Here is a 115,343-nt window from a genome sequence, read left to right as displayed (position 1 = left end):
CCGAGGGCTACCGCCTCCTGGTGAACCCGACCGGCCGCTTCGAGATCGGCGGCCCGATGGGCGACGCCGGCCTCACCGGCCGCAAGATCATTGTGGACACGTACGGCGGATACGCCCGTCACGGCGGCGGTGCCTTCTCCGGCAAGGACCCGTCGAAGGTGGACCGCTCCGCGGCGTACGCCACCCGCTGGGTCGCCAAGAACGTCGTGGCCGCCGGCCTGGCCGAGCGCTGCGAGGTGCAGGTCGCCTACGCGATCGGCAAGGCCCACCCGGTGTCGCTGTTCGTCGAGACGTTCGGCACCGAGAACGTGCCCGTCGAGCGGATCGAGAAGGCCATCAAGGACGTCTTCGACCTGCGCCCGGCCGCCATCATCCGCGACCTGGACCTGCTGCGCCCGATCTACCAGCAGACCGCGGCGTACGGCCACTTCGGCCGTGAGCTGCCGGACCTCAAGTGGGAGAGCACCGACCGTGCTCAGGACCTGAAGAACGCCGCGTCCTGAGGTTGTCGCCGTTGAGGCGCCCGATCCCTTCGGGGGTGGGCGCCTCTTCGTTTTCGCTCTTCCCGCCCCTTTGTCTCGTGGCCCCGCCGTGTTTGTCTCGCCACTTTGCCGCTTCTGCCGTGCGGCGCCCGCTGCTTTGTCGCGCCGTTCCCGCAGTTTTGCAGCCGTTCCCGCTCTTTGTCTCGCCGCCTTGTCTCGGCCGCGCTCGCTCCTGCGTTTGATCGATCGGCTGTGGCTTGTGCCCTCTTCCCGGCGCGGGAAGCAGCCATTGCCCACAGCCGGGCCCGGAAAAGCGGTCAGAATGATCGTCCAGCACGGGGTCGTTGCGGTTTCACCGGTTCGTCCACAGCTGCCTCGGCCCTTTCTCGGCGACGAGATCGCGGACTCGATTGAACTCGGCGAGGCGGGTTTGCGTGTTTGTTCGCATGAGTCTCATGGGTGGTTCCGGCGGCTACGCTCCGGAGATGACGGCTGTCCAGGGTGAACGGGTGATCGTCGTCCGCCACGCCATGCCGGCGGTCGATCCGCAGGTGCCGGCCGAGGAATGGCAACTCGCGCAGGAGAGCCGGGTAGCGGCCCGCCTCATGCGGCTGCACGTCTGCCATCCGGCCTACTACGTGACCAGCACCGAGCCGAAGGCCGCGCAGACCATGCAGGAGATCGCCGGCGCCCAGCGGGTCGTCCGCGATGCGGGCCTCGCCGAGGTGCATCGCCCGCACGTATGGTTCACCGACGAGGGCTACCAGGCTGCCGCGGAATCGTACGCGCGAGGTGGCTGCCCCGAGGGCTGGGAACCGCGCGACCAGGTGATCGGCCGGTTCGACGCCGCGGTCGTACGCCATGCGGCCGCCGCCGCCGAACAGAACCGCACCCTGGTCATCGGCACCCACGGCCTGGCGCCGACCGTGTGGATGGCCAGCCGTTACCGTCTCGCCACGGACCCGGCCCGCTTCTGGGCCGATCTTCGCTTTCCGGACATCGTCGAGATCGACCTCCGCGAGCGGACGGTGACCTGCCTGACGCACTGACCACCCGGTCGTCCGGTCGCTCGGACGCCCGGTCGTCCAGTCCTGGGAAAGAACGTTCTGTCTCTCGCGTCACCGGGCGGCCGGGCGGAAATGTCATAGGGGCCGGGCAGAATGTTCGGCGATGGGGACCAAGGGTGGACGTGCGGAGCGGGAGCCGGCTGAGCGGCTGCCGGTCGCCCGTGTGTGCGTCGACGTGCCGCTCGCGCATCTTGACCGGCCGTTCGACTATCTGGTCTCCGCGGCTGACGACGAGGCGGCGCAGCCGGGCGTCCGGGTCAAGGTGCGATTCGCCGGGCAGCAGGTCAGCGGATTTCTGTTGTCCCGGGTCGAGTCCAGTGACCACGGCGGCAAGCTGGCCTACCTGGAGAAGGTCGTTTCGCCGGAACGGGTGCTCGACCCGGAGATCGCGGCGCTGGCCCGAGCGGTTGCTGATCGCTATGCGGGCAACCTGGCCGACGTGCTGCGGCTCGCGGTGCCGCCTCGTCATGCTCGGGTCGAGTCCCAGACTGCGCCGGCGAATCCAGGCGAGGGCGCCCCTGCGAACCCGGCAGTCTCGAGTTCCGGCGATGCGCCCGGCCCTGCTGTGGCCGCCGCGGATACCGCCGGGTCCGGTGCGGTCGATCCTGACACGCCGGCCGACTCGGGTGCGCCTGCTGGATCGGATTCCCCGGGAGCCGGCTCGGACGAGCCGGGCGGCTCGGGTTCTGAGCGATCGCCGGTCCCGGCCGTGCCGGGTTCGGGGGGTGGGGCGGGTGGTGACCTCGCCGGCATCCGGGAACCGGCGGCCGGCGGGTGGGATTCGTATCTTGCCGGGGCGGCCTATCTGCGAGCTCTGCGGGACGGGCGGCCCGCCCGGGCGGTCTGGTCGGCACTGCCGGGGGAGGACTGGCCGGCCCGGATCGCCGAGGCGGCCGCGGCCACCGTTCGGGGCGGGCGCGGCGTGGTGATCGTCGTCGCCGACGCACGGGATCTCGAGCGGGTCGACCATGCGCTCCGGGAGACGCTCGGCGAGGGGCGGCACGTCGCGCTCAATGCGGCGCTCGGGCCGTCGGAACGCTACCGGCGGTTTCTGGCGGCCAGCCGGCATCAGGTTCCGGTGGTGGCCGGGACCCGGGCGGCGATGTGGGCGCCGGTGCCCCGGCTGGGGCTCGTCGTGGTCTGGGACGACGGAGACGATGTGCACGCCGAGCCGCGTGCGCCCTACCCGCACGCCCGGGATGTGCTGCTGACGCGCGCCCGGCTGGCCGACTGTGCCGCGCTGGTGGGCGGCTTCGCACGGACCGGTGAGGGGCAGCTGCTCCTGGAGACCGGCTGGGCCCGTGAGATCGTCGCGGACCGGGCCGTGCTCCGGCGCCGGTCGCCGGCGATCGCGCCGACCGGGGACGACTTCCAGCTGGCCCGCGATCCGGGCGCGGTGGTCGCCCGGCTGCCCAGCCTGGCCTGGCAGTCCGCGAAACAGGCGCTGCAGGCGGGCGCGCCGGTGCTGGTGCAGGTGCCACGGCGCGGCTACCTGCCGTCGGTGGCGTGTGCCGAGTGCCGCACCCCGGCCCGCTGCCCGAGCTGTTCCGGGCCGCTCGGGCTGCACGGCGCGCGGGACGTGCCGGTCTGTCACTGGTGCGGGCGGGCGTCGGCCGACTACGCCTGCCCCAACTGTCATGATCGGCGCCTGCGGGCCTCGGTGATCGGCGCACGGCGTACGGCTGAGGAGCTGGGAAGGGCTTTTCCAGGATTCACGGTACGCACGTCGGGACGCGAGCAGGTGCTGAGCGAGGTGCCGGCCGAGCCCTCCGTCGTGGTGTCGACGCCGGGGGCCGAGCCGGTGGCCGCGGGCGGGTTCGGGGCGGTGCTCCTGCTCGACACGTGGGCGCTGCTGAGCCGGGCCGATCTGCGGGCGGCCGAGGAGACGATGCGGCGGTGGCTGAACGCGGCTGCCCTGGCTCGCCCGGCGCACGAGGGCGGGCGTGTGGTGGTGGTCGCGGACGGGTCGCTGGCGCCGGTGCAGGCGCTGGTCCGCTGGGATCCGGGCTGGTTCGCCGCTCGTGAGCTGGCGGAGCGGCGTGATCTCGGGTTCCCGCCGGCGGCGCGGATGGCGAGTGTGACCGGTCAGGCGGCCGCGGTGGCCGAGCTGTTGTCGCTGGCCCGCCTGCCGGACGGCGCCGAGGTGCTGGGCCCGGTCCCGGCCGCCGACGAGCAGGAGCGGATGCTGCTGCGGGTCACCCGGTCGCGGGCGGCGGATCTTGCGCACGCCCTGCACGAGGCGGCCGGAGTACGCAGTGCTCGCAAGGCCGCCCTGCCGGTGCGGATCCAGGTCGATCCCGCGGATCTGTTCTGATGTGCCGGGAGGCGCCGTGCCGACAGCCCGGGCCGCTGCTGTCACCCACAGCGTTGCGTGGGTCACTCCGTAGACTGGTCAGGTGCCGCCCACCAGAGTCAGGAGTCTCACCGCGTGACCGTTCAGCCCATCCGTCTTTTCGGTGATCCGGTGCTGCGCACGCCGGCCGACCCCGTCGTCGACTTCGACAAGGAACTGCGCAATCTCGTCAAGGACCTGATCGAGACGATGCAGGACGAGGGCGGCGCCGGCCTGGCCGCGCCGCAGCTCGGTGTCGGCCTGCGCGTCTTCAGCTTCGACATCGACGACGTGGTCGGGCACATCGTCAACCCGGTGCTCTCCTTCCCCGACGAGGAGGAGCAGGACGGGCCCGAGGGCTGCCTGTCGATTCCGGGCATCTACATCGACACCAAGCGCCGGCAGAACGTGGTCGCCAACGGTTTCAACGAGTTCGGCGACCCGGTCCAGGTGGTCGGCACCGGCCTGATGGCGCGTTGTGTGCAGCACGAGACCGACCACCTCGACGGCGTGCTCTTCCTGGACCGGCTGGACGCCGCGGCCCGCAAGGACGCGATGAAGCAGATCCGTTCCGCGGACTGGTATGACGCGGCCAAGCCGCCGACCATCAAGGACAGCCCGCACGGCCGCGGGGTCTTCGGTTCCGGCCTCTTCAGTCCGGGCCGGTGATCGGATGCGCCTGATCTTCGCCGGCACCCCCGAGGTCGCCGTGCCCAGCCTGGACGCGATCGCGGCGTCCGGGCACGAGCTGGTCGCCGTGGTGACCCGCCCGGACGCTCCGGCCGGCCGTGGCCGCCGCCTGGTGCGGTCGCCCGTCGGCGCGTGGGCCGACGAGCGCGGCATCGAGGTGCTGACCCCGGAGAAACCCCGCGATCCGGAGTTCCAGGAGCGGCTGCGGCAGATCGCGCCCGACTGCGTGCCCGTCGTGGCGTACGGCGCTCTCGTACCGCCGTCGGCTCTGGAGATCCCGAAGCACGGCTGGGTGAACCTGCACTTCTCGCTGCTGCCGGCCTGGCGCGGCGCGGCTCCCGTGCAGCACGCGGTGCTGCACGGCGACGAGGTGACCGGTGCCAGCGTCTTCGAGCTGGAGGCGGGGCTGGACACCGGTCCGGTCTACGGCACCCTGACCGATCAGATCCGGTTCAACGACACCTCCGGCAACCTGCTGGAGCGGCTCGCCGTCGAGGGTGCGGGCCTGCTGATCGCGGTGCTCGACGCGATCGAGGCGGGCACCGCCCGGGCGCATCCGCAGCCGCACGACGGGGTGTCGTTCGCGCCGAAGCTGACGGCCGACGACGCCCGGGTGCGCTGGGACGATCCGGCGTTCGCGGTGGACCGGCGGATTCGTGCGTGCACCCCGGCGCCCGGCGCCTGGACGACACTGCGCGACGAGCGGCTGAAACTGGGTCCGGTGCGGCCGGTGGCGAACGCGCCGTCGCTGCGGCCGGGTGAGTTGCTGGTGGAACGCAAGCAGGTACTGGCCGGGACGGCGACGACGCCGGTGCAGCTCGGTGAGGTACGTGCGGCGGGCAAGAAGCCGATGGCCGCGACCGATTGGGCGCGGGGCATGCGGATCGAAGCAGGGGAGAAACTGGCGTGACCTCGCAGTATGCGACTTCAGGAAGCGGGATCCGGGCGTGACGGAACATAGGGCGCCGCGCCCGCACGGCGGACGGCCGAGTCGCCCGAGCGGGCCGGGCCACCCGCGGGACGGCCGCAGCGGCCGGGCCCCGCGCGCCGGCCGGCCGCCGGCGGACCCGGCACGGCAGGCGGCGTACGAGGCCGTCGCGGCTGTGCACCGCGACGACGCGTACGCCAACCTGGTCCTCGCCGACATCCTGAGCGGCATGGGCCTGCACGGACGGGATGCGGCGTTCGCGACCGAGCTGACGTACGGCACGCTCCGCGCTCTCGGCACCCTGGACCTCATCATCGCGGCGGCCGCCGAGCGTGACGTCGCCCGGATCGACCCGCCGGCCCGTGACGCGCTGCGTCTCGGCGTCTACCAGTTGCTCTACACGCGCGTGCCCTCGCACGCCGCGGTCAACCAGACCGTCGACCTGGTGCGTTCGGTGGCGCCGGGCGCGTCCGGATTCGCCAACGCGGTCATGCGTACGGTCTCCGAGACCCCGCTGGAGACCTGGCTGGAGCGGCTCGCCCCGTCGTACTCCGACGACCCGGTCGGCAATCTCGCCGTGATGCACCACCACCCGCAGTGGGTGATCCGGTCGTTCGCGGAGGCGCTCGGCGGTGATCTCGAGGACACCGCCCGCCTGCTGATCGAGGACAACCAGCCGCCCGTGGTGCACCTGTGCGCGCGGCCCGGCCGGGCCGACGCCGTGGAGCTGGCCGACGAGGTCGGCGGGGTGCCGGGCGCGTTCTCGCCGTACGCCGTCTATCTCAACGGTGGCGCTCCGCGTGACCTGGCCGCCATCCGCGAGGGCCGCGCCCACGTGCAGGACGAGGGTTCGCAGCTGGTCGCGGCGGCACTACTGGCCGCGCCGATCGAGGGTCAGGACACGCGCTGGCTGGACCTGTGCGCGGGTCCGGGTGGCAAGACCGGCCTGATCGGGGCGATCGCCGCGGGCCGCGGCGCCGAGGTGACCGCGGTCGAGGTGGCCGAGCACCGCGCCCGGCTGGTGGACATCGCCACCGAGGGCATGCCGGTGACGGTGCTGCCGATGGACGGCCGTTCGGTGGGCCGTGACCCGGACCTGCCGGAGGAGGCGTTCGACCGGGTGCTGGTGGACGCGCCCTGCACCGGCCTGGGGTCGCTGCGGCGCCGTCCGGAGTCGCGCTGGCGCCGTCAGCCGGCCGACCTGCCGCCGCTCACCCGTCTGCAGCGCGAGCTGCTGGTGGCGGCGTTGCGAGCCGTACGCCCGGGTGGTGTCGTGGCCTATGTGACGTGCTCCCCGCACATGGTCGAGACGCAGGTGACGGTGAGCGAGGGGGCCCGGCGCAGTGGCGTCGAGGTCGACTTCGTGGACGCGCGGCCGCTGCTGCCACCGGGCATGCCGGGGCTGGGCCCGGGTCCGACGGTGCAGCTGTGGCCGCACAAGCACGGAACGGACGCCATGTTCCTGGCCGTCCTGCGTCGTACTGCCTGAGGGTCGCCGGGGAGGCCGGTCCGCCGTGAAAGGCCGAACTGCCTGACATGTGTCCCCGGGGAGGCCGGTCCGGCCTCCCCGGGGACGCCATAGAATCGACCCGTGGAACGATCGCCGATCATCGCGCCGAGCATCCTCGCCTCCGACTTCTCCCGCCTCGCGGAGGAGGTGCACGCCATCGAGGGGGCAGCCGACTGGGCGCACGTGGACGTCATGGACAACCACTTCGTGCCGAACCTGACGATCGGCCTTCCGGTGGTGCAGAGCCTGCGCAAGGCGACCAGCATCCCGTTCGACGTGCACCTGATGATCACCGACCCGCAGCGCTGGGCTCCGGCGTACGCGGAGGCGGGCGCCTACAACGTGACGTTCCACGCCGAGGCCTGCGACGACCCGGTGGCGCTGGCGAAGACACTGCGCGCGGCCGGTGCCAAGGCCGGGCTCGCGATCGACCGGGACACGCCGGTGGAGCCCTATCTCGAGCTTCTGCCTTACCTCGACACTGTTCTGATCATGACGATCAAGGCGGGTTTCGGCGGGCAGGCGTTCATGCCGGAGCTGCTCGACAAGGTGCGTGACGTGCGCCGCCGTGCCGAGGTCAACCAGCTGGAGATCCGCATCGAGGTGGACGGCGGCATCGCGGCCGACACCATCGAGCAGGCCGCCGAGGCGGGCGCCGACGCGTTCGTGGCGGGCACCGCGGTGTACGGCGCGGCCGATCCGGCCGAGGCGATCCGGAAGCTGCGCGCGCTCGCCGCGGCTCGCATGGGACTGGCGTGAGGGCCGGGTCAGGGACCATCATCGAGCCTTACGTTCCGGTGCTGCCAGGAAGGCGAGATGGGCACGGCTGAGTCGCAACCCGAGATCGATCCCGAACTGGACCCCGAAGAGGGGCCGAGCCTGATCCTGGTGGTCGACGACGACCAGGACATCGCCGGGTTCGTCGAGTTCAACCTGAAGCTGCGCGGCTTCGAGGTGATCCGGGCGAAGGACGGCCAGGGTGCGCTCGATCTCATGGAGACGCACCGGCCCGACCTCGCGATCGTGGACTGGATGATGCCGGGGATGGACGGCGTCGAGCTGATCCGTCAGCTGCGGGCCGAGCCGCTCACCTCCGCCCTTCCGGTGATCATGCTGACCGCGATGGGCCTGACCGGTGACAAGGTGCACGGGCTGCAGGCGGGCGCCGACGACTATCTCGTCAAGCCGTTCGACCTGGAGGAGCTGATCGCCAGGGTCTCGAACACGCTGCGCCGGCACAAGGACGCCCGCGAGGTGTCCCCGCTGACCGGCCTGCCCGGCAACGCCCGGGTGCGGCGCGAGATCAGCGAACGGATGCGCGGCGGCGGTGACTACTCGGTCGGCTACATCGACGTCGACAGATTCAAGAGTGTCAACGACGTGTACGGGTTCGACCGCGGCGACGAGTTCATCATCGCCCTGGCCCGGAGCCTGCAGCGGGCGGCCTCGCAGACCGGCAAGCCGTCGATCTTCCTGGGGCACATCGGCGGCGACGACTTCGTGTTCATCTGCCATCCCGACCAGGTGCTGCCGCTGACACAGCGCACGGTCAACGACTTCGAGTCGGTGGCAGACCGTCTCTACGAGCCGGGGGACGCCCGGCGCGGCTACATCGAGGTGCCCGACCGGCGCGGCAACAAGCAGAAGGCGGCGCTGGTCACGCTCTCGATCGGGGTGGCGCAGGCGACCGCGGACGGGCGGCGGTTCACCGATCCGCGGGTGGTGATCGCGGTGGCCTCGGAGATGAAGAAGGTCGCCAAGTCGCAGCCCGGCTCGTACGTCGCCATCGACCGCCGCCGCAGCGAGGCGGAGTGACCGATCCGGCGCTGACCGGAGTCGGCGGTCGGTCCGCCGCATCCGGCCGAGGCCGGTCGCCGGTTGCCGCACGAGGAGGGCCTGCCGTCGGAGGCGTGCGAGGCAGCGGTGTGGCGTAGCCGCGATGAGACGCCGAGACGGCGGTGTGGCATAGCTGACGTCTTCAGGACTGCTCAGCGGGTGGGGAGCCGATGGCGGAGGTGCTGGTCGAGGGCTTGATCGGTGAACCGGTGTGAGGTAGCTCGCGCACCGGGTGGCAAATCCGCGATCGCGTGCAAGACTCGGGGGTGACCCACCACGCGCTGGCGGGACTCGGTGAAATTCCGAACCGGCGGTGATCCGACGCTTCTCGTGTCGGTAAGCCCGCGACCCGATCGTCCGACAGGACGAGCGGTGGACCTGGTGAGACTCCAGGGCCGACGGTTGAGCGGCAGTGATGCCGTTCAGACAGTCCGGATGGGAGACAGCGCGCGGAATCGGACGGGTGCGCCCTCAGTGGTGCATTCTCGCCGGGGTGCGCGAAGCGTACCCTGATTGTCCGATTCTTGGCGTTTTCTCCCCTCACTCTCAGCGCGTGACCGTGCCGCGCGAGAGGAACGTCATGACCGAGGACGAGGCGATGCGCCGCGCTGTCGCGCTGGCCGCCCGGGGCCTCGGCACCACCAGCCCCAACCCGGTCGTCGGCTGCATCCTGCTCGGACCGGCCGGCGACGTCGTCGGTGAGGGCTTCCACGCGTACGCCGGCGGCCCGCACGCTGAGATCGTGGCCCTCGCCCAGGCGGGGGAGCGGGCCCGTGGCGGCACCTGCGTGGTGACGCTGGAGCCGTGCAACCACACCGGCCGCACCGGCCCGTGCTCGGACGCCCTGATCAACGCCGGCATCCGGCGCGTGGTGATCGCTGTGGACGACCCCACGCCGGTCGCCGCCGGAGGCGCCGCGACGCTGCGGGCGGCCGGCATCGAGGTGGTCACCGGGGTCCGGCGGGACGAGGCCGAGGCCGGCAACATCGCCTGGTTGACGGCGGTTCGCCGGGGCCGTCCCTACGTCACGTGGAAGTTCGCGGCGACGCTGGACGGGCGGTCGGCGGCGGCGGACGGCACCAGCCAGTGGATCTCCTCGGCCGAGTCGCGGGCCGACGTGCACGTGTTGCGCAGCACCGTCGACGCGATCGTGGCCGGTGTCGGCACGGTGGTCGCCGACGACCCTCAGCTCACGGTTCGTGACCTGCGCGACGGCACGCTGGCGATCAAGCAGCCTCTGCGGGTGGTGGTCGACTCGGCTGGGCGTACTCCCGAGAATGCCCGCGTCCGTGACGCGGCGGCACCCACCTGGATCGTCACGGCGGCCGCCGCCGGGACCGGACCGGACGGCCGCGTGGATCTGAACGCCCTGCTCACCCAGTTGTTCGCCCGCGGCATCCGGAACGTGCTGCTGGAAGGCGGACCGACCCTGGCCGGCGGGTTCCTGGCCGCGGGCCTGATCGACCGGGTGGTCGGTTACGTCGCACCCAAGCTGCTCGGCTCCGGCCGCACGGCACTGGTCGACGCCGGTATCGGCACCATCGCCGATGCCGTCGAGCTGGATCTCACCGAGGTCTCACAGATCGGTGGAGATCTCCGTTTCACCGCAACCCTGCGGCCGAAAGAGAACAGAAACCCCACGCCCCTAGGAGGGCTGAACTGATGTTCACCGGAATCGTCGAGGAACTTGGCGAGATCGTGCGCCTCACCGAGGGTGCCGAGGACTCCGCCGTGATCGCGGTCCGTGGCCCGCTGGTCACCTCGGACGCCCGGCACGGCGACTCGATCGCGGTGAACGGGGTCTGTCTCACCGTGATCGACAACGAGGACGGCGTGTTCACCGCCGACGTGATGGGCGAGACGCTCCGGCGTTCCTCGCTCGGCGCCCTGCGGACCGGCAGCAACGTCAACCTGGAGCGGGCCGCGGCCCTGGGCAGCCGTCTCGGCGGGCATCTGGTGCAGGGCCACGTGGACGGGGTGGCGCGGATCATCGCCCGCGAGCCGGCCGACCAGTGGGAGGTGGTGCGTTTCTCGCTGCCGCCCGAGCTGGCGAGATACGTGGTGGAGAAGGGCTCGATCACCGTCGACGGGGTGTCGCTGACCGTCATGGAGGTCACCGCGGACAGCTTCGCGATCGGGATGATCCCGGCCACCTCGAAGCTGACCGTGCTGGGCAGCAAGGCCATCGGAGATCCGGTCAACCTCGAGGTCGACGTGATCGCCAAGTACGTCGAGAAGATGCTGGGGAGCCGCAATGTTTGAGGACATCGAGCGCGCGATCGCGGACATCGCGGCCGGACGGCCGGTGATCGTGGTCGACGACGAGGGCAGGGAGAACGAGGGCGACCTCATCTTCGCGGCCGAGCACGCCACACCGGAGCTGGTCGCCTTCATGGTCCGGTACACATCCGGCTACATCTGCGTGCCGCTGCCCGAGAGCGAGGCGGACCGGCTGGATCTGCCACCCATGTTCCACACCAACCAGGACGCGCGAGGGACCGCCTACACGGTGACGGTCGACGCGAGGCACGGCGTCAGCACCGGTATCTCGGCCGCGGACCGGGCGCACACCATCCGTCTGCTGGCCGCCGCGGACAGCGAACCCACCGACTTCAACCGGCCGGGGCATGTGGTGCCACTGCGTGCCAAGCCGGGCGGGGTTCTGCGCCGCCCCGGTCACACCGAGGCCGCGATCGACCTGGCGGTGCTGGCGGGATGCCGCCCGGCCGGCGTGCTCTGCGAGATGGTCAACGACGACGGCACCATGCAGCGCCGCCCCGACCTGGAGAAGTTCGCCGCCGAGCACGACCTCGCGCTGATCACCATCGAGGAGCTGATCACCTACCTGCGCCACCGTGAGGGCAGCCAGGTGGACCGGGTGGTCGAGACGGTTCTGCCGACCGAGCACGGCGTGTTCACCGCGGTCGGTTACCGCACGGCGGCGGACGACGGCGAGCACGTGGCGCTGGTCTACGGCGACCTGGGCGACGGCGAGGACGTGCTGGTCCGGGTGCACTCCGAGTGCCTCACCGGCGACGTGTTCGGCTCCCGGCGCTGCGACTGCGGGCCGCAGCTGGACGCCGCTCTGGAGCGGGTCGCGGCGGCCGGGCGCGGGGTGGTGCTCTACATGCGCGGTCACGAGGGACGCGGCATCGGCCTGCTGCACAAGCTCCAGGCGTACCAGCTGCAGGATCGCGGCTTCGACACGGTGGACGCCAACCTCGAGCTGGGTCTGCCGGCCGATGCCCGCGACTACGGCACCGGTGCACAGATCCTCGCCGACCTGGGCATCCGTTCCATGCGTCTGCTCACCAACAACCCGGCGAAGAGGGCGGGGCTGGAGGGGTACGGCCTGCGCGTGACCGGCCGGGAGGAACTGCCCGTCCGGCTGCACCCGGAGAACGTCCGCTACCTGCGCACCAAGCGGGACCGGATGGGCCACCTGTTCGCCGAGCTGGCCTGAAGCCGAGCTGGCCTGAAGCCGAGCTGGCCTGAAGCCGAGCTGGCCTGAAGCCGAGCTGGCCTGAAGCCGGTTGGACCGGAGCCGGTTGGACCGGAGCGGGCCGGCCTGAAGCCGGATGGCCTGGAGCGGGCTGGCCTGAAACGCCTGAAACGTCCCCGGCAGGGGTGAAGAATGAACACAGAGGGGGACAACACATGGCCGGCTTCGGTGATCCGCACATGCAGACCGTCGACGCTGCCGGGCTGCGGCTCGGCATCGTCGGCTCGCGGTGGCACAACGACCTGGTCGAGCACATGATCGACCGGGCGAAGGCCGCCGCCGAGGCGTGCGGTGTCACGGAGGTGATCACGGCCCGGGTGGCGGGGTCGGTGGAGCTGCCCGTGGTGGCGCAGGCGCTGGCCCGCCGGGTCGACGCGGTGGTCGCGCTCGGTGTGGTGATCAAGGGCGAGACCCAGCACTTCGAGTACGTGTGCGACGCCGTGACCACGGGCCTGACCCGGGTGGCGCTCGACGAGGGCACCCCGGTGGCGCACGGCGTGCTCACGGTGCACAGCCTCGGCCAGGCCCGCGACCGGGCCGGGCTGGAGGACTCGATCGAGGACAAGGGCTGGCAGAGCACGGTGGCCGTGCTCGACGCCGCCCTCGCGATCCGTGAGGTCTCCAAGCAGTAGGGGTTCTTCACCCTCCGTACACGTCCAGTTCGCGGAATAGGCGGCCTGCTCCGGGATGCTCGCCCGGGTCCGTCGTCTATTCCGGAACTGGTGTCGAAAGCAGTGATCCCACGGCTCAGCATTGTTGTGCCGTTCTACAACGTAGAGCGTTACCTCGCCCCGTGCCTCGCATCGCTGGCCCGGCAGACCTTCCGGGACTTCGAGGTGGTGCTCGTCGACGACGGGTCTCGCGACGGCAGCGCCCGGATCGCCGAGGCCTTCTGCGCCCGTGACCCGCGGTTCCGGATGGTCGTCCAGGAGAACCAGGGGCTCGGCCCGGCCCGCAATACCGGCACGGCCGAGGCGCGTGGCGAGTACCTGACGTTCGTCGACAGTGACGACCTGGTGCCGCCGCACGCCTACGAGCTGCTGGTCGGCTCGCTGGACCGGACGTCGTCGTCGCTGGCCGGGGGCAATGCCCGGAGATTCAACAACACTTCGGGAGTACGCCAGTCGTACGTCCACAGGATCGCCTTCGCCGTTGATCGTCCCGCCACCCACGTGCTGGACTTCCCGGAGCTGGCGATCGACCGGATGGTTTGGAACAAGGTGTACCGGCGCCGGTTCTGGGACCAGTTCGGCTACGAGTTCCCGGCTATCCGCTACGAGGACTACCCGGTCACGCTGAAGGCGCACATCGAGGCCGTGACCGTCGACTGCGTGGCCGCGCCCACCTACTACTGGCGTGAGCGCGAGTCCGGCGAGTCGATCACCCAGCTGAAGTTCCAGTTCGGCAATCTGGAGGACCGGGTCGTCTCGGCCGAGGCGGTCATGGATGTCGTCGACCGGCAGGCTCCCGCCCTGCGGGCCAAAGTCCACCGGCACCTCGCCACGATCGACCTGACCACCGTGGTGCAGGCGTTCGGTTCGGCGCCCGAGCATGAGCTCGCGGCGGTGCTGGAGCTCGGTCACCGGCTGACCCGCCGTCTCGACCCGGCGGTGTTCGAGCACGTGTCGGCCTTCCAGCGCCTGGAGTACCACGGTCTGCAGGCCGGTGATGTGGACCTGCTGCAACGACTGGCCAGGCTGCGGGCCGAGGGCGGACTGGCGGCCGGAACGCTGGCCGAGCGGCACCCGGTGCTGCCGTGGCGCTACCGCGGTCACTATCCGGGCCTGCCGGACCGGGCCGGGGTGCCCGACGAGATCTACCGGATGTCCCGGCGCGAACTCGAGCTCCGGGCCGGCGCCACCGAGCTCACCTGGGAGGACGACGCCCTGGTGGTCCGCGGCACCGCCGAGATCCACCATGTGCCCACGACCGCCGACTCGTCGCTGCGGGTGGCGGTGGTCGCCGGGCTGCGCGAGACGCCGCTTGCGGTGGAGCGGTTCGACCTGCCGGACGCGAGCGGGGAGCAGCGGCCGACCGGTTTCGTGGCACGGGTGCCGCGGGACATGCTCGCCGCGATGCCGCCGAACCGGGAGGCGGTCCGCCTGATGGCGACCATGCGGGTCGGCCGGATCCGGCGCAAGCGCCTGGTCACCATGCAGATGATGTACCCGGTCGGCGACCGGATCGGCGCGCACTGGTTCCAGCCGCTGAAGGCCGGTGACGGCCGGGTGCTGCTGCGCCGGATGACCGGCGAGATCGAGCTGACCGGCGCGGGCGCCGACGGCGACACCCTGGTGCTGACCCTGCGGCTGCCGGACGGTGTGACCGACCGGGTGCTGCGGCTGTCCCGCTCGGCCCGGGAGATCCGGGTGCCGCTGGAGGGCGGCGCGGGCGGCGTCTTCACGGCCCGGATCCCGGTCGGCGAGGTGGTCGACGCGACCAATCCGGACGATCCGTTCCTGGGACGTACGGTGCTGATCCCGAAGATCGGCGACGCGCTGGTGCTGATCACCGGCCTGGACCGCGCGGTGAGCGTGCCGCACGGCGACCGGGTGCTGAGCCTGGCCCGCTCGCCGGGGCAGTACCTGAACCTGGTCGAGGCGCCGGCGCGCGTGAGTGCCGCCCGGCTCGACGTGAGCGGCGACGTGGTCACGGTCGGCGGACCCCGCTGGCCGGGGGCCGACTACGAGCGGATCGTCTGGCGACGGTTCCTGCCCAACTCCGACGACGCCGTGGACACCGTCTGCCGTACGACCGTGGACGACACGTCCTGGACGGCGGCGGTCGACGTCACGGATCTGGGACCGGCGCAGGAGGCGGACTGGACGCTGTTCGCCGAGGGGCACGGCGACGAGCCGTACGCCATCCAGGCCGAGTCGTTCGCGCTCGTCTCGCTGCCCCGCCGCCTCGACCGGCACCGCCTCTACGCGAGGGCCGGCACCCTGCACCTGGAAACGAGCTGATCGGCATGCATCACCACAACCATTACTACGGGCAGACCCACATCCTGTCCCGGTACTGCGGCCTCGACGACGAGCATCCGCCGCGGATCCGCGGTTACCTGCAGCACGGCTGGAACGTGGGATGCGGCTGGAACCCGGTGCACGAATTCTTCGACGGGGCCTGGCGCTACACCTGGAGCGACGCGCCGCGGCGGCGTGGCCACTCGCTCGGGCGGCGCAACTACCACGTGGTCGGCGCGCCGTTCCTCTACCTGATGGAGCTGGAGCCGGACCTCGGCGCGGTGCCCGAGGCCGAGCGCAGCGGCACCCTGTGGTTCCTCTTCCACGGCTGGGAGGGCGGCGGCAAGGGCGGCAAGATCCAGGGTGACCACGCCCGGCTCATCTCCGAGATCCGGGAGACCGAGACCGAGCCGGTCACGATCAGCCTCTACTACACCGAGTTCGAGCGGCCCGAGGTCCGTCGCGCCTACGAGAAGGCCGGCTTCGAGGTGATCTGCTTCGGCAAGCGCGGCTGGAACTACGAGGGCACCGACCGCCGGTTCCTCTACAAGCAGCTGGAGACCTTCCGCCGGTTCAAGCGGGTCGCCGCGAACCGGCTCAGCACCGCCGTTTTCTTCGGCGTCGCGGCCGGCTGCACGCCCGCCGTCTACGGCGACCCGATGGCACTCGAAGGCGACAACCCGCTCTTCGGCGGCCAGGCCCGGATCGCGCGGCTCTGGCCCGAGATGCTCGGCAAGGAGATCGACCTGGAGGCCGCCCGCGCCACCACCGACGTCGAACTGGGCCGGCCGTACCTGATGCCGCCCGCCGAGATGCGCATGCTCCTAGATTGGAACGCCCGTGACTGAGACCAAGCTTCCGCCGATCGTCCGCGGTGAGATCCAGCCCTGGACCGACCGGGACGCGACCGGCGGACCGGTGCTGGCGGCCTTCCTGGCCGACCTGCTGCCCGCCTCGGCGGGCCGGGTGCTGGTGGCCGGGCCGCACGACGCCGGCGTGCTCGATGTGGTAGCGGGTCGCAGTGACGACGTCACCGTGCTGCTGCGTTCGGTCAGTGACGCCGAGGCCCTGCGTGGTGGCGCGTTCTCGGTGGTCACTGGCGCGCTGGACGGTCTGGCCGACGAGAAGCCGGTCCCGTTCGACGTGGTGATCGCCGCCGACGGGCTGGACCGGCTGCTCGGGCCGGACTCGCCGGCCCTCGACTGGCCGGAGCGCGCCGACCTGCTGCGCGGGCTCGCCGCACCGGACGGGCTGGTCGTCATCGGGCTGGCGAACGACTTCGCGATCACCGCGCTGCTGGACCGGCGGCCGGAGAAGGAGCGGCACGGCGACGACGAGTGGCGGCCGCTGCACGACGATCCGCGACGGCCGTCGTCACCGGCCCAGGTCGAGGCCCTGCTCGGAGGGGTGGCTCGGCGGTACTCGCTGTTCGCCACGGCGGGGCGCGTGCACACCCTGCTGGATTCGGGTGCTCTGTCCCGTACCCGCGCGGGTCTGCCCGGATCGGGGATCGCACTCGCCGGACTCGCCGCAGTGGCCGGAGGGACGCCCCTGCTCGCGCCCGTGACCGACGCCGCCGAAGCCGCGGCAAGGGCCGGGATGCTCGACGCCGTCGCGCCGGGCTGGTTGATCGTTCTCGGACAGGGCGGGACGACCCGCACCGCCTACACGCCTGCCGGGACCGCCGACCTGGAGGGCGGCGGATGGCGCTTCGGCGACCGTCTCGTGCCGGACGTGGAGAGCGCCGAGACCGTGCTGTTCCGCCTGGCCGCAGCCGAGGACGTGCCCGGTTTCCGGGCCTATGCCGCGCGGCTGACCGGCGGCGCCTACTTCGACGCGGTCCACGACTTCGAGAAGACTCCGGGTGACGAGGTTCCGCTCGCCGCGGCCTGGCACCGTTTCCGGGACCGCCTGATCGGCGGCCACCGCCGGCACCCGTGGCCGCCGTGGATGGCCGAGGGTGACGACCTGGTCAAGACCTGGTTGGCGATGTCCGGGATCGAGCCCACCGCGGAGATACTGGCGCACGGCCGGGAGATCGCCGGCCCGGCGCCGGAGCCGGACGACCTGCGGACCGTCCTGGCCGACGCCGAGACCGCCCGGCGCACCGCCGAGGAGCGGGCCGGGCACATCTTCGGCCTGGAGCGCACCATCGGGTTCCGGGACCGGCAGTTGCGCACCCGCGAGCAGCAGCTGCGCGACATGCGCGCCGAGCTGCGGCTGCTCAAGAGTGGTCGCGCGGTGCGGATGGTTTCGCTGGTCGGGCGGGTGGCCCGGCTGCGCGACCCGAAGCGGCTGGCCGGAGCGGTGAAGCGGCGCGCCCGCCGTTTCCTGCCCGGCCGGTCCTAGTGATCAGAGCCGGCCGGCCTCGATGATGCGGGCCAGGAACTGACGGGTCCGCGCTTCGACGGGGTCGCCGAGCACCTGCTCCGGCGGCCCCTGCTCGAGGACCCGCCCGCCGTCCAGGAACGCGACCCGGTCGGCGACCTGCTTGGCGAAGCCCATCTCGTGGGTGGCCAGCACCATCGTCATGCCCTCGCCCTTGAGGTCACGGATCATCGACAGCACCTCGCCCACCAGCTCCGGGTCGAGCGCCGAGGTGACCTCGTCGAGCAGTAGCAGGCGCGGGCTGTTGACCAGGGCGCGGACGATGGCGACCCGCTGCTGCTGGCCCCCGGAGAGCCGATCCGGGTAGGCGTCCGACCTGTCCGCCAGGCCGACGCGGTCCAGCCACTGCAGTGCCTGCTCACGGGCATCTTTCAAAGGCTTCTTGTGTACGCGTACCGGCGCCAGCGTGATGTTGTCCAGCACGGTCATGTGCGGGAACAGGTTGTAGGACTGGAAGACCAGGCCGATGCGCTGGCGTACCGCGTCCGGATCGGCTCTCGGGTCGGTGATCTCGTCGCCGTCCAGCGTGATCGTGCCGTCGTCGATCTCGGTGAGCAGGTTCACGCAGCGCAGCAGGGTCGACTTGCCCGAGCCGGAGGCCCCGATCAGGGCCACCACCTCGTGCTCGGCCACGTCGAGGGTGAGTCCGTCGAGGATGACGTGGTCCCCGAAGACCTTGCGGACGTCGCGGCATTCGAGCAGCACTAGGTCCCCGCGTTCTGGCGGCGGGCCGCCCGCAACGTCACCCAGTCGGTGACGGAGATCAGCGGCAGGGCGAGAAGAACGAACAAGACCCCGGCGACGATGTACGGGGTGAAGTCGGCGTCCTGGGCCACGCCGATCTGGGCGGCCCGGATCGCGTCGATCGGACCGGCCAGCGAGATCAGGCCGACGTCCTTCTGCAGCGCCACCGTGTCGTTGAGCAGCGGCGGAGCGACCCGGCGGACCGCCTGCGGCAGCACCACGTGCCGCATCGCCTGCCGGTAGCTCAGTCCCAGCGAGCGGGCCGCCGCGATCTGGCTCGGATGCACCGACTCGATGCCGGCCCGGAACACCTCGGCCAGGTAGGCGCCGTAGGTGACGATGATCGCCGCGGCGCCCAGCACCAGCACGTCCGGCGTGCCCTGCAGCCGCAGGCCGGGGATGCCGAACGCGAACAGGTAGATCACGATGATCAACGGCAGGCCGCGGAACGAGTAGGTGTAGCCGGTGGCGAGGGCCCGTACCGGGAAGAAGACCGGTCCCCGCAGCGTCCGCAGCACCGCCACGAGCAGGCCCAGTGTCAGCGCGCACGTGGCGCAGACCACCAGCAGCTTCAGGTTGAGCAGGAGCCCCTCGAGGATCTGCGGGAGGTATTCGACGGCCGTCTCGGGGTCGAAGAAGGACTCCTTGACCCGTTCCCAGCCGGGCGCACCGGTGATGCCGAACGCGAGACCGAGACCGACGACGGCCGTCGATGCGGCGGCCAGCAGAACGGAACGGACCGCCCGTCCGCGACGGTAGGCGATCCGTTCCTGTTGCCGTGTGCTGGGTCGGTACGTCACTGGAGCTCGGGTGCTCCAGCGGTGCCGGCGAGCCAGGTCTTCTCCAGCTCGGTGAGGGTGCCGTCCCCGCGGAGCTGGTCGACCGCCCGGCTGACGCAGCCGGTCAGCGGCGAACCCTTGTCGAGCACGATGCCGAACTGCTCGGGCACACCGACCTGCGGGAGCTGGCCGACGATGACGCCGTCGTCCAGCTCGGCGCCGGTGATGTAGAACGCGGTCGGCAGGTCCACCACGATGCCGTCGACGGTCCCGTTCTCCAGGGCCTTCTTGGCGTCGTCGTTGTTGTTGAACACGGCCGGCCCGGCGGTCGGCTTGATCAGGTCGGTGATCGCCTGGTAGCTGGTCGTCCCGACCTGGGCGCCGAGTTTCGCGCCCTTGAGGTCGGCGATCGATTTGGCACCGGCGATCTTCGAGCCCTTGGTGGTGATCACGGTCTGGCGCACCAGGTAGTACGGGGACGAGAAGTCCACCGCGGCCTTGCGCTCGTCGGTGATCGAGAACTGGTTGAGGTCGATGTCGAACTTCTTCGGGCCGGGCGCGATCGCGTTGTTGAACCCGACCTGCGCCCAGACCACGTCGGACTGCTGATAGCCGAGGCGCTCGGCGACCCGGTAGGCCACCGCGGACTCGAAGCCCTTGCCGTTGTCCGGCTTGTTCTCGCTGAACCACGGCTCGTACGCGGGAGTGTCCGTGCCGATGGTGAGCTTGCCGGCGGTGAGGGTCTTCAGCGAGGCCGGGTCACAGGTCTCGGTCGGGGCGGCCGAGGCGGTGGAGGTGGTTTCTTTCTCGTCCACGGGGGAGCAGGCCGTGACGGCGGCAAGCAGCAGTGCTGCGCCACCCAGGGCCACGGGGGTGAGTCGGCTGACCATGCCGGGAGCTTAGAAGACGTCCCAACCGCTGGGGGCGTTCGTCATCAAGGCGTGATGAGCTGCCACAATCGGTCCTCGTGAAGACGTTCGAAGAACTGTTTGCCGAGTTGCAAAGCAAGGCGGCGGACAAGACACCCGGTTCGGGCACCGTCGAGGCGCTCGAACGTGGAGTCCACTTCATCGGCAAGAAGGTCGTCGAAGAGGCGGCCGAGTCGTGGATGGCCGCCGAGCACGAGGGGCCGGAACGCGCTGCCGAGGAGATCTCCCAGCTGCTCTACCAGGCACAGGTCCTGATGATCGCCACCGGACTGGAGCTCAAGGACGTCTACCGACATCTGTGAACGGCGATCCCCTACCCGTTCACAGATCGAAGGAGCACGTCCATGCTGCGCATCGCCATTCCGAACAAGGGCACCCTGTCCGCACCCGCTTCACAGATGTTGCGGGACGCCGGGTACCGCCAGCGCACCGACCCCAAAGATCTGATCTGCCGTGACGAAGCCAACAACGTCGAGTTCTTCTACCTGCGGCCGAAGGACATCGCGACGTACGTCGGCTCCGGTGATCTGGATCTCGGCATCACCGGCCGGGATCTGCTCGTCGACTCCGGCGTCCCGGCGACCGAGCTGCTCGACCTGAACTTCGGCCGGGCCACGTTCCGCTGGGCGGCCCCGGACGGCACGCTCACCGACGTCGGTCAGATCGGTGGCCGCCGCATCGCCACCGCCTACCCCGGGGTGGTCGGCCGTTACCTGGAGGAGCACGAGCTCAAGGCGGACGTGGTGCGTCTCGACGGTGCGGTCGAGAACGCGGTACGGCTCGGTGTCGCCGACCTGATCGCCGACGTGGTGGAGACAGGCGCGACGCTGCGCCAGGCCGGCCTGGTCACCATCGGCGAGCCGATCATGAAGTCCTCGGCCATCCTGATCGGGCGTGAGGAACAGCCGCCGGCACTGGCGGCCCAGCTTCTGCGGAGGCTGCACGGCGTGCTGGTGGCCAGAAACTTCGTCATGCTGGCGTACGACGTGCGCGCCGACCTGCTGGAGCAGGCCACCGGGCTGACCCCGGGGATCGAGTCGCCGACCGTCTCCCCGCTGCACCGGGAGGGCTGGGTCGCCGTCGAGGCCATGGTCCAGCGCAGTGACGTGCACCGTGTCATGGATGAGCTGTACGACCTGGGCGCACGTGCCATCCTGGTGACCGACATCGCGAACTGCAGGCTGTGAGAGGGACATGACCGCCGTCCTGTACCGCCCCAAGAAGATCCGCTGGGTGGCCGTTCCACTGGCCGTCGGCGTGGCGCTGCTGTTCACGTTCATGGGCTTCGGCCTGAGCGGCTCGGAGGGTTTCCAGAACTCGAAGGCCACCTTCCAGGCGGGCGATAAGTTCGCCATGATCGGGCTGGGCGTGCTGCTCGGGCTCGGCATCCTGCTGTTCTGCCGGCCGCGGGTGACCGCCGACGACGCCGGCGTGCACGTGCGGAACGTGATCGGTGGTTACGACCTGCCGTGGGAGGTGGTCCGCGCGGTCCGGTTCGACCGGAACTCGGCCTGGGCGCACCTGGAGCTGCTCGACGACGAGCAGGTGCCGATCCACGCGCTGCAGGCGGTCGACAAGGACTACGCGGTCGACGGCGTCCGTACCCTGCGGGCCCTTCATTCGGCTGCTCAACACGCCTGATAAGATAGGGGTCAGTCGACCACGCCCACTCCTCGAGAGATGGGCGCGAAAGAGGAGCCCGCTGGTTCCCACCCGAGTCACTGACTGTGGCCGGGTCCGGTCTCCCTGACAGGGGAATATCTTCTGTTGGGTGCGCGTCCTCGTTGGGGCGCCGATGACCGGTCGAGCGGGCCCCGGCATGCGTTCTTTCAAGAGCGCAGGCGGGGCCTTCTACTTTCCCGGCGTCCCGCGGCCAGCGGGACACTCGGGGCCGACCGACATTGGCAGCACCCGGCCTCCCGGCCGGGTGAGGTATCAACTGAGGAGGCCCCATCAGCGTCGAACCACGCGTGAACGAACAGATCCGGGCTCGTGAGGTCCGTCTGGTCGGTCCGGAGGGTGAGCAGGTCGGCATCGTGCCGCTCGAGCGTGCCCTTCAGCTGGCCGCGGACGTCGACCTGGACCTGGTCGAGGTTGCTCCGATGGCGCGGCCGCCGGTGTGCAAGCTCATGGACTTCGGCAAGTTCAAGTACGAGAGCGCACTCAAGGCCCGCGAAGCGCGGCGCAACCAGCAGCAGACCGTCATCAAGGAAATGAAGCTGCGGCCGAAGATCGACCCGCACGACTACGAGACCAAAAAGGGTCACGTGGTGCGGTTCCTCAAGGCGGGCGACAAGGTCAAGGTGACGATCATGTTCCGTGGTCGTGAGCAGAGTCGTCCCGAGCTGGGTTTCCGGCTCCTGCGCCGGCTCAGCGAAGAGATCTCGGAGCTCGGCTTCGTCGAGGCCAGCCCGAAGCAGGACGGCCGGAACATGATTATGGTGCTCGCTCCGCACCGGGCCACCAAGGCCGCTGCGGTTGCCGCCGTCGCCGCCGGCGCCAAGCCCGCCCGTGAGCCGCGTGAGGGCGAAGTCGCCGACGTCGAGCAGGCCGCTCCCGTCGAGACCACCACCGCAGCAGAGTAGTCAAGCTTTTCCCCGCAACCCCCCGGTCGTGGGGAGAGATCAGAAAGAGGCGTCAAGTGCCCAAGATGAAGAGCCACACCGGCATGGGTAAGCGGGTGAAGATCACCGGCAAGGGAAAGATCGTGCGCGAGCAGGTCGGCAAGCGTCACCTGCTGGAGCACAAGAGCTCCCACGTCACCCGCCGGATGACCGGCACGGTCGTTGTGGCCAAGGCCGACACCGCGCGCGTGAAGAAGCTTCTGGGCCGCTGACGCGAGCCTGACCCAGTTCCCCTGAAGGAGTAACTAGAAATGGCACGCGTCAAGCGGGCGGTAAACGCCCAGAAGAAGCGCCGCACCCTGCTCGAGACCGCGAGCGGCTACCGCGGTCAGCGCTCCCGCCTGTACCGCAAGGCCAAGGAGCAGGTGCTGCACTCGATGCAGTACTCGTACCGCGACCGCCGTGACCGCAAGGGCGACTTCCGCCAGCTGTGGATCACCCGTATCAACGCGGCTGCCCGGTCGAACGGCATGACCTACAACCGCCTGATCCAGGGCCTCAAGCTGGCCGAGGTCGAGGTCGACCGCAAGATCCTGGCCGACCTCGCGGTGCACGACGCGGCTGCCTTCGCGGCCATCGTCGAGATCGCTCGCGCGGCCGTCGCGGCCGAGGGCACCGGCGGCGCCGCCGCTCAGGCTGCCTGATGAAGGTTGTCCGCGACCTGCCCTGAGTTCCGCTCAGGGCAGGTCGGCGACGGCGGCCTCCGCCGTCGCGAACAACCTTCACTTAACGCGTAGCACTTTTCAGGACGCCTCCCGGTCGATGATCGGGAGGCGTCTTCGTGAGGAGATCATGTTCACGCCCCGTACGCCCCGCATCGTCGCCGCCCGCCGCCTGCAACGCCGCCGGGACCGGGACCAGTCCGGCCGCTTCCTGGCCGAGGGCCCGCAGGCCGTCCGCGAGGCGCTCGCCGCGGGGGCGGTGATCGAGCTGTTCGGCACCCCGGCCGCGCTGGAGCGCTACGCCGAACTCGCCCAGCAGGCTCCTGAGCTTTCGCCGGTCACCGACGACGCGCTCGCCGCGCTGGCCGAGACCGTGCACCCGCAGGGACTGGTTGCCATCTGCGAACAGAACGACGTCTCGATCGGCGAGGCGCTCGCCAAGAACCCGCGGCTGGTCGCGGTGGTCGCCGAGATCCGGGACCCGGGCAACGCCGGGACCATCCTGCGTACGGCGGACGCGGCCGGTGCGAGCGCGGTCGTCTTCGCCGGCGACGCCGTCGATCCTTACAACGGCAAGTGTGTACGGTCGTCGGCCGGCTCACTGTTCCATGTCGACGTGGTCCGCGCCCCGCTCAGCGTCATCGACCTGTTGCAGGACAGCGGGCTGCAGGTGCTCGCCACCAGCGGCACCGGTGAGGACGACGTGGACTCGCTGCTCGACGGTGGCCAGCTCGCGCTTCCGACCGCGTGGCTGTTCGGCTCGGAGGCGCACGGTCTGCCGTCCGAGCTGCTGGCTGCCGCGGATCGGCGGGTGCGCGTACCCATCTATGGTGGCGCCGAAAGCCTGAATCTCGCCGCGGCCGCCGCCGTCTGTCTATATGCGTCGGCCCGCGCGCAGCGCTGAGAGTATGCTGGGCCGCATGTCAGGTCTTTCGTTTATGCGGCCCGCTGGTTGCGGGCGCCGGATCTGACTTCTGCGCACCCCCTGACCGGCGGGCTGCGGCCCAGCCGCGCCTCCGTAGACTATTCCAGCTGTGTCGCCCCTTCGTGGCCCTCGCTGCGCTCGGTGCGCTCAGTTCCGACTTGCCGATGGCAAATCCGGTCAAGGGAGCTCGCCCGAACATGTCCTACCGCAATGATCCGTACGATCCGAAGCAGGCCGTCCTGCTGGCCCCCGAATCTCTCGAGGGCGCCGTCGCGGAGGCCGAGAAGGCGTTCGCCGCTGCCGCCGACCTCGACGCTCTGCAGGCCCTGAAGCCGGCGCACCTGGGCGATCGCTCGCCGGTGTCGCTGGCCCGCCGTGAGATCGGCTCGCTGCCGCCGGCCGCGAAATCCGATGCCGGCAAGCGTGTCAACGTCGCCCGGCAGGCAGTGCAGGCCGCCTACGACGCCCGCCAGGCCGAGCTCGAGGCCGACCGTGCCGCCCGCGTCCTGGTCGAGGAGCGGGTCGACGTCACCCTGCCGTGGTCCCGCCGCCCGCGCGGCGCCCGCCACCCGCTGACCACGCTGATGGAGCACATGAGCGATGTGTTCATCGGCATGGGCTACGACATCGTCGACGGTCCCCAGCTGGAGCTGGAGTGGGCCAACTTCGACGCGCTCAACATCGGCCCCGACAACCCGGTCCGCGGCGCCTCCGACACGTTCTTCGTCGACCTGCCGGGCCTGGTCATGCGTACTCACACGTCGCCCGGCCAGGTGCGCACCATGCTCGACCGGCAGCCGCCGATCTACATCGTCAGCCCCGGCCGCGCCTACCGGACCGACGAGCTGGACGCCACGCACAGCCCGGTGTTCCACCAGATCGAGGGCCTGGTCATCGACGAGGGCATCACCATGGCGCACCTGCGCGGCACCCTCGACTACTTCGCGAAGGCCATGTTCGGCCCGGACGCGAAGACCCGCTGGCGGCCGCACTACTTCCCGTTCACGGAGCCGTCCGCCGAGTTCGACGTCTGGTTCGCCCAGCACCGCGACGGCCCGCGCTGGGTCGAGTGGGGCGGCTGCGGCATGGTCAACCCGCGGGTGCTCACCGCCTGCGGCATCGACCCGGCCAAGTACTCCGGGTTCGCGTTCGGCATGGGTGTAGAGCGGACCCTGATGTTCCGCAACGGCGTATCCGACATGCGCGACATGGTCGAGGGTGACGTGCGGTTCACCACGAACTTCGGAATGGAGTCCTGAAGCGATGAAGACGTCACTGTCGTGGCTGCGCGAGTACGTCGAGCTGCCCGCGGGGATCACCGCTTCGGAACTGGACGCGGCGCTCACGAACCTCGGCATGGAGGTCGAGGGGATCGTCGACCAGGCCGCCACGGTCATCGGTGACCTGGTCGTCGGCCGGGTGCTGACGATCGAGGAGCTCACCGGTTTCAAGAAGCCGATCCGGTTCTGCACCGTGGACGTCGGCAACGACGCTCCGCAGGAGATCGTCTGCGGTGCCCGCAACTTCGCCGAGGGCGACCTCGTCGTTGTCATCCTGCCCGGTGGCGAGCTGCCGGGCGGATTCAGGATCGGTGCGCGGAAGACGTACGGCCGTAACTCCAACGGCATGATCTGCTCGGCCGCCGAGCTCGGTCTGTCCGGTGACCACTCGGGCATCATCGTGCTGCCTCCTTCGGAGGCGGCGGTGCCCGGTGTGGACGCCCGCCCGATCGTGGGCCTCGACGAGGTCCTGATCGAGGTGGAGATCACCCCGGACCGGGGCTACGAGATGAGCGTCCGCGGCATCGCGCGGGAACTCGCGACGTACTTCGACGTGCCGTTCACCGACCCGGCCGCTCTCGCCGCCCCGGGCGCGACCGCCGAGGTGCCGTATCCGATCACGATCGAGGACACCGTCGGCTGTGACCGGTTCGCGGCCCGCGTGGTCCGCGGCATCGACCCGGCCGCGCAGTCTCCGGAGTGGATGCAGCGCCGCCTGATCCAGGCCGGCGTCCGGGCCATCTCGCTGCCGGTCGACATCACCAACTACCTGATGCTCGAGTTCGGCCAGCCGATGCACGTCTTCGACCTGGATCGCCTCAACGGCGGCCTGGTCGTCCGGCGGGCCCGGGCCGGCGAGAAGCTGACCACCCTCGACGGTGTCGCGCGTGTGCTCGACGCCGAGGACATGGTGATCTGCGACGAGACCGGTCCGATCTCGCTCGCCGCCGTGATGGGCGGCGAGACCAGCGAGTGGCAGGAGGGCACCGTCAACGTGCTCCTCGAAGCCGCCCACTGGGACCCGGTCATGGTCGGCCGGACCGCCCGGCGTCACCGGCTGTTCAGTGAGGCCGCCAAGCGCTGGGAGCGGGGCGTCGACCCGTCGCTGCCGCTCGCCGCGCTGCAGAAGGCCGTCGACATCCTCATCGAGCACGCCGGCGGGACCGCCTCTCCCGACGTGCTGGACATCGACAACGTCGTGGCTCCGGTCGCGCTGACGCTGCCTTCCGAGTCGGCGTCCCGTCTCATCGGCCTGCCCTACACCGCTGAGCGGGTGGCCACGCTGCTGCGCAAGATCGGCTGCGAGGTCACTGGCGACGAGGTGCTCAGCGTCGTGCCGCCGACCTGGCGTCCCGACCTGGTCGCCCCGATCGACCTGATCGAGGAGGTGGCGCGGCTCGGCGGTTACAACGAGATCCCGAGCGTGCTGCCGCCTGCCGGGGCCAGCCGTGGTCTCACCCCGGCGCAGAGGCAGCGCCGGTCGGTGGGTCGTGCGCTCGCCGAGAACGGTTACGTCGAGGTGCTGTCGTACCCGTTCGTCTCGCCGGGCACCGCCGACGCCCTCGGGCTGCCGGCGGCCGACCCGCGGCGCAGCGCGGTGCGGCTCACCAATCCGCTGTCCGAGGAGGAGCCGCTGCTGCGGACCAGCCTGCTCGGCCCGCTGCTGGGCACGCTCAAGCGCAACCTGGGCCGGGGCCGGCGCGACGTGGCGCTCTTCGAGGCCGGCACGGTGTTCCTGCCGCACCTGACCTCGACCGCGCCGCCGGAGCTGGGCGTCGACCGGCGCCCGACGAACGCGGAGTGGGCGGCGGCCAACGCGATCGTCCCCGAGCAGCCGTGGCACCTGGCCGTCGTGCTGGCCGGCGACGTCGAGCCGGCCGGCTGGTGGGGTCAGGGTCGCGCCGCGACGTGGGCGGACGCCATCGAGGCGGCGCGCGTCGCGATCGCGGCGGCAGGCGTTTCTGAGGACCGGGTGACGGTACGGGCAGCCGAGTACGCCCCGTGGCATCCCGGCCGTTGTGCCGCCGTCCTGATCGACGGCACCGTGGTCGGCCACGCCGGCGAGCTGCACCCCGCGGTCCTGGCGGCCCTCGAACTGCCGAAGCGCACGTCGGCCGCCGAGATCGACCTGGACGCTCTGCCGGAGGCCCCGGTCGTCGACGCACCGACGATCTCCACCTTCCCGCCGGCGCTGATCGACGTGGCCCTCGTCCTGGACCGTTCGGTCCCCGCGGCCGAGGTCCAGGCGGCACTGGCCGAGGGCGCGGGCACGCTTCTGGAGTCGGTGGCGCTGTTCGACGTCTACGAGTCGGAGCAGCTCGGTGAGGGCAAGCGGTCGCTGGCCTACAAGCTGACGTTCCGCGCTCCCGACCGGACCCTGACGTCCGAGGAGACGATCACTGCCCGCGATGCTGCGGTCGCGGTCACCGCCTCGCGCTTCGGAGCGACGCTGCGCGGCGCCTGACGCACTGGTAAAGGGCCGGTCCGGATCTCCGGACCGGCCCTTTTCAGTGGGCGGGACCGATCAGCGTGGGTCTGGTCGGCGGTCGGTGCTCGAGCGGGATGGCTTGTCGATCTCGGAACTATGGGCGGCGAGCCACTCCTCGATCTGGTCGGCCAGCCAGACCTTGCCCTGGCTGAGGTGAGCCAGCGGGCTGGGGAAGTCGGGTCGTTGGGTGATCAGCAGGAGCCGTTGCCGGCCGATGCCGCCGAACCTCATGCGGATCTCGTGTGCGCCCATCAGACGCAGCGACTGCATGTCCATGCAAGCGACTATAGCGCTTTGACAACCTATCAAACGACTACCTGTCGTGTGAAAAGTATAGATCAACTTCCCCCGTCAGGTACCGCTGGACGGTCGGACTGAACCAGGCGACCGCCTCCTCGGCGGGCATCGCGACGACCGGTGGTAAGCGCAGCACGAAGCGGCACAGGGCAAAGCCCAGCATCTGGGTCGCGACGAGCCCGGCCCGCGTGGCGGCCTGTGCCGGATCGGGGGACAGGCGGGCGGCGATCGGCCCGATCTGACCGGCGAAGATCGAGCGCATCCGCTCGGCTGCCGCCTCCTTGGTGACCGCCGTCCGCAGCAGCGCCATCAGCGTCTCGTCGTCCTCCCAGCGCTCCAGGAAGTGCCGGACCAGAGCGGCGCCGACCTCGTCGCGCGGAGTGTCGCCCAGGTCGGGCAGCCGCAGGTCGAAATCCGCGGCCGCCGCGAAGAGCGCCTCCTTGTTGCCGTAGTAGCGCATCACCATCGACGGGTCGATGCGGGCGTCGGCGGCGATGGCGCGGATGGTGGCGCGCTCGAAGCCGTCGGTGGCGAAGCGCTCCCGGGCGGCGGCGAGGATCGCGGCGCGGGTGGCGTCGGAGCGGCGTGCGGTCATGTCCGAAGTTTATGCCAACGCGCGTTTGCCAACAACTGTTGACTCGATCTTGAAATGCTGCCTATGGTTTGCCAACAAGTGTTGGCAAACGAGAGTGAGGCAGCCGTGCACACCACCGTCGCGATCATCGGGGCCGGACCGACCGGCCTGCTCCTCGCCGGGGACCTGGCCCGGGCCGGCGTCCCGGTCACCCTGTTCGAGCGCCGTTCCGGCACGTCCAACCTGACCCGGGCGTTCGGTGTCCACGCCCGGACCCTCGAGCTGCTCGACGCCCGCGGCCTCGCCGACGGCCTCGTCGCCGGCGGTGCCCGGGTCGAGCGACTGCGCCTGTTCGACCGGATCCGGCTCGACCTGACCCGGTTGCCGTCGCGCTACCCGTTCCTGCTGATCACCCCGCAGTACCGGGTGGAGGACGCACTCACCCGCCGCGCCGTCGAGGCCGGCGTCCGCATCGAGCGCGACGCGCGCCTGACCGGCCTGCGGCAGGACGGCGAGCGGGTGACCCTGGAGTTCGGCGAGCGGACCGTCACGGCGGACTACGTGGTCGGCACCGACGGCGTGCACAGCACCGTCCGCGAGGCACTCGGCCTGCCCTTCCCCGGCAAGGCGGTGCTCACCTCGATCATGCTGGCCGACGTGCGGCTGTCCGACCCGCCGGAGGACGTGCTGGCGGTCAACGCGGTCGGCGACGCCTTCGCCATGGTCGCCCCGTTCGGCGACGGGTGGTACCGGATCTTCTCCTGGGACCGCCGCCACCAGGTCTCCGACGACGTCCCGGTGACGCTCGACGAGCTGCGCGAGGTCACCCGCCGGGTGCACGGCACCGACTTCGGCATCACCGAGGCGCGTTGGCTCTCCCGTTTCCACAGCGATGAACGCCAGGCCCCGAGGTACCGGGTGGGCCGCGTCTTCCTGGCCGGCGACGCCGCTCACGTGCACTCACCGGCCGGCGGCCAGGGCATGAACACGGGCCTGCAGGACGCGGCGAACCTGTCCTGGAAACTCGCCGCCACCATCCTCGGGTGGGCGCCGGCCGGCCTGCTGGACACCTACGAGACCGAGCGTCACCCAGTCGGCCGCCTGGTCCTGCGCAGCAGCGGTGCCCTGATCCGGATGGCGATGATCCGCTCGGCCGTGGCTCGCGGCCTGCGCAACGCCGCCGGCTCGGTGCTGCTCGCTCTGCCGCCGGTCGTCCGCCGGGCCACCGGCACCATTTCCGGCGTCGGCATCGATTACCCCGGGGCACCGCGGGCCGCGGATGTCGCCCTGCGTGGCGGTGGCCGACTCTACGAGGCGCTCCGTGAGGGGCGGCACGTCCTGATCACCCCTCAACCCCTCTCCGGGTACGGCCGGCACCTGATCGTGGCGGCCCCGGCGGCGGACACGGACGAGGCGGTCCTGGTGCGCCCCGACGGTTACGTGGCCTGGCGCGGTCCCGTCTCCTCAGCGGCGACCGCCCTCACCGGCTTCCTGGGCCCCGAGCAGATCTCCCACCCGGCTACCCGATGACGGTGTCCGTCACCTCCCGTCTCCGCTGACGGGTCAGTCCCACCAGAAGGTCCAGAGCGGCGCGTCGACGAGCTGTTTCGCGTAGTCCTCGAAGGAGCCGCAGCCCTGATCGACGTTGTCCGGGCAGAAGGCGTAGTGCTCGGCGGCGACCTCCAGCGCGTGCTCCTCGTCGACCGGGGGCGCGGCGACACTCAGATACAGGGTGGCGAAGGACGCCCCGATCACGCGCACGCCGAACCGGTCCTCCCAGTTGCGCAGCACTGTCGAGATCTTGGCGATGTCGTTCTCGAAGTTGAGCGGGCCGGACCACCCGGCGGTGGTCAGCGCGTCCGCCCCTCGCCCGGCCGGGATCAGGCCCAGCCGTGGCGCCCGGAGCCAGTCCTCGATCACGACCAGGTCGGCCGCCTCGGCGGCCCGCTCGTCGGGATCGGCCTGAAGCTCACCGCGACGGGCCAGCCCGGGCCAGGTGCTCGCCCCCGACTCGTCGTCGGGCTGGTACTGAGCCCACCAGGCACCGAGGAGGGCACCGGGATAGTGGTCGCCGGGCGCACTGCGGACGTGGTCGGCGCCCAGATCGTCCCCGTCGCGCCAGGGGCGTTCCGGTGAGCCCTCGTCGAGGCTGCCCAGCAGCAGCGGCCACAGCCCGGTGCGCCCGTGCTGTGCCCGCAACGCCGACCACCAGCCCGGCCGCGGTGGGCCGGCGCTGATCCAGAGCAGGTCGAGGGACGCGTCCCAGCCGCCTCCGGTGGGGTCGTCGACGAGGTCCAGGGGCGCGAGAGGAGTGGCTGACATGCGCCCGACGCTAGACCTCGGGTACGACATTCCCTCAGGGCAGTTTGAGCACGTCGGCGATGACCGATCCGTCCGCTTCGAGCCGTACCGCCGCGGGGCTGTCGTAGACGACGAGGATCCGGTCGGTGCCCAGCATGCTCAGGCCCTCGGCGTGGTCGTCGCCCTCGCCGTAGGTCAGCTCCATCTCCCGGCTGAGCAGGTTGTGCCGCACGATCGTGGGTACTTCCGCCCGGCAGGCCCCGTGCCAGCGATAGATGCGTACCGGCCCGTCCAGATCCATCGTCGGCCCGGCCAGCACCAGCAGATCGTCGCCGTCCGGGCAGAGGTCGCGCACACCCAGACCATCAAGGTCGAGAACATGCTTGCGGTACGGCCTGCCGTCCTCGAACCTGTGCAGCCGCAACCGTCCCGGGTCCTCGTCCAGCACGTACGGCCGGAGTTCCAGCACGAACGCCCAGCCGCGCAGCACGGGACCACGCAGCCCGAGGAAGACACGGTCCTCGCGTACCGCGATGCCCTCGATGTCGAGTCCGTTGTCCTTGCCCGGGATCGGCAGGAACACCGCCAGGTGCTCGTCGTCACGCAGCAGTCGCCGCAGGTCGTCGCGGACGCTCAGAGCCGCCGCCCGGTGCCGGACCCCGTCGGCCTCGATCTCGCGGACCGGGGTGGGCACCCCGTTCACGTCGGTGATCGGCAGCCGGACCAGGATCTGCCGGTTCGCCTGGCCCTCGATGCGCGCAAGGCGGCGCAGCGCCTTCTGCCCGTCGTGACGTTCCTTGATCTGCTTGCGGCGCAGGCTGTGCGAACCGATCGCCCACAGGAACCGGCCGTTGCGGGCCAGCCCCTCCACGTCCGCCTCCTCGTCGGCGTCGATGCCGGGCAGGTCGACGAAATCGGCCAGCCGGAACCTGGCCTCGTCGCCGAACTCGGTGGGCCGCTCCGGGTCGTCGCCGAGCAGGCGCTCGATCGTCGCGGTCTCGTCACCGGCGATCCACAACGCCCGGCCGTCGAGCCGTACCGCGGAGAGGTTGGTGTGGGTTGCCGCCGCCTGCGACTCGTCGGAGAACCGCAGCCGGACCGTGTAGTCGACCGTCATGGTCCACATCGTCGCACCATCAGGCACCCGGCCAGGTCGAACATAGAGCTCTGTCGTGGTGGCCTTTCGGGCCGAAAGTGCCGCTCACGGCCGGTCCGTCGGGATCGGCCGTGAGCGGTGCACACGTCAGACCTGTCGGGAGATGTACAGCCGATTCCCGGCCGGCACGAAACCGACCCGCTCGTAGACGCGCCACGAGTCGTCGCCGGATGCCTCCAGCCAGGCGATCTCACCGCCGCGCTCGAAGAATCGGCGAGCGATCTCCGCGGTGATCGCCCCGCCGAGCCCGCGCCGCCGGAACGGCTCGCGTACCGCGATGCCGGCGACCTCGCTGAGCCCGTCGTTCGGAGGGCTCGTCTGGCCCCCGCCGACCCACTCACCAGCGGCGGTGCGGGCGCCGATCACGATCCCACCGCGTTCCTGCGTGCGGCGGATCCGGGCCACCGCGACCTCCGGCCGGTCATCGGCCAGACCCCCGAAGGCCTCGTTCTGCGTGGCGACCACCGCGGCCCGGTCCGGGTCCGTCGTGGGCTCCGCCAGAGTCAGACCATCGGGTACGGGGTTCGCGCTCAGTGTCTGCGGTGTGCAGATGAGGTACTGGTTGCGCTCCTCGACGGTGAAGCCGGCCGCGATCAGCAGGTTCTCCAGTTCCGGGGCGCAGCTGACGACGTACTCGAGCCGGGGTTTGCGGCCCGCGGCGGTGAAAGCGGTGACCAGATCGGCCACGTCGGCCGCGGTGATCGGGACGCCGGGCACCGGCGAGGCGTAGTTGATGAACGGGTTGGTGGTCTCCGGGTCGAGACCGGCCACGAACGGGCCCGACTCGATGGCCTTCGGCCGGTTACGGAGATTGGACACGACGGAGCGCTGGATGCGCAGATCCATTGGTGATCAAGCCTTTTCGAGAGAATCCTGCGGTTTCAGGGCGTGCGGATACGCAGGGCCGCCGCGGGCGGGGAGAACGCTCAGCGACGGCCGAAGGGCCGGGCGGCGGTCACAGGCTTCACTTCTCTCGAAAATCAGGGACCGCGCATCCACGCGCGATCACCCGGCGAGGTTGTCACGAACCGCCGCCACCACGCAAGCCCGGCAGGTCGAGGCACCGATGGCATCGGCGCGGGCCGGCCGCCTGCGCGGCCCGCACCGATGTTCCCCACTCTCGTCCATGACCGGCGGGAAGTCCATCACCGTCGATACCTTCCGATCCCGCGCCGGGTTTTGTCGGTGGGGGTCGCTAGGGTTCTGCGCGTCCGGTGGAACCGAGAGTCGGGGAGTGGTCCGGTGGCCGATGTGCGCAGCTCCGAGACGTTCGTCGTGCCGGCGGGATGGAAACGGTTCGTGCTCCCACGCCGCGCGGCCGGCGCGGCCGTGCCGAAGGTCAAGGCGGCCGACGTCAAGGCCGCCGAGACGATGCTGCACGTGTTCGACGGCGACGTGCTGGGTGCCCTGGGCAACCGCAACACCCCGGGCGACCTGGCCGAGGCCGGTCGCGCCTACCTCGCCGGCGACCCGGCGGCGACTCCGCTCGGTGCCGCGGTCGTTGCCCGCGGCGTGGCGGTGCCCCTCGGGTGGAACCGGCGCGATGAGCTGACGGTCTTCGCCGACTACTGGCGGTCCCGGCACGGGCTCGCCTTCGCGGCGGCGGCCGTCGCCGAGCTGTCGACCCTCCACCTGGCGTCCTACCAGCCCAGCAGTGCCATCACCCGCAAGGTGCTCGACGCCGACATCGAGACGTCGTTCACCGGCACGGCCGTTCACCTCGCCTACCGGCTACGGCGTGCCGTGGTGGCGGTCCCCGCCGAGGATTATGAGCAGGTCGTCGCGGCTCTGGCCGCCGTTCGAGGGCCGGGGCTCGTCCAGCGTGCGGTCGTCTCGGTGATCGCGCCGGACGAGACCGGCTGGGCCGGTGACATCTGCACCGAGATCCTCGGCAAGGGCGGCCGGGAAGGGATCCGAGGACTCCTGCTCACGGTCGTCTCCGACCCGGAGGCGGGGTTGCGCCTGGCCGGGCGGGTGGACGTCTGGGCGGCACTGTCGGAGAGCGAGCGGATCCACACCTTTGTGGCCACGCTCGGCCCGGCCGCGGCGCCCGCCCTGGCCGGATGGCTCGACGCGCCGCACCTCGACGCCAAGGGCCGGGCAAAACTCCTGGCGATGCTGTCCGCGATCGGCGGCGACACCGCCTTCAACGCCCTGCTGGAACGCACCGGCCGTCCGGACGCGGCGGCCGCTCTCGCCGAAGCCGCCGGTCGTGAGCCGGCCCACGCGCTGCGCCTGCTGGCCGAGGCGCCGTCCGCCGGCCGGTTCCTGCAGCGCCATCTGGCCGGGCACCGGCAGTTGGCCGACGAGGTCCGGCCACAGCTCTCCGAGGCGGCCGCCGCCCGGATCGACGCGGCACATGCCGTGCTGGCGGCCGGCGACGTGAGCCCGGCCGCGCCCGCCGACGTACCGCCGATCCTGGTGACCCCGCCCTGGCTGACCCCGGTGTCCCGGAAACCGGTCGTCGTCACCGGTCTCTCCGCGGACGTGCCGGTCCGGGTCGAGTGGGCGCCCGGCGAGCGCGAGCGGTGGGGCGACGGCTCGTGGGCGGTCCGGCACGGCGGCACCCACGACTGGGCCGAGATCATCCGGAAACTCGGCACCAGCGCCTCCAGCGGCTGGGACGAGATCGACTTCTTTCTCCGGGCACCCGACGACCTGACGCTCGCCCGGGTCGGCGCGTGGCAGCCCAGCTATCACTACGACGCCGCCGACTGGGGATCTGAGCTGCTCGCCCGCTACGGAGCCGAGGCCGTACCCCCGGTGCTCGACGTCGCCCGCCGATCCCCGGCCACGGCCGCGCTCCTGCTGGCGCCGATCGCCTCCCCGGAGGCCGCGGTGCTGGTCGCGGGCTGGCTCGCCCGCGTGCGCTCGGTCCGGCCCATCGCCCTGGCCTGGCTCGCGCGGCACCCGGACGTCGCGGCCCGTGCCCTGATCCCGGTCGCGGTGGGCAGGATCGGTCAGGCCCGGTCCGACGCCGAGGGCGCGCTGCGCGCCATGCTCGAGAACGGGCAGGGCGAGCGGGTCCGGGCCGCCGCCGCCGGATTCGGCGACGCCACCGTCGCCGCGGTGGAGGAGATCCTCGCCGTCGACCCGCTGACGATTCTGCCCAAGGTCCTGCCCCAGCTGCCGGACTGGGCCAACCCTGCGCTGCTCCCACCGATCCGGCTCACCGGCGGCCGTGGCGCGCTGCCTGCCGAGGCGGCCCGGCACGTGATCACCATGCTCGCGATCTCCCGCCTCGACACCGTCTATCCGGGTCTGTCGGTGGTCATCACCGAGTGTGAGCCGGCCGATCTCGCCGGGCTGGCGTGGGCGCTGTTCACCGAGTGGCGCGAGGCCGGCCACCCCGCGAAACAGAGCTGGGCCCTGGACGCGCTCGGCCTGTTCGGCGACGACGAGACGGTCCGGCGGCTGTCTCCGGTGATCCGGGGCTGGCCCGGCGAGGGCGGGCACAGCCGGGCGGTCGCCGGCCTCGACGTCCTGGCCGCGATCGGCACCGACCTGGCCCTCATGCACCTCAACGGCATCGCACAGAAGGTGAAGTTCCGGGGCCTGAAAGAACGCGCCACCGAGAAGATCGCCGAGCTGGCCGCGGAACTGGGTCTCACCGCCGACGAGCTGGCCGACCGGCTGGTGCCCGACCTCGGCCTGGACGGATCCGGCAGCCTGGTCCTCGACTACGGCCGGCGCACCTTCACCGTCGGGTTCGACGAGCAGCTCAAGCCGTTCGTCGCGGACGCGTCCGGCAAGCCGCTCAAGACCCTGCCCAAGCCGGGCACGCAGGACGACCCGGTGCTGGCGCCCGAGTCCTACCAGCGTTTCGCCGCCCTCAAGAAGGACGTCCGGGCGATCGCCGCCGACCAGGTACGCCGCCTGGAACACGCGATGGTCGGACAGCGGCGCTGGAGCGGCGCGGCCTTCCGGCAGTTCCTCGCCGGGCACCCGCTGCTGCGGCACCTGGTCCGCCGGCTGGTGTGGGTCCGCTTCGACGCCACCGGGCGGCCCGGCGCCACGCTGCGCGTGGCCGAGGACGGCACCCTGGCCGGCGTGACCGACGAGACCGTGACCCTCGGCGACGAGGAGACCGTCGGGATCGCCCACCCCCTGCATCTGGGTGACGACCTGGCCGCCTGGGCGGAGGTCTTCGCCGACTACGAGATCCTCCAGCCGTTCCCGCAGCTGAGCCGCGGGGTCGAACCGCTCACGCCGGAGCGGGCCGCCGCGTTCGTGGGCCGCAAGGCGACCACCCCCGCGCTGCTCGGGCTGGAACGCCGCGGCTGGCGGCGTGGCAGCCCACAGGATGCCGGTGTGCAGGGCTGGTTCGAACGCGATGTGCCGGGTGGTCTGCACCTGGTGCTGGCCATCGACCCGGGTATCGCCGTCGGCGCTATCGACGTGCTCGGCGACCAGACGGTCGAGGCGCTCTTCGTGGCGCCGTCCTCCGCACACCACTGGTTCCGATCGGGCCAGGACGACCGGATCCGTGAACTCGACCCCATCACCGCGGCCGAGGCGCTGCGCGAACTGACCGAGGTATTCGCATGACCGTCACCAGCACCGCCGGAGTGCAGCGACCGCCCGCCGAGGTACGGTTCGCCGACGAGCTGGCCCGTCTCCGGGCCGCCGACGACGCGCCGACGCCGCCCGGCTGGGCACTCAGCCTGCGGGCCGCCCGCGCCTTCATCGTCGGCGACGACACACTCGGCGTCACCCGCAAGTTCGTCGGTGACCCGTCGCTCATCGACCGGGCCCTGGTCAGCCTCGCCACCAGCCGCGGGCTCCTGCTCGTCGGTGACCCCGGTACCGCGAAATCGCTGCTCTCCGAGCTGCTCGCGGCGGCGGTCAGCGGCGACTCGACGCTCACCATCCAGGGCGGGGCGGCCACCACCGAGGACCAGATCAAATACTCGTGGAACTATGCGCTCCTCGTCGCCGAGGGGCCCACCGAACGGTCCCTGGTCCCGGCGCCGTTGCTGCGCGGCATGGCCCACGGCCGCGTCGTCCGGTTCGAGGAGATCACCCGCTGCCCCCTCGAAGTGCAGGACTGCCTGCTCTCCCCGCTCTCCGACCGGGTTCTGGCCGTGCCCGAGCTGCCCGGTGACGCCGGCATGGTGTTCGCCCGGGAGGGCTTCAACATCATCGCCACGGCGAACACCCGCGACCGCGGCGTCAACGACATGAGCTCGGCGCTCAAGCGGCGCTTCAACTTCGAGACCGTCTTCCCGATCGCCGACTTCGACACCGAACTGTCACTCGTCGAGTCCGAGGCCGGGGCGCTGCTGGAACGCTCCGGCGTTACCACGCCACCCCGGCGCGACGTGCTGGAGGTCCTGGTCACGGCCTTCCGCGAGCTGCGGGCCGGGCGCACGAGCCGCGGCGACGAGATGGAGCGGCTGTCCGCGGTGATGAGCACCGCCGAGGCCGTCTCGGTGGCGCACGCCGTCGGCCTGCGCGGCTGGTTCCTGCGCGGCTCCGCCGGATCCACCACCGACCTGGTGTCGTGCCTGGCCGGCACCGCCGCCAAGGACAGCCCGGAAGACCTCGCGAAACTCCGGCGATACCTCGAACAGCACACCTCCTGGCGCACCGGCCCGCAGTGGCGGGAGCTGTGGGAGGCACGCCGGGAACTGCCGGGCGGATGAGCCTCACCGTCATCGGGGTCCGGCACCACAGCCCCGCCTGCGCCCGTCTCGTCGGCGCGACCGTCGCCGCCCTGCGGCCCGCGTTCGTGCTGATCGAGGGCCCGGCCGACATGAACGCGCGGATCGGTGAACTGCTGCTGGGCCACGAACTGCCGGTGGCGGTCTTCACCAGCTATCTCGACGAGCGGCGCCGGCACGGGTCGTGGGCGCCGTTCTGCGAGTACTCACCCGAGTGGGAGGCGCTGCGGGCCGGCCGCGAGTGCGGGGCCGAGCTGCGGTTCATCGACCTGCCGGCCTGGCACGAGGCGTTCGCCGACCGGGACAACCGCTACGCCGACGCCGAGCTGCGGTACGCCGAGGCGGTGGAGCGGCTGTGCGCCGAGTTCGGGGTGGACAACAGCGACGCCCTCTGGGACCACCTCATCGAGATGGCCCCGCCCGAGGCCGTCGCGGAGCGGCTCTCGGCATACTTCGACCTGATCCGGGGAGAGTCCGAGGCCGGGGCGTCGGACACCGCCCGGGAGACCTACATGGCCGGCTGGCTCCGGGCCGCCTTGGCCGCCGCCGGTGAGCGGCCGGTCGTCGCCGTGGTCGGTGGTTTCCACCGGCCGGCCCTGATCCGGCTCGCAGCCTCCCCTCCGCCCTCCGGATCCGCGCCGTCCGGCATCGCCGACCTGGCCGCGCCGTCCGGCATCGCCGACCTGGCCGGGCCGTCCGGCATCGCCGACCTGGCCGGGCCGCCCAGCGTCTCCGGGCTGTCGGACGGGGCCGAGTCGCTCGCTCATTCCGGGACCTCCGGGCTCCTCGGGGCTGCCGGGCTCTTCGGCGCGGACGGCTGGCCTACGATTCCCGCGCCGCCGGAGGGGGCTACCGCGGGCAGCTACCTGGTGTCCTACTCGTTCCGGAGGCTCGACGCGTTCGGCGGCTATCAGTCCGGCATGCCGTCGCCGGAGTACTACCAGCGACTCTGGGAGAGCGGCCCGCAGGACGCGGCCCGCTACCTGGTCACCGCCGTCGCGGGGAGGCTGCGCAAGCGCGGCCAGCCGGTCTCGACGGCCGACCTGATCGCCGCCCGGGCGGGTGCCGAAGCTCTCGCCCGGCTGCGCGGGCACGACTGCCCGGCCCGGGTCGATGTACTCGACGGCCTGGCCTCGGCCCTGATCAACGAAGCCCTCGACGTGCCGCTGCCGTGGGCCGTCCGGGGGACCGTCACGGCCGGGCAGCATCCGGCCGTGGTGGAGATGACCGCGGCCCTCAGCGGCGACCGGACCGGCCGGTTGCACCCGGACACCCCGCTACCGCCGCTGGTCCACTCCGCCACCGCCGAGCTCGAACAACACGGCCTCGATCAGCCCGGCGAGCACACCGCCGACCTGACCGACCCGCGCGGGCGGACCGTCAGCCGGATCCTGCACCGGCTCCGGGTGCTGGAGATCCCGGGCTTCCGGCGTGACTCCGGGCCCGCCACCGGCATCGACCCCGTGCTGCGGGAGCATTGGACGATCCGGCGGCACGAACACCGCCTCGCCGCCCTGATCGAGGCCGGCGGATACGGCCCGACTCTGGAGGCGGCCGCCGCCACCCGGATCGCGCAGCGCATCGACGCGGCCACCGGCGACCTCGGCGAACTCGCCGACGCGTTGTTCGACTCGGCCCTGTGCGGCGTCACCGACCTCGGATCGGACGTACCCGGCCGGCTGGAACGCGGGGTGTCGGCGGCCGGGGACCTGTCCGTGCTGGGCCGGGTCCTGGCGATCACCCTGGCGCTGTGGCGGCATGACCGGCTGCTCGGGACGGCCGGTAGCGAAGCGCTCGGCGTCGTCGTGGCGGCCGCCACCCGCCGGATCCTCTGGCTCGCCGACGGCTGGCACGCCCCGGGCGCCACGGCCGACCGGAGCCGGATCGCCGCGGTCGTTGCGGTACGGGACGCCGTGCTGCACGCCGCGGGGGCGGGCGTGGACCGTACCGCCGTGGTGGAGGTCTCGGGCCGCATCGCGGCCGACCGCGCCGCACCACCCGACCTGCGCGGAGCCTTCTACGGACTCGGCCGCACCCTGCTCGGCGAGGACGACCCGGCCGCGCCACCGCATCCGGCCGCGCCACCGCATCCGGCCGCGCCACCGCAGCCGGCCGCGCCACCGCATCCGGCGGCCTACAGGGGCGAGGCGGCGGTCGATGCGGCCGGTTCTTCGCCGGAGGGGTCCGGGGCGGCGGGCGATCCGGGCGGGCTGTTTCCGGCGCCTTCGCAGGCTGTGCGTGGGGCGTTCGCCGCGGGGACGGCGGGTGACTGGCTGGCCGGACTGTTCGGTGTCGCCCGGGAGCCGGTGCTCGCGTCCGGTGGCATCCTCGCGCTGCTCGACGACCTGGTCGGCGGCATGGGCGCCGAGGACTTCCTGATCGCTCTGCCAGCGTTGCGGCAGGCCTTCGAGTACTTCCCGCCGCGTGAGCGGGAGACGATCGCCGAGCGGCTGCTCGAGCGGCGCGGTCTGGCGGGCTCCGGCCGCGACCTGCTCCGGATGCCGGTCGTCGCCGGGGTCGTGGCCGCCGGGATGGCCCTGGACGAGACCGTCGAACAGCGCCTGGCCCACGCCGGCCTGATCACCGTGGGGAGGACCGATGACTGACATCAGCCTGGAACGCTGGCGCCTCATCCTCGGCGCGCCGGCCGGCGGCAGTCTCGGCGGCCTGCATGGTGAGGCCTCCCAGCGTGACGCCGCGCTCGACTGGCTCTACGGCCGTGACGAGGAGCTCGACCGGCGCGACATCCGGCGGCAGGGTGGTTCGGGCCCGTCCCGGCTGACCACGGTCGACTGGCTCGACGGCATCACCCGGCTGTTCCCCAAGGAGACCGTCGAGCGGCTCCAGCGGGACGCCGTCGAGCGGTACCAGATCGACGACATCGTCACCGACCCCGGCGTGCTGGAGCGGATCGAACCGAACCCGGCCCTGCTGCGTGCCGTGCTGCGCACCAAGCACCTGATGAACCCGGAGGTGCTGCGACTGGCCCGGCGGCTGGTCGAGGCGGTCGTGCGTGACCTGATGGAACGGCTCGCCACCGAGGTCCGGCAGAGTTTCTCCGGCGCACGGTCGCGGCGGGCCAGCCGGTTCAAGCAGTCCCGTGACTTCGACGCGCGGCGGACCATCCGGGCGAACCTCGGCAACTACCGGCCCGACGAGCGGCGGATCTACGTCGAGACGCCGTACTTCTCCTCCCGGACCCGTCGGCAGCTCACCCAGTGGCAGGTGATCCTGCTCGTCGACCAGTCAGGGTCGATGCTGTCCTCGGTGATCCATTCGGCGGTCACGGCGGCCTGCCTGTGGGGGCTGCCCGGAGTGCGTACACACCTGGTCGCCTTCGACACCGACGTCGTCGACCTGACCGCCGACGTCACCGACCCGGTCGAGCTGCTGATGAAGACGCAGCTCGGCGGAGGCACCGACATCGCCCGCGCGGTGCGGTACGCGGCCCAGCTCGTCGAGCAGCCCCGCCGGACCATCGTCGCGGTGGTCAGCGACTTCTTCGAGGGCGGATCGGAGGCGGGGCTGGTGCGGGCTGTGCGCGAGCTCGTCGAACAGGGCACCATCGTGCTCGGGCTGGCGGCTCTCGACGAGGATGCCGATCCGGCGTACGACCGGGCCTGCGCGCAGAGACTGGCCGACGTGGGCGCCTGGGTGGGCGCGATGACGCCCGGCGAACTGGCCGGATTCGTCGCGGAACGGGTGGGCCGATGAACACTCCGACGCTGCCCGTGCGGCCCGACCTGCGTGCGCTCGATGCCGACGCCCTGGCCGCCCTGGCCAACCGTGGCCTGGTGAAACGGGCCGCCCGGGACGTCGAACGGGAACCACCCGGCCTGTCGGGCGACGGCTCCGCGATCGTTGCCGAGTTCGGTGACGGGGTGCGGGCCACGCTGCCGGAGGGCGGCCTGGAACAGGGACGTTGCACCTGCGGGGCGGCCGGGATCTGCCGTCACCTGATCGGCCTTATCCTCGCGTACCAGGCCGTTTCAGCCGACGCGGATCCACAGCCGCAGTCGGCGGAGCCCGTGCCCGGCGCGGATCGGACTGCGTGGTCACCGGGTGGGTTCAGTGATGAGGACCTGATCGCCCGGATCGGGGCACGTCTCGTCACGGCCGCCCGGCGGGCCGAACGCGCCGGCTACACGGCCCGGGTGCGGCGGGGGCCGGTGCCGGTGGTCGAGCTGCCCGCCGCGACGGTGCGGTTCCTGGTTCCTGACGACCTCGGCTATGTGCACACCGACGCGCGGGCCGGTACCCGCGACGACGTGATCGCGCTGGCCGTCTGGGCGTTCAGGGTGGCTGACGTCCAGCAGCCGGACGCCGGTGAGTGCGTGGTCGACGTCGGCGGCTCCGGGGTCACCGCGGTGGCCGGATCCGGGCTCGAGGCGGTCGTGGAATTCGCCGCCGAGGTGCTGCGGGCCGGTGCCGTCCACTCCGGTACAGGGCTGGCGGCCACGGCGGCGGGCCATGTCGCCACACTGGAACGGACCGGGCTCCGGTGGCCGCTCGACACCGCCACCGAGCTTCTCGAGCAGCTCACGGCGTACCGGGAACGCGGTGCCAGGTATTCGCCTGAAGTGCTGGCCGACCTCGTCGCCGAGCTGTTCGCCCGGCACCGGGCGGCCACCGCCGACGGCGCGGCCGCGGCTCGGGCGCGGGTGCTCGGCTCCGAGGAGGCGGCCGAGACACCACTGCGCCGGGTACGCCTGGACGGCCTGGGCGCACGGGTCACCGCCGTCGACGACGAACGGCGTGTCGAGATCTTCCACGGCCAGGCGGCCAGCGGGGTCGTCCTCGTCTCGCGCCGGCAGTGGACCACCACCGACGACGGCCCGGCTCTGTCCCGGCGTCGGATCGCCGGCACCACGGTCAGTGCCGTCGCCGGCGGCACGCTGGTGACCGAGTCCGCCGTCCGCAACGCCAGCCGCGCCGTCCGGTTGAGTGCCGGCCGGGTCGCGAAGTCCACCGTCACCGTCTCCAGCGGCGCCTGGGACGGCCTGCCCGACGGCCTGCTCGTCCGGGACTACGCGCGTCTGGCGGCCGAACTCGACGCGATGCCACCGCGCCCGGTCCGTGCCCGGGTCCGCGCCGAACTGGTCCGTGTCCTGGAGATCGCCGAGGTCGGCCCCGGCCACTACTCACCCGGAGCGCAGCGCCTCACCTTCGAGATCAGCGACACCCACGGCAACACGGCCACGGTCGTCGCCTCCCACGCGGCGGTGGCGCCGGGCCGCCTGGACGCTGTTGCGGCCGCCTTCGGGGGACGCCGGGGCCGGCCCCGCTACGTCGCCGGAAGCGTCCACCGCAGCGGCGGCCGTGTGGTGATCGACCCCTACTCGATAGCCGCCGACGGCCCGCCGGTCATCCCCGACCTGGCCGAGCCCGACGCCTTCGCCGGCCCCGCCGCGCCGTCGCTCGCCGCGGCCGCTCCCGGCCCTCCGTCCGCTACCGCGCCGGCTCTGGCCGGAGGTGCCGATCCGGGTGGCGGCGGCAGGGTGCTCGAGGGTTCGGACCTCGACGCGGAGGTGGACGTCCTGGCCGCCGCCGTGACGGTCGCCCGGGATGTGCTCGCCGAGGCCGCCCACCGGGGGCTCGCTCATCTGCCACCCGCCTACGCCGGTCGGCTGGGGGAGGCGCGGAGCACTCTCGGGAGGGTCGGCCTTCATCGGGTGGCGTCCGCGCTCGACGAGGTGTCCGCCCGGCTCAGCCCGGACCCAGGCATCGAGACGGTGAACGCCTGGGTCGACGCCTACCTGAGGGTGAGTCTCGCGGCGGACCTCCTCTGAACCGGTAGGAGGTCAGTCGCGGCGGATGGCTTCCTCGACGCCTGTCTCGTGGGGGCCCAGGAAGACCGGGTCGCGGGCGGTCAGGACGTCGGCGGCGGCCTTGACCGCGGCGCCGTACTCGCGGATCTCGCCTCGCAGCCACATCTTCTCGTAGATGCGGACCGTGTCGTCGCCGACGCCGGTGGCCTCGATGCCCTGCTCGCGGCAGAGGGTGACCGCCCGGGGGAGGTGGAAGTCCTGGGTCACGACGATGGCCTGCCGGACGCCGAAGATCTTGTTGGCCCGGACGCAGGAGTCGTAGGTGTCGAAGCCGGCGTGGTCGAGGACGACCCGGTCGGCGGGTACGCCGCGGGCGACCAGCCAGGCCTGCATCGAGCCGGGCTCGTCGTAGGCCCATTCGGCGTGGTCACCGGAGACCAGGATCGCCTTGACCTTGCCGTGCTCCAGCAGTTGACGGGCGATCTCGAGGCGGGCGGCCAGGAACGCCGAGGGCTGGCCGTCATTGCCCACCTGGGCGCCGAGGACCAGCGCGACCGGGGCCGCGGGCACCGAGGCCACGTCATAGATGTGGCCGTCGGCGGACGACCGTACCCAATGGGCGCAGCCGATCGCGACGAGGACGGCGACCACGCCACCCAGGGTGCCCACCGCCATCAGGCGGCGCAGCCGCCGCCAGGAGAGGAAGCCGGAAGGCGTGCCCGGGGAGAGGGCATCGGCCGACGTCGTGTCAGCCGGGCGGCCCGGTGGCCGGCGGCGGGAGGCGCGGGTCAGCCAGCTGGGGAGAACGGGTCGCTTCGGCACCGGTCCGAGGCTGGCACATCGGGTCAATGGCAGCATGGCGCCATGATCGAGATCGCTGCTGACCGGGATCCGTTGGTGCGCTGGGCGCTGCATGCGCGGGACGCGCGGGTGTGGCGGCGTCCGGGCGCGGTGGTCGTGGCCTGCCCGGACCTGTCGCACTGGGACCGGCTCGTGATGAACGGCGAGCCGGCCGCGGTGGCCGGGCTGCTGCGGGAGGTGCTGGCGGATACCGGCGAGACGTTCCGGCCGTTCGGGACCGAGGAACTCGTCACCGACGTGGTAACCCGGGTGCCTGAGCTGGAGCTCAGCGCGACCTTCGCCTGGATGGAGACGAGCACGCCCGTCACGGCGGACGGGCGCGAGGTGCTGCCGGTCTGGCTGGGTGAGGAGGAGTGGCCCGAGGTGACGGCGATGATCCGGGAGGCCTATCCGGAGTCCTACGCCTGGCCGGGGCATCCCGGGGTGTACCGGTGGGCGGGCATCCGCGGCACGGACGGTGAGCTGCTGACCGTCGCCGCGGAGGCCTGGTCGACTCCGGAGATCGGGTTCATGTCGGGCGTGGCGACCCGGCCCTCGGCGCGCGGGCGAGGGCTGGGTGCGGCGATCTGCGCGTTCGTCGCCGACGATCTGCTCGCCGGACGTGAAAGGGTCGCGCTCCTGGTGGACTACTGGAACACGGCCGCGCTCGCGACGTACCGCAGATTGGGTTTCGGAATCCGCCGGGTAGCCGCCGCCCGCAGGCGTTGAATCAGTCGGCGCGGCGGGCGGTGTAGATCAGGTACTCCCAGTTCATGGCGCCGCCGCCCACGTCGTGGCGTTCCGCCAGGGCGACCAGCTCGGCGTCGAGGGCCGCCACCCGGGCCGGGTCGTCGGCGATGTTGCGGTAGACGGCGATCGTCGGGCCGTAGTTGTGCTTGAAGTAGTCGCGGAACGCGGCGGCGGTGCCGAAGTGGCCTACCCGCAGGTCGTGGCGTTCCACCCTCACGTCGGTGACGCCGTCGCCGAGCAGGTTCGCGAGGTGCTCCGGGTCGCCCCACAGCGGCGGCGGCTGTGCTCCGGGCGGCGGCGGGGCGGCGTACGGCTTCATCGTCGCGAACATCTGCCCGATGAAGCCCTGCGGCGTCCAGTTGGCCAGGCCGATGCTGCCGCCGGGACGGCACACCCGCAGCAGCTCGGCCGCGGCGGCCGTGTGGAACGGGGCGAACATGACGCCGATGCAGGAGATGACCGCGTCGAAGGAGGCGGTGTCGAAGGGCAGCTCCTCGGCGTCGGCTTCGACCCAGGTCAGCGGTACGGGTGAGTTCTTCTCGCCGACGGCCAGCAGCTCCGGTGTCAGATCACTGGCGGTGACCGTGGCGCCGGCCTGTGCGGCGGCGATAGCCGCGTTGCCAGTGCCGGCCGCCACGTCGAGGACGGCTTGTCCCCTTCCGATGCCGACCGCCTGGACCAGGGCCGGTCCGAGCGGTGCGACGAGTTCGGACGCGACCGCCGGGTAGTCGCCGGAGGCCCACATGGCACGGTGCTTGGTCTTCACAGTTGTCGTCATGTCACCGACAGTAGGGATCCGCGGAGGGGTCGGCCTAGTACACGATGTGTACCGCCGACTGAGGGTGAGGGGATTGCCGCATGGGTGCGTCGTACGGGCAGTTCTGCCCGGTCGCGAAGGCGATGGAGCTGCTGGACGAACGATGGACGATCCTCGTGATCCGCGAGTTGATCCTGGGCAGCCGCCGATTCAACGACCTGCGCCGTGGCCTGCCGCGGATGTCGCCCACGCTGCTGTCCCGGCGGTTGCAGCAGCTGGCGGCTGCGGGGGTGGTGGAGCGGCGTGAGTCGGGCGCCGAGGTGGAGTACGAGCTGACCACCGCCGGCCGGGAGCTTCAGCCGATCGTGGTGGCGCTCGGTGAGTGGGGCACCCGGTGGATTCCCGAGCTGGGCGACCGTGACCTGGACCCGAAGCTGCTGCTGTGGGACATGCACCGCTCGGTCGATCACGGGGCGGTGCCGCCGCGGCGGACGGTGCTCCAGTTCCGGTTCCCGGGTGCGCTGACCAGGGCCCGGGACTGGTGGCTGGTGATCACTCCGGCCGAGGTGGACGTCTGTGACGTCGATCCCGGCCACGACGTCGACGTGCTGGTGACCGCCGATCTGCGCTGCCTCGTCGACGTGTGGCGGGGCGAACGCTCGTGGGCCTCCGGGCTGCGCTCCGGGGAACTGGCCTTCCAGGGGCCGGAGAACCTCCGCCGCGCTCTGCCGGACTGGTTCCGGCAGAGCGTATTCGCGGGGGTCCCCCGGCCGTAGGAGTCAGGAGATCCGGAACTTCGCGGCGAGCAGCGCCGACGGCCGTGAGTTCGGGCCGACCAGCAGCTCGAAGTCACCGGCTTCGACGACCCGCCGCCCGTCGGCGTCGACCAGCGTGCAGTCCGCGGCCGGCACCTCGACGCTCACCGTGACGCTCTCGCCCGGCGCGACCGTCACCTGCCGGTACGTCTTGAGCTCCCGGCTGGCCCAGGTGACGCTGGTGACCAGGTCGCTGACGTAGACCTGCACGGTCTCCAGCGCGGGCCGCTCCCCGGTGTTGCTGAGCCGCACGGTGGCCCGGACCACCCCGTCGGCCGCCACGTCGGGCTCCTCGATGCTCAGCCCGTCGTAGGTGACCGTGGTGTAGCTGAGGCCCTCACCGAAGGCGAACAGCGGGTCCTGCGTGAGGTCCGCGTAGCGGGAGCCGTGCTGCCCGCGGGTCTGGTTGTAGAAGACCGGCTGCTGTCCCGCGTGCCGGGCCGCCGAGATCGGCATCCGCCCGGCCGGCTCGATCAGGCCGAGGAGCAGCTCGGCGATGGCCTGACCGCCGCGCATGCCCGGGTTGAAGGCCTGCACGATCGCGGCCGCGCCGAGCGCGGACTCGGGCAGCGCGTGCGGCTTGCCGTCGATCAGGACGACGATCATCGGCGTGCCGGTGGCCGCGACCGCGTCGAGCAGCGCGATCTGGCCGCCCTGAAGCTCGAGGGTGGCGGTGGACTTGTGCTCGCCGTTGAGGTTGACGGTGTCGCCGACGACCACGATCGCGTAGTCGGCGGCGGCAGCGGTGGCCGCCGCGGCGGCGACGCGGGCCGGGTCGGCGGGCACGCCCACCGAGATCGGCGGACGGGGCTGCCCGTCGGGGAACGTCTCGCCCTCCGGGTCGGGCACGAGGCGCTCGATCTCGACGGCCGGGTCGAAGTCGAGCGTCCATCCGTCGGGCAGCAGGTCACGCAGGCCGTCGAGGACGGTGGAGGTGAGCTCCCGCGGGTGGCCGTCGGGCATCCAGTCGACCTGACCGGAGTCGCCGGCCCAGTCGCCGAGCTGCGTGGACACGTCGTCGGCGTTGGGGCCGAGCAGCGCGATGCGCTTCGACGCGGGCGAAGAAGCCGGGAGCGGGAGTACGCCTTCGTTGCGCAGCAGGACGAGCGACCGGCGGGCGGTCTCCAGGTTGAGCGCGGTGTGCCCGGCGTTGCCGATCACCTCCGCCTGGCGGGCGGCGTCCGGCGTACGCGGGTTCTCGAAGAGGCCCAGCTCGAACTTCAGGCGCAGGATTCGCCGTACCGCGGCATCGATGTCCTCCTCACCCAGAACGCCGCGCCGGATCGCCTCCTGGGCGCCCTCGAAGAAGGCCGGTGTCGTCATGATCAGGTCGTTGCCGGCCTTGACGGCGACCGCGGCGGCCTCGGCGTAGTCGGCGCAGACCTTCTGCTCCCAGACCATCCGGCCCACGTTGTCCCAGTCGGTGACGAGGGTGCCGGTGAAGCCCCACTCCTCCTTGAGCACGTCGTTGAGCAGCCACTTGTTGGCCGTGATCGGCACGCCGTCCATCGACTGGTAGCCGAGCATGAAGACCCGGCAGCCCTCGGCGGCGGCCCGCTCGAACGGCGGGAGGAACCACGAGCGCAGCTTGCGCCGGCTGATGTCGGCCTCGCTGGCGTCGCGGCCGCCCTGCGTCTCGGAGTATCCGGCGAAGTGCTTGGCGGTGGCCAGGATCGCGGTCGGGTCGGTGAGGCCCTCGCCCTGGTATCCGCGGATCATGGCGGCACCGAGCTCGCCGATCAGGAACGGGTCTTCGCCGAACGTCTCGTCGACCCGGCCCCAGCGCAGGTCGCGGGCGATGCACAGCACCGGCGAGAACGTCCAGTGCACGCCGGTGGCGGCGGCCTCGACCGCGGTGGCCCGGGCGACCCGCTCGACCAGCGCCGGGTCCCAGGTGGCGGCCATGGCGAGCTGGGTCGGGAAGACCGTGGCGCCGGGCCAGAAGGCGTGGCCGTGGATGCAGTCCTCGGCGGTGATCAGCGGGATCCGCAGCCGGGTCCGGGCGGTGAGCTCCGCGGCCTCGACGAGTTTGGCCGGTGAGGTGTGCAGGATCGATCCGGCGAGCTTGTCGAGGACGATCTCCGAGAGGTCCTGGCGGGCGTCCAGTTGAAGCATCTGGCCGACCTTCTCGGGCAGCGTCATTCGGCCCAGCAGATCCTCCACACGCTCACGCACGGGGAGCGAGGAGTCCTGATATGGCAAGGGCATGCGTTTCTCCGAGGGGTCTGCCGAACACGAACGGTTGCGAGTCTTCCACGTCCGGAACCGGTTCCGGCACCCCGCTACGGTTCCGGAACTTCATCTCCGTGGAACTCTTGAAGGGAGGCGAATGTCAGGGGGTGCCGGTAAGGTCCTAACCGGATCGGACGCAGAGAGATCTGTAGATTACTCGCTGTGATTGTAGGGGGAGTATGGGTTCGGCTGACCGGGTCCTCCGACGGACCGCTGAGGCGATCGAGCACATAACCGGCATCTGCTTCAAGACCGGGCCACCGCGACAGGTCGGCGCCGAACTGGAGTGGACCACACATAGGGCCGCCGACCCGTCCGCGTACCTGCGGCCCGGCGACCTGGCCGAGGCACTGGGCGTTCACGCACCGGTGGCTCTCGGCAACCCGCATCCCGTGCCGTTGCCCGGGGGCGGCACCGTCACCGTCGAACCGGGCGGACAGGTCGAGATCTCCTCGGCCCCGGCCGGCTCCCTCGCCGAGCTGCACGCCGCGGTCGAGTCCGACCGGCTGGTCCTGGCCGATGTCCTGGCCGGCAGCGGCATCGTGCTGGGGGATCAGGGCCTCGATCCGTATCGGAAACCCCGCCGCATTCTGAACACCCCGCGTTACGCGGCGATGGAACGCGCCTTCGACGATGCCGGGCACACCATGATGGGCGGCACGGCCGGCCTGCAGGTCTGCCTCGACGCGGGCGAACCGCATCAGATCCCGGCCCGGTGGGCGGTACTGCACGAGGCCGGCCCGGCCCTGCTGGCACTCTTCGCCAACTCGCCCCGGCCGGGGTGGGCGTCGGCGCGGACGGCCGCCTGGCACGGCATCGACGCCCGGCGGGCCGGTCCCGTCCCGTCGTCCGCCGACCCGGCCGTGAGCTGGGCACACTACGCACTCGAGGCGCCGCTGCTGTGCGTGCGGCGTGAGAACGGCAGGTGGGACGTCCCGCCCGGCGTCACCATGGCCGACTGGATCGAGGCCGGCGCCGTCGAGGGCGGACCGGCCGGTTCCGGGCGGATCGGCACCCGGCGCATCGGCCCGCGACGGTTGCGGCCACCGGTGCTGACCGATCCGATCACCCGGCCGCCCACCGTCGCCGATCTCGACTATCACCTCAACACCCTGTTTCCGCCGGTACGACCACGCGGCTACCTGGAGGTCCGCTACCTCGACACGCAGCCCGGCGAGGAGTGGATCGCCCCGGCCGCCGTGGTGACGGCGCTGCTCGCCGACGACGAGCTCACCGGGAGGGCTCGCGAGCTGGCGGCACCGGCGGCCGGCCGATGGGACGCCGCGGCCCGGTTCGGCCTGGCCGACCATCCGGTTCGCGAGGCGGCAGCGGCCCTCGCCGACCTGGCCTGCCGCCACCTGGACCGCACCGGCCTCCCGCCGGCCGTCCAGGACCGGGTCACCGGCATCGTCGCCCGCCGGCTGCACCATGCCGCCACAAGAGAAGGGATCCCCGCATGACCGACTGCACCGAGCGGCAGCCCGCCGCACCGGCCCGGGAACGCCGGGGGCGAGGGCCGGGAGGGCATGCGAAAGGGGGCACAGCATGACCGACTGCACCGAGCGGCAGCCCGCCGCACCGGCCCGGGAACGCCGGGGGCGAGGGCCGGGAGGGCATGCGAAAGGAGGCACAGCATGACCGACCTGAGGTTGGAGATCGCCGCCCATTTGGAGCGCGCCCGTGCGCGGACCGCGCTGCTCACCGACACCGTCGACGAGGACGATCTGACCCGGCAGCACTCGCCACTGATGTCCCCGCTCGTCTGGGACCTGGCGCACGTCGGCAACCAGGAGGAACTCTGGCTGGTCCGGGACGTCGGCGGCCGCGACCCGGTCCGCCAGGACATTGACGAGCTCTACGACGCCTTCAAGCACGCCCGCAGTGACCGGCCGGCGTTGCCGCTGCTCAACCCGGTGGAGGCCCGCGCCTACACGGCACAGGTGCGGGACAAGGTGCTCGACGTGCTCGACCGGGTGCGCTTCGACCGGGGGCAGCGGCTCGTGGACGGCGGGTTCGCGTTCGGCATGATCGTCCAGCACGAACAGCAACACGACGAGACCATGCTGGCCACGCACCAGCTGCGGACCGGTCCCGCGGTCCTCACGGCGCCGGCGCCACCGTCGCCGCGGGCGAGAGTGACCGGCGAGGTGCTCATCGAGCAGGGCAGATTCACCATGGGTACGGACACCGAGCCCTGGGCGCTGGACAACGAACGTCCGGCGCACCCGGTCGACGTCCCCGCCTTCTGGATCGACGCGGCCCCGATCACGAACGGTCAGTACCTGGCGTTCATGGACGCCGGCGGCTACGACGACCCCCGCTGGTGGAGCGAGCGCGGCCGGCAGCACCGTCAGAAGGCGAACCTGACCGCGCCCCTGCACTGGATCCGTGACCGGGACGGCTGGCTCTACAACAGGTTCGGCCGCGTCGAACCGGTCAACCCGGACGAACCGGTCGTTCACGTCTGCTTCTACGAGGCCGAGGCCTACGCCGCCTGGGCCGGGAAACGCCTGCCCACCGAGGCTGAGTGGGAGAAGGCCGCCCGCTGGGACCCGGCGACCGGACGCTCCCGCCGATACCCGTGGGGCGACGACCCGCCCGGCCCGCGACACGCCAACCTGGGACAGCGGCACCTCAGCCCGGCACCGGCCGGCGCCTACCCGGACGGCGCCTCCCCGCAGGGCGTTCACCAGCTCATCGGCGACGTCTGGGAGTGGACGTCGTCCGGGTTCCACGGTTACCCGGGGTTCTCGGCGTTCCCCTACCGGGAGTACTCGGAGGTGTTCTTCGGCGGTGACTACCGGGTACTGCGCGGCGGCTCGTTCGGCACCGACGCGGCCGCCTGCCGGGGCACCTTCCGTAACTGGGATCACCCGATCAGGCGACAGATCTTCAGCGGATTCCGCTGCGCGCGGGACGCCTGATGTGCCGGCATCTCGGGTACCTCGGTCCGCCCGTACCGCTGCGGAATCTGATCTTCGATCCTCCGCACGCCCTGGCCACGCAAGCATGGGCGCCGCGCGACATGCGCGGCGGAGGAACCGTCAACGCCGACGGCTTCGGGGTCGGCTGGTGGCCGGCCGGCGCCGAGGCCCCGGTGCGTTACCGCAGCGCCATGCCGATCTGGACCGATGCCTCCCTGCCCGCGCTGGCCGCCGCCACCTCGTCCCCGGCGATCCTGGCGGCGGTCCGCTCGGCCACCGTCGGCCTCCCGGTGGTCGAGACGGCGGCGGCGCCGTTCACCGACGGCCGGTGGCTCTTCAGCCACAACGGCGTGGTCCGCGGCTGGCCTTCGGCCATCGCCGCGCAGGCGCGTGACCTCCCGGTCGAGGATCTCCTCACCCTTGACGCACCCACCGACTCCGCAACGATCTGGGCTTTGGTACGGGCGAAGCTGCGCGCCGGCGAGCCCGCGTCGAAGGCCGTCGCCACCGTGGTGGGCGAGGTGGCCGCCGCCGCGCCCGGCTCCCGCCTGAACCTGCTGCTCAGCGACGGCGCTCAGATGATCGCGACAACCCTCGGCCACGCGCTGTCGGTGCGGAGACTCCGCGACTCGACCCTGATCAGCTCCGAACCGCTCGACCCCGGACCGGCCTGGGAGCCGGTGCCCGACGGCCACCTGGTCGTGGCCACCGCCACCCAGGTGGAGACCACCCCGCTGTAGGAAACCCCCGGTGAAAGGTGTTCGACCGTGACCCTGGACCAGCACCTGAACGACGACTACCTGGCTCGTGAACTGCGCGCCGACGTGCGGACCGGCCTCACCGCCGACCCCCGCTGGCTGCCGCCGAAGTGGTTCTACGACGCCCGTGGCAGCGAACTCTTCGAGGAGATCACCCGGCTGACGGAGTACTACCCGACCCGTACCGAACGGACCCTCCTCGAGCAGCACGCCGCCGCCGTGGCTCGTACCACTGAGGCGAAGACCCTCGTCGAAATCGGCTCCGGCTCGTCCGAGAAGACCCGCCTGCTGCTCGACGCCCTGGTCGCGCACGGCACCCTGGGCGCGTTCGTCCCGCTCGACGTCTCCGCGTCCGCCCTGTCCTCCGCCGTGACGTCACTGGCCGAGGCCTACCCCGGTCTGAGCATCCGCGGTGTCGTCGCCGACATGACGCGCCACCTGCGCCACCTCCCCGACGGCGACAGCCGGTTGGTCGCCTTTCTCGGCGGCACCATCGGCAACCTGGTCCCCGCCGAGCGCGCCGCGTTCCTGAGCTCGCTGCGATCGGTCCTGCACGAGGGCGAATGGCTCCTGCTCGGCGCCGACCTGGTCAAGGACCCGGCCGTGCTGGTGCCCGCCTACGACGACCCGGCCGGCGTGACCGCGGCCTTCAACCGCAATGTCCTGCACGTCATCAACCGTGAACTCGACGCAGACTTCGACCCGGCCGCCTTCGACCACGTGGCCGCCTGGGACCCGGATCACGAGTGGATCGAGATGCGGCTGCGCTCCCGCCGCGACCAGCTGGTCCGGATCGCGGCCCTCGACCTGGACGTCCCGTTCACGGCCGGCTCGGAACTCCGTACCGAGATCTCCGCCAAGTTCCACCGTTCAGGGCTGACGGCCGAACTCGAGGCGGCCGGCTTCACCCCGCGCCACTGGTGGACCGACTCCCGGAACTGGTTCGGGCTGACCCTGGCCCAGGCCGTCTGACCCCACTGCCGGATCGACGCCCCTGCCCGGCGTGACATCCGACCGGGCAGGGTAGATGGTTGACGCTTCGTGCTTTTCTTTACGGTGCCGTCCGGCCGGGGCCGTCGGCACGGCGCCGTTTCCGCGATGGGGGCATCACGGAGACGCCACGGCGCCGGACCACGACCCCGGCCCGGCAGCACGAGGCGTCGACCGAGGGGGTGCCGCATGGAGTCCGACCACGCGGACCGGGTTCCGCCACCCGGTGAACAGCCATCGCAGGACCAGCCAGCGATCGATCCGCCGTCGGCAGACCCGCCTGTCTCCCGCGAACCGCACCTGACGCTGGTGGACGCGGTGCTCGCCTCCGCCCGCTCCTACGACGTGTGGACGAGCACCGGCGGTCCCCGCCCGCAGTTGCCGCGCGGCTGGGAGACCCTCTGGCGCGACGCCGTACGCCGGCAGACCGACCTCGCGGGCGAACCCGAGGAGGAGGCCCGCCGTTCGGTTCAGGCCATGCTCGACCAGCTCACCAGGCTTGACCGCGAAGCCGAATGGTTCCGGACCGACCAGATACTCCGGCGGCTGGCGATCTCCGAGACGCTCCTGCACGGAACCGGTCTCGGCCCGGCCGTCCCGAGCCGCCCGGCCCAGCTGGCCTGGGAACGCCAGCGCGGCCTCCGCCCGGTCGACTACGCCAAGATCCAGGCCATCGCCGCCGCTCAAGATGCCTGGCTGGCCGCCTGGAACGACTGGGCCACCACCCGCTGACCCCCGGCACTGCCGGCTCGCACGGCCGGTGGCCGTGACGGGTCGATCGACGCCGGGTTCTCGGACGTTCGCCGGCCTGGTTGTGTGGTGATCTGTGTCCGCGGGTGTGCCACGGATCGCCACGCGCCGCGTCGGCCCTGGTCGTGTGGTGACCTGTGCCCGCGGGTGCGCCATGGATCGCCACGCGCGGCGTCGGCCCTGGTCGTGTGGTGACCTGTGCCCGCGGGTGCGCCATGGATCGCCACGCGCCCGGGTGGCGAGGCGGGACGGCGGTGAGGGTCGCATTCGGCCCGGCGGTCGCGTCAAGGCTCGGACGGGCCGCCTGCGTCGCGGTGTGGTCCGGGACGGTCCCGGTTCTGCGGTGCTGCGACTTCCGTACCAAATCAGAGAAAAACGACCGGGACCCGGCCGCATCGCTCAGCATGCGGGATGGGCGGTTTCCTGGTTGCTGCCGGCAGTGGGAGTTGATACGTTCTTCTGCATAGTCATACGGAGGTAGGCATGGGAATCAGGGTCGCGGTAGCGGGAGCCAGTGGCTACGCGGGCGGTGAGTTGCTGCGCCTGATCGCCGGGCACCCCGAGTTCGAGCTGGTCGCGGCGACCGCCCACAGCCAGGCGGGGTCGCACGTCAGTGCGGTGCACCCCCAGCTCGCCGGTCTCGATCTGACGCTCGGCACCACCGACGCCGCCACCCTGAGCGGCGCTGACCTGGTGTTCCTCGCCCTTCCGCACGGGCAGTCGGCGGCCGTGGCGGGCCGGCTCGCACCGGATGTGAAGGTCGTCGACCTCGGTGCGGACTTCCGGCTGGAGAGCGCCGAGCAGTGGACCCGTTACTACGGTGGCGGGCACGCCGGCACGTGGACCTACGGGCTGCCCGAGCTGCCGGGCGCGCGGGAGGCGATCGCCACGTCGACCCGCGTGGCGAACACGGGTTGTTATGCGGCGACGATCACTCTGGCGCTGGCGCCGCTGATCGCGTCGGGCGTGGCCGACCCGGAGGACGTCGTCGTGGTCGCCAGCTCGGGCACGTCGGGGGCCGGGCGCAACGCCAAGGTGCACCTGTTGGCCAGCGAGATCATGGGTGACCTGTCGCCCTACAAGGTCGGCGCACACCAGCACGTCGCCGAGATCAAGCAGGCCACCGGGGCCTCCTCGCTGTCGATGACGCCGATCCTGGCGCCGATGCCGCGCGGCATCCTGGCGACGGTGACCACACGCCGTCTCAGCGGTGGCGATCCGCGTGAGGCGCTGCAGGCGGCCTACGCCGACGCGCCGTTCGTGCACGTGCTGCCGGAGGGCGCCTGGCCGCACACGGCGGCCACCGCGGGTTCCAACTCGTGCCACCTGCAGGCCACGGTCGACATCGACTCGGGCCGCATCATCGTGGTGAGCGCGCTCGACAACCTCGGCAAGGGCGCCGCGGGTCAGGCCGTGCAGAACGCCAACATCATGTTCGGCCTGCCCGAGACGACGGGCCTGTCGGTGTTTGGAGTAGCCCCGTGACTGTCACCCATCCCAAGGGCTTTCGTGCCTCCGGCGTCGCCGCCGGACTCAAGGCCAGCGGAAACCCCGACGTCGCCCTGGTCGTCAACGACGGCCCCGACTACACGGCGGCCGGTGTCTTCACCGGCAACCGGGTCAAGGCCGCCCCGGTGCTCTGGAGCCAGCAGGTGCTCAAGGGCGGCATCGTCCGCGCGGTGATCCTCAACTCGGGTGGCGCCAACGCGTGCACCGGCTCGCAGGGTTTCCGGGACACCCACGCCACCGCCGAGCACACCGCGACGGTCCTGCGTGGCGGGGCCAACCGCATGATGATCGGCGCCGGCGACGTGGCGGTCTGCTCGACCGGCCTGATCGGCGAGCTACTGCCGATGGACAAGCTCCTCCCGGGCGTCAACGCCGCTGCCAAGGCGCTGGACGCCGACGGTGGCGCCAAGGCCGCAGAGGCGATCATGACGACCGACACGGTGGCCAAGAACGCGGTCGCCCAGCGCGACGGCTGGTCCGTCGGCGGCATCGCGAAGGGTGCCGGCATGCTGGCCCCGGCGCTCGCCACCATGCTCGTCGTGATCACCACCGACGCCTCGGCCGACAACGAGGTGCTCGACGCCGCGCTGCGGGCCGCGACCCGGGTCACGTTCGACCGGATCGACGCGGACGGCTGCATGTCCACCAACGACACGGTGCTGCTGCTGGCCAGCGGTGCCTCCAACCGGCAGCCGTCGCTCGAGGAGCTGACGGCCGCGGTCACCGAGGTCTGCCACGACCTGGCGCAGCAGCTCATCGCCGACGCCGAGGGCGCGACCAAGCACATCGCCATCGAGGTGCAGGGCGCGGCCAGTGAGGCCGACGCGGTGCAGGTGGGCCGCACGGTCGCCGGCAACAACCTGGTGAAGACGGCGTTCTTCGGCAACGACCCGAACTGGGGACGCATCCTGGCGGCGATCGGCACGACCAGCGCGGCCTTCGAGCCGGACCGCATCGACGTGGCGATCAACGGCGTGTGGATCTGCAAGGGCGGGGCCGCCGCCGAGGACCGCAGCAAGGTCGACCTGTCCGGGCGGGACGTCAGCGTGACGATCAACCTGCGCGAGGGCGAGATGAGCGCGACGATCTGGACCACCGATCTGTCCCACGCGTATGTGCACGAGAACTCGGCGTACTCCTCATGAAGGCCCAGAAGAAGGCCGAGATCCTCATCGAGGCCTTGCCCTGGCTGGAGAGGTTTCACGGCACGACCGTCGTGATCAAGTACGGCGGCAACGCCATGATCCAGCCGGAGCTGCAGGAGGCGTTCGCCGCCGACATGGTGTTCCTGCGCCTGGTCGGCATCAAGCCGGTCGTGGTGCATGGCGGCGGCCCGCAGATCAACCGGATGCTGAAGCGGGTCGGCATCGAGTCGGAGTTCCGCGGCGGCCTGCGGGTCACCACCCCGGAGACGATGGAGATCGTCCGGATGGTGCTCACCGGCCAGGTCGGGCGGGAGCTGGTGGGCCTGATCAACCAGCACGGCCCGCATGCCGTGGGCCTGTCCGGTGAGGACGCGCGCCTGTTCACCGCGATCCGCCGGGGCGCCGTGATCGACGGCGAGGAGGTCGACATCGGTCAGGTCGGCGACGTCGACCAGGTGGACACGTCGGCCGTCGACGACCTGATCGCGGCCGGCCGCATCCCGGTGATCGCCACGGTCGCGCCGGACGCCGACGGCGTGCTGCACAACGTGAACGCCGACACCGCCGCCTCGGCGCTGGCGGTCGCGCTGGGCGCCCGCAAGCTGGTGATCCTCACCGACGTGCCGGGCCTCTACACGAACTGGCCGGACACCTCCTCGCTGACCACCGAGATCGATGCGGACGCGCTGGAGAAGCTGCTGCCCTCGCTGGAGTCCGGGATGGTGCCCAAGATGGAGGCGTGCCTGCGCGCGGTCCGCGGTGGTGTGCCGGCCGCGCACGTCGTCGACGGCCGGGTCGCCCACTCGACTCTGCTCGAAGTCTTCACGGAAGAAGGATTCGGAACCATGGTGGTCCCCCCTCCGGCCGCCCCACCCGCCACCCGTAGATCGGAATAAGGACATGCCCACGCTCGCCGACCGGTGGCAGCAGTCGATGATGAACAACTACGGCACCCCGGCGATCGGCCTGGTCAAGGGCGAGGGCGCGGTGCTGACCGGCGAGGACGGCAAGGAGTACGTCGACTTCCTCGGCGGCATCGCCGTGAACGCTCTCGGCCATGCCCACCCGGCCGTGGTCGCGGCCGTCACCCACCAGATCCAGCAGCTGGGTCACGTCTCGAACCTGTACATCTCCGAGCCGCCGCTGGCGCTCGCCGACCTGCTGCTGGCGCTGGCCGGCCGGGCCGGGCGGGTGCTGTTCTGCAACTCCGGCGCGGAGGCCAACGAGGCCGCTTTCAAGATCTCCCGGCTGACCGGGCGTACGCACATCGTGGCGACCGACGGCGCCTTCCACGGCCGGACCATGGGTGCGCTGGCCCTGACCGGCCAGCCGGCGAAGCAGGATCCGTTCCGGCCGCTGCCGGCGAACGTCACCCACATCCCGTTCGGGGACGTCCGGGCCCTCGAAGCGGCGGTGACCGGCGAGACCGCCATGGTCATCCTGGAGCCGATCCAGGGCGAGAACGGCGTCGTGGTCCCTCCGCCGGGCTACCTGACCGCCGCCCGGGAGATCACCGCGCGTCACAACGCTCTGCTGACTCTGGACGAGGTGCAGACCGGCATCGGCCGCACCGGGCACTGGTTCCATCACCAGAGCGAGGGCGTCGAGCCGGACATCGTGACCCTGGCCAAGGGCCTCGGCGGTGGCCTGCCGCTGGGTGCCTGCATCGGTTTCGGGAGGGCCGCCGACCTGCTCACCCCCGGCTCCCACGGCACGACCTTCGGCGGCAACCCGGTGTCCTGCGCGGCAGGCCTCGCGGTGATCCGCACGATTGCGAACGAGGGCCTGCTCGACCACGTGAAGCGGATCGGCGAGCAGATCCGCCGCGGCATCGAGGGCCACCCGCTGGTGAAGGAGGTCCGCGGCGCCGGCCTTCTGCTCGGCATCGTCTTCCACGAGCCGGTCTCGGCCGACATCGCCGCCCGGCTGCGGGACGCCGGTTTCCTGGTGAACCCCGCAAAGCCGGACGTGATCCGCCTCGCCCCGCCCCTGATCATCTCCTCCGATCAGGCCGACGCCCTGATCGCTGCTCTGGACGGTATCCGGTGACCACCCGCCACTTCCTCCGTGACGACGACCTGACCCCGCGGGAGCAGGCCGAGATCCTCGACCTGGCCGCCGAGATGAAGGCGAACCGGTTCGGTTACACGCCGCTCGCGGGTCCGCGCAGCGTCGCCGTCTTCTTCGACAAGGCCAGCCTGCGGACACGGCTGTCGTTCGAGGCCGGTATCGCCGAGCTGGGCGGCCAGCCGATCATCGTGGACAGCCAGAACACCCACTTCGGCCGCGGCGAGACGCTCGCCGACGCGGGCCGGGTGGTGGCCCGCTACGTCGCCGCGATGGTCTACCGCACGCACGGCGACGAGCGGCTGGCCGAGCTGGCCTCCGGCGTCCGGGTGCCGGTGATCAACGCGCTGAGCGACGGCTATCACCCGTGCCAGCTGCTGGCCGACCTGCTGACGATCCGCGAGCGGTTCGGGTCGACGGCGGGGAGGATCCTGGCGTACGTGGGTGACGCCGCAAACAACATGGCCCACTCCTACCTGATCGCCGGTGCGATGGCCGGGATGCACGTGCGGGTGGCCGGCCCGTCCGGGTTCGATCCGGCCGCGGCCGTGGTGAGCCGGGCCGGCGAGATCGCGGCGTGGACCGGCGGCTCGGTCGAGGTGCTGCGCGACCCGCGTGAGGCGGCCGACGGCGCGCACGTGATCGCCACCGACACGTGGACGTCGATGGGTCAGGAGGGTGACGGCAAGGACCGGCTCACCCCGTTCTGGCCGTACCAGGTGAACAAGGAGCTGCTGGCCGCGGCGGCTCCGGACGCGATCGTGCTGCACTGCCTGCCGGCGCACCGCAACGAGGAGATCACCGACGAGGTGATCGACGGTCCGCAGAGCGCCGTCTTCGACCAGGCGGAGAACCGCCTGCACGCGCAGAAGGCGCTGCTGACCTGGCTCTTGGCGGTCAACGCCCGATGAACGCCACGCCGCTGACCCGGGCCGGGAGGCACGCCCGGCTCGTCGACCTGATCCGCACCCGGAAGGTCAAGTCGCAGACCGAGCTGTCGGTGATCCTCGCCCACGAGGGCGTCCAGGTCACCCAGGCCACGCTCTCCCGTGACCTGGAGGAGCTGAACGCCGTCAAGGTCAGCGGCGTCTACTACATCCCCGAGGACGGGCACCGGCCGTTGCGGGAGACCACCGAGCACGGCCCGGCCCGGCTGATCCGGCTGCTGCGGGAGCTGCTGACCGGGGTGGACTCGAGCGGCAACATCGCGGTGCTGCGGACCCCGCCGGGCGCGGCGCAGTTCCTGGCCAGCGCCCTGGACCGGTCCGGCCTCGCGGACGTGGTCGGCACCATAGCCGGTGACGACACGATCTTCGTGGTGGCCCGCGACTCGGGTCCCACCTCGGGTGCGGCGCTGGCCGAGAAACTCAGCAACTGGAGCAGGTCCGATTCCGAGGAGAGCCGCTAGATGACGTTCCCACCCGCGGTCGAGGCCCGCTTCCCGGACTTCGCCGACCACACCGACACGCTGGTCGGGCACGGTGTCGAGTTCTTCCTCGCCTCGAACGAGACCCTGCGGACCCATCTCAACGAGACGCCGTACGGCCACAAGCTCACCTGGCTCGACTTCACCGACACGGCCGAGAAGGACTGGTCGATCCGGGACTTCCTGAACTTCTTCAACGTGATCAACGGCATCGCGTTCGGCGACCGGGGCATCCCGATGCCGCAGTGGGTGATGGTCGACCTGATCCTGATGCCGGCCGCGGCCCTGATCGCCGGTCTGCCGCAGGAGCAGTTCGCCGACATGGTCGAGCGGTCCACGTTCCGCTTCGACACGGACGTGAAGCAGCTGCTGCGCAAGGTGCAGCAGGACATGAGGGACAGCGGCTACCGCGGCCCGGTACCGGTCGGTGGCTACTGTGCCGCGCCGAGCGCCGAGCCGGGCCGCTGGGTGGGTTGGTCGCTGTGGTCGCTGATGCCGGCGGTGGGGCTGGGCAAGGCGGCCAAGGCGCTGGCCCTGTCCGCGTACCGGGCGCAGAAGCTCGACGGCGTCACCCAGTACGACAACAGCGCCCTCAAGGTGCACACCGAGTTCGGGGCGCTGAAGATCCTGGTCGCGACTGTGCCGTTCCACACCTCGCCGGGCTCGTTCGTCTACCAGAGCGACCTGACGCTCCCGGCCGGGGGAGTGCTGCCCGAACCGACCTTCCTGCTCGATCCGTTCGACTACAGCCGCCAGCGGGCGATGCAGAAGGACATCGAAGCGGGCCGCTGTGAGTTCTATGTCCTGCCGCCGGGTCACGTCCGCTCGGACGGTAAGACATATGTACCGATTCTCGAGAAGGAACTGTCCCGATGACCAAGCGCAAGATCGTTCTCGCCTTCTCCGGTGGGCTGGACACCTCGTACGCCCTCGTCGCCTTCCGCGAAGCGGGCTGGGAGGTGGTGACCGCGAACATCGACACCGGTGGCCTGCACAGCGGCGAGGGTGAGGCCGTCAAGGCGCGGGCCGAGGAGCTGGGCGCTGTCGAGCACCACATCGTCGACGCCCGTGCGGAGCTCTACGACCGTGTCATCACCTACGCCATCAAGGCGAACTACCTGCGCAACGGCGCCTACCCGTCGTGCGTCGGCGCCGAGCGGCTGATCCAGGCGGAGAAGGTCGTCGAGGTCGCGCTCCAGGTGGGCGCCGACGCGGTGGCGCACGGCTCGACCGGCGCCGGCGCGGACCACGTCCGCTACGACGCGGTGATCCGGGCGCTGGCCCCGCAGCTGGAGATCGTCACCCCGATCCGGGACGAGCGGCTCACCCGTGAGGGTGAGACCGAGTTCCTCCGCAGCCGCGGTTACGGAGTCAGCGAGAAGGTCAAGCTGTACTCGATCAACGAGGGTCTGATCGGCACGTCGATCGGTGGCGAGGAGACGTACGGCTCCTGGGAGTACCTCCCGGAGTCGGCGTGGACCTACACCAAGCCGATCGACGAGGCGCCGGACAAGGGCGTCGAGCTGCACCTGACGTTCGAGAAGGGCGAGGTCGTCTCGGCGGTGACCGCTGACGGCGAGCCGCTGCCGAGCGAGAACAACTACGACATCCTGTCAGCGCTGAACGTTCTGGGCGGCGAGCACGGCGTGGGCCGCGGCATCCACATGGGCTCCACCATGGTCGGCAACCTGGCGCGTGTCGGGTTCGAGGCGCCGGGCATGCTGATCCTCATCGCAGCGCACCGTGAGCTGGAGAAGCTGGTCCTGTCGAACCGGCAGCAGGCCACCAAGGCGACGCTCGGCAACACCTACGGCGACCTGCTGCACGAGGCCGTCTACTTCGACCCGATCATGGATGACTTCCGGGCCTTCCTGGACTCCAGCCAGACCCGGGTCACCGGCACCGTGCGGGTCCGGCTGCACAAGGGCAACATCGTGCTGCTGGGTTCGAAGAGCCCGTACAGCCTGCTGGACGCGGCGACCCGCTCGGGCGTCGTCTACGGCCACGGCTCGTCACTGTGGACCGGCGAGCAGGCCCGCGCGTACGCCCACATGTACTCGGTGCCCGGCGCCATCCAGCGCGCCGCAGCCAACCCCGCCGAATAAGGTCCGCGTGGTGACCTGCGGCGGTACAAACGCCGAAGGTCACCACGCGGGTCTCAGGCGAGGGCGAGCCAGCCCTGCAGGACTTCGAGCGTGCGGCGGATCTCCGGCACCGGCACGTGCTCCCCGTCGGTGTGCGCCTGCAACGGGTCGCCCGGCCCGTAGTTGACCGCCGGAATGCCCAGCCCGGCGAAGCGTGACACGTCGGTCCAGCCGAGCTTGGCCTGCGGCTCACGGCCGACCAGCTCGACGAACTCCTTCGCGGCCGGCTTGTCGAGCCCGGGGCGGGCGCCCGGCGCCGCGTCGACGACCTCGACCTCGAACCCGGCGAACACCTCACGCAGGTGCGCCTCCGCGGCGGCCACGTCACGGTCCGGAGCGAATCGGTGGTTGACATAGACCGTGCACAGGTCGGGGATCACGTTCCCGGCGATGCCGCCCTCGATCTTCACGGCGTTGAGGCCCTCGTGATATCGCAGCCCGTCGACGACCGGCTGCCGCGGCACGTAGGCGCGGAGCACGTCGAGTACCGCGCCCGCGCTGTGGATGGCGTTGCTGCCCTTCCACGAACGGGCCGAGTGCGCCGCCACGCCCGGCACGGTGATCTTCACGCGCATGGTGCCCTGGCAGCCGCCCTCCACGGTCCCGTCGGACGGCTCGCCGAGGATCGCGAAGTCGCCGGCCAGCCACTCCGGATGGTTGCGGACCAGCCGTCCCAGCCCGTTCAACTTCGCCGCCACCTCCTCGTGGTCGTAGAAGACGAACGTGAGGTCGTGCCGCGGCGCCTCGAGGAGGGCCAGCTTGAGCATGACGGCCACACCGGCCTTCATGTCGACGGTGCCGCGGCCGCGCAGAATGTCACCGTCGAGCACGGTCGGCAGGTTGTCGGCGATCGGCACGGTGTCGAGGTGGCCGGCATACACGACCCGGGCCGGGCGGCCCAGCGACGTCCGGGCCACCACGGCGTCCCCATCGCGCAGGACCGCGAGGTGCGGCAACGCGCGCAGCGCGCTCTCCACGGCGTCGGCCAGGGCCTTCTCGTCGCCGCTTACCGACGGGATGTCACAGATGGCCCGAGTGAGATCGACAACATCACCGGTCAGATCGAGGCTGGTCATGTTGCAAACTTATCAGATCAAAGGCATTTTTATACGTACGGCTACGTGAGCCGCCTCGTGCGGCCCGCGAGGCCGGCGGTCCGTCCCGGGCCCCAGCGCGCCCGCCGGGGCACAAGCGGTCCGTCACCGTTCACCCCGGCCCGTCCCACCCAGCGCGATGGGACCGGGCCGGACCCCGGCGTCCGGATCGCAGCGATAGGGTCAGGAAGGTAACGAAACGTGAGCGAACGAGGAGTGGGTGTGCCGGAGAGCGACGAGCCGACGAGGCTGTGGGGCGGCCGTTTCGCCGGAGGTCCGGCGGAGGCGCTGGCCCGGCTGAGCGTCAGCGTCCAGTTCGACTGGCGGCTCGCGCCGTATGACCTGCTGGCCTCCCGCGCCCACGCCCGGGTCCTCGCCAACGCCGGCCTGCTCGACGCCGACGAGCTGGGCCGGATCCTCGCGGCGCTGGACGACCTGGCCTCGGCGTGCGCGGCCGGCGAGTTCCGTCCGACGATCGAGGACGAGGACGTGCACACCGCCCTGGAGCGCGGCCTGCTGGAGCGCCTCGGCGCGCTCGGCGGCAAGCTGCGCGCCGGCCGGTCCCGCAACGACCAGGTCGCCACCGACCTGCGGCTCTACCTGCGCGATCACGCCCGCGGCGTGGCCGTGGCGCTGATCGAGCTGGCCGACGCGCTGACCGAGCAGGCCGCCCGCAACGTCGACACCCCGGCGCCCGGGATGACCCACGTGCAGCACGCGCAGCCGGTCAGCTTCGGCCACTGGCTGCTGGCGCACGTCCAGCCGCTGCTGCGTGACCTCGAGCGGCTGAAGGACTGGGACGCGCGGACCGCGATCAGCCCGCTCGGATCGGGCGCGCTGGCCGGTTCGTCGCTGCCGCTCGACCCGGCCGCCGTCGCCAAGGAGCTGGGCTTCACGGCTCCCGCGCAGAACTCGATGGACGCCGTCGCCGACCGTGACTTCGTGGCCGAGTTCCTGTTCGTGACCGCCCTGATCGGCGTGCACCTGTCCCGCCTCGGCGAGGAGGTGGTTCTCTGGACGTCGACCGAGTTCGGCTGGGTCGAGCTGGACGACGCGTTCGCCACCGGTTCGTCGATCATGCCGCAGAAGAAGAACGCCGACATCGCCGAGCTGGCCCGGGGCAAGAGCGGCCGGCTGGTCGGCGGCCTGGTCGCGGTGCTGACGATGCTCAAGGGCCTGCCCCTGACGTACGACCGGGACATGCAGGAGGACAAGGAGCCGGCCTTCGACGCGGTCGACACCCTGGAACTGCTGCTGCCCGCGCTGGCCGGGATGATCTCGACCATGACGGTCCGCGTGGACCGGCTCGCCGCGGCCGCCCCGGTCGGCTTCTCGCTGGCCACCGAGGTCGCCGACTGGCTGGTCCGCAAGGGCGTGCCGTTCCGTGACGCGCACGAGATCACCGGCAAGCTGGTGGCCCTCTGCTCGGCGCGCGAGTGCGAGCTCGAGGACGTGACCGACGACGACCTGAAGACGATCAGCGAGCACCTCGACCCGTCGGTGCGGCAGGTGCTGTCGGTGGCGTCGGCGCTGGCGGCCCGCACCACGCCGGGCTCGACCGGCCCCGGCCCGGTCGCCGACCAGCTCGCCATCGTGCAGCACAAGCTGGACAACTGGCGCCAGTGGGCGGTGGAGAAGGTCGTACCCCGGTGATCCGGCTCACGGTCTGAACGGGAGCGGTGTCCGCCGCTCCCGTTTCTGTCGTATGTGGCCGGTACGGTGCCGTTCATGTCGTTCGATCTACCCGAACCCTGGTTGTCCCAGATGCATCCGCGGCGGGGTGGATCCGGTGTCCGCCCGGTCGTGCCGGATCCCCGTGCACGTGAGGTCGTCGACGGGCAGATGCGGGAGCTGCCCGTCTTCCTCCCCGGCGTGCTCGACAGCGATCTCACCGACCCGGCCCTGGCCGCCGCCGGCCGGGCGTGGCTCGGCGGTGGGCCGGCAGCGTCCCCCGAGGGCGCGGCCGTCGTGGCCTTCGCCGCCATCCACCTCGACTCCGACGAGCACGAGCGACACCCCTGGTTCGCCGACCTCTGGCTGACCGAGCGGGGTGTCCGTTTCGCCGCCGAGGCGGTCGTGGCGCTGTATTCCCTGAGCACCGTCGCCGAGGGCGGCGAGCCGCTGATGCGAAAGATCCGCCGGGACGGCACCGAGATCATGGGCCTGCGCCGCCGACGAGCCGGTGACGGCGGGTTCTGGGCGCTGTACTCCGACCCCCACATGCTGGCGCTGCTGCGCATCCGCGCGGCGCTGGCGGCCGCACCGGACACCGTCCACGAGGAGACGGTCACGGCCCTCGAGCCGCTGCGCGCATTCGGCCCGCACGCCCGCTGTGCCATCTCGGTGCTGGTCCCGTCGCGGAGCGACTGGGTGACGGCGGACTGGGCCGAGGCCCTCGCCGAGCCCGACAGCCACGACGAACGAATCCAGTTCCTCCGGGGCGAGCACGACTACTACCGGGCGTCCGTGCTGCTGAACGCGATCAGTACCCCCGAGCAGGCCGCCGCCGCGCTGGCGCACCCCAAGACGCTGGCACCCGGATGGCCCGGCGGATACCCGACACTGGTCGACGGTCTGGGCCCGGCCGCGGTCCCGCTGCTGCTGCGCCGGCTCGACGAGCTCGAACCCCCGATGGCCGAGCGGCGGCAGCTGATCGACCTACTCGCCGTCCTGCCGGACGACGGCGCACTCGGCGGCCTGATCGACCGGGCCGGCCAGCGGGACGTGCGCCAGGCGATGATCGAGGCGACCAGCCGGTTCCCGGAGACGGCACTGCGGACGCTGGCGGCCCGGGCCGGAAAGCCGCTGGCAAGCGACCTGCTCGCGGCCCGGGTGCGGGCCGACCCGGCCCTGGCCGGGCAGGTCGCGGCCGGGCTGACCGGAGCCCCCGGGGCCCGGATCCGAGAACACCTGAGCGGCGTGGCCGCCACCGTTCCCGCCCGGCCGGAGGCACTGCCACCGCTGCTGGCCGACCCGCCGTGGCGAAACCGCCGGACGAACCCACCGGTCGTCCTCGACCTGAAGGCCCCCGAGTCGCCGACCACGATGGTGTGGGCGCCGGGCGAGCGTGAGGAGTGGCTGTCGGTCACGTTCGCCGTGACGGGCACGGTCGACTGGCCCGCCGTCGCCGACCGGATACGCCGCGGTGAGACGGTCGACCCCCGCGAGGCGGCGGAGTTCTTCATCGCGGCCCCCGAGGAGACGGCCCGCCCACTGCTCGCCGACTGGAAGCCGACGCCCGCCCCGGACGCCGATTTCTGGATGCGCCGGATCATCGCCCGTTTCGAGTCCGACGCACTGCTGCCCCTACGCCGTCTCGCCTTCCACGACGCGGCGGTAACCGCCCCGCTGATGCTGCCGTTCGCCTCCCCCGACGTAGCCTGGCGAATGGAGGCACGCCTAGCCCCCCGACCTCCCGCCCCCGCGGCCCCTGCCCCGGTCGGCCCTGCCCCGGTCGGCCCCGCCCCGGTCGGCCCCGCCCCGGCCAGCCCCGACCAGCGCGGACATGCCGCCCCGGGCGCGCACGCCTGGCTGGAACGGCACCCTGAGTTCGCCGCCAGCCTTCTCGTGCCGCGGGCACTCGGCCCGGACGGCCGCGCACGCCAGTCGGCGCAGCACACCCTGCTGTACATGGCCGCCACCGGCCATGCCGAGACGATCCGCGAGGCAGCCGCTTCCTACGGGCCCGAGGCGGCATCCGCCGCCGCGACACTGATCGCCGCCGACCCGTGGGCGATCCTGCCCGTGAAACTCCCCGCCATCCCACAGTGGTTCGACCCCGCCACCCTGCCCGCGATCCGTCTGCGGCGCCACACCCGGCCCGCCGAACCTTCCACGCACCCAGCCAGCGGTGCGGCACAGCCGGTTTCTGAGCCGGTCCCCGTTCTGCCGACCGGTGTGGTGCGGGATCTGGTGATGGTGTTCGCGCTGCACGATGCCGCCGAGTCGTACCCCGGCGTCGGGATCGTCCGGGAGGCCTGCGAGCCGGCGGATCTGGCCCGGTTCGCCTGGGCACTGTTCGAGGCCTGGCAGACCGCTGGTTCCAACTCCAGGCAGGGCTGGGTGCTGGACACGCTCGGCGAGGTCGGCGACGACGACACCGTGCGGCGGCTGACCCCGCTGATCATGGAGTGGCCGGGGCAGAAGGCGCATGCCAGGGCTGTCACCGGACTCGGGATCCTCGCCCGGATCGGGACCGACGTGGCCCTCCTGCACATGAACCGGGTCGCCACGCGATGCCGGTTCAGCGGGCTGCGCTCGGCGGCCGAGCGGCAGATCGCGCAATTCGCCGAGCGGCAGGGTCTGAGCGCCGAGCAGCTCGCCGACCGGCTGGTCCCGGACTTCGGCCTGGACAGCGACGGCGGTCTGATGCTCGACTACGGAGCCCGGCAGTTCGTCGTCGGCTTCGACGAGGAGTTGAAGCCGTTCGTCGTCGACGGCACCGGGAAGCGACTCAGGACGCTGCCCAAGCCGGGCGCCCGCGACGACGCCGAACTGGCCGACGCGGCCTACAGGCGTTTCACCGTTCTGAAGAAGGACGTGCGGGCGATCGCCACCGACCAGGTCCGCCGCCTGGAACGGGCCATGGTGACCGGTCGTCGCTGGCCGGCCGGCGAGTTCCGCCGTTTCTTCGCCGAGCATCCGCTGATGCGCCACCTGACCCGGCGGTTGCTCTGGGGCCGCTTCGACGCGAAGGGCGCCCTGGCCGGCGGGATCCGGGTGGCCGAGGACGGCACGTTCGCCGATGTGGACGATCAGGAAACCACGATCGGTGCCGGCGAACTGCTCGGTGTGGTCCACCCCGTCCATCTCGCGGAAACGCTGCCCCGGTGGTCGGAGATCTTCGCCGACTACCGGATCGTGCAGCCGTTCCCCCAGCTCGGCCGGGAGATCCTCGCCCTCACCGAGGCCGAGGCTGGGGGAGCCACGGTCGGGGCTGGAGGAACCACGGCCGGGGCTGGGGGAATCGGGGCCGGGGCCAGGGGAACCGTGCTCACCCGTTTCCAGGGCTCGGTGGTGTCGTCCCGTGCGGTGCTGGGCCTGGAGAGCCACGGCTGGGTGCGGAACGCCATGCGGGACAGCCGCACCGTGACCAGCCTCAGCCCGTCCGCCGCTTACGCGCTGGAGCTGGAGCTGGAACCGGGCGTCGTGATCGGTTCCATGGATGTGTTCCCGGAGCAGACCCTGGGTCCGCTCCGGCTGAACAGTCGCACCGACAAGTTCGGTGACCTGGATCCGGTCGTGATCTTCGAGGTGATCCGTGACCTGGAGTTGCTGACCGGAAGCCGTTGACCGGAAGCCGTCGACCGGAGCCGTTGACCGGGAGCCGTTGACCGGAAGCCGTTGACCGGAAGCCGTTGACCGAGGGCAGTCGGCCGCGGCAGTCGACCGGCGGCAAGAAAGCGGCACGAGGGTCGCGGAGGCGGTGACGGGCAGTATGCCCGTCACCGCCTTTTTACATGTCTGTCGTGTTTCCTTCGGTCGGCGACCGTATCCCGCTGCAACCCGGCACCGGCTTTCGGTGCATCGTGCAAGAAGTTGCATCGAGGGCACCCCCGAGATATCCCGCGATAACCCCGAAGCCGGTAAGTTGCTGTAACCCGCTTCCATGTCGATCACGTTCCATGACACGGGCCGGAAGGTAACAGAACAGCAGCTAGCGCCCTTTCGCCCGCCCGTGATGCCGGAATCGTTCAGGTTCTCGCGACAGCCGTGTTGCAAGTTGGTTCGCAAGGGGTTTCTAAGCCAGAAACTTCTTGCTACCGTCCGGTCGTCACCAAGCAGGTCTTCAAGGAGCGCAACATGCGTCGCATAACCAAGGGACTGGCCGCTCTCTCCTCCGTGGCCCTCGCCTTCACCGTCGCCGCCTGTGGCAGCGACTCGAAGCCGGCCGCCAGTGAGAACAAGGCTGCCGACCCGGCTTCCCTGTCTGCCGAGCTCACGTGGTGGGACACTTCGGACGCCAAGAACGAGGGTCCGGTCTTCCAGGAGCTGATCAAGAAGTTCAACACGACGTACCCGAACGTCAAGGTCAACTACCAGTCGGTCCCGTTCGCCGACGCGCAGAACAAGTTCAAGACCGCGGCGGCCGCCAAGACCGGCGCCCCGGACATCCTGCGCGCCGAGGTCGCCTGGGTTCCCGAGTTCGCCTCCCTGGGCTACCTGTACTCGCTCGACGGTTCCGAGCTGCTCGCCGACGAGTCGGACTACAACGCGGCCGCGCTGGCCTCGAACAAGTTCGACGGCAAGACCTACGGCGTCCCGCAGGTCACCGACAGCCTCGCCCTGCTCTACAACAAGGAGCTCGTCGAGAAGGCCGGCGTCTCGGTGCCGAAGACCTGGGCCGAGCTGAAGACCGCCGCCCAGACCGTCAAGCAGAAGACCGGCGTCGACGGCGCGTACGTCAACCCGGCCGGCTACTTCACGCTGCCGTTCATGTACGGCGAGGGCGGCGACCTGGTCGACACGAGCGCCAAGAAGATCGTGGTCAACTCGGAGCAGAACGTCGCGGGCCTGAAGATCGCCAAGGACCTGATCGACAGCGGTGCCGCGGTCAAGCCGTCGGCCACCGACTCGTACGGCACGATGATGACCCTCTTCAAGGAGAAGAAGGTCGCCTTCATCGTCAACGGCCCGTGGGAGGTCGCGAACGTCAAGGCCGCGCCCGGCTTCGGCGGCGTCGAGAACCTCGGTATCGCCCCGGTCCCGGCCGGTTCCGCCAAGGCGGGTTCGCCGATCGGTGGCCACAACTACGTCGTCTACTCGGGTGTCCCGCAGGAGAAGGCCGCTGCCGCCGTCGCGTTCATCAAGTTCATGAACTCCGCCGAGTCGCAGGCGGCGCTCGCCGACAAGCTGGGCCTGCTGCCCACCCGCAAGTCGGCCTACGAGATCGACACGGTCAAGAACAACGCCGTCGTCACCGCGTTCAAGCCGGTCACCGAGTCGGCCGTCAGCCGCCCGTGGATCCCGGAGGGTGGCCAGTTCTTCGGCCCGCTCGACACCATGGCCACCGAGGTGCTGGTCCAGAACAAGGACGCCAAGGCTTCGCTCGACGCCGTGGCCCAGAAGTACAAGGCCGAGGTCGTCCCCTCGTACGCCACCAACTGACGTACTGATTCGGCGCCGGCCCGCCTCAGGGCCGGCGCCGTTCTCCCTGGAGAACTCTGGAGCACAGCTGATGAGCACTGTGACCGCCGACGCGGCGCCGCCGAGCGCCGGACTGTCGACCAAGCTGAGGCGGAGCTGGGACAAGCACTGGACGGCCTGGGCGATGGTCGTGCCGGTCGTTGCCGTCCTGGCGGTCCTGATCTTCTATCCCCTGGCCAACGGCATCTGGCTGACCTTCACCGACCAGACCGAGGCCAACCAGCTCGCCGAGATCTGCACCAAGTCGATCACCGGTGGCGAGGTCTGCAAGGAGAACCCGAACGCCTGGTCGTTCGTGGGTCTCGACAACTACATCAACGTCCTCACCGGCCGGATCGGTGAGTTCTGGCAGTGGACCGGGACCACGCTGATCTGGACGTTCTTCGGTGTGGCCTTCCACTACGGCCTGGGCCTCGGCCTGGCCGTCATGATCCACCGTGAGATGCGGCTGCGCGGCCTGTACCGCGTGCTGCTGGTCCTGCCGTGGGCGGTGCCGGCGTTCATCAGCGCCTTCGCCTGGAAGTTCCTCTTCAACGAACAGCTGGGCCTGGTCAACTCGGTGCTCAACTCGATCGGCATCGACTCGGTCGCCTGGTTCGCCAACAAGTCGACAGCGCTGTTCGTCGCGATCATCACCAATATCTGGCTCGGCGTGCCGTTCATGATGGTGGCCCTGCTCGGCGGTATGCAGAGCATCCCGGAGGAGCTCTACGAGTCGGCCGAGATCGACGGCGCGACGCCGTGGCAGCGGTTCCGCAACATCACCCTGCCGGGGCTGCGGCCGGTCAGCATGACGGTGATCCTGCTCGGCACGATCTGGACGTTCAACATGTTCCCGATCATCTTCCTGGTGACCGAGGGCCAGCCGGCGGGCGCGACCGAGATCCTGGTGACCGGTGCGTTCCGGGCGGCCTTCGAGGGCATCCGGAACTACTCGCTCGCCTCCACGTACGGCGTGCTGATCCTCTCGATCCTGCTCATCTTCTCGGTCTTCTACCGGCGGGTGCTGCGCAAGCAAGGCGAGGTTTGGTGACATGGCCCAGATGACGACGACTCCGCCGATCGCGGCTCCGAAGAACGACGCGCCCGCCCGCGTCAACAAGCCCCGGCGCGGCCGGCGCAGCATGGGCGCGTCGATCGCCCTGCACGGCACGCTGATCCTGGCGTCGCTCATCGCCATCGGCCCGATCCTGTGGGTGGTGCTCTCCTCGTTCAAGCCCGGTTATGCCGTGCAGAGCACCGAGATCACCCTGATCAAGGACCCGACGTTCGCGAACTACGAGTACGTGCTGTTCGAGACGAACTTCCCGGAATGGTTCCTGAACTCGGTGATCGTGGCCAGCCTGACCATGCTGGTGGGCATCTTCTTCTCGGCGACCACCGGCTACGCGCTGTCCCGGTTCAACTTCCCGGGCCGGCGCTCGCTCATGATGGTCTTCCTGGTCACGCAGATGTTCCCGATCTCGATCCTGATCGTCCCGATCTACACGATCATGTCGAACCTCGGGCTGATCAACACGCTGCCGTCGCTGGTCATCGCGTATCTGACGATCGCCGTGCCGTTCTGCGCCTGGATGCTCAAGGGCTACTTCGACTCGATCCCCACCTCGCTCGACGAGGCGGCGGCGCTGGACGGCTGCAGCCCGTTCCGCATCTTCTGGCGGGTCATCCTGCCGCTGGCGCGACCGGCCATCGCGGTGACCGGCTTCTACGCCTTCCTCACCGCCTGGGGCGAGGTGGCTTACGCGTCGGCGTTCATCCAGACCGACGACAAATACACGCTGGCGTACGGCCTGCAGCAGTTCGTTCCTCAGTTCAATCCGCAGTGGGAATACCTCACGGCGGCCGCGGTGCTCGTCACCATCCCGGCCGGAATCGTATTCCTCTTCGCCCAGAAGCATCTCGTGTCCGGTCTTACCGCCGGCGGCACGAAGGGCTGATTCCCGACGCAATTCCCTCCGCGGCGCCCACCGATTTCCGGTGGGCGCCCGGATGTTTTTCTCCAAACCCAGAGAACGCTCTCCCGATGTACGGACGGCGGCGCTGCCGCCATCCGTACATTTTCGGTCAGGCGACTGTGCTGGCGACCGGAACCTCCGAGCGCATCGGAGCGATCGCTGTCGAGTTACGCACCACCAGCTCGGGGTGGAACAGGTATTCCGAGTGCGGCGCACCGTGCCCGTTGATCTCGTCGACCAGCGACCGCACCGCGGCCACCGCCATCGAGGCCACCGGCTGTCGCAGCGTGGTGAGCGGCGGGTCGGTGAACGGGATCAGCGCCGAGTCGTCGAAACCGATCACCGACACCTCCTCGGGAACCCGCAGGCCACGGCGCCGGGCGGCCCGGATCGCACCGAGCGCCATCATGTCGGAGGCGCAGATGATGCCGGTCACGCCCTTGGCCAGCAGCCGTTCGGCGGCCACCTCGCCGCCCTCGACGCCGAACAGGGTCAGGGAGACGAACTCGTCGACCTCGGCATCGGAGAGGCCCACCTCGCGCTTCATGGCGGCGCGGTAACCCTCCAGCTTGCGCTGGGTGTTGATGAACCGGTTGGGGCCGGAGATCATGCCGATCCGCCGGTGCCCGAGCGCCACCAGGTGGGTGACCCCGAGGTCGCCGGCGACCCGGTCGTCACAGGAGACGAACGGCGCCTCGAGCTCCTTGGCGTAGCCGTTGACCAGCACGATCGGCAGGGGCCGGTCGAGCAGTCGTTGGTACCGGGCGCGGTCGGAGGTGGTGTCGGCCGACAGCGACGAGATGAAGACGATGCCGGAGACCTGCCGGTCGAGCAGCATCTCCACGTACTCGTCCTCGGTGACGCCGCCGGGCGACTGGGTGCACAGCACCGGCGTATAGCCGTGCTGCGCCAGCGTCGACTCGATCACCTGGGCGAAGGCGGGGAAGATCGGGTTGTCCAGTTCCGGGACGACCAGGCCGACCAAACCGGCACTGCGCTTGCGCAATCTTTCCGGTCGTTCGTAGCCGAGGACGTCGAGTGCCGTCAGGACCGCTTGTCGGGTTTCAGCGGAGACACCGGGGCGGTCGTTAATGACACGCGACACCGTCGCCTCACTGACCTGAGCCTGTTTGGCGATATCGGCCATTCGCGCACGCATGGGCTCACTCTAGTCGTCTGTAGTGTGCTCGGCATGGTCCTGAAAGGTCTTCCATTCCATGCAAGACCTTGCTAACGTCCCGGCAACAGGAGCGATACAGTCCGATCAGTCGATGGAACGCGTCCTGAACGGCTTTTCGGGTTTTGTCGCCGCGGCGCGTCGTCGAGCCTGTCCTGGAGCACTCTACTCCGAGGGCATCCAGTGGCTTCCGCGCCGGGGTGACGTGACGAAATATATAACTGTCAATCCGATACCACCGAATCGGAAGGGTGCGCAGTGGCACTCAGCAGACCTTTACACCGCCGTCTGAGGCTGGGCGCCGCGCTGCTCAGTCTCTTCCTCCCACTTCTCGCCGTGCCGGCCTCCGCCGCGGCCGCTGTTGAAAAAACCCCCAGCGACTCCGTGATCGCCAAGTGGGGCTCCGACAACCCCACGAGCGGGGAGCAGTTCTACTTCGTGCTCCCGGACCGGTTCGCCAACGGGGACAAGCGCAACGACAAGGGCGGGCTGTCCGGCGACCGGCTGTCGACCGGTTACGACCCCGCTGACAAGGGCTTCTACCACGGTGGCGACCTCAAGGGCGTGATGGACCGCCTGGACTACATCCAGGGGCTCGGCACCACCGCCATCTGGCTCGCGCCGGTCTTCAAGAACCGTCCCGTGCAGGGCACCGGCACCGACGTGTCGGCCGGCTACCACGGGTACTGGATCACCGACTTCACCCAGGTCGACCCGCACTTCGGCACCAACGCCGACCTCAAGAAGCTGGTCAAACTCGCCCACCAGCGCGGTCTCAAGATCTACCTGGACATCATCGTCAACCACACCGCCGACGTCATCAAGTACGCGGAGAACACGTACACGTACGTCGACAAGGCGGACTCGCCCTACACCGACACCGACGGGCAGCCGTTCGAGGACCGCAACTACGCGACCTCGGACGAGTTCCCGGAGACGGACGCGAGCTCGTACCCGTACACCCCCGTCTTCGGCAGTAAAGCCGACAGCAGGGTCAAGGTTCCGTCGTGGCTGAACGACGTGAACATGTACCACAACCGTGGTGACTCGACCTTCGCCGGCGAGAACAGCGAGTACGGCGACTTCTTCGGCCTCGACGACCTCTTCACCGAGCGTCCCGAGGTGGTCGAGGGCATGACGAAGATCTACTCGGACTGGGTCCGGGACACCGGCATCGACGGCTACCGCCTCGACACCGTCAAGCACTCCAACCTGGAGTTCTGGCAGCAGTGGGCGCCCGGCGTCGAGAAGGCCGCAGCCAAGGCCGGCAAGAAGGACTTCTTCATGTTCGGCGAGGTCTACAGCGCCGACCAGGAGATCCAGTCGACCTACGTACGCGAGGGCAAGCTGCCCGCCACCCTGGACTTCTCGTTCCAGGAGACGGCCCGCGGCTTCGTCACCGGCAACAGCGGGGCGAACGCGCTGTCCGACCTGTACGCCAAGGACGACCTCTACACCGCCCGCGACACGAGCGCGGACCGTCTGCCGACCTTCCTGGGCAACCACGACATGGGCCGGATCGGCTCGTTCATCGCCGCCGCGGCCACCGCCGACAGCCAGCTCAAGCGCGACCAGCTCGCGCACGAGCTGATGTTCCTGACCCGTGGCCAGCCGGTCGTGTACTCCGGTGACGAGCAGGGCTTCACCGGGCCGGGCGGCGACAAGGACGCCCGTCAGGACCTGTTCGCCAGCAAGAGCGCGGACTACCTGGACGACGACCTCATCGGCACCGACCGCACCCACGCGGTCGACAACTACAACACGAGCCACCCGGTCTACCGGACCATCGCCGACCTCGCGAAGCTCCGCAAGGCCAACCCGGCGCTGGTCACCGGCATCCAGCAGACGCGGTACGCGGCCGAGGGCCCCGGTGTCTTCGCGGCCTCCCGGATCGCCCGGGACAACACCCGCAAGGAGTACGTGGTCGCGGTCAACAATGCCACCACGGCGCAGACCGTCTCGTTCGCCACGGCCACGCCGAACGCGGTGTTCACCGGGATCTACGGTGGCGCGGCCCCGGTCAACTCGGACGCTGACGGCAAGATCACCATCACCGTGCCGGCGCTGTCCTCGGTCGTCTTGAAGGCGGGGCCACCGGTGGCCGTACCCGCGAAGGGTCCTTCTCTGACCCTCAGCAGCCCGAAGGCGGACGCCTCGGTGGCCGATCGCACCGAGATCGTCGCCGACGTCGTCGGCGACCCGCTGTCCACGGTGACCTTCGCGGCCCAGGCCGGCAACGGTGAGTGGAAGCTGCTCGGCACCGCCGACCGCGCGCCGTATCGCATCTACCACGACCTGACCGGGCTGGCGGGGAAGACGCCCGTGCGGTACAAGGCAGTGGTGCGTGACAGCAAGGGGCGGCTCGCCTCCGCGACCACGAACATCACCGTCGGCACCCCCGTGGCCGAGTCCACCGCCGGCTACGCCGTCGTGCACTACCAGCGGCCCGCGGGCAGCTACGACGAGCAGAACCTGTACGTGTGGGGTGACATCGACCCGTCGATGGCCACCACGTGGCCCGACGGCCAGCCGTTCACCGGCGAGGACTCCTACGGCCGCTTCGCCTACGTGAAGCTCAAGCCGGGCGCCAAGAGCGTCGGATTCATCGTCGTCGACGACAACGGCAACAAGGACACCGACGCCGACCGCACCATCAACATCGGCGCCAACCCGGAGATCTGGATCAAGCAGGGCGACGCCACGGTCTACCCGACCCGGCAGGCGGCCACCGGCCAGCCCGACCCGGCGCAGGACCCGAACAAGGCGATAATCCACTGGAAGCGCGCCGACGGGAACTACGACGGCTGGGGCCTGCACGTCTGGTCCGGCGCGGCCAGCCCGACCGACTGGTCGAGCCCGCTGCTCCCGGTCCGGACCGACAGTTACGGCGCGGTGTTCGAGGTGCCCCTCGCGGCCGGTGCGCCGTCGCTGAGCTACATCATCCACCGGGGTGACGAGAAGGACCTGCCGACCGATCAGTCCCTCGACTTCGCCAAGGCGGGCCGCGAGGTCTGGCTGCTCGCCGGGCAGGAGACCCGCCTGCTGCCGCTGGTCAAGACCAGCGCCGGTGGGGGCGTGGCGGACGTGACCAAGTCGGCCGCCGTCTGGCTGGACCGGGGCACGATCGCCTGGAAGACCGGCACGGGCACCACGCTCGAGCCGGTCGGTGCGGGCACCGACGGCAAGGTCTACGACCTGGTGTACTCGCCCACCGGCGGGATCGGTGTCGCGGACGGTGAGCTGACCGGGACGTTCAAGTCGGTGTCTCTCACTGCTCGGCGCAACGGCCTCACCGAGGCACAGCGTGAGAAGTTCCCGCACCTCTGGCAGTACGGCGCCTTCGCGCTTCGGTCCGGCAATGTCTCGGACATTCTGCGCGGCCAGGTCGTCGTCACCGAGCGCGACGCCACCGGCAAGCTGCTCTCGGCCACCGGTGTGCAGCTCTCCGGGGTCCTCGACCACGTCTACGGCTCCGCCGTGAACTCGACGCTCGGCCCGGTCGTCAACGGTCGTAAGGCGAGCGTCGCCGTCTGGGCGCCGACCGCCCGCAACGTCGAGCTCGAGGTCTACGACACCGCCGACCAGGTCTCCCCGGCGCTCGTCGAACTGTCCCGGGACGACCGCACCGGCGTCTGGTCCGGTCGCGGTGACTGGGCCGGCAAGTTCTACAAGTTCCGGGTGACCGCATGGCAGCCGGCCACGCAGAAGATCGTCACGGCGTCCGTGACCGACCCGTACTCGCTGGCCCTGACCGCCGACTCGACCCGCAGCCAGTTCGTCAGCCTGTCCGACCCGGCCCTCACGCCGGCCGGCTGGTCCTCCCTCAAGAAGCCGGCCGCGGTCGCTCCCGCGAGGATCCAGATCTCGGAGCTTTCGGTACGGGACTTCTCGATCGCGGACTCGACGGTGCCGGCCTCTTCTCGTGGGACCTTCTCCGCGTTCACCTCGCCGCAGACGACCGGGATGAAGCACCTCACCTCGTTGGCGAAATCGGGTGTGACCCACCTGCACCTGCTCCCGGCGTTCGACTTCGCCACCATCCCGGAGAAGCGCGCCGACCAGCAGCAGCCCGCCTGTGACCTGGCGTCGCTGCCGCCCGACTCGGAGGAGCAGCAGGCCTGCATCGAGAAGGTCGCCGCGACCGACGGCTACAACTGGGGCTACGACCCGCTGCACTACACGGTTCCGGAGGGTGGCTACGCGGTCGACCCGTCCGCCCGTACCCGCGAATTCCGATCGATGGTCTCCGGCGTCAACCAGGCCGGCCTCCGCGTGGTGATGGACGTCGTCTACAACCACACCTCGGCCGCCGGTACCGACGCCAAGTCGGTGCTCGACCAGATCGTGCCCGGCTACTACCACCGCCTGCTGGAGGACGGCACGGTCGCCAACTCCACCTGCTGCTCCAACACCGCGCCGGAGAACGCGATGATGGGCAAGCTCGTGGTCGACTCGATCGTCACGTGGGCCAAGCAGTACAAGGTCGACGGCTTCCGCTTCGACCTGATGGGCCACCACCCCAAGGAGAACATTCTGGCGGTGCGCAAGGCCCTCGACCGGCTCACGGTCTCCCGCGACGGCGTCGACGGCAAGAACATCTATGTGTACGGCGAGGGCTGGAACTTCGGTGAGGTGGCGAACAACGCGCGCTTCATCCAGGCGTCCCAGACCGAGCTCGGCGGCACCGGGATCGGCACGTTCAACGACCGGCTCCGTGACGCGGTCCGCGGTGGCGGCCCGTTCGACGGCAACCCGCGCATCCAGGGCTTCGCGTCCGGCCTGGCCGGCGCACCCAACGGCGACGCGGTCAACGGAACGGCCGCCGAACAGAAGGCGCGGCTGCTGCACTACCAGGACCTGATCAAGGTCGGTCTGACCGGCAACCTGGCCGGGTACACGTTCACGGACTCGTCCGGCAACGTGGTCACCGGCTCGCAGGTCGACTACAACGGCGCGCCGGCCGGGTACACGAACGACCCCGGTGAGTCGATCACCTACGTGGACGCCCACGACAACGAGATCCTCTACGACTCGATGGCGTTCAAGCTCCCGCAGGCGACAACGGCCACCGACCGGGCCCGCGCGCAGTCGGTGGCACTGGCCACCACGGTCCTCGGCCAGGGCGCAGGCTTCGTCACCACCGGCAGCGAGCTGCTCCGCTCGAAGTCGCTGGACCGGAACTCGTACAACTCGGGTGACTGGTTCAACCAGATCATCTGGGACTGCTCGCAGGGCAACGGTTTCGGTCGCGGCCTGCCGCCCAGGGCGGACAACGAGAGCAAGTACGCGTACGCCAAGCCGCTGCTCGCCGACCCTGCGCTCGTCCCCGACTGCGCCGCGATCAACCTGACGAACAGCACCTACCAGGAGCTGCTGAAGATCCGGAAGTCCACGCCGGCCTTCGGTCTGGCCACCGGCAGGCAGGTCCAGCAGCGGGTCGCGTTCCCGCTGTCCGGCACCGGCGAGACCCCGGGCGTCATCACCATGACCATCGACGCCCGAGGCATCGACAACCGCTGGAAGTCGATCACGGTCGTCTTCAACGCCGGCACGACCACCGCCACCCAGACGGTGCCCGCGCTCGCAGGCAAGAAGGTCACCCTCCACCCGGTCCAGCAGTCCTCCGCCGACCCGGCGACACGCTCCGCGTCGTTCACCGCGTCGACCGGCACGCTGACGGTCCCCGCACGAACCGTCTCGGTCTTCGTGCAGAGCTGAGCCACCGGGTCCGGCGCGCGGGCCCCTTCCACCTCCGCGCGCCGGCCCGGTCCCAGCCCCTCTTCACGGCCACCGCTCATCCACCAGCCTGAGGTGGGCGGTGGCCGTCTCCACCCCCCAACGTGCCTCGCTCACCGCCCGCCGGCTTCGCGTCTGCCGGCTTTGCGCCTGCCAGCTTCGCGTCTGCCGGCTTGGCGTCTGCCGGCTTCGCGTCTGCCGGCCTCGCGCCCGCCGGCCTCGCGCCTGCCGACCGCGCGCGGCCCACCGGCCACCGCCTCACCACGGCGGCGATGTTGTCGGGTTCCGGTCGAAATAGCGGCGCAACCTCACAAGATCCGTCACCGTCCCACTGCCGTCACCGTCCCCCTGCCGTCACCGTCCCCCTGCCGTCACCGTCCCCCTGCCGTCACCGTCCCACTGCCGTCACCGTCCCACTGCCGTCACCGTCCCACTGCCGTCACCGTCCCACTGCCGTCACCGTCCCACTGCCGTCACCCTTACTGCCGCCGCCGCCACACTGCCGTCACCGCTGTGGCGTCGTGCGCTGCGCGACTTCCTCGGCGATCTTGGGGCGTTGCGGTTGACGGGGCGGCGCAACCTCACAACATCGTCGGGCGGCACGCCTGCCGCCGCCTTCAGCGGGCAGATCTTGTCCGGTTCGGGCTGCTGCTACGGCGTAACCCTGCAAGATCGTCTAGGGGGTGACTGCTGCGTGCGGCCGCTCCACGGTGAGGTCACGGTCTCGGTGGGATGGCCAGTGCCTCGCGGAGCTGGGCCACCACGGTTGCCGGGTCGGTTCGGAGCAGCCAGGCCGGGAAGCGCAGGATCCGGTCGCCGCGTGTCCAGACCGCGTTCTGCCGGAGCATGTCGTCGGCCCAGTGCTCGACCTCCATGTGATGTGCGCCGTCCACCTCGACGTGCAGGCGCTCGTCCGCCCAGTAGGCGTCGAGAAATCGCCGCCGGCCATGAACGTCGAGCCGGTGCGCCTGGAGCCGCGGCAACGGAAGTCCGGATCGGCGGCACAGCGCTATGAGATCGATTTCGGACAGCGCTTCAGCGCCTCCGCAGGCGTCCGCGATAGTGGCGTTGATCAGCTTGTGCCGCCGTATCCGTGGCAGTACGGCAATGGCCTGCCACAGCTCCTCGGGCGTCACTCGCTTCTGCTGGCATGCCCCGAGGATGACGCCAGCGGCGGCGCGATCGCTGCCGGACCAGGCCGCCGCGTCGATGACCGCGCGCGCCACCGTGGTTCGCGGCGGGAGACCGTGCTGCAGATGCTCGTCGGGCAGAACGGTTGTACGGCGTACCCGAACCGGGCACATGTCGTCGGGCAAGCGGGACAGCCGGCCGGTCGGAGATCGGGCAGCGGGCACGAGAACATCGATGACCTCGGTACGCATGCCGCGCACCCCGCCAGCGGCGGCGGCCGCCGCACCGGCCAGCCGGGCGCCGTCGCCGGCCGCGAGGACGGCGACCCACAGTTGCTGTTCCGGCCAGAGGTGGCCGTTTTCGGTCAAGATCACGCCGCGGCAGACGGCACGCCATCGGCCTTGGGACAGGTTGGTGCGAACCGCGGCGCGCCCCAGGGCACTGATCGCCTGCCTACTCGTCAGGACTCCCGCCTGCTCGAAGACCAACCAGTCGAACTCACTCGCATCCCTTCCTGGAACCGCTAGCAGCACCCCGACACAGTGCCAGTTTCCGCCACCCGCTGCCGAGGCCCTGTGGACAACCTCTGGTGTCGCCAACGTCGTGTGCTTGTGGTCGCCATACCGGCGAAAGCCCACAAGATCTACAAGGACGCCGGCGCGGAGGCAGACGGTGGCGCGACGAGAGAGGAGTGGACGCGGCGGGGATGAAGAGCGGTGCGGCGCGGCGAAGAGGGAGGGCGTGGGATGGTGGAGCGGGGCGGCGCGGCAAAGGGAGAGGGGACGTGCGGGGTGGAGGGATAGCTCCGGTGGGGAAGGTGGCGCAGGAGCGGCGCGCCGAAAGGAGAGAAGGCGCGGAGAGGGTGGCGAGGGAAGAAGGACAGGCGTAGTTCAGAACGGACGGGGGAAGGTGGAGCAATGGGTGTTGAGTGGAATCTGCAGCTAAGGGAGCAGCTCGACTTTCACTGGCGCAGCCAGCTGCGGCCCGGGCTCGACGGACTGACCGACGACGAGTACTTCTGGGAACCCGCGCCAGGCGCCTGGAGCGTGCGACCACGCGGCACGAGCGCCGCGCCGATGGCCGCCGGGGCGGGTGACTTCACCATCGACTGGGAGTACCCCGAGCCGTCACCGCCACCGGTCACCACGATCGCCTGGCGGCTCGGTCACATCATCGTCGGTGTGCTCGGCGCGAGGGTGGCCTCGCACTTCGGCGGTCCCCCGGCCGATTACCTCAATTTCACCTATGCGGGTACGGCGGACGAGGCGCTCACCCAGCTGGACGACGCCCACGCGGCCTGGCTGGCCGGGGTGACGGCCCTGGGCGACGAGGGCTTGAACCGTCCGTGCGGCGAGGCTGAGGGCCAGTACGCCGCCGAGCCGCTGGCCACTCTGATCCTGCACATCAACCGTGAGGTCATCCACCACGGCGCCGAGATCCTCCTACTGCGTGATCTCTACCGGAGCCGCTAGCAGCGCCGTCCGCGCGTACAACTGGTCGGCTGCCTCCGGGCGCCCCAGGTAGTAGCCCTGCGCGAACTTGCAGCCCATCACGCTGAGCAGGGCCAGCTGGTCGGCGTCCTCCACGCCTTCGGCGACGACCCGCAGGCCGAGTGTGTGCCCGAGCTGCACGATCGCGCTGACCAGCTCCTGTTGGCGCCCGTTGCCGACCAGGCCGGTGATGAACGAGCGGTCGATCTTCAGCACGTCGACCGGGATGTCGCGCAGGTAGCCCAGCGACGAGTACCCGGTCCCGAAGTCGTCGATGGCGATCTTCACGCCCAGCTCGCGCAGTTCCTGGAGCCGGGCCGAGGTGACCGCGACGTCGCGCATCATCACGGTCTCGGTCAGTTCCAGCACCAGGCAGTGCGGGGACAGCCCGGTGGTGGCCAGGGCGTAGGCCACGTGGTCGGTCAGGTCGGGCAGGTCGAGGTGTGCCGCGGACAGGTTGACGCTGACCCAGGCGGGGGCGGTCTCCGGGTTCTCCCCCTGCCACTTGCGGACCGTCCGGCAGGCCTCCATGAGGATCCACCGGTCGATATCGATGATCATCCCGGTCTCCTCGGCGAGCGGGATGAACGAGCCGGGCATCTGCAGGCCGCGCTCCGGGTCCTGCCAGCGGACCAGTGCCTCGGCACCGGACATCCGGCCGTCGGGGATCGCGGCGACCGGTTGCAGGTGCAGCCGCAGTTCGCCGCGCTGCACCGCCTCGCGCAGCCGGGACTCCTGGTCGAGGCGGTTCAGCAGTTGCTCGTGCATGCGGTTCTCGAACGTCATGAACCGGTTCTTGCCCTGGTCCTTGGCCGCGTACATGGCCACGTCCGCGTTGCGGACCACCTCGTCGGCGTCGGTGTACCGGGCCGCGTCCGGGACGACGCCGACGCTGACGGTCACCACCGCCTCCCGGCCGTGCACCAGGAACGGCCGGGAGAGGGTGTCCAGGCAGGCGTGCGCCAGTTCGGTGACCACGTCGGGGCCGGCGTTCTCCAGCAGTACGGCGAACTCGTCACCGCCGAGCCGGGCGATCGTGTCCGGTGGGCGCAGCGCCGAGGTGAGACGTTCGGCGGCCGTACGCAGCAGAAGGTCTCCGGCGTTGTGTCCGAGACTGTCGTTGACCCGTTTGAAGCCGTCCAGGTCCAGGTAGAGCAGCGCGATCTGCTCGCCGTGGACACGTGCCCGGGTCAGGGCGTGCTCGAGCCGGTCGAGCAGCAGCTTGCGGTTGGGCAGCCCGGTGAGCCCGTCGTGCAGGGCCTGGTGCCGCAGGTCGCGTTCCAGGTCGCGCTGCCGGGTCACGTCGCGCAGCACGATCACCGCGCCGATCGGCCGGTTCTCCTTCTCGATGCTGCTGACCGTGTACTCGACGCGCACCGCCGTACCGTCCGGACGTTGCAGTCGTCCCTCCCGGGTACCGCTGGAGAGTTCGCCGCCCACCTCCGGGAGCAGGCCGGCGGCCTCGCGCTGCAGCAGGCCGGCCACGCCGAGGCCGGTGATCCGGCCGGCCGCCTCGTTGGCGAAGGCGATTCTTCCGGTGGTGTCGATGCCGCAGATGCCCTCGCCGGCGTTGGCCAGGATGCTGTCGGTGTACTCCTTGGCCAGGATCTCGCGGGCGGACCGTTCCAGCTGCTCGGCCATCGAGTTGAAGGCCCGGGCGAGCCGGCCGATCTCGTCGCGGCCGTCCGGCGGCACCCGGTGGGTGTAGTCGCCGGTCCGGATGACGCGGACCGCGGTGGTGAGCGAGGTGATCCGGCGGATCAGCGAACCGGACAGGCCGACGCCGAGGCCGAGCACGAGCAGGATCACCGTGAGGGCGGCGACCAGGGTGATGACCTGCGCCTGGCGGGTGGCGGCCATCATCTGCTCGTAGAGTGGGGTGTACTCGAGGATGACCGCGCCGATCCGGGCGCCGGCGTGATCGTCCATCGCCACGACGACCTGTTTGATGCCCTGCGGGTAGTCGTCGCTGGTCTCGACGAACAGCCGCGCGCGGCCGTCGTTGATGGTCCGGCCGACCTCGTCGCCGAGGTCGTGGTCGAAGACGGCACCCACGTTCTCCCGGACCACGTCGCCGAGGATGTATTCGGTGCGGTCCACGACGACGGCGTCGCGGTGCTGGGTCTCGTGCAGGCGCTGGAGGTAGTTGTCCAGCGACACGGGGCTGACGTACAGCGGCTCGACCTGTTCGCCCTCGGTGTCGACCGGCAGCCCGAGCGACACGTCGAGGGCGATGCCCTGGGCCAGCCCGGTGGCTTCCCGGGCGGCGGCCCGCTCGGCGGATGCCGTGTTCGCGTGCCAGGCGATCAGGGCGGTTGCCGCGACCATCAGCGCCACCAGGAGATAACCCCCGAGAAGCTTCTGTCGTACGTTCATCCGCACCCCCTCCTCGACGCTGCCTCAATTCGGCAGGCCGTGTGCCGGAATGCGGTCGAATTGGGCGGCGATCTGCAACTCGACGTCGGTGTCGGTCATGGGGCGCGCGAAGTGGTATCCCTGGGCGAACCGGTATCCGGCCCGATGCAGCCGCTCGGCCTGCTCGGCCGTCTCGACGCCCTCGGCGACCGCCTGCATCCGCAGCCCCTCGGTGATCCCGATCAGGCTGTCCACGATCACCGCCTGCGGGCTGTCGAGCGTCACCCCGTCGACGAACGACTTGTCCACCTTCAGCCAGCTGACCGGGCAGTCCACCAGCAGGCTCAGCGACGACTGGCCGGTGCCGAAGTCGTCCAGCGCGATGGTCAGCCCGAGCGCGGCCAGGGCACGGACCGCGTCCAGCGCCACGCCGGTGCTGAGCACCGCCGTCTCGGTGACCTCGATGGTCAGGCGGGCCGGGTCGAGGCCGGCCGCCGACAGCAGCGCCGCGACCTCGGACGGGAAGCCGGGCTCGCCGAGCTGGCGGGCCGAGACGTTGACGCTGATCTTGGCGGGCGCGTCCGCACCGAGGCCCCGCTCCCAGCGGGAGGCCTGGTGGACGGCCTGTTCGAGGACCCAGCGGCCCAGTTCGACGATGTAGCCGTTGCGCTCGGCCAGCGGGATGAACTCGGCGGGGGAGACCAGGCCGTGCTCGGGGTGCCGCCAGCGGACCAGGGCCTCGACCCCGGCGAGCCGCCCGTGCGGCAGCTCGACGATCGGCTGGTAGAGCAGGAACAGCTCGTCGCGGTTGATGGCCTGGCGCAGGTCGGCGGCGAGCTGGGCGTCGTGGTCGGCGATCTGGTCCATGATCGGGTCGAACCAGGTCCAGCGGCCGCCGCCGGCCGCCTTCGCGGCATACATCGCCACGTCGGCGCGCCGCAGCAGCTCGCCCGCGCTGTCGTCGGGCCGGCTCGCGGTGAGGCCGACGCTGACCCGCGGCGCCATCTCCCGGCCGCCGTCGACGACCGGAGCCTGTACGACGGTGAGCAGCTCGCTGAGCAGCAGGTCGGCCTCGGCCTCGGTGAGTCCGGGCAGCAGCAGGGTGAACTCGTCACCGCCGAGCCGGGCCACGGTGTCCTCCGGGCGGAGCCGGTCGCGCAGGCGGTGGCTGATCGTCTGGAGCAGCGCGTCACCGGTCGTGTGGCCGTACCGATCGTTGATGATCTTGAAATCGTCGAGGTCGAGCAGGGCCGCCACGAAGGGCTCACCGCCGTCCAGCCGTGCGGAGATCTCGTCGGCGTACGCCGACCGGTTGCCGATCCCGGTCAGCGCGTCGTGCGTGACCTGGTGGTCGAGCTGCTTCTGGTAGGCACGCAGCTGGGTGAGGCTGTCGTCGACGGTGTCGAGCAGCCGGGCGTTGTCATGCAGCGTGGTGAGCTGCCGCAGCACCACCAGCACGGTGACCGCGGTGGCCGCCACCGCCATCAGCATCTCCGCGCCTCCGCGCGGCGTCTCGACCTTGAGCACCGCGGCGTAGAGCAACCCCACGGCGAGGTACGGCATCAGACTGAACCGCCGCGACGCCGGCCGGGCGGCCTGTGGGGCGCCGGTGTGCCGCCGCTGCCGCCGGGCCGCTAGGAAGGCCGTGAACTGGGACATCGGCAGCGCGATGAGACAGGTGTTGAGGTATGGCCGGTCGGTGATGTGCGGAGCCAGCGCTCCGGTGGCCGCGGCCAGGCCGACCCCGGTGGAGAGGATGTGCAGGGCGCCCCGGTCCAGGCGTCCCGCGCCGGAGAAGGCCACCTTGACGAAGGTGATCAGCGAGACCGCCGAGATGACGGTGATCAGCACGAGCGCACGCGGGGTGACGTGCGGTGACGTCGCGAAGTCGACCCGGGCCAGCGCGAAGTGCCAGATCAGCACACCGGCGGTGATCATGATGACGCCGGCGTCCAGGCCGAACCGCAGCCAGTCGCTGCCGCTGCGCTGCCAGGTGGGCAGCCGGAGCAGTCCCCAGAGAACCAGGGCCACCGCGACCAGGAAGATCGATTGGGTACGCAGTCCGAGCGCCTGGTTGAGGACCGGTCCGCCGACGGCGTCGTGCATGCCGCTGAACGCGGCCGGGATGAGAATGCCGCAGGCCGCGCCGAGGCTGCCCCAGAAGATCCGGCTGGGTTTGTCGAGCGCCGTGCACCGGGCTGTCCGGACGCACTCGTAGGTCGCCAGAGCGCCGAGCACCGGCAGGGCGAGCCAGGCCACCAGCGGATTCTCCCAGCGGTGCCAGAGCCCGACGACGGACCAGCTCTGCACCAGGGTGAACAGAGCGAGGGCCGCCAGCAGGGGCGGATCGAGACGGCGCGGCACGTGCATGGTCTGAACAATCGGGTCCGCGGAGTGCCGATGTAGGAAATCCGCCGGGTCCCCTCAGTGACACCGTCGCCCGGCCGATCTGGACCGGTCGAACGGTGGCCGTCCGGCCGCCCGCATCCGGAGGTGTCCACCCGGTGGATCCGCTGCTGCTGCTCCTGCGCGAGGAGATGTCCCGCAAGCTCTCCGAGGCGGCCGGCACCATGGCCGCGACCATGGAGGTGCTCTCCGCCACCCGGCAGGTCGCCGGTGACGTCTGTGGCACCGAGTCGCTGCGGGTGGCGATCGAGGAGCTCGGCGTCACTCACGACCGGCTGCTGGGTCAGGCCCGCGCCCTGAACGCGTGCACCCCGCGGCCCGTCGGGGGATAGTCGCGGCCCGTTGCTGGGTAAGGCCGCATGTGTGGAGGAACTGCACTGGCTCGCGGTGGTCCGGCACGGCCTGAGCACCGGCAATGTGACCGCCCAGGAGGCCGAGGAATCCGGCGCGGAGTCGATCGACATCCCGGAACGGGACGCCGACGTGCCGCTGGCCCCGCTCGGCAGCGAGCAGGCCGAGGCGGTGGGCCGCCTGCTGCGCGACGACCCGCCGGACCTCGCGGTGGTCTCGCCCTACCTGCGCACCCGGCAGACCGCTGAGCTCGCGCTGGCCGGCAGTGGTGTCCCGATGGTGGTCGACGAACGGCTCCGCGACCGTGAGCTGGGTGTCCTGGACCTGCTCACGGCCCGCGGCGTACGGGCGCGGCTGCCGGACGAGGCGCGCAGACGCGACCGTCTCGGCAAGTTCTACTACCGCCCGCCGGGTGGCGAGTCCTGGGCCGACGTGCTGCTGCGCCTGCGGGCCGTGCTGCGCGAGATCCGCCAGGACCACCCGCGCGGCCGGGTGGTCCTGTTCGCGCATGAGGCCACCGTGCTGATGGTCCGCTATCTCGCTGAGGGACTGAGCGAGGGCGAGCTGATGGAACTCGCCCACCGCACCACCGTCGCGAACTGCTCGATCAGCAGCTGGCGCGGCACCGCGGCGGGGCTCGAGCCGGAGCTGTTCAACTCGGTGGCCCACCTCAAGCAGGAGGACGTCCCGCACACGAGGCAGGAGGACGTCAATGCCGAACCGGTCTGAGGAGCGTGTCATCACGCCGGGGATGCTGCGGGACTGGCCGCTGCCCAGTCCGCAGGGTGACAAGACGTCGCGCGGGACGGTCCTGGTGGTCGGCGGTGCCCGCTGCACGCCGGGCGCGGTGCTGCTGGCGGGTGTCGCGGCGCTGCGGGCCGGTGCGGGACGCCTGCAGCTGGCCGTCGCCGAGGAGTCCGCGGTGCCGTTGAGCATCAGCGTCCCCGAGGCCAAGGTGGTCGGACTGACACCGGACGGCGGACCCTCCGACGAGATTCTGGAGATGGCCGCCGCGGCCGACGTGATCGCGCTCGGCCCCGGCCTCGACGACGTGGACCGGACCACCCGGCTCATGAAGGCGGTCCTCGACGCGGCCGGCCGGGACGCCGCCGTGGTGCTCGACGCGTACGCCCTCGGCGCCCTCAGCAAGGATTCCGGTCTGCTGCGTCAGTCCCGCGCGGTGCTCACCCCGAACCTGGTCGAGGCCGGCCACCTGCTCGGCCGGGAGCCCGGCGACGATCTGGCCGGGGCCGCCCACGAGCTGGCGACCAGGCACGACGCCGTGGTCTCGCTATACGGGCACATCGCCGAGCCCGGTGGGAGGGCATGGCGCGAGGAGAGCGGCGACGTCGGCCTGGGCACCTCGGGCAGCGGCGACGTCCGTGCGGGCATCGTCGCCGGCCTGCTGGCCCGCGGTGCCGAACCGGCGCAGGCCGCCTGCTGGGCGGCGTTCGCCCACGCGGTCAGCGGACAGCGGCTGGCGCCGAGGTTCGGCCGGGTCGGCTTCCTGGCCAGGGAACTCGTCGACGAGGTGGCACCCACGATCGCCTCGGTCTGACCGGAGCCCGTTCAAGCCGCGACCGCCACCCGGCTCTTGCCGGCCGTCTTCGCCGAGTACATCGCGGTGTCGGCGTCGTGCATCAGCGCGTCGGCGTCGGCGTGGTCCTCCCAGACCGCCACTCCGATGCTGCCGCGCGGGATCAGTTCCACACCCGACACCACGAGCGGCTCCTGGATCGAGGTGAGCAGCCGTTCGGCGACCAGCACAGCGTCCCTCGGCGAGTCCATCCCGTCGAGCAGGACCGCGAACTCGTCGCCGCCGAGCCGGGCCGCCGTGTCCGCGCCGCGGATGCCGTCGCGCAGCCGCTGTGCCACGGCCACCAGCAGCTGGTCGCCGGCCGCGTGGCCGTACGTGTCGTTGACCGCCTTGAACCCGTCCAGGTCGACCATCAGCAGCGCCACCGGGCTGCCCCGCCGGGCCCGGGCCACGGCCTGCTCCAGGTGATCGCGCAGCAGCAGCCGGTTCGCCAGTCCGGTCAGGTTGTCGTGGAACGCCTGGTGCCGCAGGTCGGCGGCGTGTTCGGCGTTGCGCAGGCCGAGGACGGTCTGCGCGGCCAGCGTCTCCAGTGAGGGCATCACCTCGGCCGGGATCGGCACGTCACCGCCGGCCATCAGGGTGCCGTAGAGCTGCTTGTCGCTGCGCAGGGTGAGCGTCACCCGTACCGAGGAGATGTCTCCTGCCAGCAACGCGGCCGGGACCGGACCGGCGACCGTGCTCACCGCCTCGCCCTCCGGGGTGTTGCGGGTGATCGCCGCCCAGCCGCCGGGAAGGCCGCCGAGCAGCTCCTCCGCGGCCTCGGCGGCGTGCCGGCCGATCGCGTCGGCGTCGGACGTGGTGACCAGGGTGGAGCCGAGCCGGGCGAAGACCCGTTCGCGGGCAGCCGCCTGCTCCTGCCGCCGGGTGCTCTCGGCGACGGCGGCCGTGAACAGCGCCAGCGGCGGCACGCCCGCGCTCTGCTGGAGGAAGACGCCGAGCTGACCGGGTTCGGTCAGGGCGATCGCGGCCGCCGAGGCGGCGAACAGCGACACCGTCATGAGCAGCGCGTGCCGCCACGTGCCGTAGAGGCCACGGAACGAGACCGCTGAGAACAGCAGTCCGAGAGTGATCAGCCAGTTGTGCGAGCCGTACCCGATCACGCCGAGCGCGAGGCCCTCGACCGGGGCGGCCCACACCGGGAAGGAGTTGCGCCGGTAGCCGCGCAGCCACCACCAGCCCAGACCGAGCGCGGCGGCCACGGCGGCCAGCTGCCACGGCAGCGGCGCGACATCGCCTTCCAGCGTGCGTGGCACGCTGGTGACCACGTTGAAGAGGATGAAGATCAGGAAGAGCCAGCGGATGCGAGCGCCGAGTTGCCGCGGTGGCGCGAGGCGGAGCCAGATCGGAGCCCATGTCATGACCGCATGATCGGTAGCGAACACGGTCACTTGAACCGTCAGCCGTCGAAAGATGCCCAGTCCAGACCGATCTTGCGCAGCCGGCGCAGCGACGAGCGGTCGCGGGTGGCGACGTACACCTCGAACCAGTCGGCGTCGTCCTCACCGACCAGCGCCACGGTGTCCGGCCCGGCGTAGAGCCGTGACCGTGCACACGGCCAGCGCAGCGGCCGCAGCGGCACCCGCTGCAGCGGCGCGACGATCCGCCGGGCCTGCGCCCGGTCGGCGAAGGCCATCCCGCCCGGTGCGAGACCTTCCGGCGGCCGGTCCATCGCCACCCGGGTCAGGGTCAGCAGCAGCAGGTACGCCGAGAGCCGTTCCCGCTCCCGCAGCGGCTGGTCGCTGAGCCCGTGGTAGTAGACCGGCGGGTCGTCGGCGCCCCGTTCGATCAGCAGCTCGAAGGTCCCGTCGCCGCCCTCGCCGATGACCAGCGTCCCGTCCGGGCCGCCGGGCCGGGGTTCGGGGTGCAGGCGCAGCGAGCCGTCGTAGAGCGCGGCCCGCCCGGCGGCCGCCCGGTGGAAGGCGCGCAACGGCTCCGGCTGCCCGTCGCCCGGCGCCGGAGGCTCCTGCGCCGGGATGTCCGCGTACCAGTCGCCGACGAACCGTTCCAGGGCCGCGGCCGGGTCGTCCGGCAGCAGGTCGATCCAGGCGGCGCCGGGTTGCCCGACCGGGCCGGCCAGGTTCAGCAGATGCTCGGGCAGCGGGGTGTCCAGGCGTAGGTCGAGCCGTTTCAGCAGGCCCCGGCGGCGGGCGGCCTCGGTGACGCGGGCAGTGCCGAGCACCAGGCAGCCGTCCGGCATCCGGGCGAACGTGTGCAGCGGGGGACCGTCACCACCGGTCAGCCGTCCCTCGACCAGCCGCGGGAACGGGCCGTCGACGCGGACGTCCTCGGCGGTCCGCAGACCGGTGACGATCACCACGGTGGCGTCCGGTCCGGCCGCGAACACGGCGTCGGCCGTCTCGTGGACCCTGGCGCCGGGACCGGCCACGGTCAGCGCCGCGTCCTCGGCGACGACGGACCAGAGGCGGATCTCCACCGGCCCACCGTAGATGCCGGTCGCCAGCACTCCGGCGGGAACACGGCTCGTGCGCCCGGGTGGCCTCCCCCTCGGCGGTCACCCGGGCGCGCGAGCTTCCGACGGTATCCGGTGACCGCGTCTCCTGCCCGTATCCGGACCCGCCCTTTACCGGACCCGAACACGGCCGGGTGACGATGCGACTCATGTCCAGGCTTCCGCGGTTCCTGCTCGTGCTGCTCCTCCTGTCCCCCGCCGGATGCACCGGCCCGGATGGCACGATCCCGCCCGGCAGCACCGCGCACGACCTGGGTGAACGGACCTTCCGTACCTACCGGCCGGCGTCGCTGCCGGCCGGGCGGGTTCCGCTCGTGGTGGTCCTGCACGGCGGCGCCGGCACGGGAGCGCAGGCCGAGCGGGCGTACGGCTGGAACGCCACCGCCGACCGCGGGGGATTCGTGGTCGCCTACCCCGACGGCGTACGCCGCTCGTGGAACGCCGGCCCCGGCTGCTGCGGCCCCGCTGCCCGCGACGGCGTCGACGACGTCCGGTTCATCGAGGACGTGGTGGCGGCCGTCTCGCGGGGCGCGCCCGTCGACCCGGCGCGGGTGTCGGTCACCGGGATGTCCAACGGCGCGATGATGGCCTACCGCCTCGCCTGCGACAGCACCGTGTTCACCGCGATCGCCCCGGTCGCCGGCACGCTGATCGGCGACTGCCCGCACCCGGCGCCGGTCTCGGTGCTTCACGTGCACGGCACCGCCGACGAGAGCGTCCCGTGGGCGGGCGGCCCCGGCTCACGGAACAACGGCGGCACCGGCCGGATCCCGATCCGCATCGACGGCCCGCCCATCACCGGGGTGATCGCGTCCTGGCGTACCGCCGCCTCCTGTTCCTCCGCGACCGAAACCGTCGACGGGCCGGTGACCAGGTCGGTCGCCAACTGCCCGGACGGCCGGCTGGTGGAGCTGATCAGCATCGCGGGAGCCGGTCACGAGTGGCCGGCCACGACCCTGGACGCGACCGCCGCGATCTGGCGGTTCGTCAGCTCGCGGCAGCCCGTCTGAACGCCTCCAGCGTGCGCCGCACGTCATCGTCGCCGGTGCGCCAGTTGCAGACCGACAGCCGGATCGCCCGCCGCCCGCCGGCCACGGTCCCGCTCAGCCACGCCTCGCCGCTGTCGACCACGTGCCGCAGCACGCGGTCGGTGGTCGCGTCGTCGCCGAACCGGAACAGCACCTGGTTGATCACGACCTCGCCGATCACCTCGCAGCCGGGCACTGCGGCCAGTCCGTCCGCGAACGTCCGGGCGTGTGCGCAGCAGCGTTCCACCAGGTCGGCGACGCCCCGGCGGCCCAGGGACCGTAGTGCCGCATAGACCGGGAAGCCGCGGGCCCGCCGGGAGAAGCCGGGCGTCCAGTCGATGGCGTCGCGTGGCTGCCCGGCGCCGCCCTGGATCAGATAGTCGGCGGTGACGCTGATCGCGGCCCGGTGCGGTTCCGGGTGGGCGCAGAAGGCGACACCACTGTCGTACGGGACATTCAGCCACTTGTGAGCGTCGAACGCCCACGAGTCGGCCCGTTGCGCTCCGGCCGCCAGATGCCGCACTGCCGGGCTGGCCAGCACCCACAGCCCGAACGCTCCGTCCACGTGCAGCCACGCCCCGGCCGCCTCGGTCACGTCGGCGATCGCGGCCAGGTCGTCGAAGGCCCCGGTGTTGACCTCGCCGGCCTGGGCGCACACGATCGCGGGTCCGCCGGGCAGAACGGTCCGCAGCGCCGTAACGTCCATCCGGCCCTGCTCGTCGGCGGGCACCACGGTCAGCGTCGCGGTGCCGAACCCGAGCAGCCGCAGCGTCCGGTCGATGGTCGCGTGCCGCCGCGCGCCGACCACGATCCGCACCGGCGGCGCGCCGCACAGCCCGTCCTCCTCGACGTTCCACCCGGCCTGCCGCAGCACGTGGTGCCGGGCCGCGGCCAGGCAGGTCAGGTGGGCGGTCTGACAGCCGGGGACGAACGCGTACGAGCTACCGGCCGGCAGTCCGAACAGGTCGCGCAGCCACTCGCCGGCCACCTCCTCGGCGACCGACGCGGACGGCCCGCACGCGTACAGGCCGGGATTCTGGTCCCAGACGGTCGTGAGCCAGTCGGCGGCGACCGCGGCCGGCAGCCCGCCGCCGATGACGAACCCGAAGTAGCGCCCGGACGGGATGGCCACCATGCCCGGCTCGGCCGCCTCCACCAGTTCCTCGACCACGGTGAGCGGATCGACCGGACCGTCCGGCAGCGGCCCGCCGAGCCGTTCGCGCAGCTCGTCGAGGGTCACGGCCCAGCCGACCGGCCGCCGGTCGAGGGAACCGAGCCAGTCCGCCGCGATCCGCGCGGTCCGGGTCAGCACCTCGTCGAAGGCCCGGTCGCCGAACTCGTCGCTCATCGCTTCACGGTAAGCCCGGCCACACCTCTTCGTGGTCGGTGGCGCGGGCCGCGCACAGGAACGTGCCACCCACCGCGAAAGCACCCAGTACGGCCAGCGAGATCTGCGTCTCGTGGTCGAGCTGCCGTTCGTAGGTGGCCTCGTCGACCACCACCTCGCGGTCGTGGTCGACGAGCACGTAACGGTCGCCGGTGCGCTGCGGGCTGCCGTCCAGCGCGACGAACGCCAGCACCAGCGCCAGCCAGAACCCGGCGAACGTCAGCGCCGCCGCGATCGCCGCCCACACCGGCACGTGCGGCGGCACCCAGGACGCCAGGCTCCACAGCCGGCGTGGCTGCCGTGTCTGATAGCCGCGCCGGTTCGCGAGGATCCCGGCCGCGAACCCCGGAACGGTCAGCACCGCGGCGAACCCGACGGCGATCGGCGTGATCACCGGCCGTGCTCCGGCCGCCAGTGCCACGATCAGCCCGGCCGACCACAACACACCGGCCGCGCACACCCCACTCAGCCCCAACAGACCCCGACGCGTGATCATCACCGACGACGCTAGTGTCCCGGTTCGGCCGCCGGGGCCGTTTCGCACTACCGGGCGGCGCCACCCGGCCGCCGCCGCGCGGGGTGTGGTTCTCGGCGGAACGTCTGCGCGGCCCGGCCGGCCGTTCCTAGAGTGGGACGATGCTCAGCCGTGGTGTGCTCGCCTCCTTGCCCGCCGCGGCTCTGCTGCTCGGCCTGCCGGGTGTGCCGGCGGCCGCCGTGCCGGGCCCGCCGCCGCTGCTGCAGGGCTGGATCGTCACGCGCGGCACTCCGTACCGCTGCCTCACCGGCGGTCCGATCGGCACGATCCTGTCCACGACCGCATGCGTCAAGGGAGACAGGACGCAGCTCTTCTACCAGACCAGCGAGGGCCGCCTCACCCAGGGCGAGAACTGCCTGCAACCGCACAGCTCCGGCTCCAAGGTCCTGGTGAGGGCCTGCACCTACCGGTCGAATCAGAACTGGTGGATCACCACGACCTTCCAGGCCGGCACCCGCAACGGCCCGTGCCTGACCGAGCTCTCGGTCGACAGGTCGAACGTGGGAAAGGTCCGCCTCCGCGCCTGCACCGGCGCACCCGAGCAGGGCTGGCGCTCCCTGACCTCCTGGTGAGAGCCGAACGGGACCCCGATATCTATCGAGGATCGTTTATGGTTCCGGGATGGAGCCGGTGGGGGAGGACGGTTGTCGCTGGTGCGGTGACCGGCGCGACGAGACCGACTACGGACTCCGGATCTGGTCCGGCCGGGTCACCGACTCGTATCTCGCCCGCCGGTCGTTCGTCCGTGGTCACGCGATCGTGGTGTGGCGCGGCCGGCACATCAGCGAGCCGATCGACCTGAGCCCCGTCGAGTCCGATCTCTATCACCGCGAGGTTCTGACAGTGGCCCGGGCGATCCGTGACTGTTTCCGCCCGTCGCGGCTCAACTATCTGACGCTCGGCAACCGCGAACGGCACCTGCACACCCACGTGACCGCCCGATATCCGGACGACGCCGGCGCCGACGGGCCGTTGCCCGTGCACGCGCCGCCCCTGCTGGACGAACTCGCCTGGCGGGCCGATGCGGCGGCCCTGAAGATTCTGCTCACCTGACGCACACGGTCATCGCGGCGTGTACTCTGGAAGTTCGCGCGTCTTTGGCTACGTGCGACAGAAAGAACCACTATCAGAATACGGCTGGGAGGCACGGGTGTCAAGTCTGTCAAGCATTTCCGTGGCGGATTCTCCGGAGGCACGGGCGATCGCCGAGGAACAGGAACACGTCACGATGCTCTACACCCGGCTGGACGAGCTGCGCGACCGGGTCCGCGGCCAGCTGACCGGCCAGTGGAGCCAGGGCGGCGGCACACCGCAGGCACGGCTCCAGCGCGACGTCGCGGCCCACGGCTACGCCGAACGCCTGGCCCGTTACGAGGCGGTCGAGTCGGGGCTGTGCTTCGGCCGCCTCGACCCGCGCGACGGCGGCCCGCTGCGCATCGGCCGGATCGGCATCCACGACACCGACGAGCCGCTGCTGGTCGACTGGCGGGCGCCGGCGGCGCGGCCGTTCTACGTGGCTACGGCCGTCACCCCGTACGGCATCGTCCGCCGCCGCCACATCCGCACGCGTGGGCGTACCGTCGTCGGCCTTGATGATGAGGTCTTCGACGCGACCGCCGGGAATGGACCACTGGTCGGTGAGGCCGCGCTGATCGCCGCCCTGGACGCGCACCGCACCGGCCGGATGCGCGACATCGTCGAGACGATCCAGGCCGAGCAGGACCGGGTGATCCGCTCGGCGGCCGGTGGCGTGCTCGTTGTGCAGGGCGGGCCGGGCACCGGGAAGACGGCGGTGGCCCTGCATCGGGCGGCCTACCTGCTCTACACGCACCGGGAGCAGCTGAGCGCCCGCGGCGTGCTGATCGTCGGCCCCAACCCGATGTTCCTGCGCTACATCTCGCAGGTGCTGCCGTCGCTCGCCGAGACGGGCGTGCTGCTGGCGACCCCCGCCGACCTGTTCCCGGGCGTGGTGGCGACACGGCGGGAGACGGCCGCCACCGCCGAGGTGAAGGGCCGTTCCGACATGGTGGACTTCCTGATCGAGGGCGTACGGGCCAGGCAGCGCGTGCCGGAGACACCGGTCGAGATCGTGGTGGACCGGCACGTGCTGCGGCTGGACCGCTACGACTGCGAGACGCCGCGCCGCCGGGCCCGGGAGTCCGGCCGCCTGCACAATCTGGCCCGGCCGATCTTCGTGGCCGGGGTGCTCGACGTGCTGGCCGAACAGGTGGCCGAGCGGATCGGCGCGGACCCGTTCTGGAACGACCCGCTCGGCGAGGACGACGCCCCGGGTACGCCGAACGTGCTCGACGAGGCCGACGTGGCCGACATCCGCGGCGATCTGGCCGGGGATCCCGGGGTGCGGGCGGTGCTCGACGAGCTGTGGCCGGTGCTCACCCCGGAACGGTTCCTCGACGACCTGTTCGCGACCACGGATCGTGACGAGTTGCGCCGTGAGCCGGGCGGCGGCTGGTCGGCGGCCGACGTCCCGCTGCTCGACGAGGCGGTCGAACTGCTCGGCGAGGACGACTCGGCGGCACGCGCCCGGCAGGCCCGTGACCTGCGTCGACGGCTCGACTACGCGCAGGGCGTGCTGGACATCTCGGCCGGCTCGAAGTCGTACGAGGCGGAGGACGACTTCGAGGCCGAGATCCCGAACGTGGCCGACGTGATCGAGGCCGGCGTGCTCGCCGAGCGCTACGCCGACCGGGATGTGCGGACGGCCGCCGAACGCGCGGCGGTGGACCGGAGGTGGGCGTTCGGGCACGTCATCGTGGACGAGGCGCAGGAACTGTCGCCGATGGCGTGGCGGATGCTGATGCGCCGGTGTCCCAGCCGGTCCATGACGATCGTCGGTGACCTGGCACAGACCGGTGCGGCGGGCGGCGCCGGCTCGTGGGGGGAGGTGCTTTCGCCGTACGTCTCCGACCGCTGGCGTCTCGCCGCGCTGTCCGTGAGTTACCGCACCCCCGCCGAGATCATGGCGTACGCCGGACGCCTGCTCGCCGACGCCGACCCGCCGATCGAGCTGCCCCGCCCGGTCCGCTCGTCCGGCGCCGAGCCGCGCGAGCTGACCGGCGACGCGGCCGCTCTCGCCGCGGTGGTGGCGGGTGAGCCGGGAGCCGGGAGTCTCGCGGTGATCGTGCCTGCCGGCCGGCGTGCCGAGGTCGCCGCCGCCCTGCCGCATCTCGGCTCCGACCTGGACGAACCGGCCGTGCTGCTGACCGTCACCGAGGCGAAGGGCCTGGAGTTCGACCACGTGGTCCTCGTCGATCCGGAACTGATCCGCGGGGAGTCGCCGCGCGGCGTGAACGACCTTTACGTCGCGCTGACCCGCGCCACCAGGAGCCTCACGGTCTTCCGCGTCACCGGCGGCGCCGGGTGTGACGGCGGTACGCGCTGACCGTCGGATCGCCGGTGATCCAGAACCGCCACGGCACGTCGTGTGCCGAGGTGACGCCGACGCGCGGCCCCGCCGAGACCGGGCCGGCCGGTCCGTCCGGAGGGGCCAGCGTGGCCGGTCCGCCGCCGAGCAGGGGAGTGTCGTTGGCGGCGCGGTCGAGGTCGAGGACCTGCATCAGCTTGGCCGGCCCGGCGGCCAGGTCGGTGTCACGGCGGGCCGCCGGCCGTCGCTTGCGGGCCAGGTCGTGGCCGTCGATCACCGCACCGGCCCGCAGCAGCACGGCGGCCGCCCGGCCCTGCTCGCCGCAGACGATGTTGGCGCAGAAGTGCATGCCGTAGATCTGGTAGACGTAGAGCCGCCCGGCGGGTCCGAACATCACCGCGTTACGGCCGGTCATACCCCGGTGCGCGTGACTGGCCGGGTCCTCGCCGAGCCCGCTGTAGGCCTCCACCTCGGACAGCCGGACGGTCACGCCGTTCGCGGTGAGCCGCCAGCCGAGCAGCAGCCGCGCCGCCTCGTCGACGGCGGTGGCGGGCAGTGTCATCCAGCCGGGGCTCACCGGGCCGCTCCCGGGCAGGAACCCTCGGGGTCGGTGGCGGCGAGGATCCGGCGGCCGATCTCCTGGAGCTGGCGCACCTGTGCCCTGGTGAGTGAGTCGAAGACCAGGGTGCGTACGTTCTCGACGTGCCCGGGAGCGCTGGCGACGATCTTGTCCCAGCCCTCGTCGGTGAGGGTGGCCAGGGTGTAGCGGCCGTCGGTGGGATCGGGGGAGCGGCGCACCCAGCCGCGCTTCTCGAGCCGTCCGACCGCCTGCGAGAGCCGGGCCAGGGAGCCCTCGGCCAGGACCGCCAGGGTACTCATCCGCAGTGTCCGGCCGGGATTCTCGGAGAGGCCGGCGAGGATGCCGTACTCGAAGTGGCTGAGGCCGGAGTCTCGCAGCAACTGCGCGTCGAGGGCCGTGGGCAGCCGCATGAACACGCCCATCAGGGTCATCCAGGCGGCACGCTCTTCGCTGGTCAGCCAGCGTGGCTCGGGTGTCTCCACGTCAGCATCCTAGCCGACGGTTTTACTTGCATGTTTAAGTCAATGGGCCTACGGTTCGCTCAACTGTTTAAGTGACCGAGCGAGTCGAGGAATCATGAACGTCGTCCTGTGGATCATCGCCGCCCTGCTCGCCGCCGCCTTCCTGGGCGCCGGCGCGATGAAGCTGATCCAGCCCAAGGAGAAGCTCGCCGCCTCCGGCCTGGCCTGGACCGAGGACTTCACCGCGGGCCAGATCAAGACCATCGGCGCGCTGGAGGTGCTCGGCGCGATCGGCCTGATCCTGCCCGCCGTCCTCGACGTGCTGCCGATCCTGGTCCCCGTCGCTGCGGCCGGCCTCGCGGTCACCATGATCGGCGCGGTGGTGGTGCACGTCCGCCGCGGTGAGGGTCCGGGCGCCGTTCCGGCCGCGGTACTGCTGGTGCTCTCGCTCGTCGTCGCCTGGGGACGCTTCGGGCCGTACGCCTTCTGATCACCCGGCGGAGTCGTGTGACATCGGTGCGAATTCGGGTTCACATCGATATAGTTCGTCGCCTTGGTAGCGCGGCGGGGAGCAGATCATGCGGGATGCGGAGGAGACACCGGGAGACTCGTCCGGTGCGGGGCTCGGTGCCCGGCTGGTCGCGCTCGGTGGCCTCGAACTGGGCCAGTTCGACCCGGCTCCGGCCGCTGCACCGGCCGGGCCGGATGCCGGGCGGGCGCGGGATCGTCGCCGTCGTGTGATCTCCGCCCTCGTCGCGGTGGCCGTGGTGGCCTGTTTCGGCACCGCGGCCTACCTCTTCGTCAGCGTCGGCGGCTCGACGCCCCCGGCGGTCTCGGCGCCGCCGCGCAAGCCGGCGCCGAGTTTCTCCGGTGCGGACGCGGCCGGTCCACGGCCCGCCGACCACGGCGTACGCGCCGAGGACGACCTGCACCTGGTGTGCGACGACCGGTTCTACCCGTCCGCCCCGAGGGCCCGCGGCGGCGTCCCGCACCCGGTGCTGATCAGCGAGCGGGCCGCGGGCACCGACTACCGGACGAGCCGCACCCTGAATCAGGCCGCCTACGCCGGATCGGCCACGCAGCGCCGGATGTGGGCGCCGGAGCCGGCGAAGGCGCAGCTCGTCGCCTGCCTCGACCTCACTGGATCGGGCCGGGCGATCCGCGACTGCAGGTCCGGTGCCGAGACGCGCAAGCTGGTCGAGGGAAGGTACCTGCTGACCGTCTACGAGGTCGCCACCCGCCGCAAGGTCGCCGAGCGCCCGCTGACCGGCACCGACCGGACCTGCCCGTTCGTGATTCTGAGCAGCGCGGGTGACACGCTGTACAGCGCGGTCGAGGATCAGCAGCTCTTCGAGCAGCTGCGCAAGCGGGTGGAGGGCTGACTCTCAGGAGGCCCAGCCGAGAAACCGTTCGTAGAGGTCGGCCGGCGGCCCGCCATGGCCGGCCGCGAGGTCGTCGATCGCCTCGAGCATGCACGAGCCCAGGAAGACCGAGAGTCCGTGCGGGAAGTTCTGGTACTGCTCGGCGAGCTCGACCTTGGCAGTGGCGCACGGCCACGGTTCGCCGCAGACCCGGCAGTCCCAGAGCGGTCGCACACCGACGTGTTCGGTCCGCGGTACCAGCATGCCACCCTCACCATGTGCGATTCGCCGACTACACAGTGGAGCCTTCCGTGCCTTAGGCTCGGTCTCAAGCCGGATTGGCGAGATTCCCAGAAAAGGATTCCCGCTGTCTCGTACGAGGCAATGGAATCGTCTCGTTCGATACAACCGGACAGCGTCGGCGACACCGGGGGACCGAGGAACATGAACGAGACGGGCTCGACAGTGCCGAGGCGGCAGGTCGGCCGCCTGCTGCGGCAGTTGCGCGAGCAGGCCGGCATATCGCTGATGGCCGCGGCCAACGAGCTGGAGTTCTCCCGCGCCCGGATGTACCGGATCGAGAACGGCGAGGTCCCGGTCCGCAAGCACGACGTGATCGCCATGTGCGGTGTCTACGAGGCGCCCGGTCACATGACCGAGGTGCTGATCGGGCTGGCCGCCGAGTCCAAGGCGAAGGGCTGGTGGCACGCCTACGGTGATGTGGTCCCGGCCTGGTTCGAGCTCTACGTCGGGATGGAGCAGGCCGCGTCCCGCCTGCGGTCCTTCGCGCCCAGCGTCATCCCCGGACTGCTGCAGACCAGGGAGTACGCCGAAGCGGTGTTCCGTGCCTGGCACGGCGACGACGACGCGGTCGGCAGCGCGGTGGCCGTACGCCTGGAGCGCCAGTCGCTGCTCAGCCGACGACTGCCCGAGGCGCCCCGGCTCGACGTGATCGTCGACGAGGGAGTGTTGCGCCGGGCCATCCCGGACACGCTCGGCATGCAGAAACAGCTGGCCTACCTGGTCAACGTGTCGACCCGGCACAACGTCGGGGTGCGCGTCATCCCGTTCGCCGCCGGTCCGCACCGGGCCGCCAGCTCCGGGCAGTTCACCATCCTCGAGTTCCCGGCCGTCGGCACCGCGTCACCCGAACCGGCCACCATCTACTGCGAGAACCTCACCGGCGCGCTGTACCTGGATAAGCTCGCGGAGGTGGAGACGTACGAGTCGATCTGGGGTGAACTCGAGGCGATCGCACTCGGCCGGTCCGATTCCGACGATCTCATCCGCACGATCATCGAGGAGAGCGATGGCTGACCTGACGGGTGCCGTCTGGCACAAGAGCACTCGCAGCGGCGGCAACGGGGGCGACTGCGTCGAGGTGGCCCGTAACCTTCCCGGCATCGTCGCGATCCGTGACACCAAGGACCCGGGCGGCGCCGCGCTGATCTTCGGCCACGCCGAGTGGAACGCCTTCCTGGCCGGTGTGCGGGACGGCGAGTTCGATCTCTAGGAGCCGGTGGGCCCGACCCGTAAGGTGACCCGGTGCTTGAGATGCTGAAAGCCTTCCTCCGCCGGATCTTCGGGACGCCCACCGCGCCGGCACCGAAACCGAGTGCGCCGTCCGTACCGAAGAAGGAAGTTGCCAAGCCGGCAGCGCCCAAGCCCACCGCGCCCCCGGTGAAGGCCGCGCCGCCGAGGAAAGCGGCGGTCAAGAGCGCCGTGCCCCGGCAAGGGCGGCAGCTCGCCTACGCGCCCAACCTGGACGGTGACGCCGACCCGGGTGAGATCGTCTGGACCTGGGTGCCCTACGAGGACGACCCGACGCAGGGCAAGGACCGGCCGGTCGTGGTGGTGGGGCGGGACGCCCGGACGCTGCTCGGCCTGATGCTCTCCAGCCAGAGCGACCGCGACGGCCAGCGGCACTGGCTGGCGCTCGGCCCCGGCGAATGGGACCGGGACGCGCGCCCGAGCTGGGTGCGCCTGGACCGGGTGATCGAGGTCGACGAGGACGGCATCCGGCGTGAGGGCGCGATTCTCGACCGCCCGCGGTTCGACCGGATCGCGGCGATCCTGCGCCGCAACTACGGCTGGCCGTGACGCCGGATAGCGTTGGGTCATGAATGACGTCATGACCGGTTTCGGTGGCAAGCAGGCGTGGCTGGCGGTCGCCTCGGCCGACCCCGGTGCGGTGCTCAAGGCGCTCGGCCTTCGCGACCTGGGGACCGTGCCGTGGCGGGACGGGCTGGACCTGGCCCATCTCACCGACGACCGGATCGCGGTCACCCCACCGCTGCCCGGAGCCCGCGGGATCTCCTGGGTCCTGGCGGTCGGCCGCGCCCTGCTGACGCCCGGCCCGGACGTGGTGGCGCTCTCCGCGGAGCTCGACGCCGAGGTGCAGTTCTTCGCCACCCACCGGGTCACCGAGCAGCACCGATGGCTGCGGGCCGGCTCCGGTGAGCTGCTGCGCGCGTTCGGGTATGTGGGTCAGACCGGTGAGGTGACGTCCTGGTTCGGTGAGCCGGACGCCGCCGAGCGGGACGCCGGGCTGCCCGGGGAGCTCGACGAGGAGACATCCGTGCTGGTCGCCGAGCGGGATGTGTTCCGGGTGGCCGGCGCCTGGAGCATCGATCCGACCACGTTGTCCGGGCGCGTGCCCGGCCCCCTGCGCCTCGGCGCGAGCGATTGACGGAGGCGAACATGCGCAAGTACGTGATCATGGGCGTGCAGGGCAGCGGCAAGGGCACCCAGGCCAAGATGCTGCGCGAGGACCTCGACCTGGTACACATCAGCGTCGGCGACATCTTCCGCTGGCACGTGCGCCAGCACACCAAGATCGGCGCCCAGGTCAAACGCATCATGGCGGCCGGCGACCTGGTCGGTGACGAGCTGGTCGAGGAGGTGGTGCGCCGCCGGATGGGCATCCACGACTGGAACTACGGCTTCATCATCGACGGGTTCCCGCGCAACGGGCGGCAGGCCGAGTTCTTCATGGAGAGCTACGACATCGACGCCGTCATCCACCTCGAGCTGCCTGACGACGAGGTGCGCCGGCGGGTGCTCAGCCGACGGCTCTGCCCGAACTGCGGCATGGACTACAACCTGATCGCCGACCGTCCCGAGCAGGAGGGCCGCTGTGACATCTGCGGTCACGAGCTGATCACCCGGGCCGACGACACGCCAGAGGCGCTGGAGGCGCGGCTCACCGATTACCACGAGAAGACCCGGCCGGTGCTGGAGCTGTTCCGGCGCAAGGAGGTCGTGCACGACGTGGACGGCCGGCCCCCGGTCGAGGACGTGCAGCAGGCCATCCGCAAGACCCTCGGCCTGCCCGCCTTCCGCGGCTAGGATCCGGCGGGTGACTCTCACCCCAGATGATCTGATCGGGTACGTCGAGCGCGATCTCGACGCTGACATCGCCCGCTGGTTCCCCTCCGCGGAGCCGGCCGAGGTTCCGGACACGACGCGTTCGATCGACCACCTGCTGGACCGTCTGCCACCGGCCGGGGCCGCCGCCCTGGCCGGTTTCGATCGGCGGGTGCGTGCCGGCCGGATCCCCGCGGCGTTCGACATCGCCGACTGGTCGTACGGCTTCGACTTCGCCGCGAACGGCTGCCGGGTCCTGGAATCCGACTACGAGACCGAGCTGACCGGCGACGACGTCTTCACGATCGCCGCCGACGGTGGTGGCAATCTGTGGACGGTGCTTGCGAACGGACAGGTCGCCGTCTGGTTCCACGAGGAGGAGGTTCTCGAGGGCGGTACCCGTTTCGATCATCTGGATGTGTTCCTGTGGTCGCTGGTCCGCTACTACGCGGTGCGCCGTGGCGTGCTGGCCCGTGCCGACGTGGAGTCCGGCTTCCGGTCCCTCGGTCAGGACGGCGCGCTCGCCGAGAACCTGGGGTTGCTCGCCGGGATGAAGTGACCCCCGGTCCCACTAATGGGGAAATCCGATCACGTCGGACAGGGCCTAACGTTATGCGGTGATTTCCGGTCCGTCGTTTTCCGCGCCCGTCACGGCCGCCGGGGCTGTTCTGTGGCGTGGCGCGGGAAACGCGCGGGAAGTCGCCGTTCTGCACATGCGGCACGGCGAGTGGTGTTTCCCGAAAGGACGTACGGCGCCCGGCGAGCACATCGCGGCGGCCGCGGTCCGGGCGGTCTCCGAACGGGCCGGGCTGTCGGTGCGGCTCGGGCCGTGGCTGGGCTGCACCGATTACGTGAAACTGGGCTGGCCGGAACACGTCGACTATTTCGCGGCCGAGGTCGAACCGGCCGCGACCTGCGCCTTCTCCCCCTCCGGTGATGTCGGCGATCTGCTCTGGCTGGCTCCGGAGCGGGCCGCCGACGCGTTGAGCCGCCCGGACGACGTGCGGATTCTCCGCGAACTGCAGACCCGGGCCCGGGTCAGCACGAGCAGCGTTCTCCTGATGCGGGACACGTCGTGTCCGGCCCGCTCGTTCCTTTCCGCGTACGGCGCCGGCGACCCCTGTTCGTGCGCCGATCCGGAGGGCGCGCTGCGGATCGCCGAGGAATCGTTCGCGGCCGGCCGCCCGGCTGTGCTCTGCGCGGGGCCGTCCGCCATTCAAGAACTGTCCCGCCGGCTCTCGCCGGTTCCGGTGGACACGACGATCCCCGAGGGCGGTCTGCTCGTGCTGCACGGCACCCCCGATCGGGTCCTGACCGTCGAGCGTCACCTGGCCTGATTTCCGAAACCAACACAACCGGACTCTCACTATTGAGACCGATTTGCCCATATAAGTCCTGCGGATTTAAGAGACCGAAATCTCTTCGACATATTGCGCTCGGGCAGAAGCGGGCGTAAACAAAGACAAAGCCAAAACGAACCAGGCGGGTGAGCAAGGATGTACGCGGAGGAACGCCAGCAGGAGATAGTGCGGCGGGCACGTGCCGAGGGCCGGGTCGACGTCGTGGCGCTGGCCGAGACCTTCGGGGTGACGGCCGAGACGATCCGACGCGACCTGACGGTGCTGGAGCGCTCCGGCGTTCTCCGCCGGGTGCACGGCGGCGCGATCCCGGTCGAGCGGCTCGGCTTCGAGCCGGCGCTGGCGACCCGCGACGCGGTGCTCATAAGCGAGAAGGAGCGGATCGCCAAGGCGGCGCTCGCCGAGGTGCCCGAGGACGGGGCGATCATCCTGGACGCCGGGACCACCACGGCCCGGCTCGCCCAGCTGCTGCCCGCCGACCGTGAGCTCACCGTGGTGGTGAACTCGCCGGTGATCGCCGCCGCGCTCGGGGTCAAGCCCAACCTGTCCGTGCTGCTGCTCGGTGGCCGGGTCCGCGGCAAGACGCTGGCCACCGTGGACGACTGGGCTCTGCGGCCGCTCGCCGACATGTACGTCGACGTCGCGTTCATGGGCACCAACGGATGCAGCGTCGAACGTGGAATGACGACCCCCGACCCGGCCGAGGCGGCGGTCAAGCGGGCGATGATCGCCGCGGCCCGCCGGGTGGTGCTGCTCGCCGATCACACCAAGATCGGCAACGATTACCTGGCCAAGTTCGGCGCCCTCACCGAGCTCGATCTGCTGATCACCGACAACGGTCTCGACCACGACCTCTCCGCCGAGGTCGAGGCGACCGGGGTCCGGGTGGTGAAGGCATGAGCGACCGGAGCGAGTTCCTGCCTTCACCCAGCTGCGCTCTCGACTCCCGAGAGGGGGAGAGGGCATGAGCGGCGTGATCCTGACGGTCACCCTCAACCCCAGCGTGGACCGGGCCCTCGAAGTCGACGCGCTGGTCCGCGGCGAGGTGCTGCGTGCCGCCGACTCCCACATCGACCCGGGCGGCAAGGGCGTCAACGTCTCCCGCGCGCTGCTCGCCAACGGGATCCGCTCCACGGCCGTGGTCCCGACCGGCGGCGCGGAGGGCGAACAGCTCGTCGACCTGCTCGAGGCCGAGGGCGTCGACCTGCTCTCCGTGCCGATCGCGGGCCGGACCCGTTCCAACATCACCCTGGCCGAACCGGACGGCACCGTAACGAAGATCAACGAGGTCGGCCCGGTTCTCTCCGACGCCGAGTTCGCCCAGGTCAGCAAGGCGGTCCTGGATGCCGCGGCCACCGCCGACTGGGTGGTCATCTGCGGCAGCCTGCCGCCCGGCCCGAGCATCGCGGCCTTCACCGAACTCTGCGAACGCCTGGTCGCCGCGGGCACCCGGCTCGCGGTGGACAGCAGCGGTCCGGCACTGCTGGCCGGCGTCTCGGCCGGTGCCGCCCTGGTCAAACCCAACCGTGAGGAACTCGCCGAGGCGGTCGGCGCGGAACCGGCCACGTTCGGCGACGTGGTCGCGGCCTGCCACCGGCTGCGGGCGGCCGGCGCCGGCACGGTCCTGGCCAGCCTCGGTGCGGACGGCGCGGTCCTGGTCGACGCGGACGGCGTGCTCGCCGGCGTCTCCCCGGTCAGCGTCCCGCGCAGCACGGTCGGCGCCGGCGACGCGCTGCTCGCCGGCTTCCTCGCGGCCGGGGCGCGCGGTGCCTCTGCCCTCACCGAAGGCCTGGCGTGGGGCGCGGCGGCCGTCTCGCTTCCGGGCAGCCGGATGCCGACCCCCTCAGACCTCGACCGTACGCACGTACGCGTCACCCCCGACCCCGACCCGTCCCGCCCTCTCCACTCCTAGAACCCCGGCCGGCTCGTCGTCAGCGCTGTCCGGACCCACCCCCACCGATAACTCTCCACACTGAAATGGAGATCCCTCATGGCCTCTTCGTACACACCCGAGGTCAGCGGATCCGGTTTCCGGGCCCGCGTCCAGAAGCTCGGCGGATACCTCGCCGGCATGGTGATGCCCAACATCGGGGCGATCATCGCCTGGGGTCTGATCACGGCCCTGTTCATCCCGGTCGGCTGGCTGCCGAACGAGAGCCTGGCCGAGCTCGTCGGCCCGATGATCACCTACCTCCTCCCGATCCTGATCGGCTACACCGGCGGCCGGATGGTCCACGGCCAGCGCGGCGCCGTCGTCGGCGCCACCGCCACGATGGGTGTCATCGTCGGTGCCGACGTACCGATGTTCCTCGGCGCGATGATCATCGCCCCGCTCACCGCGTACGTCCTGAAGCTGTTCGACAACGCCATCGAGGGCAAGATCCGCCCCGGCTTCGAGATGCTGGTCGACAACTTCTCCGCCGGCATCGTCGGCGCGGGCTTCGCGATCCTCGGCAAGCTCGGCATCGGCCCGGTCGTCAACACCCTCACCAACGCGGCCGGTGACGGCGTCGACTGGCTGCTCGACCACAGCCTCATGCCGCTGGTGTCGATCCTGGTCGAGCCGGCCAAGGTGCTGTTCCTGAACAACGCCATCAACCACGGCGTGTTCAGCCCGCTCGGTGTGCAGCAGGTGGCGGAGAGCGGCAAGTCGATCCTGTTCATGATCGAGTCGAACCCCGGCCCCGGCCTGGGCCTGCTCCTCGCGTACTTCTTCTTCGGCCCGAAGTCGCTGCGCCCGACCACCCCGGCCGCGATGATCATCCACTTCTTCGGCGGCATCCACGAGATCTACTTCCCGTACGTGCTGATGAAGCCGCGCCTGATCCTCGCCATGATGGCCGGTGGCATGGCCGGTGTCGCGACCTTCATGATCACCGGCGCGGGCACCGTCGCCTCCCCGGCGCCGGGCAGCATCTTCGCCTTCTTCGCCGTCACCGCGAAGGGCAGCCACGTCGGAATGATCCTCGGCGTCATCATCGCCGCGGCGGTCACCTTCGGAGTCGCGTCCCTGCTACTCGGATTCGGCAAGCTGAAGTCCGACCAGGAACCCGACGAGACGCCCGACGAGACGGCCGACGACCCGGAGTCCAGCCGCAAGGAAAACGCGTAACCACCGCAGGCGCGTAACCACCACAGGAGAGAAGTCATGGCAACCATCAACGGCAAGGACATCCGCAAACTCGTCGTCGCCTGTGACGCGGGGATGGGCAGCAGCGTGATGCTGGCCAGCACCCTGCGCAAGCAGCTCGGCAAGTCAGGGGTAGCGGTCGAGCACACCCCGGTGAACTCGATCCCGGCCGATGCCGACGTGGTGGTCTGCCACAGCGGCCTGGCCGCCCGCGCCCGCCTGGTCGCGCCGGACAAGCCGATCGTGCCGTTCCAGATCTTCCTCGGCGACCCGGCCGTGAACCGCGTGGTCAAGGCCATCCAGCAGGGGACCGATCTCAATGTCTGACCAGTTGCTCGATCCCCGGGCCATCCGGCTCGGGGAGACGGCCGGCAGCCGCGACGACGCGATCCGACGCTGCGGCGAGGTCCTGGTCGAGATCGGCGCCGCCGAGGAGGGCTACATCGACGCGATGCTGGCCCGGGAGCAGTCGATCTCCACCTATGTCGGCGAGGGGGTCGCCATCCCGCACGGCACCCTCGCCGGCAAGGACCTGGTCAAGCGCGACGCCCTCGCGGTGCTGCGCTTCCCGGAGACCGTCGACTGGGACGGCGAGCCGGTCACGCTCTGCGTGGCCATCGCCGCCAAGGGCGACGGGCACGTCGAACTTCTAGCCGCTCTCGCCGAGATCCTGCTCGACGAGGACCAGGCCCGCGAACTGCGTGAGGCCACCGAACCCGAGACCGTGACCCGGCTTCTCGGGAGCATCCAGGAGGAAGCGAAACAATGAAGGTCGTACGATTCCACGCCCCCGGCGACGTCCGGTTCGAGGACGCGCCCGAGCCCGAGGCCGGCCCCGGCGAGGTCAAGATCCGGGTGCGGAACTGCTCCACCTGTGGCACCGACGTCAAGATCTCGAAGTTCGGCCACCACCACATCCACCCGCCCCGGGTGATGGGCCACGAGATCGCCGGCGAGATCGTGCAGGTCGGAGACGGAGTCGACGGCTGGTCGACCGGTGACCGGGTGCAGGTCATCGCCGCGATCCCGTGCGGCGAGTGCGCCGAGTGCGAGCGCGGCCGGATGACGATCTGCCCGAACCAGGTCTCGATGGGCTACCACTTCGAGGGCGGCTTCGCCCAGTACATGGTGGTGCCCCGCGAGGTGCTCAAGGTCGACGGCCTGAACCGGATCCCGGACGGCGTCTCGTTCGCCGAGGCGTCGGTGGCCGAGCCGCTGGCCTGCGCCCTCAACGCGCAGAACCTGGCACGGGTGGGCGAGGGCGACGACGTGGTCGTCATCGGTTCCGGCCCGATCGGCTGCCTCCACGTGCGGCTGGCCCGGGCCCGCGGCGCCGCCCGCGTGTTCCTGGTCGAGCTCAGCCGTCAGCGTCTGGAGATGGCCGCCGACCTGGTCAAGCCGGACGCGGCGATCTGCGCCGGCGAGGTCGACCCGATCGAGGAGGTCCTCAGGCTCACCGACGGCCGCGGCGCCGACGTGATCATCACGGCGGCCGCCTCCGGCAAGGCGCAGGAGCAGGCCATCCAGATGGCCGCCCGGCAGGGCCGGATCAGCTTCTTCGGCGGTCTGCCCAAGGACAACCCGACCATCACCTGCGACTCGAACCTGGTCCACTACCGGGAGCTGATGATCGTCGGCGCCAACGGGTCCAGCCCGGCGCACAACGCCGAGGCCCTCAACCTGGTCGCCACCGGCGCGGTGCCGGTCGCCGACCTCATCACCCACCGCCTGCCGCTGGAGAGCGCGATCGACGCGTTCGGGATCGTCGCCCGCGGCGAGGCCATCAAGGTCACCATCGAGCCTTAAGGAGTTTCCATGCCTACGCGTACGGTGACCGTCGGTTCCAGCAGCGGCCTGCACGCCCGCCCCGCGAAGATCTTCGTGGAAGCGGCCGCGAAAGCCCCGGTCAAGGTCACGATCCGGTCCGGCGACCGCAAGCCGGTGCCCGCCAAGAGCATGCTGTCGGTGCTCGCCCTCGGGGCCAAACAGGGCACCGAGGTGATCCTGGAAGCCGAGGGTGACGGCGCCGACGAAGCCCTGGACAGCCTGGCCGAGCTGCTGGCGAAGGACCTGGACGCCGATGTCTGAGGTGCTCACCGGCATCGGGGTGTGCGCCGGGATCGCCGCCGGTCCGCTGTTGCGGATCGCGGCCGCCCCGGCACTCCCGGCCCCCGTCCCGGTCACCGACGCGGCCGCCGAATACACCAGGGCCGAGGCCGCGCTCGCCGAGGTGGTCGCCGAACTCGGCCGCCGTGCCGATCGTGCGACCGACGACACGGTCGCCGAGGTGCTGCGGGCCGAGGCGCTGATGGCCGGCGACGAGGAGTTGCGCGACGGCGTACGCGAGCTCATCGACGACGGCCACGACGCGCCGCACGCGATCGACGGCGCGTTCGCCACGTTCCGGGAGGCGTTCGCCGCCGCGGGCGGATATCTCGCCGAACGTGTCGCCGACCTGGACGACCTCCGGGACCGGGCGGTCGCCGTCCTGCTCGGCCTGCCGATGCCGGGAGTCCCCGCGCCCGGCCACCCCTACGTCCTCGCGGCCCGCGACCTGGCGCCGGCCGACACCGCCGACCTCGACCCGGAACAGGTGATCGGCCTGGTCACCGAGGTCGGTGGCCCGACCAGCCACACCGCCATCCTGGCCCGTGCGCTGGGCCTGCCGGCGGTGGTCGCCTGCTCCGGCGCCCTCGCCGTGCCGGACGGCACGATCGTGCTGCTCGACGGCTCCTCCGGGCAGGTCCGGGTGGGCGTCGACGAGGCCGAGGCCAGGGCCGCGGCGGATGCGGCGGCGCAGGTGGCAGCCGCGGCCTCCGGTTCGACCGGTCCGGGGCAGACCTCTGACGGGTACGGGGTGAAGCTCCTCGCCAACGTCGGTTCCGCGAAGAACGTGCCCGCCGCCGACGAGGCGCACGCCGAGGGTGTCGGCCTGTTCCGTACCGAGCTGCTCTTCCTCGACCGTGCCCAGGAGCCGGCCCTCGACGAGCAGATCGCCGCGTACCGGGACGTGTTCACCGCCATGGCCGGTCGGCGCGTCGTCATCCGTACCCTCGATGCCGGCGCCGACAAGCCGTTGCCGTTCCTGAACCAGGACGGTGAGCCCAATCCCGCCCTGGGTGTCCGCGGCCTGCGCGTGGCGCGGCAGCGCCCGGACGTGCTCACCACGCAGCTCGCCGCGATCGCTGCGGCCCGGTCGCAGACCGGCGCCGACGTCTGGGTGATGGCGCCGATGGTGTCCACCCTCGCCGAGGCGACGGATTTCGCGACGGCCGTGTACGACGCCGGGCTGCCGAAGGCCGGTGTGATGATCGAGGTGCCGGCCGCCGCGCTGCGCGCCGCCGACCTGCTGAAGGTCGTCGACTTCCTGAGCATCGGCACGAACGACCTGAGCCAGTACACCTTCGCCGCCGACCGGATGTGCGGCGACCTGGCCGACCTGCTCGACCCGTGGCAGCCGGCGTTGCTGCAGCTCATAGGCGTGTGCGGAGAGGCCGGCCGGGCGGTGGGCAAACCCGTCGGGGTGTGCGGTGAGGCGGCGTCCGATCCGCTGCTCGCCCCGGTGCTCGTCGGTCTCGGCGTGACGAGTCTGTCCATGTCGCCGCGTGCGATCGGTCCGGTCCGGGCGGCGCTGGCCGCGCGCACCGAGGCCGAGTGCCGTCGCCTGGCCGCGTCGGCGGTGGCCGCGCCGGACGCCGCGTCGGCCCGCAAGCTCGCCGTGTGACGAGAAGGGCCTCCCTGGCGGGGGAGGCCCTCGTCTACTCGGCCGACTTCCGTCTTCTCAGTTGAAGGGGAAGCCGGGCGGGAAGGACGGCGCCGGCATGTTCTCCACCTTGTGGATCAACTCGACGAGCACCCGTGGCGCGCCCGGGGTGTTCGAGTAGGTGACGACCTTCTTGTACTTGCCGGTGCGGTAGAGGACGGTCACCTCGTACCGGTAGCGGCCCGATCTGTCGTCCGGCAGGTAGTGCGGGCCCAGGCTCCGGAAGGCCGGGCTGGAGGCCAGCCGCAGCACCTCACCGGCCTCCCTGGCACCGCCGGACACCTGGAAGATCGACTGGTTGTACTTGCCGCGGGTCCGCTTCACGGAGACCTGGACGGCCTTGGGAGCGGCCTGATCCGGTGCCTCCTCCTGTGCGGTGGCCAGGATCGGCGCCGCCTGGACGGCGGTCGCCGCGACCTGGGTGCCGACCGGCTCGTTGGAGGCGTAGGCCGGTCCGGCCGGACCGGCGGTGCTCGCCGCGAGACCCAGCAGCAGGGTGACGCGGGAAATTGACTTCCTGCTCATGGTCATCCTGCTAGGGTATCGGGCATATGTCCGTTTATTCGGTCAAAACGCCATGGTCGGCTGCCCGCAGGTCGTAACCCCGCTTCTCCAGCTTCGTCTCCAGCACGTTGCAGACCTTCTCGACCACCGCCAGCCGCGCGTACGGCTTGTCGTCGCCCGCCACCACGTGCCAGCGTGCCTTCGGCCGGTCCGTCCGGTCGATCATCTCCTCGACCGCCGCCTCGTACGCCGGGCGCTTCTCCCGGTTCCGCCAGTCCTCGTCGGTCAGCTTCCATTGCCGCAACGGATCCGTACGCCGGCTCTCGAACCGCCTCAGCTGCTCGTCGTCCGACACGTGCATCCAGAACTTGATCAGGATCATGCCCTCGGCGGTCAGCGTCCGCTCGAACTCGGCGATCTCCTCGTACGCCCGCTTCCACTGCTCGCCGGTCGCGAAGCCCTCGACCCGTTCCACCAGCACCCGCCCGTACCAGGACCGGTCCAGCACCGCCATCCCGCCGAAGCCCGGCAGCACGTTCCAGAACCGCTGCAGGAAGTGGTGCCGCTTCTCGTCATAGGTCGGCGCGGCGAACTGTGCGACGCGTACATGCCGGGGGTCCAGGGGTGCCACCAGCCGTTTGATCGCACCGCCCTTGCCCGAGGCGTCCCAGCCCTCGAAGACGACGCACAGCGGCGGGCCGATCTTCTTGGGACCGATCTGACCGCCCACCAGCAACCGCAATCGCAACAGCCGTTCCTGTGCCGCGGCCAGCCGCGCCTCGGCCTTCTTCTTCGAGATCTCGTACGGGGGATTCGCGCTACCCAGGTGACCCATCCACCCAGGATCGCTCTATATGAGGCCGTGCGGGAGAATCCGAGACGTGACTCTCGTAGACGACCTGTTGTGGCGCGGACTGATCCAGGACTCGACCGACCCCGACGAGCTCCGCAAGAAGCTCGACGGCGGCTCGATCACGTTCTATGTCGGCTTCGACCCCACCGCCGCCTCACTGCACGTCGGTCACCTCATGCAGGTGTGCACCGCGCGCCGTCTCCAGCTCGCCGGACACCGCCCGCTGCTGCTCGTCGGCGGCGCCACCGGCCAGATCGGCGACCCGCGGGAGTCCAGTGAGCGCAGCCTCAACCCGCCCGAGGTGGTCGAGGGCTGGGTGCAGCGCATCCGTACCCAGCTCTCGCCGTTCGTCACCTACGACGGTGACAACGCCGCGACTCTGGTCAACAACCTCGACTGGACCGGCCCGATGTCGGTGGTCGACTTCCTCCGCGACGTCGGCAAGCACTTCCCGGTCAACAAGATGCTGGCCCGCGACGTGGTGCGCAACCGCCTCGAAAGTGGCATCAGCTTCACCGAGTTCAGCTACCAGCTGCTCCAGTCCAACGACTTCTACCAGCTGCACGTCCAGCACGGCTGCCAGCTGCAGTTCGGCGGCTCCGACCAGTGGGGCAACATCACCGCCGGCGTCGACTTCGTCCGCCGCCGCGGCGCCGGCCCGGTCAACGCCTTCGTCACCCCGCTGGTCCTCAAGGCCGACGGCACCAAGTTCGGCAAGACCGAGGGCGGCGCCGTCTGGCTCGACCCGAGCATGACCACGCCGTACTCCTTCTACCAGTTCTGGATCAACAGCGACGACCGCGACGTCAACCAGTACCTGCGCTACTTCAGCTTCAAGTCCCGCGAGGAGCTCGAGGAGCTGGAGAAGGCGACCGCGGAGCGGCCGCAGGCCCGGCTCGCGCAGCGGGCGCTCGCCGAGGAGCTGACGGCCCTGGTGCACGGTGAGGAGGAGGCCCGGCAGGCGGTCGCCGCGAGCCAGGCACTCTTCGGGCGGGGTTCGCTGGACGAGCTGTCCGCGGACACGTTGCGCGCCGCTTTGTCCGAGGCAGGCCTTCATCCGGTACGGGGTGAGCTCCCGGCCGTGGGTGTGCTGCTCAAGGAGTCGGGTCTCGTGGCGTCCGCGAACGAGGCTCGCCGGACGATCACCGAGGGCGGGGCGTACCTGAACAACGAACGGATCACCGACGGTGAGGCCGTGATTCCGCAGTCCGCACTCCTGCACGGCCGCTTCCTGGTTCTCCGCCGCGGCAAGCGCACCTTCGCCGGCGTCGAAGTCCTGCCCTGACCTGCGTTTTCCCGGCGCCGGCTCCCCTTCGTGGGAGTCGGCGCCTTAGCTTTTCCGGGTGTGACCGTCGTCGCCCCGACCCCGATTTGGAGTTGCCCGGGCGGACGAGTAGTGTTTACCGAGCCGCCAGGGAGACGGGCGAGCGAGCGGGACCGTTGATCGGGCCCGGCGCGGCCGTCCTGGAGGAACCCACAACCTTAGTAAGGCGATCAACTCGATCGCGTGCTGTGGTGTGTTTTCGTTTGTCGAATTCGGTTGCGAAACGCGGATTTGACACGGCGGAAACGGCGGGTAAAGTAGAGCGAGTGCCCCGGAGGGCGGGCCGCGGAAGCGGGTCGCAGAATGGTGTGCGGTTGTTCTTTGAGAACTCAACAGGGTGCTTGATAAGCCAGTGCCAATTATGGCAATACCCGGGCTTGTCTTCGGACAGGTCTAGGATTC

At 71.0% G+C, this 115,343-nt stretch carries 102 protein-coding genes and 1 riboswitch (1 of these 103 running past the window's edge); of the genes, 77 read left to right on the top strand and 25 right to left on the bottom strand.

Annotation, left to right across the window (positions count from 1 at the left end; translation table 11 throughout):
- From metK to CLV67_RS30240, 15 genes are all read left to right on the top strand, one after another.
- Positions 1-503: the final stretch of a methionine adenosyltransferase gene (metK, locus tag CLV67_RS30310; RefSeq protein ID WP_106324454.1), read on the top strand. 688 nt of this gene lie to the left of the window's left edge; the window shows 503 of its 1,191 coding nt (coding positions 689-1,191); the start codon falls outside the window, past its left edge; its stop codon occupies positions 501-503.
- Positions 504-967: 464 nt separating this feature from the next.
- The gene (locus CLV67_RS30305; protein ID WP_146169351.1) at positions 968-1,531 is read left to right on the top strand and encodes a histidine phosphatase family protein; all 564 of its coding nucleotides are present in this window, start codon (positions 968-970) and stop codon (positions 1,529-1,531) included.
- Between the two features lie 121 nt (positions 1,532-1,652).
- Positions 1,653-3,863: a primosomal protein N' gene (locus CLV67_RS30300; RefSeq protein WP_170154064.1), complete on the top strand. Its 2,211-nt coding sequence runs from the start codon at positions 1,653-1,655 to the stop codon at positions 3,861-3,863.
- 114 nt (positions 3,864-3,977) lie between these two features.
- Positions 3,978-4,550: a peptide deformylase gene (gene def, locus CLV67_RS30295; RefSeq protein WP_106324450.1), complete on the top strand. Its 573-nt coding sequence runs from the start codon at positions 3,978-3,980 to the stop codon at positions 4,548-4,550.
- 4 nt (positions 4,551-4,554) lie between these two features.
- Complete coding sequence (gene fmt, locus CLV67_RS30290) at positions 4,555-5,481, top strand: methionyl-tRNA formyltransferase (RefSeq protein ID WP_106324448.1); 927 nt, start codon at positions 4,555-4,557, stop codon at positions 5,479-5,481.
- A gap of 37 nt (positions 5,482-5,518) precedes the next feature.
- Positions 5,519-6,988, top strand: coding sequence for an RsmB/NOP family class I SAM-dependent RNA methyltransferase (locus tag CLV67_RS30285; protein WP_106324446.1), 1,470 nt, complete (start codon positions 5,519-5,521; stop codon positions 6,986-6,988).
- A 102-nt stretch (positions 6,989-7,090) separates the two neighbouring features.
- Positions 7,091-7,768, top strand: a complete 678-nt coding sequence (gene rpe, locus CLV67_RS30280) for a ribulose-phosphate 3-epimerase (protein ID WP_106324444.1) — start codon at positions 7,091-7,093, stop codon at positions 7,766-7,768.
- A 57-nt stretch (positions 7,769-7,825) separates the two neighbouring features.
- Positions 7,826-8,824: a GGDEF domain-containing response regulator gene (locus CLV67_RS30275; protein WP_106324442.1), complete on the top strand. Its 999-nt coding sequence runs from the start codon at positions 7,826-7,828 to the stop codon at positions 8,822-8,824.
- A gap of 297 nt (positions 8,825-9,121) precedes the next feature.
- Positions 9,122-9,296: riboswitch (FMN riboswitch) on the top strand.
- 129 nt (positions 9,297-9,425) lie between these two features.
- Positions 9,426-10,508, top strand: coding sequence for a bifunctional diaminohydroxyphosphoribosylaminopyrimidine deaminase/5-amino-6-(5-phosphoribosylamino)uracil reductase RibD (ribD, locus tag CLV67_RS30270; RefSeq protein WP_106324440.1), 1,083 nt, complete (start codon positions 9,426-9,428; stop codon positions 10,506-10,508).
- Positions 10,508-11,107, top strand: coding sequence for a riboflavin synthase (locus CLV67_RS30265; protein WP_106324438.1), 600 nt, complete (start codon positions 10,508-10,510; stop codon positions 11,105-11,107). The genes ribD and CLV67_RS30265 overlap by 1 nt, the downstream gene beginning before the upstream one ends.
- Entirely contained in the window at positions 11,100-12,308 is a 1,209-nt protein-coding gene (locus CLV67_RS30260; protein ID WP_106324436.1) for a bifunctional 3,4-dihydroxy-2-butanone-4-phosphate synthase/GTP cyclohydrolase II, read from the top strand. Before CLV67_RS30265 ends, CLV67_RS30260 begins: the two co-directional genes overlap by 8 nt.
- Before the next feature lie 194 nt (positions 12,309-12,502).
- Positions 12,503-12,979 (top strand): 6,7-dimethyl-8-ribityllumazine synthase, encoded by a 477-nt coding sequence (ribH, locus tag CLV67_RS30255; protein ID WP_106324434.1) that lies wholly within the window; start codon positions 12,503-12,505, stop codon positions 12,977-12,979.
- Between the two features lie 90 nt (positions 12,980-13,069).
- The gene (locus CLV67_RS52130; protein WP_106324432.1) at positions 13,070-15,310 is read left to right on the top strand and encodes a glycosyltransferase; all 2,241 of its coding nucleotides are present in this window, start codon (positions 13,070-13,072) and stop codon (positions 15,308-15,310) included.
- 5 nt (positions 15,311-15,315) lie between these two features.
- The gene (locus CLV67_RS30245; protein ID WP_106324430.1) at positions 15,316-16,158 is read left to right on the top strand and encodes a hypothetical protein; all 843 of its coding nucleotides are present in this window, start codon (positions 15,316-15,318) and stop codon (positions 16,156-16,158) included.
- On the top strand, positions 16,151-17,659 hold the full coding sequence (locus tag CLV67_RS30240; protein ID WP_106324428.1) for a hypothetical protein: 1,509 nt from the start codon (positions 16,151-16,153) through the stop codon (positions 17,657-17,659). The genes CLV67_RS30245 and CLV67_RS30240 overlap by 8 nt, the downstream gene beginning before the upstream one ends.
- A gap of 3 nt (positions 17,660-17,662) precedes the next feature.
- Here the strand turns inward: CLV67_RS30240 and CLV67_RS30235 are convergent, their stop codons facing one another.
- Genes CLV67_RS30235 through CLV67_RS30225 form a run of 3 tightly spaced genes read right to left on the bottom strand, consistent with a single transcriptional unit; the run spans position 17,663 to position 20,111 of the window.
- A complete protein-coding gene (locus CLV67_RS30235; RefSeq protein WP_106324426.1) occupies positions 17,663-18,403 on the bottom strand; it encodes an amino acid ABC transporter ATP-binding protein in 741 nt (246 codons plus the stop codon).
- Entirely contained in the window at positions 18,403-19,242 is an 840-nt protein-coding gene (locus tag CLV67_RS30230) for an amino acid ABC transporter permease (RefSeq protein ID WP_106324424.1), read from the bottom strand. Before CLV67_RS30230 ends, CLV67_RS30235 begins: the two co-directional genes overlap by 1 nt.
- Positions 19,239-20,111, bottom strand: coding sequence for an ABC transporter substrate-binding protein (locus CLV67_RS30225; RefSeq protein WP_106324422.1), 873 nt, complete (start codon positions 20,109-20,111; stop codon positions 19,239-19,241). The genes CLV67_RS30230 and CLV67_RS30225 overlap by 4 nt, the downstream gene beginning before the upstream one ends.
- 77 nt (positions 20,112-20,188) lie before the next feature.
- Here CLV67_RS30225 and CLV67_RS30220 point away from each other — a divergent pair, with 77 nt between their 5' ends.
- From CLV67_RS30220 to pheT, 9 genes are all read left to right on the top strand, one after another.
- Positions 20,189-20,452 (top strand): phosphoribosyl-ATP diphosphatase, encoded by a 264-nt coding sequence (locus CLV67_RS30220; RefSeq protein WP_043528313.1) that lies wholly within the window; start codon positions 20,189-20,191, stop codon positions 20,450-20,452.
- Between the two features lie 42 nt (positions 20,453-20,494).
- Positions 20,495-21,337, top strand: coding sequence for an ATP phosphoribosyltransferase (hisG, locus tag CLV67_RS30215; RefSeq protein WP_106324420.1), 843 nt, complete (start codon positions 20,495-20,497; stop codon positions 21,335-21,337).
- Positions 21,338-21,344: 7 nt separating this feature from the next.
- Entirely contained in the window at positions 21,345-21,791 is a 447-nt protein-coding gene (locus CLV67_RS30210; protein ID WP_106324418.1) for a PH domain-containing protein, read from the top strand.
- 329 nt (positions 21,792-22,120) lie between these two features.
- On the top strand, positions 22,121-22,735 hold the full coding sequence (gene infC, locus CLV67_RS30205; protein ID WP_106324416.1) for a translation initiation factor IF-3: 615 nt from the start codon (positions 22,121-22,123) through the stop codon (positions 22,733-22,735).
- A gap of 56 nt (positions 22,736-22,791) precedes the next feature.
- Positions 22,792-22,986 (top strand): 50S ribosomal protein L35, encoded by a 195-nt coding sequence (gene rpmI / locus CLV67_RS30200; protein WP_106324414.1) that lies wholly within the window; start codon positions 22,792-22,794, stop codon positions 22,984-22,986.
- Between the two features lie 39 nt (positions 22,987-23,025).
- Positions 23,026-23,418 carry a 50S ribosomal protein L20 gene (gene rplT, locus CLV67_RS30195; protein WP_106324412.1) on the top strand — a complete coding sequence of 131 codons (393 nt, stop codon included), beginning with the start codon at positions 23,026-23,028 and terminating at the stop codon, positions 23,416-23,418.
- Between the two features lie 148 nt (positions 23,419-23,566).
- Positions 23,567-24,340 (top strand): TrmH family RNA methyltransferase, encoded by a 774-nt coding sequence (locus tag CLV67_RS30190; RefSeq protein WP_106324410.1) that lies wholly within the window; start codon positions 23,567-23,569, stop codon positions 24,338-24,340.
- A gap of 218 nt (positions 24,341-24,558) precedes the next feature.
- Complete coding sequence (locus CLV67_RS30185; protein ID WP_106324408.1) at positions 24,559-25,620, top strand: phenylalanine--tRNA ligase subunit alpha; 1,062 nt, start codon at positions 24,559-24,561, stop codon at positions 25,618-25,620.
- A gap of 4 nt (positions 25,621-25,624) precedes the next feature.
- Positions 25,625-28,105, top strand: a complete 2,481-nt coding sequence (gene pheT / locus CLV67_RS30180) for a phenylalanine--tRNA ligase subunit beta (RefSeq protein ID WP_106324406.1) — start codon at positions 25,625-25,627, stop codon at positions 28,103-28,105.
- 60 nt (positions 28,106-28,165) lie between these two features.
- Here the strand turns inward: pheT and CLV67_RS30175 are convergent, their stop codons facing one another.
- Together CLV67_RS30175 and CLV67_RS30170 are read right to left on the bottom strand one after the other, a co-directional pair.
- Positions 28,166-28,405: a DNA-binding protein gene (locus CLV67_RS30175; RefSeq protein WP_307833887.1), complete on the bottom strand. Its 240-nt coding sequence runs from the start codon at positions 28,403-28,405 to the stop codon at positions 28,166-28,168.
- 37 nt (positions 28,406-28,442) lie between these two features.
- Positions 28,443-29,021, bottom strand: a complete 579-nt coding sequence (locus CLV67_RS30170; protein ID WP_106324404.1) for a TetR/AcrR family transcriptional regulator — start codon at positions 29,019-29,021, stop codon at positions 28,443-28,445.
- Between the two features lie 78 nt (positions 29,022-29,099).
- On the opposite strand from CLV67_RS30170, the gene CLV67_RS30165 reads away from it, so the two are divergent.
- Entirely contained in the window at positions 29,100-30,530 is a 1,431-nt protein-coding gene (locus tag CLV67_RS30165) for an FAD-dependent monooxygenase (RefSeq protein ID WP_239166624.1), read from the top strand.
- A 33-nt stretch (positions 30,531-30,563) separates the two neighbouring features.
- Here the strand turns inward: CLV67_RS30165 and CLV67_RS30160 are convergent, their stop codons facing one another.
- From CLV67_RS30160 to CLV67_RS30150, 3 genes are all read right to left on the bottom strand, one after another.
- On the bottom strand, positions 30,564-31,322 hold the full coding sequence (locus CLV67_RS30160; protein ID WP_106324400.1) for a DUF4253 domain-containing protein: 759 nt from the start codon (positions 31,320-31,322) through the stop codon (positions 30,564-30,566).
- A 34-nt stretch (positions 31,323-31,356) separates the two neighbouring features.
- Positions 31,357-32,418: a DUF3616 domain-containing protein gene (locus tag CLV67_RS30155; RefSeq protein WP_106324727.1), complete on the bottom strand. Its 1,062-nt coding sequence runs from the start codon at positions 32,416-32,418 to the stop codon at positions 31,357-31,359.
- 126 nt (positions 32,419-32,544) lie between these two features.
- Positions 32,545-33,303, bottom strand: a complete 759-nt coding sequence (locus CLV67_RS30150) for a GNAT family N-acetyltransferase (protein ID WP_106324398.1) — start codon at positions 33,301-33,303, stop codon at positions 32,545-32,547.
- Positions 33,304-33,699: 396 nt separating this feature from the next.
- Between CLV67_RS30150 and CLV67_RS30145 the strand changes: the two genes are divergently transcribed.
- Genes CLV67_RS30145 through CLV67_RS30115 form a run of 5 tightly spaced genes read left to right on the top strand, consistent with a single transcriptional unit; the run spans position 33,700 to position 43,909 of the window.
- Entirely contained in the window at positions 33,700-37,005 is a 3,306-nt protein-coding gene (locus CLV67_RS30145) for a DUF4132 domain-containing protein (RefSeq protein ID WP_106324396.1), read from the top strand.
- Positions 37,002-38,102, top strand: coding sequence for an ATP-binding protein (locus tag CLV67_RS30140; protein WP_106324394.1), 1,101 nt, complete (start codon positions 37,002-37,004; stop codon positions 38,100-38,102). The genes CLV67_RS30145 and CLV67_RS30140 overlap by 4 nt, the downstream gene beginning before the upstream one ends.
- On the top strand, positions 38,099-40,726 hold the full coding sequence (locus tag CLV67_RS53630) for a DUF5682 family protein (RefSeq protein WP_239166625.1): 2,628 nt from the start codon (positions 38,099-38,101) through the stop codon (positions 40,724-40,726). The genes CLV67_RS30140 and CLV67_RS53630 overlap by 4 nt, the downstream gene beginning before the upstream one ends.
- Positions 40,719-41,834 carry a VWA domain-containing protein gene (locus tag CLV67_RS30120; RefSeq protein WP_106324392.1) on the top strand — a complete coding sequence of 372 codons (1,116 nt, stop codon included), beginning with the start codon at positions 40,719-40,721 and terminating at the stop codon, positions 41,832-41,834. The genes CLV67_RS53630 and CLV67_RS30120 overlap by 8 nt, the downstream gene beginning before the upstream one ends.
- Complete coding sequence (locus tag CLV67_RS30115; RefSeq protein WP_106324390.1) at positions 41,831-43,909, top strand: SWIM zinc finger family protein; 2,079 nt, start codon at positions 41,831-41,833, stop codon at positions 43,907-43,909. Before CLV67_RS30120 ends, CLV67_RS30115 begins: the two co-directional genes overlap by 4 nt.
- A 12-nt stretch (positions 43,910-43,921) precedes the next feature.
- Here the strand turns inward: CLV67_RS30115 and CLV67_RS30110 are convergent, their stop codons facing one another.
- The gene (locus tag CLV67_RS30110; RefSeq protein ID WP_203737422.1) at positions 43,922-44,563 is read right to left on the bottom strand and encodes a SanA/YdcF family protein; all 642 of its coding nucleotides are present in this window, start codon (positions 44,561-44,563) and stop codon (positions 43,922-43,924) included.
- A 189-nt stretch (positions 44,564-44,752) separates the two neighbouring features.
- Between CLV67_RS30110 and CLV67_RS30105 the strand changes: the two genes are divergently transcribed.
- Entirely contained in the window at positions 44,753-45,457 is a 705-nt protein-coding gene (locus tag CLV67_RS30105; RefSeq protein WP_106324386.1) for a GNAT family N-acetyltransferase, read from the top strand.
- Between the two features lies 1 nt (position 45,458).
- Here the strand turns inward: CLV67_RS30105 and CLV67_RS30100 are convergent, their stop codons facing one another.
- Positions 45,459-46,256 carry a class I SAM-dependent methyltransferase gene (locus CLV67_RS30100; RefSeq protein ID WP_106324384.1) on the bottom strand — a complete coding sequence of 266 codons (798 nt, stop codon included), beginning with the start codon at positions 46,254-46,256 and terminating at the stop codon, positions 45,459-45,461.
- Between the two features lie 80 nt (positions 46,257-46,336).
- On the opposite strand from CLV67_RS30100, the gene CLV67_RS30095 reads away from it, so the two are divergent.
- On the top strand, positions 46,337-47,011 hold the full coding sequence (locus tag CLV67_RS30095; RefSeq protein WP_106324382.1) for a winged helix-turn-helix transcriptional regulator: 675 nt from the start codon (positions 46,337-46,339) through the stop codon (positions 47,009-47,011).
- Positions 47,012-47,014: 3 nt separating this feature from the next.
- Here CLV67_RS30095 and CLV67_RS30090 read toward each other — a convergent pair whose 3' ends face one another.
- A complete protein-coding gene (locus CLV67_RS30090) occupies positions 47,015-49,258 on the bottom strand; it encodes an exo-beta-d-1,3/1,6-glucosidase (RefSeq protein ID WP_106324380.1) in 2,244 nt (747 codons plus the stop codon).
- A gap of 203 nt (positions 49,259-49,461) precedes the next feature.
- Here CLV67_RS30090 and CLV67_RS30085 point away from each other — a divergent pair, with 203 nt between their 5' ends.
- From CLV67_RS30085 to argG, 13 genes are all read left to right on the top strand, one after another.
- Positions 49,462-50,742, top strand: coding sequence for a glutamate-cysteine ligase family protein (locus tag CLV67_RS30085; protein WP_106324378.1), 1,281 nt, complete (start codon positions 49,462-49,464; stop codon positions 50,740-50,742).
- 174 nt (positions 50,743-50,916) lie between these two features.
- Positions 50,917-52,206, top strand: a complete 1,290-nt coding sequence (gene egtB / locus CLV67_RS30080) for an ergothioneine biosynthesis protein EgtB (protein WP_106324376.1) — start codon at positions 50,917-50,919, stop codon at positions 52,204-52,206.
- Positions 52,206-52,946, top strand: a complete 741-nt coding sequence (egtC, locus tag CLV67_RS30075) for an ergothioneine biosynthesis protein EgtC (RefSeq protein WP_106324374.1) — start codon at positions 52,206-52,208, stop codon at positions 52,944-52,946. Before egtB ends, egtC begins: the two co-directional genes overlap by 1 nt.
- 27 nt (positions 52,947-52,973) lie before the next feature.
- Entirely contained in the window at positions 52,974-53,936 is a 963-nt protein-coding gene (gene egtD / locus CLV67_RS30070) for an L-histidine N(alpha)-methyltransferase (RefSeq protein ID WP_373873179.1), read from the top strand.
- 207 nt (positions 53,937-54,143) lie between these two features.
- Positions 54,144-54,686, top strand: coding sequence for a hypothetical protein (locus CLV67_RS30065; protein ID WP_106324372.1), 543 nt, complete (start codon positions 54,144-54,146; stop codon positions 54,684-54,686).
- Positions 54,687-55,187: 501 nt separating this feature from the next.
- Positions 55,188-56,189, top strand: a complete 1,002-nt coding sequence (argC, locus tag CLV67_RS30060; RefSeq protein WP_106324370.1) for an N-acetyl-gamma-glutamyl-phosphate reductase — start codon at positions 55,188-55,190, stop codon at positions 56,187-56,189.
- On the top strand, positions 56,186-57,358 hold the full coding sequence (gene argJ / locus CLV67_RS30055; protein WP_106324369.1) for a bifunctional glutamate N-acetyltransferase/amino-acid acetyltransferase ArgJ: 1,173 nt from the start codon (positions 56,186-56,188) through the stop codon (positions 57,356-57,358). Before argC ends, argJ begins: the two co-directional genes overlap by 4 nt.
- Complete coding sequence (gene argB / locus CLV67_RS30050) at positions 57,355-58,254, top strand: acetylglutamate kinase (protein ID WP_106324367.1); 900 nt, start codon at positions 57,355-57,357, stop codon at positions 58,252-58,254. The genes argJ and argB overlap by 4 nt, the downstream gene beginning before the upstream one ends.
- A gap of 4 nt (positions 58,255-58,258) precedes the next feature.
- Positions 58,259-59,407 (top strand): acetylornithine transaminase, encoded by a 1,149-nt coding sequence (locus CLV67_RS30045; RefSeq protein ID WP_106324365.1) that lies wholly within the window; start codon positions 58,259-58,261, stop codon positions 59,405-59,407.
- Complete coding sequence (gene argF, locus CLV67_RS30040; protein ID WP_106324363.1) at positions 59,404-60,336, top strand: ornithine carbamoyltransferase; 933 nt, start codon at positions 59,404-59,406, stop codon at positions 60,334-60,336. Before CLV67_RS30045 ends, argF begins: the two co-directional genes overlap by 4 nt.
- A complete protein-coding gene (locus CLV67_RS30035) occupies positions 60,333-60,833 on the top strand; it encodes an arginine repressor (RefSeq protein ID WP_106324361.1) in 501 nt (166 codons plus the stop codon). The genes argF and CLV67_RS30035 overlap by 4 nt, the downstream gene beginning before the upstream one ends.
- Positions 60,834-61,727, top strand: a complete 894-nt coding sequence (locus tag CLV67_RS30030; RefSeq protein ID WP_106324359.1) for a hypothetical protein — start codon at positions 60,834-60,836, stop codon at positions 61,725-61,727. It abuts the gene before it with no gap.
- Positions 61,724-62,956, top strand: a complete 1,233-nt coding sequence (argG, locus tag CLV67_RS30025) for an argininosuccinate synthase (protein WP_106324357.1) — start codon at positions 61,724-61,726, stop codon at positions 62,954-62,956. Before CLV67_RS30030 ends, argG begins: the two co-directional genes overlap by 4 nt.
- Before the next feature lie 53 nt (positions 62,957-63,009).
- Here the strand turns inward: argG and dapE are convergent, their stop codons facing one another.
- Positions 63,010-64,071 (bottom strand): succinyl-diaminopimelate desuccinylase, encoded by a 1,062-nt coding sequence (gene dapE, locus CLV67_RS30020; protein WP_106324355.1) that lies wholly within the window; start codon positions 64,069-64,071, stop codon positions 63,010-63,012.
- Between the two features lie 219 nt (positions 64,072-64,290).
- On the opposite strand from dapE, the gene argH reads away from it, so the two are divergent.
- The 5 genes from argH (at position 64,291) to CLV67_RS29995 (ending at position 73,175) form a co-directional block, all read left to right on the top strand.
- Positions 64,291-65,742, top strand: a complete 1,452-nt coding sequence (argH, locus tag CLV67_RS30015; RefSeq protein ID WP_106324353.1) for an argininosuccinate lyase — start codon at positions 64,291-64,293, stop codon at positions 65,740-65,742.
- Between the two features lie 75 nt (positions 65,743-65,817).
- Positions 65,818-69,381: a DUF4132 domain-containing protein gene (locus CLV67_RS30010; protein WP_146169350.1), complete on the top strand. Its 3,564-nt coding sequence runs from the start codon at positions 65,818-65,820 to the stop codon at positions 69,379-69,381.
- Positions 69,382-69,891: 510 nt separating this feature from the next.
- Positions 69,892-71,196: an extracellular solute-binding protein gene (locus CLV67_RS30005; RefSeq protein WP_106324348.1), complete on the top strand. Its 1,305-nt coding sequence runs from the start codon at positions 69,892-69,894 to the stop codon at positions 71,194-71,196.
- 70 nt (positions 71,197-71,266) lie between these two features.
- Complete coding sequence (locus tag CLV67_RS30000) at positions 71,267-72,268, top strand: carbohydrate ABC transporter permease (RefSeq protein WP_106324346.1); 1,002 nt, start codon at positions 71,267-71,269, stop codon at positions 72,266-72,268.
- Between the two features lies 1 nt (position 72,269).
- Complete coding sequence (locus CLV67_RS29995; protein ID WP_106324344.1) at positions 72,270-73,175, top strand: sugar ABC transporter permease; 906 nt, start codon at positions 72,270-72,272, stop codon at positions 73,173-73,175.
- Positions 73,176-73,302: 127 nt separating this feature from the next.
- Here the strand turns inward: CLV67_RS29995 and CLV67_RS29990 are convergent, their stop codons facing one another.
- Positions 73,303-74,352, bottom strand: a complete 1,050-nt coding sequence (locus CLV67_RS29990) for a LacI family DNA-binding transcriptional regulator (protein ID WP_106324342.1) — start codon at positions 74,350-74,352, stop codon at positions 73,303-73,305.
- A gap of 276 nt (positions 74,353-74,628) precedes the next feature.
- Between CLV67_RS29990 and pulA the strand changes: the two genes are divergently transcribed.
- Positions 74,629-80,088 (top strand): pullulanase-type alpha-1,6-glucosidase, encoded by a 5,460-nt coding sequence (gene pulA, locus CLV67_RS29985; RefSeq protein WP_170154063.1) that lies wholly within the window; start codon positions 74,629-74,631, stop codon positions 80,086-80,088.
- Positions 80,089-80,822: 734 nt separating this feature from the next.
- Here the strand turns inward: pulA and CLV67_RS29975 are convergent.
- On the bottom strand, positions 80,823-81,611 hold the full coding sequence (locus tag CLV67_RS29975) for an endonuclease domain-containing protein (RefSeq protein ID WP_239166632.1): 789 nt from the start codon (positions 81,609-81,611) through the stop codon (positions 80,823-80,825).
- Between the two features lie 543 nt (positions 81,612-82,154).
- Between CLV67_RS29975 and CLV67_RS29970 the strand changes: the two genes are divergently transcribed.
- Positions 82,155-82,709 (top strand): DinB family protein, encoded by a 555-nt coding sequence (locus CLV67_RS29970; RefSeq protein WP_106324340.1) that lies wholly within the window; start codon positions 82,155-82,157, stop codon positions 82,707-82,709.
- On the opposite strand, the gene CLV67_RS29965 is transcribed toward CLV67_RS29970, so the two are convergent.
- Together CLV67_RS29965 and CLV67_RS29960 are read right to left on the bottom strand one after the other, a co-directional pair.
- Positions 82,680-85,103, bottom strand: coding sequence for an EAL domain-containing protein (locus CLV67_RS29965; RefSeq protein WP_106324338.1), 2,424 nt, complete (start codon positions 85,101-85,103; stop codon positions 82,680-82,682). The genes CLV67_RS29970 and CLV67_RS29965 overlap by 30 nt on opposite strands.
- Positions 85,104-85,127: 24 nt before the next feature.
- Positions 85,128-87,452: a putative bifunctional diguanylate cyclase/phosphodiesterase gene (locus CLV67_RS29960; protein WP_106324336.1), complete on the bottom strand. Its 2,325-nt coding sequence runs from the start codon at positions 87,450-87,452 to the stop codon at positions 85,128-85,130.
- Positions 87,453-87,586: 134 nt separating this feature from the next.
- On the opposite strand from CLV67_RS29960, the gene CLV67_RS29955 reads away from it, so the two are divergent.
- Genes CLV67_RS29955 through CLV67_RS29945 form a run of 3 tightly spaced genes read left to right on the top strand, consistent with a single transcriptional unit; the run spans position 87,587 to position 89,397 of the window.
- Positions 87,587-87,820 carry a hypothetical protein gene (locus CLV67_RS29955; protein ID WP_170154062.1) on the top strand — a complete coding sequence of 78 codons (234 nt, stop codon included), beginning with the start codon at positions 87,587-87,589 and terminating at the stop codon, positions 87,818-87,820.
- 31 nt (positions 87,821-87,851) lie between these two features.
- Complete coding sequence (locus CLV67_RS29950) at positions 87,852-88,568, top strand: histidine phosphatase family protein (RefSeq protein ID WP_106324332.1); 717 nt, start codon at positions 87,852-87,854, stop codon at positions 88,566-88,568.
- Positions 88,552-89,397: an NAD(P)H-hydrate dehydratase gene (locus CLV67_RS29945; RefSeq protein WP_106324330.1), complete on the top strand. Its 846-nt coding sequence runs from the start codon at positions 88,552-88,554 to the stop codon at positions 89,395-89,397. The genes CLV67_RS29950 and CLV67_RS29945 overlap by 17 nt, the downstream gene beginning before the upstream one ends.
- A gap of 11 nt (positions 89,398-89,408) precedes the next feature.
- On the opposite strand, the gene CLV67_RS29940 is transcribed toward CLV67_RS29945, so the two are convergent.
- On the bottom strand, positions 89,409-90,794 hold the full coding sequence (locus CLV67_RS29940) for a GGDEF domain-containing protein (protein WP_106324328.1): 1,386 nt from the start codon (positions 90,792-90,794) through the stop codon (positions 89,409-89,411).
- A gap of 38 nt (positions 90,795-90,832) precedes the next feature.
- Positions 90,833-91,870, bottom strand: coding sequence for a hypothetical protein (locus tag CLV67_RS29935; protein ID WP_146169349.1), 1,038 nt, complete (start codon positions 91,868-91,870; stop codon positions 90,833-90,835).
- A gap of 185 nt (positions 91,871-92,055) precedes the next feature.
- Between CLV67_RS29935 and CLV67_RS29930 the strand changes: the two genes are divergently transcribed.
- A complete protein-coding gene (locus tag CLV67_RS29930) occupies positions 92,056-92,916 on the top strand; it encodes an extracellular catalytic domain type 1 short-chain-length polyhydroxyalkanoate depolymerase (protein ID WP_203737428.1) in 861 nt (286 codons plus the stop codon).
- Here the strand turns inward: CLV67_RS29930 and CLV67_RS29925 are convergent.
- On the bottom strand, positions 92,894-94,282 hold the full coding sequence (locus CLV67_RS29925; RefSeq protein ID WP_106324324.1) for a pyridoxal phosphate-dependent decarboxylase family protein: 1,389 nt from the start codon (positions 94,280-94,282) through the stop codon (positions 92,894-92,896). The two genes, CLV67_RS29930 and CLV67_RS29925, sit on opposite strands and share 23 nt — an antisense overlap.
- A 4-nt stretch (positions 94,283-94,286) precedes the next feature.
- Positions 94,287-94,817: a hypothetical protein gene (locus CLV67_RS29920; protein ID WP_106324322.1), complete on the bottom strand. Its 531-nt coding sequence runs from the start codon at positions 94,815-94,817 to the stop codon at positions 94,287-94,289.
- A 140-nt stretch (positions 94,818-94,957) separates the two neighbouring features.
- Here CLV67_RS29920 and CLV67_RS29915 point away from each other — a divergent pair, with 140 nt between their 5' ends.
- From CLV67_RS29915 to CLV67_RS29905, 3 genes are all read left to right on the top strand, one after another.
- Positions 94,958-95,428, top strand: coding sequence for an RICIN domain-containing protein (locus CLV67_RS29915; RefSeq protein WP_106324320.1), 471 nt, complete (start codon positions 94,958-94,960; stop codon positions 95,426-95,428).
- Between the two features lie 49 nt (positions 95,429-95,477).
- Positions 95,478-95,909 (top strand): HIT family protein, encoded by a 432-nt coding sequence (locus tag CLV67_RS29910; RefSeq protein ID WP_106324318.1) that lies wholly within the window; start codon positions 95,478-95,480, stop codon positions 95,907-95,909.
- A gap of 175 nt (positions 95,910-96,084) precedes the next feature.
- Positions 96,085-98,259 (top strand): HelD family protein, encoded by a 2,175-nt coding sequence (locus CLV67_RS29905; protein WP_106324717.1) that lies wholly within the window; start codon positions 96,085-96,087, stop codon positions 98,257-98,259.
- Here CLV67_RS29905 and CLV67_RS29900 read toward each other — a convergent pair.
- Together CLV67_RS29900 and CLV67_RS29895 are read right to left on the bottom strand one after the other, a co-directional pair.
- Complete coding sequence (locus tag CLV67_RS29900; protein ID WP_373873180.1) at positions 98,222-98,818, bottom strand: DNA-3-methyladenine glycosylase; 597 nt, start codon at positions 98,816-98,818, stop codon at positions 98,222-98,224. The genes CLV67_RS29905 and CLV67_RS29900 overlap by 38 nt on opposite strands.
- A complete protein-coding gene (locus tag CLV67_RS29895) occupies positions 98,815-99,252 on the bottom strand; it encodes a MarR family winged helix-turn-helix transcriptional regulator (protein ID WP_106324715.1) in 438 nt (145 codons plus the stop codon). Before CLV67_RS29895 ends, CLV67_RS29900 begins: the two co-directional genes overlap by 4 nt.
- Before the next feature lie 145 nt (positions 99,253-99,397).
- On the opposite strand from CLV67_RS29895, the gene CLV67_RS29890 reads away from it, so the two are divergent.
- Together CLV67_RS29890 and CLV67_RS29885 are read left to right on the top strand one after the other, a co-directional pair.
- On the top strand, positions 99,398-99,772 hold the full coding sequence (locus CLV67_RS29890; RefSeq protein ID WP_106324314.1) for a DoxX family protein: 375 nt from the start codon (positions 99,398-99,400) through the stop codon (positions 99,770-99,772).
- A gap of 88 nt (positions 99,773-99,860) precedes the next feature.
- Positions 99,861-100,664, top strand: coding sequence for a hypothetical protein (locus tag CLV67_RS29885; RefSeq protein ID WP_146169348.1), 804 nt, complete (start codon positions 99,861-99,863; stop codon positions 100,662-100,664).
- Positions 100,665-100,667: 3 nt separating this feature from the next.
- Here the strand turns inward: CLV67_RS29885 and CLV67_RS29880 are convergent, their stop codons facing one another.
- Positions 100,668-100,907 (bottom strand): hypothetical protein, encoded by a 240-nt coding sequence (locus CLV67_RS29880; RefSeq protein WP_106324310.1) that lies wholly within the window; start codon positions 100,905-100,907, stop codon positions 100,668-100,670.
- Between the two features lie 180 nt (positions 100,908-101,087).
- Between CLV67_RS29880 and CLV67_RS29875 the strand changes: the two genes are divergently transcribed.
- The 15 genes from CLV67_RS29875 (at position 101,088) to ptsP (ending at position 112,221) form a co-directional block, all read left to right on the top strand.
- On the top strand, positions 101,088-101,960 hold the full coding sequence (locus CLV67_RS29875) for a helix-turn-helix domain-containing protein (RefSeq protein ID WP_106324308.1): 873 nt from the start codon (positions 101,088-101,090) through the stop codon (positions 101,958-101,960).
- Entirely contained in the window at positions 101,953-102,156 is a 204-nt protein-coding gene (locus CLV67_RS29870) for a DUF397 domain-containing protein (RefSeq protein ID WP_106324306.1), read from the top strand. Before CLV67_RS29875 ends, CLV67_RS29870 begins: the two co-directional genes overlap by 8 nt.
- A 41-nt stretch (positions 102,157-102,197) precedes the next feature.
- Positions 102,198-102,743, top strand: coding sequence for a type II toxin-antitoxin system PemK/MazF family toxin (locus CLV67_RS29865; RefSeq protein WP_106324304.1), 546 nt, complete (start codon positions 102,198-102,200; stop codon positions 102,741-102,743).
- 19 nt (positions 102,744-102,762) lie between these two features.
- Positions 102,763-103,332: a hypothetical protein gene (locus tag CLV67_RS29860; RefSeq protein ID WP_239166634.1), complete on the top strand. Its 570-nt coding sequence runs from the start codon at positions 102,763-102,765 to the stop codon at positions 103,330-103,332.
- A gap of 11 nt (positions 103,333-103,343) precedes the next feature.
- Entirely contained in the window at positions 103,344-103,991 is a 648-nt protein-coding gene (locus CLV67_RS29855; RefSeq protein WP_106324300.1) for an adenylate kinase family protein, read from the top strand.
- 10 nt (positions 103,992-104,001) lie between these two features.
- The gene (locus CLV67_RS29850; protein ID WP_106324298.1) at positions 104,002-104,568 is read left to right on the top strand and encodes a hypothetical protein; all 567 of its coding nucleotides are present in this window, start codon (positions 104,002-104,004) and stop codon (positions 104,566-104,568) included.
- Positions 104,569-104,626: 58 nt separating this feature from the next.
- The gene (locus tag CLV67_RS29845) at positions 104,627-105,346 is read left to right on the top strand and encodes an NUDIX hydrolase (RefSeq protein WP_106324296.1); all 720 of its coding nucleotides are present in this window, start codon (positions 104,627-104,629) and stop codon (positions 105,344-105,346) included.
- A gap of 159 nt (positions 105,347-105,505) precedes the next feature.
- Positions 105,506-106,267, top strand: a complete 762-nt coding sequence (locus CLV67_RS29840) for a DeoR/GlpR family DNA-binding transcription regulator (protein ID WP_106324294.1) — start codon at positions 105,506-105,508, stop codon at positions 106,265-106,267.
- A 73-nt stretch (positions 106,268-106,340) separates the two neighbouring features.
- On the top strand, positions 106,341-107,279 hold the full coding sequence (pfkB, locus tag CLV67_RS29835) for a 1-phosphofructokinase (RefSeq protein ID WP_106324712.1): 939 nt from the start codon (positions 106,341-106,343) through the stop codon (positions 107,277-107,279).
- A 78-nt stretch (positions 107,280-107,357) separates the two neighbouring features.
- Positions 107,358-108,479: a mannitol-specific PTS transporter subunit IIC gene (mtlA, locus tag CLV67_RS29830; RefSeq protein WP_106324292.1), complete on the top strand. Its 1,122-nt coding sequence runs from the start codon at positions 107,358-107,360 to the stop codon at positions 108,477-108,479.
- A gap of 36 nt (positions 108,480-108,515) precedes the next feature.
- Entirely contained in the window at positions 108,516-108,824 is a 309-nt protein-coding gene (locus tag CLV67_RS53625; RefSeq protein WP_106324290.1) for a PTS sugar transporter subunit IIBC family protein, read from the top strand.
- Positions 108,817-109,266, top strand: coding sequence for a PTS mannitol transporter subunit IIA (locus tag CLV67_RS29820; protein ID WP_106324288.1), 450 nt, complete (start codon positions 108,817-108,819; stop codon positions 109,264-109,266). The genes CLV67_RS53625 and CLV67_RS29820 overlap by 8 nt, the downstream gene beginning before the upstream one ends.
- The gene (locus CLV67_RS29815; RefSeq protein WP_106324286.1) at positions 109,263-110,303 is read left to right on the top strand and encodes a zinc-dependent dehydrogenase; all 1,041 of its coding nucleotides are present in this window, start codon (positions 109,263-109,265) and stop codon (positions 110,301-110,303) included. Before CLV67_RS29820 ends, CLV67_RS29815 begins: the two co-directional genes overlap by 4 nt.
- A 9-nt stretch (positions 110,304-110,312) precedes the next feature.
- Entirely contained in the window at positions 110,313-110,585 is a 273-nt protein-coding gene (locus CLV67_RS29810) for an HPr family phosphocarrier protein (protein ID WP_106324284.1), read from the top strand.
- Positions 110,578-112,221, top strand: a complete 1,644-nt coding sequence (ptsP, locus tag CLV67_RS29805; RefSeq protein WP_106324282.1) for a phosphoenolpyruvate--protein phosphotransferase — start codon at positions 110,578-110,580, stop codon at positions 112,219-112,221. Before CLV67_RS29810 ends, ptsP begins: the two co-directional genes overlap by 8 nt.
- Positions 112,222-112,278: 57 nt before the next feature.
- On the opposite strand, the gene CLV67_RS29800 is transcribed toward ptsP, so the two are convergent.
- Positions 112,279-112,791 carry a hypothetical protein gene (locus tag CLV67_RS29800; protein WP_106324280.1) on the bottom strand — a complete coding sequence of 171 codons (513 nt, stop codon included), beginning with the start codon at positions 112,789-112,791 and terminating at the stop codon, positions 112,279-112,281.
- Between the two features lie 28 nt (positions 112,792-112,819).
- Positions 112,820-113,599: a polyphosphate kinase 2 family protein gene (locus CLV67_RS29795; protein ID WP_106324278.1), complete on the bottom strand. Its 780-nt coding sequence runs from the start codon at positions 113,597-113,599 to the stop codon at positions 112,820-112,822.
- A 46-nt stretch (positions 113,600-113,645) separates the two neighbouring features.
- Between CLV67_RS29795 and tyrS the strand changes: the two genes are divergently transcribed.
- Complete coding sequence (gene tyrS / locus CLV67_RS29790) at positions 113,646-114,902, top strand: tyrosine--tRNA ligase (RefSeq protein ID WP_373873181.1); 1,257 nt, start codon at positions 113,646-113,648, stop codon at positions 114,900-114,902.
- Positions 114,903-115,343 lie beyond the last annotated feature (441 nt).

It is taken from the genome of Actinoplanes italicus, assembly GCF_003001815.1.
GTDB lineage: Bacteria > Actinomycetota > Actinomycetes > Mycobacteriales > Micromonosporaceae > Actinoplanes > Actinoplanes italicus.
The sequence above is the reverse complement of the archived record's forward strand: the minus strand, read 5'-3'. Positions and strand labels throughout refer to the sequence as shown.

Coding starts and splice junctions, on each gene's coding strand:
- CLV67_RS30305 (WP_146169351.1), top strand. CDS start 968: ATGACGGCTGTCCAGGGTGAACGGGTGATCGTCGTCCGCCACGCCATG.
- CLV67_RS30300 (WP_170154064.1), top strand. CDS start 1,653: ATGGGGACCAAGGGTGGACGTGCGGAGCGGGAGCCGGCTGAGCGGCTG.
- fmt (WP_106324448.1), top strand. CDS start 4,555: ATGCGCCTGATCTTCGCCGGCACCCCCGAGGTCGCCGTGCCCAGCCTG.
- CLV67_RS30275 (WP_106324442.1), top strand. CDS start 7,826: ATGGGCACGGCTGAGTCGCAACCCGAGATCGATCCCGAACTGGACCCC.
- ribD (WP_106324440.1), top strand. CDS start 9,426: ATGACCGAGGACGAGGCGATGCGCCGCGCTGTCGCGCTGGCCGCCCGG.
- CLV67_RS30265 (WP_106324438.1), top strand. CDS start 10,508: ATGTTCACCGGAATCGTCGAGGAACTTGGCGAGATCGTGCGCCTCACC.
- CLV67_RS30260 (WP_106324436.1), top strand. CDS start 11,100: ATGTTTGAGGACATCGAGCGCGCGATCGCGGACATCGCGGCCGGACGG.
- ribH (WP_106324434.1), top strand. CDS start 12,503: ATGGCCGGCTTCGGTGATCCGCACATGCAGACCGTCGACGCTGCCGGG.
- CLV67_RS30245 (WP_106324430.1), top strand. CDS start 15,316: ATGCATCACCACAACCATTACTACGGGCAGACCCACATCCTGTCCCGG.
- CLV67_RS30225 (WP_106324422.1), bottom strand. CDS start 20,111: ATGGTCAGCCGACTCACCCCCGTGGCCCTGGGTGGCGCAGCACTGCTG.
- hisG (WP_106324420.1), top strand. CDS start 20,495: ATGCTGCGCATCGCCATTCCGAACAAGGGCACCCTGTCCGCACCCGCT.
- CLV67_RS30210 (WP_106324418.1), top strand. CDS start 21,345: ATGACCGCCGTCCTGTACCGCCCCAAGAAGATCCGCTGGGTGGCCGTT.
- rplT (WP_106324412.1), top strand. CDS start 23,026: ATGGCACGCGTCAAGCGGGCGGTAAACGCCCAGAAGAAGCGCCGCACC.
- CLV67_RS30190 (WP_106324410.1), top strand. CDS start 23,567: ATGTTCACGCCCCGTACGCCCCGCATCGTCGCCGCCCGCCGCCTGCAA.
- CLV67_RS30185 (WP_106324408.1), top strand. CDS start 24,559: ATGTCCTACCGCAATGATCCGTACGATCCGAAGCAGGCCGTCCTGCTG.
- pheT (WP_106324406.1), top strand. CDS start 25,625: ATGAAGACGTCACTGTCGTGGCTGCGCGAGTACGTCGAGCTGCCCGCG.
- CLV67_RS30175 (WP_307833887.1), bottom strand. CDS start 28,405: ATGGACATGCAGTCGCTGCGTCTGATGGGCGCACACGAGATCCGCATG.
- CLV67_RS30170 (WP_106324404.1), bottom strand. CDS start 29,021: ATGACCGCACGCCGCTCCGACGCCACCCGCGCCGCGATCCTCGCCGCC.
- CLV67_RS30160 (WP_106324400.1), bottom strand. CDS start 31,322: ATGTCAGCCACTCCTCTCGCGCCCCTGGACCTCGTCGACGACCCCACC.
- CLV67_RS30155 (WP_106324727.1), bottom strand. CDS start 32,418: ATGACGGTCGACTACACGGTCCGGCTGCGGTTCTCCGACGAGTCGCAG.
- CLV67_RS30150 (WP_106324398.1), bottom strand. CDS start 33,303: ATGGATCTGCGCATCCAGCGCTCCGTCGTGTCCAATCTCCGTAACCGG.
- CLV67_RS30140 (WP_106324394.1), top strand. CDS start 37,002: ATGACCGTCACCAGCACCGCCGGAGTGCAGCGACCGCCCGCCGAGGTA.
- CLV67_RS53630 (WP_239166625.1), top strand. CDS start 38,099: ATGAGCCTCACCGTCATCGGGGTCCGGCACCACAGCCCCGCCTGCGCC.
- CLV67_RS30120 (WP_106324392.1), top strand. CDS start 40,719: ATGACTGACATCAGCCTGGAACGCTGGCGCCTCATCCTCGGCGCGCCG.
- CLV67_RS30115 (WP_106324390.1), top strand. CDS start 41,831: ATGAACACTCCGACGCTGCCCGTGCGGCCCGACCTGCGTGCGCTCGAT.
- CLV67_RS30110 (WP_203737422.1), bottom strand. CDS start 44,563: ATGGCGGTGGGCACCCTGGGTGGCGTGGTCGCCGTCCTCGTCGCGATC.
- CLV67_RS30105 (WP_106324386.1), top strand. CDS start 44,753: ATGATCGAGATCGCTGCTGACCGGGATCCGTTGGTGCGCTGGGCGCTG.
- CLV67_RS30100 (WP_106324384.1), bottom strand. CDS start 46,256: ATGACGACAACTGTGAAGACCAAGCACCGTGCCATGTGGGCCTCCGGC.
- CLV67_RS30095 (WP_106324382.1), top strand. CDS start 46,337: ATGGGTGCGTCGTACGGGCAGTTCTGCCCGGTCGCGAAGGCGATGGAG.
- CLV67_RS30090 (WP_106324380.1), bottom strand. CDS start 49,258: ATGCCCTTGCCATATCAGGACTCCTCGCTCCCCGTGCGTGAGCGTGTG.
- CLV67_RS30085 (WP_106324378.1), top strand. CDS start 49,462: ATGGGTTCGGCTGACCGGGTCCTCCGACGGACCGCTGAGGCGATCGAG.
- egtB (WP_106324376.1), top strand. CDS start 50,917: ATGACCGACCTGAGGTTGGAGATCGCCGCCCATTTGGAGCGCGCCCGT.
- egtC (WP_106324374.1), top strand. CDS start 52,206: ATGTGCCGGCATCTCGGGTACCTCGGTCCGCCCGTACCGCTGCGGAAT.
- CLV67_RS30065 (WP_106324372.1), top strand. CDS start 54,144: ATGGAGTCCGACCACGCGGACCGGGTTCCGCCACCCGGTGAACAGCCA.
- argC (WP_106324370.1), top strand. CDS start 55,188: ATGGGAATCAGGGTCGCGGTAGCGGGAGCCAGTGGCTACGCGGGCGGT.
- argB (WP_106324367.1), top strand. CDS start 57,355: ATGAAGGCCCAGAAGAAGGCCGAGATCCTCATCGAGGCCTTGCCCTGG.
- CLV67_RS30045 (WP_106324365.1), top strand. CDS start 58,259: ATGCCCACGCTCGCCGACCGGTGGCAGCAGTCGATGATGAACAACTAC.
- CLV67_RS30035 (WP_106324361.1), top strand. CDS start 60,333: ATGAACGCCACGCCGCTGACCCGGGCCGGGAGGCACGCCCGGCTCGTC.
- CLV67_RS30030 (WP_106324359.1), top strand. CDS start 60,834: ATGACGTTCCCACCCGCGGTCGAGGCCCGCTTCCCGGACTTCGCCGAC.
- argG (WP_106324357.1), top strand. CDS start 61,724: ATGACCAAGCGCAAGATCGTTCTCGCCTTCTCCGGTGGGCTGGACACC.
- dapE (WP_106324355.1), bottom strand. CDS start 64,071: ATGACCAGCCTCGATCTGACCGGTGATGTTGTCGATCTCACTCGGGCC.
- CLV67_RS30010 (WP_146169350.1), top strand. CDS start 65,818: ATGTCGTTCGATCTACCCGAACCCTGGTTGTCCCAGATGCATCCGCGG.
- CLV67_RS30005 (WP_106324348.1), top strand. CDS start 69,892: ATGCGTCGCATAACCAAGGGACTGGCCGCTCTCTCCTCCGTGGCCCTC.
- CLV67_RS30000 (WP_106324346.1), top strand. CDS start 71,267: ATGAGCACTGTGACCGCCGACGCGGCGCCGCCGAGCGCCGGACTGTCG.
- CLV67_RS29995 (WP_106324344.1), top strand. CDS start 72,270: ATGGCCCAGATGACGACGACTCCGCCGATCGCGGCTCCGAAGAACGAC.
- CLV67_RS29990 (WP_106324342.1), bottom strand. CDS start 74,352: ATGCGTGCGCGAATGGCCGATATCGCCAAACAGGCTCAGGTCAGTGAG.
- CLV67_RS29970 (WP_106324340.1), top strand. CDS start 82,155: ATGGGTGTTGAGTGGAATCTGCAGCTAAGGGAGCAGCTCGACTTTCAC.
- CLV67_RS29965 (WP_106324338.1), bottom strand. CDS start 85,103: ATGAACGTACGACAGAAGCTTCTCGGGGGTTATCTCCTGGTGGCGCTG.
- CLV67_RS29960 (WP_106324336.1), bottom strand. CDS start 87,452: ATGCACGTGCCGCGCCGTCTCGATCCGCCCCTGCTGGCGGCCCTCGCT.
- CLV67_RS29945 (WP_106324330.1), top strand. CDS start 88,552: ATGCCGAACCGGTCTGAGGAGCGTGTCATCACGCCGGGGATGCTGCGG.
- CLV67_RS29940 (WP_106324328.1), bottom strand. CDS start 90,794: ATGACATGGGCTCCGATCTGGCTCCGCCTCGCGCCACCGCGGCAACTC.
- CLV67_RS29930 (WP_203737428.1), top strand. CDS start 92,056: ATGTCCAGGCTTCCGCGGTTCCTGCTCGTGCTGCTCCTCCTGTCCCCC.
- CLV67_RS29925 (WP_106324324.1), bottom strand. CDS start 94,282: ATGAGCGACGAGTTCGGCGACCGGGCCTTCGACGAGGTGCTGACCCGG.
- CLV67_RS29920 (WP_106324322.1), bottom strand. CDS start 94,817: ATGATCACGCGTCGGGGTCTGTTGGGGCTGAGTGGGGTGTGCGCGGCC.
- CLV67_RS29915 (WP_106324320.1), top strand. CDS start 94,958: ATGCTCAGCCGTGGTGTGCTCGCCTCCTTGCCCGCCGCGGCTCTGCTG.
- CLV67_RS29910 (WP_106324318.1), top strand. CDS start 95,478: ATGGAGCCGGTGGGGGAGGACGGTTGTCGCTGGTGCGGTGACCGGCGC.
- CLV67_RS29905 (WP_106324717.1), top strand. CDS start 96,085: ATGCTCTACACCCGGCTGGACGAGCTGCGCGACCGGGTCCGCGGCCAG.
- CLV67_RS29895 (WP_106324715.1), bottom strand. CDS start 99,252: ATGACCCTGATGGGCGTGTTCATGCGGCTGCCCACGGCCCTCGACGCG.
- CLV67_RS29890 (WP_106324314.1), top strand. CDS start 99,398: ATGAACGTCGTCCTGTGGATCATCGCCGCCCTGCTCGCCGCCGCCTTC.
- CLV67_RS29885 (WP_146169348.1), top strand. CDS start 99,861: ATGCGGGATGCGGAGGAGACACCGGGAGACTCGTCCGGTGCGGGGCTC.
- CLV67_RS29880 (WP_106324310.1), bottom strand. CDS start 100,907: ATGCTGGTACCGCGGACCGAACACGTCGGTGTGCGACCGCTCTGGGAC.
- CLV67_RS29875 (WP_106324308.1), top strand. CDS start 101,088: ATGAACGAGACGGGCTCGACAGTGCCGAGGCGGCAGGTCGGCCGCCTG.
- CLV67_RS29870 (WP_106324306.1), top strand. CDS start 101,953: ATGGCTGACCTGACGGGTGCCGTCTGGCACAAGAGCACTCGCAGCGGC.
- CLV67_RS29865 (WP_106324304.1), top strand. CDS start 102,198: ATGCTGAAAGCCTTCCTCCGCCGGATCTTCGGGACGCCCACCGCGCCG.
- CLV67_RS29860 (WP_239166634.1), top strand. CDS start 102,763: ATGAATGACGTCATGACCGGTTTCGGTGGCAAGCAGGCGTGGCTGGCG.
- CLV67_RS29855 (WP_106324300.1), top strand. CDS start 103,344: ATGCGCAAGTACGTGATCATGGGCGTGCAGGGCAGCGGCAAGGGCACC.
- CLV67_RS29840 (WP_106324294.1), top strand. CDS start 105,506: ATGTACGCGGAGGAACGCCAGCAGGAGATAGTGCGGCGGGCACGTGCC.
- mtlA (WP_106324292.1), top strand. CDS start 107,358: ATGGCCTCTTCGTACACACCCGAGGTCAGCGGATCCGGTTTCCGGGCC.
- CLV67_RS53625 (WP_106324290.1), top strand. CDS start 108,516: ATGGCAACCATCAACGGCAAGGACATCCGCAAACTCGTCGTCGCCTGT.
- CLV67_RS29820 (WP_106324288.1), top strand. CDS start 108,817: ATGTCTGACCAGTTGCTCGATCCCCGGGCCATCCGGCTCGGGGAGACG.
- CLV67_RS29815 (WP_106324286.1), top strand. CDS start 109,263: ATGAAGGTCGTACGATTCCACGCCCCCGGCGACGTCCGGTTCGAGGAC.
- CLV67_RS29810 (WP_106324284.1), top strand. CDS start 110,313: ATGCCTACGCGTACGGTGACCGTCGGTTCCAGCAGCGGCCTGCACGCC.
- ptsP (WP_106324282.1), top strand. CDS start 110,578: ATGTCTGAGGTGCTCACCGGCATCGGGGTGTGCGCCGGGATCGCCGCC.
- CLV67_RS29800 (WP_106324280.1), bottom strand. CDS start 112,791: ATGACCATGAGCAGGAAGTCAATTTCCCGCGTCACCCTGCTGCTGGGT.
- CLV67_RS29795 (WP_106324278.1), bottom strand. CDS start 113,599: ATGGGTCACCTGGGTAGCGCGAATCCCCCGTACGAGATCTCGAAGAAG.